Origin of the sequence: Candidatus Jidaibacter acanthamoeba, from assembly GCF_000815465.1 — a bacterium.
GTDB classification, from domain to species: Bacteria; Pseudomonadota; Alphaproteobacteria; order Rickettsiales; family Midichloriaceae; genus Jidaibacter; species Jidaibacter acanthamoebae.
The window spans coordinates 115344-230686 of the sequence record NZ_JSWE01000092.1; the positions used below are offsets into that span (position 1 = coordinate 115344).

116 protein-coding genes and 4 tRNA genes (2 of these 120 cut by a window edge) are annotated in these 115343 nt (G+C 34.8%); 73 read left to right on the top strand and 47 right to left on the bottom strand.

Annotated features, from left to right (window positions below; genetic code table 11):
- Together NF27_RS03525 and NF27_RS03530 are read left to right on the top strand one after the other, a co-directional pair.
- Positions 1 to 358: the 3' portion of a hypothetical protein gene (locus tag NF27_RS03525; protein ID WP_152606834.1), read on the top strand. 104 nt of this gene lie to the left of the window's left edge; only the last 358 of its 462 coding nucleotides appear in the window; its start codon lies beyond the left edge, outside the window; it ends in the stop codon at positions 356 to 358.
- 136 nt (positions 359 to 494) lie between these two features.
- On the top strand, positions 495 to 1559 hold the full coding sequence (locus NF27_RS03530) for a hypothetical protein (RefSeq protein ID WP_039455799.1): 1065 nt from the start codon (positions 495 to 497) through the stop codon (positions 1557 to 1559).
- A 51-nt stretch (positions 1560 to 1610) separates the two neighbouring features.
- Here NF27_RS03530 and NF27_RS03535 read toward each other — a convergent pair whose 3' ends face one another.
- Positions 1611 to 2087, bottom strand: a complete 477-nt coding sequence (locus tag NF27_RS03535; protein WP_039455801.1) for a helix-turn-helix domain-containing protein — start codon at positions 2085 to 2087, stop codon at positions 1611 to 1613.
- Positions 2088 to 2681: 594 nt separating this feature from the next.
- Here NF27_RS03535 and NF27_RS12035 point away from each other — a divergent pair.
- Positions 2682 to 2804 (top strand): hypothetical protein, encoded by a 123-nt coding sequence (locus tag NF27_RS12035; RefSeq protein ID WP_161791790.1) that lies wholly within the window; start codon positions 2682 to 2684, stop codon positions 2802 to 2804.
- Between the two features lie 602 nt (positions 2805 to 3406).
- Here NF27_RS12035 and NF27_RS03540 read toward each other — a convergent pair.
- Together NF27_RS03540 and NF27_RS03545 are read right to left on the bottom strand one after the other, a co-directional pair.
- Positions 3407 to 3483 (bottom strand) — tRNA-Met (locus tag NF27_RS03540).
- Between the two features lie 94 nt (positions 3484 to 3577).
- Complete coding sequence (locus NF27_RS03545; protein ID WP_053332550.1) at positions 3578 to 3841, bottom strand: DUF2795 domain-containing protein; 264 nt, start codon at positions 3839 to 3841, stop codon at positions 3578 to 3580.
- A 214-nt stretch (positions 3842 to 4055) separates the two neighbouring features.
- On the opposite strand from NF27_RS03545, the gene NF27_RS03550 reads away from it, so the two are divergent.
- Both NF27_RS03550 and NF27_RS03555 read left to right on the top strand, forming a co-directional pair.
- The gene (locus NF27_RS03550; RefSeq protein WP_039455803.1) at positions 4056 to 4412 is read left to right on the top strand and encodes a hypothetical protein; all 357 of its coding nucleotides are present in this window, start codon (positions 4056 to 4058) and stop codon (positions 4410 to 4412) included.
- 83 nt (positions 4413 to 4495) lie between these two features.
- Positions 4496 to 8047: a hypothetical protein gene (locus tag NF27_RS03555; RefSeq protein ID WP_039455805.1), complete on the top strand. Its 3552-nt coding sequence runs from the start codon at positions 4496 to 4498 to the stop codon at positions 8045 to 8047.
- Positions 8048 to 8084: 37 nt separating this feature from the next.
- Here NF27_RS03555 and rsmI read toward each other — a convergent pair whose 3' ends face one another.
- Complete coding sequence (gene rsmI, locus NF27_RS03560; RefSeq protein WP_053332551.1) at positions 8085 to 8960, bottom strand: 16S rRNA (cytidine(1402)-2'-O)-methyltransferase; 876 nt, start codon at positions 8958 to 8960, stop codon at positions 8085 to 8087.
- 19 nt (positions 8961 to 8979) lie between these two features.
- On the opposite strand from rsmI, the gene NF27_RS03565 reads away from it, so the two are divergent.
- Complete coding sequence (locus tag NF27_RS03565) at positions 8980 to 10152, top strand: penicillin-binding protein activator (RefSeq protein WP_161791791.1); 1173 nt, start codon at positions 8980 to 8982, stop codon at positions 10150 to 10152.
- Positions 10153 to 10205: 53 nt separating this feature from the next.
- Here the strand turns inward: NF27_RS03565 and NF27_RS03570 are convergent, their stop codons facing one another.
- Entirely contained in the window at positions 10206 to 11150 is a 945-nt protein-coding gene (locus tag NF27_RS03570) for a hypothetical protein (RefSeq protein ID WP_039455809.1), read from the bottom strand.
- Positions 11151 to 12163: 1013 nt separating this feature from the next.
- Between NF27_RS03570 and NF27_RS03575 the strand changes: the two genes are divergently transcribed.
- From NF27_RS03575 to NF27_RS03610, 8 genes are all read left to right on the top strand, one after another.
- On the top strand, positions 12164 to 12781 hold the full coding sequence (locus NF27_RS03575; RefSeq protein WP_039455811.1) for an NADH-quinone oxidoreductase subunit J: 618 nt from the start codon (positions 12164 to 12166) through the stop codon (positions 12779 to 12781).
- The gene (gene nuoK / locus NF27_RS03580; RefSeq protein ID WP_039455813.1) at positions 12781 to 13107 is read left to right on the top strand and encodes an NADH-quinone oxidoreductase subunit NuoK; all 327 of its coding nucleotides are present in this window, start codon (positions 12781 to 12783) and stop codon (positions 13105 to 13107) included. Before NF27_RS03575 ends, nuoK begins: the two co-directional genes overlap by 1 nt.
- A 5-nt stretch (positions 13108 to 13112) precedes the next feature.
- Positions 13113 to 15053 (top strand): NADH-quinone oxidoreductase subunit L, encoded by a 1941-nt coding sequence (gene nuoL / locus NF27_RS03585; RefSeq protein ID WP_039455815.1) that lies wholly within the window; start codon positions 13113 to 13115, stop codon positions 15051 to 15053.
- 6 nt (positions 15054 to 15059) lie between these two features.
- A complete protein-coding gene (locus NF27_RS03590; protein ID WP_039455817.1) occupies positions 15060 to 16571 on the top strand; it encodes an NADH-quinone oxidoreductase subunit M in 1512 nt (503 codons plus the stop codon).
- 11 nt (positions 16572 to 16582) lie between these two features.
- Complete coding sequence (nuoN, locus tag NF27_RS03595; protein ID WP_039455819.1) at positions 16583 to 18067, top strand: NADH-quinone oxidoreductase subunit NuoN; 1485 nt, start codon at positions 16583 to 16585, stop codon at positions 18065 to 18067.
- Complete coding sequence (locus NF27_RS03600) at positions 18064 to 18789, top strand: biotin--[acetyl-CoA-carboxylase] ligase (RefSeq protein WP_039455822.1); 726 nt, start codon at positions 18064 to 18066, stop codon at positions 18787 to 18789. The genes nuoN and NF27_RS03600 overlap by 4 nt, the downstream gene beginning before the upstream one ends.
- 78 nt (positions 18790 to 18867) lie before the next feature.
- On the top strand, positions 18868 to 19077 hold the full coding sequence (locus NF27_RS03605; RefSeq protein ID WP_039455823.1) for a zinc-finger domain-containing protein: 210 nt from the start codon (positions 18868 to 18870) through the stop codon (positions 19075 to 19077).
- A gap of 88 nt (positions 19078 to 19165) precedes the next feature.
- Entirely contained in the window at positions 19166 to 19765 is a 600-nt protein-coding gene (locus NF27_RS03610; protein WP_053332552.1) for an L-threonylcarbamoyladenylate synthase, read from the top strand.
- A 74-nt stretch (positions 19766 to 19839) separates the two neighbouring features.
- On the opposite strand, the gene NF27_RS03615 is transcribed toward NF27_RS03610, so the two are convergent.
- The gene (locus tag NF27_RS03615; RefSeq protein ID WP_039455825.1) at positions 19840 to 20112 is read right to left on the bottom strand and encodes a hypothetical protein; all 273 of its coding nucleotides are present in this window, start codon (positions 20110 to 20112) and stop codon (positions 19840 to 19842) included.
- Between the two features lie 98 nt (positions 20113 to 20210).
- Entirely contained in the window at positions 20211 to 21149 is a 939-nt protein-coding gene (locus tag NF27_RS03620; RefSeq protein ID WP_039455827.1) for a site-specific tyrosine recombinase XerD, read from the bottom strand.
- A gap of 209 nt (positions 21150 to 21358) precedes the next feature.
- On the opposite strand from NF27_RS03620, the gene topA reads away from it, so the two are divergent.
- The 3 genes from topA to NF27_RS03635 all read left to right on the top strand — a co-directional run bounded on the left by topA (position 21359) and on the right by NF27_RS03635 (position 24653).
- Positions 21359 to 23692, top strand: a complete 2334-nt coding sequence (gene topA, locus NF27_RS03625; protein WP_039455829.1) for a type I DNA topoisomerase — start codon at positions 21359 to 21361, stop codon at positions 23690 to 23692.
- Position 23693: 1 nt separating this feature from the next.
- The gene (locus NF27_RS03630) at positions 23694 to 24209 is read left to right on the top strand and encodes a gamma carbonic anhydrase family protein (RefSeq protein ID WP_039455831.1); all 516 of its coding nucleotides are present in this window, start codon (positions 23694 to 23696) and stop codon (positions 24207 to 24209) included.
- A 168-nt stretch (positions 24210 to 24377) separates the two neighbouring features.
- Complete coding sequence (locus NF27_RS03635; RefSeq protein WP_038538792.1) at positions 24378 to 24653, top strand: HU family DNA-binding protein; 276 nt, start codon at positions 24378 to 24380, stop codon at positions 24651 to 24653.
- Positions 24654 to 24717: 64 nt separating this feature from the next.
- Here NF27_RS03635 and NF27_RS03640 read toward each other — a convergent pair whose 3' ends face one another.
- Positions 24718 to 25194, bottom strand: a complete 477-nt coding sequence (locus tag NF27_RS03640) for a hypothetical protein (protein ID WP_039455833.1) — start codon at positions 25192 to 25194, stop codon at positions 24718 to 24720.
- 531 nt (positions 25195 to 25725) lie between these two features.
- Here NF27_RS03640 and NF27_RS03650 point away from each other — a divergent pair.
- On the top strand, positions 25726 to 26682 hold the full coding sequence (locus NF27_RS03650) for a DMT family transporter (protein ID WP_161791792.1): 957 nt from the start codon (positions 25726 to 25728) through the stop codon (positions 26680 to 26682).
- Here NF27_RS03650 and recO read toward each other — a convergent pair.
- The 5 genes from recO to NF27_RS03675 all read right to left on the bottom strand — a co-directional run bounded on the left by recO (position 26679) and on the right by NF27_RS03675 (position 28905).
- On the bottom strand, positions 26679 to 27419 hold the full coding sequence (gene recO, locus NF27_RS03655; protein WP_039455839.1) for a DNA repair protein RecO: 741 nt from the start codon (positions 27417 to 27419) through the stop codon (positions 26679 to 26681). The genes NF27_RS03650 and recO overlap by 4 nt on opposite strands.
- A 277-nt stretch (positions 27420 to 27696) precedes the next feature.
- A complete protein-coding gene (ccoS, locus tag NF27_RS03660) occupies positions 27697 to 27879 on the bottom strand; it encodes a cbb3-type cytochrome oxidase assembly protein CcoS (protein ID WP_039455840.1) in 183 nt (60 codons plus the stop codon).
- Entirely contained in the window at positions 27880 to 28359 is a 480-nt protein-coding gene (gene nusB, locus NF27_RS03665) for a transcription antitermination factor NusB (RefSeq protein ID WP_204367860.1), read from the bottom strand.
- Positions 28343 to 28789: a 6,7-dimethyl-8-ribityllumazine synthase gene (locus tag NF27_RS03670; RefSeq protein WP_039455844.1), complete on the bottom strand. Its 447-nt coding sequence runs from the start codon at positions 28787 to 28789 to the stop codon at positions 28343 to 28345. Before NF27_RS03670 ends, nusB begins: the two co-directional genes overlap by 17 nt.
- Positions 28790 to 28820: 31 nt before the next feature.
- Positions 28821 to 28905 (bottom strand) — tRNA-Leu (locus NF27_RS03675).
- 105 nt (positions 28906 to 29010) lie between these two features.
- Here NF27_RS03675 and fdxA point away from each other — a divergent pair.
- Positions 29011 to 29340, top strand: a complete 330-nt coding sequence (gene fdxA, locus NF27_RS03680) for a ferredoxin FdxA (protein ID WP_039455847.1) — start codon at positions 29011 to 29013, stop codon at positions 29338 to 29340.
- Between the two features lie 149 nt (positions 29341 to 29489).
- Positions 29490 to 31778: an NADP-dependent malic enzyme gene (locus NF27_RS03685; RefSeq protein ID WP_039455849.1), complete on the top strand. Its 2289-nt coding sequence runs from the start codon at positions 29490 to 29492 to the stop codon at positions 31776 to 31778.
- Between the two features lie 148 nt (positions 31779 to 31926).
- Here NF27_RS03685 and NF27_RS03690 read toward each other — a convergent pair whose 3' ends face one another.
- Positions 31927 to 32808 carry an Rpn family recombination-promoting nuclease/putative transposase gene (locus NF27_RS03690; protein ID WP_039455851.1) on the bottom strand — a complete coding sequence of 294 codons (882 nt, stop codon included), beginning with the start codon at positions 32806 to 32808 and terminating at the stop codon, positions 31927 to 31929.
- Between the two features lie 260 nt (positions 32809 to 33068).
- Between NF27_RS03690 and NF27_RS03695 the strand changes: the two genes are divergently transcribed.
- From NF27_RS03695 to NF27_RS03705, 3 genes are read left to right on the top strand one after another with little or no spacing between them, the layout of a single operon-like run.
- Positions 33069 to 34340 carry a M16 family metallopeptidase gene (locus tag NF27_RS03695; RefSeq protein WP_039455854.1) on the top strand — a complete coding sequence of 424 codons (1272 nt, stop codon included), beginning with the start codon at positions 33069 to 33071 and terminating at the stop codon, positions 34338 to 34340.
- Position 34341: 1 nt separating this feature from the next.
- Entirely contained in the window at positions 34342 to 35307 is a 966-nt protein-coding gene (locus tag NF27_RS03700) for a quinone oxidoreductase family protein (protein ID WP_039455856.1), read from the top strand.
- Positions 35308 to 35310: 3 nt separating this feature from the next.
- Positions 35311 to 36966: a PAS domain-containing protein gene (locus NF27_RS03705; RefSeq protein WP_039455858.1), complete on the top strand. Its 1656-nt coding sequence runs from the start codon at positions 35311 to 35313 to the stop codon at positions 36964 to 36966.
- 88 nt (positions 36967 to 37054) lie between these two features.
- Here NF27_RS03705 and NF27_RS03710 read toward each other — a convergent pair whose 3' ends face one another.
- Both NF27_RS03710 and NF27_RS03715 read right to left on the bottom strand, forming a co-directional pair.
- Positions 37055 to 37483 (bottom strand): DUF2335 domain-containing protein, encoded by a 429-nt coding sequence (locus tag NF27_RS03710; RefSeq protein ID WP_039455860.1) that lies wholly within the window; start codon positions 37481 to 37483, stop codon positions 37055 to 37057.
- Positions 37470 to 37673 (bottom strand): hypothetical protein, encoded by a 204-nt coding sequence (locus tag NF27_RS03715; protein ID WP_039455861.1) that lies wholly within the window; start codon positions 37671 to 37673, stop codon positions 37470 to 37472. The genes NF27_RS03710 and NF27_RS03715 overlap by 14 nt, the downstream gene beginning before the upstream one ends.
- A 150-nt stretch (positions 37674 to 37823) precedes the next feature.
- Here NF27_RS03715 and NF27_RS03720 point away from each other — a divergent pair.
- The 4 genes from NF27_RS03720 to nhaA all read left to right on the top strand — a co-directional run bounded on the left by NF27_RS03720 (position 37824) and on the right by nhaA (position 43859).
- Positions 37824 to 37900, top strand: a tRNA-Arg gene (locus NF27_RS03720).
- Between the two features lie 333 nt (positions 37901 to 38233).
- Entirely contained in the window at positions 38234 to 39391 is a 1158-nt protein-coding gene (locus NF27_RS03725) for an efflux RND transporter periplasmic adaptor subunit (protein ID WP_053332553.1), read from the top strand.
- Positions 39392 to 39403: 12 nt separating this feature from the next.
- A complete protein-coding gene (locus NF27_RS03730; protein WP_039455863.1) occupies positions 39404 to 42526 on the top strand; it encodes an efflux RND transporter permease subunit in 3123 nt (1040 codons plus the stop codon).
- Positions 42527 to 42710: 184 nt separating this feature from the next.
- Complete coding sequence (gene nhaA, locus NF27_RS03735; RefSeq protein WP_039455864.1) at positions 42711 to 43859, top strand: Na+/H+ antiporter NhaA; 1149 nt, start codon at positions 42711 to 42713, stop codon at positions 43857 to 43859.
- Positions 43860 to 43872: 13 nt separating this feature from the next.
- Here nhaA and NF27_RS11110 read toward each other — a convergent pair whose 3' ends face one another.
- On the bottom strand, positions 43873 to 45528 hold the full coding sequence (locus tag NF27_RS11110) for a cobaltochelatase CobT-related protein (protein ID WP_053332554.1): 1656 nt from the start codon (positions 45526 to 45528) through the stop codon (positions 43873 to 43875).
- Positions 45529 to 45735: 207 nt separating this feature from the next.
- On the opposite strand from NF27_RS11110, the gene NF27_RS03745 reads away from it, so the two are divergent.
- Positions 45736 to 46878, top strand: a complete 1143-nt coding sequence (locus NF27_RS03745; RefSeq protein ID WP_039456078.1) for a phage portal protein — start codon at positions 45736 to 45738, stop codon at positions 46876 to 46878.
- 16 nt (positions 46879 to 46894) lie between these two features.
- Here the strand turns inward: NF27_RS03745 and NF27_RS03750 are convergent, their stop codons facing one another.
- Positions 46895 to 47308, bottom strand: coding sequence for an EVE domain-containing protein (locus NF27_RS03750; RefSeq protein ID WP_039455866.1), 414 nt, complete (start codon positions 47306 to 47308; stop codon positions 46895 to 46897).
- A complete protein-coding gene (locus tag NF27_RS03755; RefSeq protein ID WP_152606836.1) occupies positions 47305 to 47595 on the bottom strand; it encodes a hypothetical protein in 291 nt (96 codons plus the stop codon). Before NF27_RS03755 ends, NF27_RS03750 begins: the two co-directional genes overlap by 4 nt.
- Before the next feature lie 62 nt (positions 47596 to 47657).
- On the opposite strand from NF27_RS03755, the gene NF27_RS11575 reads away from it, so the two are divergent.
- On the top strand, positions 47658 to 48212 hold the full coding sequence (locus NF27_RS11575) for an HK97 family phage prohead protease (protein ID WP_084212781.1): 555 nt from the start codon (positions 47658 to 47660) through the stop codon (positions 48210 to 48212).
- Here NF27_RS11575 and NF27_RS03765 read toward each other — a convergent pair.
- Positions 48163 to 48239: transfer RNA gene (locus tag NF27_RS03765), tRNA-Val, on the bottom strand. The genes NF27_RS11575 and NF27_RS03765 overlap by 50 nt on opposite strands.
- A 113-nt stretch (positions 48240 to 48352) precedes the next feature.
- On the opposite strand from NF27_RS03765, the gene NF27_RS03770 reads away from it, so the two are divergent.
- From NF27_RS03770 to NF27_RS03840, 14 genes are all read left to right on the top strand, one after another.
- Positions 48353 to 49543 (top strand): phage major capsid protein, encoded by a 1191-nt coding sequence (locus tag NF27_RS03770; protein ID WP_039455870.1) that lies wholly within the window; start codon positions 48353 to 48355, stop codon positions 49541 to 49543.
- 177 nt (positions 49544 to 49720) lie between these two features.
- Positions 49721 to 50248, top strand: a complete 528-nt coding sequence (locus tag NF27_RS03775) for a head-tail connector protein (protein ID WP_039455872.1) — start codon at positions 49721 to 49723, stop codon at positions 50246 to 50248.
- Positions 50249 to 50254: 6 nt separating this feature from the next.
- A complete protein-coding gene (locus NF27_RS03780) occupies positions 50255 to 50575 on the top strand; it encodes a phage head closure protein (protein WP_039455874.1) in 321 nt (106 codons plus the stop codon).
- Between the two features lies 1 nt (position 50576).
- Complete coding sequence (locus NF27_RS03785) at positions 50577 to 50978, top strand: hypothetical protein (RefSeq protein WP_039455876.1); 402 nt, start codon at positions 50577 to 50579, stop codon at positions 50976 to 50978.
- A 4-nt stretch (positions 50979 to 50982) separates the two neighbouring features.
- Positions 50983 to 51387, top strand: a complete 405-nt coding sequence (locus NF27_RS03790) for a phage tail tube protein (protein ID WP_039455878.1) — start codon at positions 50983 to 50985, stop codon at positions 51385 to 51387.
- 11 nt (positions 51388 to 51398) lie between these two features.
- Positions 51399 to 51626, top strand: coding sequence for a hypothetical protein (locus NF27_RS03795; RefSeq protein ID WP_039455880.1), 228 nt, complete (start codon positions 51399 to 51401; stop codon positions 51624 to 51626).
- Between the two features lie 49 nt (positions 51627 to 51675).
- A complete protein-coding gene (locus tag NF27_RS03800) occupies positions 51676 to 52371 on the top strand; it encodes a hypothetical protein (RefSeq protein ID WP_039455882.1) in 696 nt (231 codons plus the stop codon).
- Between the two features lie 65 nt (positions 52372 to 52436).
- Positions 52437 to 55187 carry a hypothetical protein gene (locus tag NF27_RS03805; protein WP_039455884.1) on the top strand — a complete coding sequence of 917 codons (2751 nt, stop codon included), beginning with the start codon at positions 52437 to 52439 and terminating at the stop codon, positions 55185 to 55187.
- Between the two features lie 29 nt (positions 55188 to 55216).
- Complete coding sequence (locus tag NF27_RS03810) at positions 55217 to 55585, top strand: hypothetical protein (protein ID WP_039455886.1); 369 nt, start codon at positions 55217 to 55219, stop codon at positions 55583 to 55585.
- Entirely contained in the window at positions 55557 to 56168 is a 612-nt protein-coding gene (locus NF27_RS03815; protein WP_239647816.1) for a DUF2460 domain-containing protein, read from the top strand. Before NF27_RS03810 ends, NF27_RS03815 begins: the two co-directional genes overlap by 29 nt.
- A gap of 5 nt (positions 56169 to 56173) precedes the next feature.
- Entirely contained in the window at positions 56174 to 57007 is an 834-nt protein-coding gene (locus NF27_RS03820; RefSeq protein ID WP_039455888.1) for a DUF2163 domain-containing protein, read from the top strand.
- A 147-nt stretch (positions 57008 to 57154) separates the two neighbouring features.
- Positions 57155 to 59233, top strand: a complete 2079-nt coding sequence (locus NF27_RS03825; protein WP_039455890.1) for a leucine-rich repeat domain-containing protein — start codon at positions 57155 to 57157, stop codon at positions 59231 to 59233.
- A gap of 385 nt (positions 59234 to 59618) precedes the next feature.
- The gene (locus NF27_RS03830) at positions 59619 to 60971 is read left to right on the top strand and encodes a tetratricopeptide repeat protein (RefSeq protein ID WP_039455892.1); all 1353 of its coding nucleotides are present in this window, start codon (positions 59619 to 59621) and stop codon (positions 60969 to 60971) included.
- Between the two features lie 302 nt (positions 60972 to 61273).
- The gene (locus NF27_RS03840) at positions 61274 to 61690 is read left to right on the top strand and encodes a DCC1-like thiol-disulfide oxidoreductase family protein (RefSeq protein WP_039455897.1); all 417 of its coding nucleotides are present in this window, start codon (positions 61274 to 61276) and stop codon (positions 61688 to 61690) included.
- A 2-nt stretch (positions 61691 to 61692) separates the two neighbouring features.
- On the opposite strand, the gene NF27_RS12360 is transcribed toward NF27_RS03840, so the two are convergent.
- The gene (locus NF27_RS12360) at positions 61693 to 62520 is read right to left on the bottom strand and encodes an O-antigen ligase family protein (protein WP_161791793.1); all 828 of its coding nucleotides are present in this window, start codon (positions 62518 to 62520) and stop codon (positions 61693 to 61695) included.
- A 280-nt stretch (positions 62521 to 62800) separates the two neighbouring features.
- On the opposite strand from NF27_RS12360, the gene NF27_RS12365 reads away from it, so the two are divergent.
- The 4 genes from NF27_RS12365 to NF27_RS03860 are packed head-to-tail and all read left to right on the top strand — an operon-like array spanning position 62801 to position 66009.
- A complete protein-coding gene (locus tag NF27_RS12365) occupies positions 62801 to 62959 on the top strand; it encodes a hypothetical protein (RefSeq protein ID WP_161791794.1) in 159 nt (52 codons plus the stop codon).
- A gap of 60 nt (positions 62960 to 63019) precedes the next feature.
- Positions 63020 to 63484 carry a thioredoxin-dependent thiol peroxidase gene (gene bcp, locus NF27_RS03850; RefSeq protein ID WP_039456086.1) on the top strand — a complete coding sequence of 155 codons (465 nt, stop codon included), beginning with the start codon at positions 63020 to 63022 and terminating at the stop codon, positions 63482 to 63484.
- Positions 63485 to 63490: 6 nt separating this feature from the next.
- Positions 63491 to 65614 carry a protein kinase family protein gene (locus NF27_RS03855; RefSeq protein WP_039455899.1) on the top strand — a complete coding sequence of 708 codons (2124 nt, stop codon included), beginning with the start codon at positions 63491 to 63493 and terminating at the stop codon, positions 65612 to 65614.
- 5 nt (positions 65615 to 65619) lie between these two features.
- Positions 65620 to 66009, top strand: coding sequence for a hypothetical protein (locus tag NF27_RS03860; RefSeq protein WP_039455900.1), 390 nt, complete (start codon positions 65620 to 65622; stop codon positions 66007 to 66009).
- A gap of 382 nt (positions 66010 to 66391) precedes the next feature.
- Here the strand turns inward: NF27_RS03860 and NF27_RS03865 are convergent, their stop codons facing one another.
- Entirely contained in the window at positions 66392 to 66850 is a 459-nt protein-coding gene (locus NF27_RS03865) for a hypothetical protein (protein ID WP_152606837.1), read from the bottom strand.
- A 101-nt stretch (positions 66851 to 66951) separates the two neighbouring features.
- On the bottom strand, positions 66952 to 67929 hold the full coding sequence (locus NF27_RS03870; protein ID WP_039455904.1) for an RluA family pseudouridine synthase: 978 nt from the start codon (positions 67927 to 67929) through the stop codon (positions 66952 to 66954).
- 17 nt (positions 67930 to 67946) lie between these two features.
- On the opposite strand from NF27_RS03870, the gene NF27_RS03875 reads away from it, so the two are divergent.
- The 5 genes from NF27_RS03875 (at position 67947) to NF27_RS03895 (ending at position 72402) form a co-directional block, all read left to right on the top strand.
- Positions 67947 to 68321 carry a hypothetical protein gene (locus NF27_RS03875; RefSeq protein ID WP_039455906.1) on the top strand — a complete coding sequence of 125 codons (375 nt, stop codon included), beginning with the start codon at positions 67947 to 67949 and terminating at the stop codon, positions 68319 to 68321.
- Positions 68322 to 68325: 4 nt separating this feature from the next.
- A complete protein-coding gene (nrdR, locus tag NF27_RS03880; RefSeq protein WP_039455908.1) occupies positions 68326 to 68787 on the top strand; it encodes a transcriptional regulator NrdR in 462 nt (153 codons plus the stop codon).
- A complete protein-coding gene (gene murG, locus NF27_RS03885; protein WP_039455910.1) occupies positions 68780 to 69868 on the top strand; it encodes an undecaprenyldiphospho-muramoylpentapeptide beta-N-acetylglucosaminyltransferase in 1089 nt (362 codons plus the stop codon). The genes nrdR and murG overlap by 8 nt, the downstream gene beginning before the upstream one ends.
- Before the next feature lie 71 nt (positions 69869 to 69939).
- Complete coding sequence (locus NF27_RS03890) at positions 69940 to 71379, top strand: NADP-dependent isocitrate dehydrogenase (protein ID WP_039455912.1); 1440 nt, start codon at positions 69940 to 69942, stop codon at positions 71377 to 71379.
- A 222-nt stretch (positions 71380 to 71601) separates the two neighbouring features.
- The gene (locus tag NF27_RS03895; RefSeq protein WP_039455914.1) at positions 71602 to 72402 is read left to right on the top strand and encodes a hypothetical protein; all 801 of its coding nucleotides are present in this window, start codon (positions 71602 to 71604) and stop codon (positions 72400 to 72402) included.
- Between the two features lie 75 nt (positions 72403 to 72477).
- Here the strand turns inward: NF27_RS03895 and NF27_RS11115 are convergent, their stop codons facing one another.
- Together NF27_RS11115 and glpX are read right to left on the bottom strand one after the other, a co-directional pair.
- Positions 72478 to 72903, bottom strand: a complete 426-nt coding sequence (locus NF27_RS11115) for a hypothetical protein (RefSeq protein ID WP_053332555.1) — start codon at positions 72901 to 72903, stop codon at positions 72478 to 72480.
- 54 nt (positions 72904 to 72957) lie between these two features.
- Positions 72958 to 73896, bottom strand: a complete 939-nt coding sequence (gene glpX / locus NF27_RS03905) for a class II fructose-bisphosphatase (RefSeq protein WP_039456089.1) — start codon at positions 73894 to 73896, stop codon at positions 72958 to 72960.
- Between the two features lie 122 nt (positions 73897 to 74018).
- Between glpX and rpe the strand changes: the two genes are divergently transcribed.
- Entirely contained in the window at positions 74019 to 74669 is a 651-nt protein-coding gene (gene rpe, locus NF27_RS03910; RefSeq protein WP_039455918.1) for a ribulose-phosphate 3-epimerase, read from the top strand.
- Between the two features lie 7 nt (positions 74670 to 74676).
- Here the strand turns inward: rpe and rpoN are convergent, their stop codons facing one another.
- On the bottom strand, positions 74677 to 76029 hold the full coding sequence (gene rpoN, locus NF27_RS03915) for an RNA polymerase factor sigma-54 (protein WP_039455920.1): 1353 nt from the start codon (positions 76027 to 76029) through the stop codon (positions 74677 to 74679).
- A 78-nt stretch (positions 76030 to 76107) separates the two neighbouring features.
- Complete coding sequence (gene tilS / locus NF27_RS03920; protein WP_039455922.1) at positions 76108 to 77421, bottom strand: tRNA lysidine(34) synthetase TilS; 1314 nt, start codon at positions 77419 to 77421, stop codon at positions 76108 to 76110.
- A 296-nt stretch (positions 77422 to 77717) separates the two neighbouring features.
- On the opposite strand from tilS, the gene NF27_RS03925 reads away from it, so the two are divergent.
- The 3 genes from NF27_RS03925 to NF27_RS03935 are packed head-to-tail and all read left to right on the top strand — an operon-like array spanning position 77718 to position 79812.
- Positions 77718 to 78080, top strand: a complete 363-nt coding sequence (locus tag NF27_RS03925; RefSeq protein WP_038538650.1) for a response regulator — start codon at positions 77718 to 77720, stop codon at positions 78078 to 78080.
- 3 nt (positions 78081 to 78083) lie between these two features.
- Positions 78084 to 79463, top strand: a complete 1380-nt coding sequence (locus NF27_RS03930) for a PleD family two-component system response regulator (RefSeq protein WP_039455925.1) — start codon at positions 78084 to 78086, stop codon at positions 79461 to 79463.
- A gap of 46 nt (positions 79464 to 79509) precedes the next feature.
- Positions 79510 to 79812 carry an STAS domain-containing protein gene (locus tag NF27_RS03935; RefSeq protein WP_038538644.1) on the top strand — a complete coding sequence of 101 codons (303 nt, stop codon included), beginning with the start codon at positions 79510 to 79512 and terminating at the stop codon, positions 79810 to 79812.
- A 105-nt stretch (positions 79813 to 79917) separates the two neighbouring features.
- On the opposite strand, the gene NF27_RS13135 is transcribed toward NF27_RS03935, so the two are convergent.
- Complete coding sequence (locus tag NF27_RS13135) at positions 79918 to 80043, bottom strand: hypothetical protein (protein WP_275574604.1); 126 nt, start codon at positions 80041 to 80043, stop codon at positions 79918 to 79920.
- A 253-nt stretch (positions 80044 to 80296) separates the two neighbouring features.
- Between NF27_RS13135 and NF27_RS03940 the strand changes: the two genes are divergently transcribed.
- Positions 80297 to 81730, top strand: a complete 1434-nt coding sequence (locus NF27_RS03940; RefSeq protein ID WP_039455927.1) for a hypothetical protein — start codon at positions 80297 to 80299, stop codon at positions 81728 to 81730.
- 93 nt (positions 81731 to 81823) lie between these two features.
- Here the strand turns inward: NF27_RS03940 and NF27_RS13280 are convergent, their stop codons facing one another.
- From NF27_RS13280 to NF27_RS03960, 5 genes are all read right to left on the bottom strand, one after another.
- On the bottom strand, positions 81824 to 81973 hold the full coding sequence (locus NF27_RS13280; protein WP_161791795.1) for a transposase: 150 nt from the start codon (positions 81971 to 81973) through the stop codon (positions 81824 to 81826).
- A 75-nt stretch (positions 81974 to 82048) separates the two neighbouring features.
- A complete protein-coding gene (locus NF27_RS03945) occupies positions 82049 to 83143 on the bottom strand; it encodes a M48 family metalloprotease (RefSeq protein ID WP_039455929.1) in 1095 nt (364 codons plus the stop codon).
- A gap of 426 nt (positions 83144 to 83569) precedes the next feature.
- A complete protein-coding gene (pgmG, locus tag NF27_RS03950; protein ID WP_053332556.1) occupies positions 83570 to 85003 on the bottom strand; it encodes a phosphoglucomutase/phosphomannomutase PgmG in 1434 nt (477 codons plus the stop codon).
- A 2-nt stretch (positions 85004 to 85005) separates the two neighbouring features.
- On the bottom strand, positions 85006 to 85263 hold the full coding sequence (locus NF27_RS03955; RefSeq protein WP_039455931.1) for a BolA family protein: 258 nt from the start codon (positions 85261 to 85263) through the stop codon (positions 85006 to 85008).
- Positions 85263 to 86447 carry a UbiH/UbiF/VisC/COQ6 family ubiquinone biosynthesis hydroxylase gene (locus NF27_RS03960; RefSeq protein ID WP_053332557.1) on the bottom strand — a complete coding sequence of 395 codons (1185 nt, stop codon included), beginning with the start codon at positions 86445 to 86447 and terminating at the stop codon, positions 85263 to 85265. The genes NF27_RS03955 and NF27_RS03960 overlap by 1 nt, the downstream gene beginning before the upstream one ends.
- A 139-nt stretch (positions 86448 to 86586) precedes the next feature.
- Here NF27_RS03960 and NF27_RS03965 point away from each other — a divergent pair, with 139 nt between their 5' ends.
- Positions 86587 to 87066, top strand: coding sequence for a DUF4385 domain-containing protein (locus NF27_RS03965; RefSeq protein ID WP_039455934.1), 480 nt, complete (start codon positions 86587 to 86589; stop codon positions 87064 to 87066).
- Between the two features lie 220 nt (positions 87067 to 87286).
- On the opposite strand, the gene NF27_RS03970 is transcribed toward NF27_RS03965, so the two are convergent.
- The 5 genes from NF27_RS03970 to pth all read right to left on the bottom strand — a co-directional run bounded on the left by NF27_RS03970 (position 87287) and on the right by pth (position 92773).
- The gene (locus NF27_RS03970) at positions 87287 to 88681 is read right to left on the bottom strand and encodes an ankyrin repeat domain-containing protein (RefSeq protein WP_039455936.1); all 1395 of its coding nucleotides are present in this window, start codon (positions 88679 to 88681) and stop codon (positions 87287 to 87289) included.
- Between the two features lie 97 nt (positions 88682 to 88778).
- Positions 88779 to 90263, bottom strand: coding sequence for an ankyrin repeat domain-containing protein (locus NF27_RS03975; RefSeq protein WP_039455938.1), 1485 nt, complete (start codon positions 90261 to 90263; stop codon positions 88779 to 88781).
- Between the two features lie 105 nt (positions 90264 to 90368).
- Complete coding sequence (locus NF27_RS03980; RefSeq protein WP_039455940.1) at positions 90369 to 91037, bottom strand: hypothetical protein; 669 nt, start codon at positions 91035 to 91037, stop codon at positions 90369 to 90371.
- Positions 91038 to 91091: 54 nt separating this feature from the next.
- Positions 91092 to 92186, bottom strand: coding sequence for a redox-regulated ATPase YchF (gene ychF, locus NF27_RS03985; RefSeq protein ID WP_039455942.1), 1095 nt, complete (start codon positions 92184 to 92186; stop codon positions 91092 to 91094).
- Positions 92186 to 92773, bottom strand: coding sequence for an aminoacyl-tRNA hydrolase (pth, locus tag NF27_RS03990; protein ID WP_039455944.1), 588 nt, complete (start codon positions 92771 to 92773; stop codon positions 92186 to 92188). Before pth ends, ychF begins: the two co-directional genes overlap by 1 nt.
- Positions 92774 to 92878: 105 nt before the next feature.
- Between pth and NF27_RS03995 the strand changes: the two genes are divergently transcribed.
- From NF27_RS03995 to NF27_RS04020, 6 genes are all read left to right on the top strand, one after another.
- Positions 92879 to 93520 (top strand): ribonuclease D, encoded by a 642-nt coding sequence (locus NF27_RS03995; protein ID WP_039455947.1) that lies wholly within the window; start codon positions 92879 to 92881, stop codon positions 93518 to 93520.
- A gap of 205 nt (positions 93521 to 93725) precedes the next feature.
- Positions 93726 to 95822: an Rne/Rng family ribonuclease gene (locus NF27_RS04000; RefSeq protein ID WP_053332558.1), complete on the top strand. Its 2097-nt coding sequence runs from the start codon at positions 93726 to 93728 to the stop codon at positions 95820 to 95822.
- 10 nt (positions 95823 to 95832) lie between these two features.
- Positions 95833 to 97605 carry an ABC transporter ATP-binding protein gene (locus NF27_RS04005; protein ID WP_039455950.1) on the top strand — a complete coding sequence of 591 codons (1773 nt, stop codon included), beginning with the start codon at positions 95833 to 95835 and terminating at the stop codon, positions 97603 to 97605.
- Entirely contained in the window at positions 97605 to 98243 is a 639-nt protein-coding gene (gene ccmA, locus NF27_RS04010; protein WP_053332559.1) for a heme ABC exporter ATP-binding protein CcmA, read from the top strand. Before NF27_RS04005 ends, ccmA begins: the two co-directional genes overlap by 1 nt.
- Positions 98212 to 98895, top strand: a complete 684-nt coding sequence (locus tag NF27_RS04015; protein WP_084212779.1) for a heme exporter protein CcmB — start codon at positions 98212 to 98214, stop codon at positions 98893 to 98895. Before ccmA ends, NF27_RS04015 begins: the two co-directional genes overlap by 32 nt.
- Before the next feature lie 87 nt (positions 98896 to 98982).
- The gene (locus NF27_RS04020; protein ID WP_039455956.1) at positions 98983 to 99942 is read left to right on the top strand and encodes a hypothetical protein; all 960 of its coding nucleotides are present in this window, start codon (positions 98983 to 98985) and stop codon (positions 99940 to 99942) included.
- A 448-nt stretch (positions 99943 to 100390) separates the two neighbouring features.
- Here NF27_RS04020 and NF27_RS04025 read toward each other — a convergent pair whose 3' ends face one another.
- On the bottom strand, positions 100391 to 100819 hold the full coding sequence (locus NF27_RS04025; protein WP_039455959.1) for an RrF2 family transcriptional regulator: 429 nt from the start codon (positions 100817 to 100819) through the stop codon (positions 100391 to 100393).
- Between the two features lie 96 nt (positions 100820 to 100915).
- On the opposite strand from NF27_RS04025, the gene NF27_RS04030 reads away from it, so the two are divergent.
- Together NF27_RS04030 and NF27_RS04035 are read left to right on the top strand one after the other, a co-directional pair.
- Positions 100916 to 101350 carry a group III truncated hemoglobin gene (locus NF27_RS04030; RefSeq protein WP_053332560.1) on the top strand — a complete coding sequence of 145 codons (435 nt, stop codon included), beginning with the start codon at positions 100916 to 100918 and terminating at the stop codon, positions 101348 to 101350.
- Between the two features lie 18 nt (positions 101351 to 101368).
- Positions 101369 to 101989, top strand: a complete 621-nt coding sequence (locus NF27_RS04035; RefSeq protein WP_039455962.1) for an alternative oxidase — start codon at positions 101369 to 101371, stop codon at positions 101987 to 101989.
- 658 nt (positions 101990 to 102647) lie between these two features.
- Here the strand turns inward: NF27_RS04035 and NF27_RS04040 are convergent.
- The 4 genes from NF27_RS04040 to hflK are packed head-to-tail and all read right to left on the bottom strand — an operon-like array spanning position 102648 to position 105184.
- Positions 102648 to 102920 carry an EscU/YscU/HrcU family type III secretion system export apparatus switch protein gene (locus NF27_RS04040; RefSeq protein WP_039455965.1) on the bottom strand — a complete coding sequence of 91 codons (273 nt, stop codon included), beginning with the start codon at positions 102918 to 102920 and terminating at the stop codon, positions 102648 to 102650.
- Between the two features lie 2 nt (positions 102921 to 102922).
- Entirely contained in the window at positions 102923 to 103117 is a 195-nt protein-coding gene (iscX, locus tag NF27_RS04045) for a Fe-S cluster assembly protein IscX (protein ID WP_039455968.1), read from the bottom strand.
- A 13-nt stretch (positions 103118 to 103130) separates the two neighbouring features.
- Complete coding sequence (hflC, locus tag NF27_RS04050) at positions 103131 to 103997, bottom strand: protease modulator HflC (protein WP_039455971.1); 867 nt, start codon at positions 103995 to 103997, stop codon at positions 103131 to 103133.
- Between the two features lie 8 nt (positions 103998 to 104005).
- Entirely contained in the window at positions 104006 to 105184 is a 1179-nt protein-coding gene (gene hflK / locus NF27_RS04055) for an FtsH protease activity modulator HflK (RefSeq protein WP_039455974.1), read from the bottom strand.
- 79 nt (positions 105185 to 105263) lie between these two features.
- Here hflK and NF27_RS04060 point away from each other — a divergent pair, with 79 nt between their 5' ends.
- Positions 105264 to 106295, top strand: a complete 1032-nt coding sequence (locus NF27_RS04060) for an Mrp/NBP35 family ATP-binding protein (protein ID WP_039456105.1) — start codon at positions 105264 to 105266, stop codon at positions 106293 to 106295.
- Here the strand turns inward: NF27_RS04060 and NF27_RS04065 are convergent.
- The 3 genes from NF27_RS04065 to NF27_RS04075 form a co-directional block, all read right to left on the bottom strand.
- A complete protein-coding gene (locus NF27_RS04065) occupies positions 106258 to 107280 on the bottom strand; it encodes an ankyrin repeat domain-containing protein (RefSeq protein ID WP_039455978.1) in 1023 nt (340 codons plus the stop codon). The two genes, NF27_RS04060 and NF27_RS04065, sit on opposite strands and share 38 nt — an antisense overlap.
- 91 nt (positions 107281 to 107371) lie before the next feature.
- Entirely contained in the window at positions 107372 to 108184 is an 813-nt protein-coding gene (locus tag NF27_RS04070) for an ankyrin repeat domain-containing protein (RefSeq protein WP_039455982.1), read from the bottom strand.
- Between the two features lie 146 nt (positions 108185 to 108330).
- A complete protein-coding gene (locus NF27_RS04075; RefSeq protein ID WP_152606838.1) occupies positions 108331 to 109482 on the bottom strand; it encodes an ankyrin repeat domain-containing protein in 1152 nt (383 codons plus the stop codon).
- A gap of 277 nt (positions 109483 to 109759) precedes the next feature.
- Here NF27_RS04075 and rpsP point away from each other — a divergent pair, with 277 nt between their 5' ends.
- The 4 genes from rpsP to rplS are packed head-to-tail and all read left to right on the top strand — an operon-like array spanning position 109760 to position 111724.
- Positions 109760 to 110041, top strand: coding sequence for a 30S ribosomal protein S16 (gene rpsP / locus NF27_RS04080; protein WP_084212780.1), 282 nt, complete (start codon positions 109760 to 109762; stop codon positions 110039 to 110041).
- A 39-nt stretch (positions 110042 to 110080) separates the two neighbouring features.
- On the top strand, positions 110081 to 110614 hold the full coding sequence (gene rimM, locus NF27_RS04085) for a ribosome maturation factor RimM (RefSeq protein WP_039455988.1): 534 nt from the start codon (positions 110081 to 110083) through the stop codon (positions 110612 to 110614).
- Complete coding sequence (gene trmD, locus NF27_RS04090) at positions 110598 to 111347, top strand: tRNA (guanosine(37)-N1)-methyltransferase TrmD (RefSeq protein ID WP_039455991.1); 750 nt, start codon at positions 110598 to 110600, stop codon at positions 111345 to 111347. The genes rimM and trmD overlap by 17 nt, the downstream gene beginning before the upstream one ends.
- On the top strand, positions 111344 to 111724 hold the full coding sequence (gene rplS / locus NF27_RS04095; RefSeq protein WP_038538576.1) for a 50S ribosomal protein L19: 381 nt from the start codon (positions 111344 to 111346) through the stop codon (positions 111722 to 111724). Before trmD ends, rplS begins: the two co-directional genes overlap by 4 nt.
- A gap of 903 nt (positions 111725 to 112627) precedes the next feature.
- On the opposite strand, the gene NF27_RS12040 is transcribed toward rplS, so the two are convergent.
- Positions 112628 to 112810: a hypothetical protein gene (locus NF27_RS12040; RefSeq protein WP_152606839.1), complete on the bottom strand. Its 183-nt coding sequence runs from the start codon at positions 112808 to 112810 to the stop codon at positions 112628 to 112630.
- A gap of 192 nt (positions 112811 to 113002) precedes the next feature.
- Here NF27_RS12040 and murJ point away from each other — a divergent pair, with 192 nt between their 5' ends.
- Together murJ and NF27_RS04105 are read left to right on the top strand one after the other, a co-directional pair.
- On the top strand, positions 113003 to 114514 hold the full coding sequence (murJ, locus tag NF27_RS04100; RefSeq protein WP_039455996.1) for a murein biosynthesis integral membrane protein MurJ: 1512 nt from the start codon (positions 113003 to 113005) through the stop codon (positions 114512 to 114514).
- Positions 114515 to 114627: 113 nt separating this feature from the next.
- Positions 114628 to 115343, top strand: the 5' portion of a protein-coding gene (locus NF27_RS04105) for an ankyrin repeat domain-containing protein (protein WP_039456000.1). The gene runs 1900 nt beyond the window's last position; the window shows 716 of its 2616 coding nt (coding positions 1–716); the start codon lies at positions 114628 to 114630; its stop codon lies beyond the right edge, outside the window.

Consider the following 115343-nt stretch of genomic DNA (forward strand, 5'->3'; position numbering starts at 1 on the left):
GGAAAATGACAATGAGGGATATGGATTAGATAGAATTATAGAGATAGCTTCTATAAACTACAAAGCCCTTAGCGATAATGAAATGAGAATAAAGCTAAAGTATACAACATTATTACTAGCATTAGGAGAAGTGATAGGTAACCTGCAAAGGCACGAGTTGCTAACCGGGATAGCGCAGCTCGATATTAAACCGGATGAGAATGTTGAGGTAATAACAAAGATGATACCCGACATAAGAGAATATAGAAATGCTTTGACTCATCATGGGTATAACAATTATGAACTCTTTAAAGAAGCAATTAAATTGATATGGATGGATAATGAACAAATCATTACAGAAATTAATTATTTATATTAAAAAGTAAAAGAAGAAAGTAAAAAATCAGAAATATTGAAAAGTTATGATATGGATGCTATAAAGCAGGAAGAGATTTCCTTAGAAAAAAATAAAACTAATACACATTGCATTTTAAACTAGTTAACCGGTAAAATTTATGAAAAATAGTACAACAGTATTTCGTCCATTATCAGAGCAAGGAAAAATATTTATTGAAAACAATAAGGATGGAATAAAGGCTATTCTAGCCTCATTTTCTTGGATTCAAGAAGCATATATTGAATATAATCATTGGCGCCCTATTTATTATTTAGAAGGCGAATATAAACAAGGGTACTTTAAGGGTGCTATAGTACAAAAGCAGCTTGAAAAATTTTACTTGAAACGAGGGGTTGCATTTAATGCTATAGTACTTTCCGGAAAAGAATCAACCTCTGAACTATTCTATAATGCGGAAGAATATAAAACCAAGGAAGCTGCTGAAAAAGCAAGGACCACAGAAGAGTTGAAGAAGGAGAGAGAAGGTTTGGATGTAAATGGGCGTATAGAGCTATATGAAGAAGAGGTAATACTTGCCATAAAACAGGCTTTTGTAGAAATGGCAGGTATTTTCATTAGTCAAAAACAACAAAAGTTAGCTGCTAGTGAAGATGGAAATATTAAATTATTATTAAACTCAGTTTCTTTCAAAGAGTGTGGGAGAATAGCTACCTATTATGAGCTAAAATTCAATACTGACAACGAAACATTAGTAATAGACTGGGATCAAGATGATAAAGAAGGTAGCATTATTTTAAATCCTGAAATGCTTTTCGACAAAGTACTACCGAAGCTGAGAGAGTATGTATTAAATAAATATGGTAATATTGTTAGTCCGGAAGATAGCGAGCAAGTGAAAGCAATGAAGTCAATACTTGGGGATGAGGAAGTGTATAACAGTTTAATAAAAAGCGATAATACCCATAAATTCTTGTTGGCTGCTAAAAATAATGATGAAGAGGGAGTACTAAAGTTACTGACTGACCGTTTAACTCGTCCTTCTAAACTTGAAAACATTGTAGATATTATAACTAAAGCTAATAACCTTTTAAAGGAGAATTCAAAAGAAATAGAAGTTGTTAAGAATAATTCTTTAAATGGGCAATTAAGTAAGAATATCTCTTGGATAGAGAAAGCTATACTTGGTGATTCCTTAACCCGTCCTAAAGGCAGTAGCCTTTAATTTACATTAAATAAAAATAGAAAATAGGAGAGGAAGTATAGCAAATTTCTCTTATTTATTACTATTATTCTCCACCATCCAGTTAGCGAATCTGGTATCTACTTTAGGCTCGTCTGCACTTAAGGAATAAATATAAACTTCCTGTATAATGTGCAACATCTGCTCCAAGGTAAGAGTTAAGTGTTTTCGGGCTATTATTTTCTCTACCGACTGCAATGTATCATTATATAACTTAAAGTTCCAAATATGCTTCTCAATAGGTTTTATAGTAGCATCTCTACTCACCATGTAAGCAGGGTTTGAGCTTTCATTACCCAATAAAGCATCTACCGAACACTCGAGGGTCTTTGCTATGGCAACTAAGGTCTCCATGCCGGGATTAGTGGATTTGTTATTTAAAATATTTCTTACCGCACTAATCTTAAGCCCTGACTTCTTTTCAACTGAACTTGCAGTCAAATTTCTTTCGCTCATCCTTTGTTTTATCTGCTCTTTTAAATTCTCTAAAACATATTTTGTATTTATCATATCCGTCTCATTTATTTTTCTGCTTGTGAGTACAATTTCTATATGCTATTTGTGCTTATGCTATAATAACTACTAGTTATACTCAGAATAGGTAATAATATAATCATAATATATCACAAGCTAAATTCATATAAACTTTATAAATATTGAGTAGAATATTCTTTAGTCATTGTTAATATATTTAATTAGTAACGATTTAACAGGTAATAGTTATGAATATTAAGCTATTACAAAAAGAAGCTAATATATCCAATGAGAAATTAAATGAATCTATAAAATTATTAAGGTCATATGGAATAAGGACAAATTTTATAAATATAATTAAAAATAAAATGCATTAATTGAGTGTAATTGAAACAATAATTATACTTCAAAAAATTGGAATTTATAAATTAACCCGGGAATATGATTAAATTCTACCATATCATCTCTAACCTCATGGTTTCAAACAACGCCAATAACAGAGCAAAAGCAGTTGGCAAGTAATTCAACTGTAAAACTAGTTACTACGCTACTGGATGAAAGTATTACCATGCAAACCTTAATGGAAAGAAAAGAAAGGATAAAGCTGGAATTAAATGAAGCGTTATAACCTTGGGACAAAGGCATAAAACCACTCAAGCTGAAGTATTGACCCAAGATATTGAAAAATTCACCGTAATTGCAGATAAAGGATATGACGGTAATGCTTTCTTAAGCACTTTTGAAATCAAATAAAACCAAACCAATCTGTTATACCACTTAAATCAAATAGAAAAAATTCCACTTCTTATGATTCGCATCTTTACAAAGAACGTCATCTTATTAAATGCTTCTTTGGTAAAATTAAGCATTCCCGTAGAACCTTCTCTAGATTCGACAAAATTGCCAATGCTTTCCTTAACTTAGTGGAAACTCTTTTATGGTTAGGTTAATTTTTTGTTCATGCAACCTATATTTTTTAAAGAAAAAAACTTTAACAAAAGGGTGTAAGCGTGTTGATAAGATGAGAGGCGGGGGAGTATATATTAGTCTTTAAGGCAAGATAAAAAAGTTCTCCTCAACATATTGTGTACACGGCTATACATAAGGAGTAATCAGGATTTCAAGTGGGGGCAAAGAAATAGCATACACTCTGCTAATTTTTGCAAAAGTAAAAAATTATTTTTCATCCTTAATCACTTTTACTTTAAATTTTAAAATAAGTCTTTACTGAAGGTTTTCTAAAACAGAAAAATGAAATTGAATAATTTTCTTTAAATATTGCAATCACAAAGTTTCCCGAGGTATCCCCGGAAAATTTACGATTTTATAAAAACACTGGAATATTAGGAAATACTTGGTTGCGGGGGCTGGATTTGAACCAACGACCTTCAGGTTATGAGCCTGACGAGCTACCGGGCTGCTCCACCCCGCGTCAAATATTATTGAAAAGATAATATACCCTATTGTTTTCAATAATGCAAGCTTTGATAAAAAATTTAGTCAAAATAATTCAGCTAAACTATTTTTTATTCAACGTTGCCAACTTCTTTTGCAATATCAATCGGGCTTTTGTATTCTTTATCATCAAAGCGGCTCAAAACATTTAATACATCCGAGGGAGCCCCGTTTTTCTTAGCGGTTTTTTCAAGATCCGCTTTGCCGGCAGGATAATGAATCCCTTTAAGATAACGCTCAACTGCAGCAGGACTTGCTTTTTCAGGATCACCCCTACCGCCTTCGCTTGTTTTTTTTCCGCCTTCAACTCTTCCGTCTTTTGTATCTTTTACCATTTTTTATCCCCGAAATTTATTTGAATTAACTTATAAATTTTTAGCTTATTTACAAGTTTTTAGAAAAGTGATTTTAAAGGAGTTTTAACGTGGACAAAGATATAATGGTTATTTTTACGCCTATTTTCCTTAAGAGTAAAAATAAATATTAAATTGATAAATAATAATTTTATAATATATTAATATTATAATAATATTAGATATAAATATAAGTATGAAAATCTTTGTATCAGCGAGTACTTCATTAAAGAATAGTGCAAGCTGGTTAGCTTTTTTTTCAAATAAAATAATGAATATAGGCTATATAATAAATGGGATAGCGTTAACTTATGGAGCTATTTGCATTAACAGCCAAAACCAGTTACAAGACGGGAAAGTAATAAGAGCACCTGAAGTCAAAAATATGGCAATAATTTCCGTTTTAGGGCTATCAAGCTATGCTACAAGTGGTGGCTTATATTTAGCAGAGGAGAGCCTTGAGTACCTAGCCAAAAAAATAGACCAAACAAGCGATCTGATTGATAATGCGCTGGATTATGCTACAAACTTAACTCATAGTGCTTTTTATTAATCTATATAATTATTAACCCTTAATTAATAAATATGTGATATTATTAAATATATTATAGGTATATTTTTAATAAATGGCGCTTTATGAGTAAAGTTATAGTCAAAGAATATCAGGAAAATATAAAAAATCTTTTAAATGAACTTAACTTTGTAATTAATGAATCAGAGCACATTTCATCGGCTGATAAAGTGAAAATGGACGTTTTACCTGAAGTTTTGTCGCTGAATAAATCTCTGGTTATGAAAATGCTACAGGATATGGGGGTAAGCTCCGATAAAGTTAAGCAGCTATTCCAAATAGAAAATTTTAGCTTTCAAGCGTTGGGGGAAGGAAAATATAATAGTCATGAAGCAATGCAAGATTTTAAAGTGTTGAGCTTAATGCTTGATCCTAAGTTTTTAAGCATAATTAGCGGCTATGCCGCTTCCTCTTTGAAAAACAATACTTTCAACAAATATAAATTAAACAGCCTCAAAGAGTGGAAAGAAAAACTAAATAACCTGAATAAACAAAAAGAGGATAAAGTTAAGGAGCTTGACGGCTTAAAGCAATTTTTAAATCTGATTGATAGTAAAGAAGAAGAGGTATTAAAATCTGTAACAAGTAATTTTAGTAAGATAATAAAAGAAGGTACTTTATATTTTGATAAACTTGATGTTTTAGAAACCGGATTAGCTGAACTATTAAATCAGGCACAAAACAAGGGATTAAAAGTAGTAGAAAATTTAATTAATTCTTTAATTAAAGACTCCAACAAGCAACTTGTTGAAGTTATGCAATGGGAGGATAAACTAAATGATTTTTTAAAAATAAATAGTTTCAATTCTTTTCAAATAAAAGAAATTAATAAGTTAACCGAGGCAAATGCCGAAGAGATTCTACTGCCGTTAAACTTCGAGATAGAGCTTAATAAGCTTATTACAGCAGCGAGCTTAAGAAAGAAAGATCTGCAATCACTGACCGCAGAAGCAATAGGAGTATTAAATGCGGTTGACCCAGCTAAACAAGGGCAACTTTTAAGAGAAATATCTTATAATTTAATGAAAAATAAGAATGAGTCTTCCTTTCACTCAGAGGAAATGAAAAAAGTTATTAAAAACTTTAAAGAAGAGGTGGAAAGCAAATTAAAAAGTGAGTTTATAAACCCTGAAAATAAAATAAAAAATGTGAAGCAGGCAAAAGAGTTGATAGAACAGGAGATAATAAGTAGAGAAAGCGAAATAGATGAGATTACAAAAGATACTTATAAAGAGCTGGATAATCATTTTGATACAAAAGGAATCGGAAATGAAGATAATATCCTGACTTTAGTTAAAAGCTATATATTCGAAGTAAAGCTTGAAAAAAATAACACTATAGCTGAAAAGCTTACCAATCAGAACTATGTTAGTCAACTTATCGATTCGGAAACTAAGCTTAAGGCAAAAATTATAGAAAAAATAAGTAAGCTTTCCGCGAAACAAAATGATAATAAAAATATAAGCAACACTACTCTTGAAGAAGAACTTAAGACGAAAGAGGAGGTTATCAAGCAGCTGAGCTCATGGAACACTAAATTAAAAGGTGATGAGATATTCAAAAAAGTAGCCGGTATATTGGAAAACAATAAGCTGAACTTAGAAGAAAATGCTAATGAAGTTTTATTTCAAAAGCAAATAGAGGAGATAAGTAATAAGTATAGTAATCATGATTTTTTTGCATATGGGGAACGAATTCAAGATAAACTATTTAGCAAACAAGGGGAGTGGCACACATTTTTTAATAGTGGGTTTTACCCGTTTAATAGTATCGGAGATAGTATTAATACAGGATTAACTATACTTAAAGGAATTCTTACCGGGGAAGCATTCACAGAACTACTTTCAGGTAAAAAATTTAGCAAAGGGATGCCATGGAGTAAAAAGGTAAGTGGAAATATAGATGCGGTTTTAATGAAAGAGTTAGATGCCATTAAAGAAAAATGCTTTGAAAAATTAAATAACCTTATAACTAAGCAGGGCTTTATTAATACTGACCGAGAAGATGCTATTACTATAAAGCTTAATCATGATAAACTAACCGCTTTCTCAAAAACTTTTGAATTTCAACCTGTTATGCTAGGTAAGAAAAGCACTGAAATTATTAACGATTTTGATGCCTATGAAGCAAAGCACATCCATCCGATTTTAAAGTTTAATTTTGCTGATAAAATAAAAGCAAAAATAAAAAACCATATAAATATATTTGAAGAAGGAACACAGGAGCAAATTAGTATTATTGAAAAAAATATAGAAGCTTCCGCCAATAATGCAAAAGCTAGTATTATATTAAAAATTAATAAATTATTTTCCGAGATGATGGGGGTAATTATAGATAAGCAATTGCATCAAATCAATGAAGCCCTTAAGCAGGATATAAGCAATGAACTAAAAGCATTTAAGCTGGAAGCGATTAATAGGTTATATTATTATTTGCCTGCCGATGAAAGTATAGATCCTAAAAACCTTCAGCGAACCTTAGAAAAAGTCATGAAAGAAGTTTTTGAATATCAGGCGGAATTATTGAAGAATCTTCCTAATAAATATATTAAAATTATCGATGAGAAATTTGCTCAATTTCTTTCTGATGCCCTAGAAAAAATATCCCCGGCAATAATGGAGTTTATTGACAAGCAAGGTAGGCAAATTATAGATGAATATGAAACGGAGTTTTCAAGTATTAATATCAACTTGATTGAAGAAGCTAAAGAGTTCTTCGGAATTAAAGTTGATCGAAACGGCAATGAATATATTGAACAAGAATCACTATTATATAAGGTAAAAGAACTTTTTGGTATTAAACATCAATATGAAAACTTAAAAAACTCCCGGACTCTTATCGAGGAAAGTACTGAATATCATATTAAGTTACTATTTAAAGATATGATTTTCAATTCCGCAGAACTTAATAAAAAGTTAAACGACATAGAATATTTAGAAAAACTTGATCTTAATATGCTGGATGAAAAAGATAAAGAGTTTGTTTCCAATCTCAAATTCATGAAACATGCGGAAAAAATGCATAAAATTTATGAGAAACTAGAGATATTGGAAAAGCAAAGTAACCAGGAAAATGATAATAATTTTAATTTAGAAAAAGCTCCTAATTTAAGAGATCTGCTAGATCATAGCGATTGGTGGAATCTGAAACAATACTCCGCGGTTTTCGTAGATAATGCTTATGATACCATAAATAATTATTATAAATTTTATTTTGATACTTCATTTGATAATATAAAAGCGGCACAAGACGATATTGTGCAATATATTAATTCATTTCATAATATAATTGAGATAGCTAAAGTAAAAATATTTGTAAATTTAGTGGAAGCCAAAAAACAATCTAATTTATGTACTTTAACTAAAATTAACCAACCTATAGATTGTAATAAAAATTATGAATCATCTTTAAAACAATTCATTAATTTATTCCCTCAATATAAAAAGGATTCAAGCTTAATTAAGGATAAAATATTTGAGCTGTCATATGAGGAAGCAAAATTATTTTACAGCTACCGGATACCGGTGCCTGAAATTAAAGACAAGCAAATCTGGGAACAGGTTTATGAAGAATATATAAACCTAGCTGAACATGTTACTCATGATTTCAGTAATTAGCCACAATAATGTAAATTAATAATAATTAAACTTAATTTTATAGATCATTTCTAACTAATAAGGCTAGGTCGTATACTTTATTTTTTGCAACGCCAAAAGATTCTGAGATTTCTGCAACAGCATCTTTTAAGCTGGTTTTTTGCCTCAAGAGTGATTTTAATAACTCTTTAATATGTTGCTCATCTATTTCTTTATCGGCTTCAGTTTCTATTAATACTACTATTTCTCCTCTTATTTCATCTTTTAATGCATAATGATTAATCAGAGAGGTGAAATTACCTCTGGTAATCTCTTCAAACCTTTTGGTCATTTCCCGTGCTACGCATACTTGTGAGGTAGGGAATATTCTACTTGCAGTTTCCAAGGTATCAAGCAATCGTCTGGGACTTTCAAAAAAGATTAAAGTAGTTTCAAATTTTTTATATCCTGCCAAAGTTTTTTCTTTGGCAGCCTTTTCATGCGGTAAAAATCCTAAAAAAGAAAATTTTAAGCTTTTGAACCCGCTTAAAACTAAGGCATTAATCAATGAACATGCTCCAGGCAGAGATTCTACTTTTATGCCGCGCTCCATCGCTTTATTAACGAGCTTATAGCCGGGATCGGAAAGAATGGGAGTGCCTGCATCGGAAACCAGAGCGATTGATTGGCCTTGTTCAATTAGGGTAAGGCACTTCTCGATTTTATTATCCGAAGCATGGTCATCAAATTGGAAGCATTTAGTGTTAATTTGATAAGCGGAAAGCAACTTTTGCGTAACTCTGGTATCTTCACATAATATAACATTAACTTTTTTTAAAGTATCTAAAGCTCTTAAAGTAATATCCTCAAGATTGCCTATTGGTGTAGCAATTATAAACAAAGCGTTAGATATGCTTGAAAATTCATTTTTTTTATTTATCTTATGCTCGTACATTAATTTACAATTATTATTTATGTTGAAGAAAATTTTTATCGTTTTATCTTTATTAACACTAACCGGCTGTACTAGCAATAATGTTGATAATAAACAAGTTGAACTTCAACCCATCCCGGAAAAAAATGTTTCAGAAAACCATCGAAGATTAGAGGTCGCTCTTCTCCTACCGCTCTCAGGGGAGCATGCCGAGATAGGTAATAATATGCTGCAAGCTACCCGACTTGCTCTTCATGAATTAAAAGTAAGCCAAGTTAATATCAACCCGATCGATATCGGAAGCGATATAGCCCACCCAGAAGAAATTTTAAATTTATTAGATGAAAAAAAATATGATATTATCGTCGGTCCTATATTTTCCCATCATACAAAAGTAATTTACAGTTATGCTTACAAACATCAAATCCCGCTTATTTCTTTTTCAAATGATATCAGTTTATTAAATAATGAGGGGTTATTTTTAATCGGGATAATGCCTGATCAAGTTATTAATAGAGTTGTAAACTATGCGGCACTGGAAGGATATAATAAACTCTTCGGATTGTTGCCTGAGAACAGATATGGCTTGTATATTGAAAACATTCTTAAAAACAATGCGGAAGGAGGTAATTATCAAGTTATAGATATAGCTAGATATATTCATTCTCATGATACCGCCTTAACAAATGCTCAAAATGCTTTAACCATTATTAAAGCTGCTATATTAAAACAAGCGGCAGTTGAAGGAAATAATACAAAAAGCTTTGCACTTCTAATGCCGGAGGGTGGAGAATTTACCTATGAAATTACAAAAGATATGTATGCTTGGGCAGAAGAAAATAAAATTAAATTAAAATTCCTCGGATCCCCGCAATGGGATAATAAAAAACTGGTTTCAGCAAAACATTTAAACGGTGCTTGGATTGCAGCTGCTCCGAATTTACACTTAAAAAATTTCGAACAACGATTCTATGATAATAATAACGTAGAACCATTTAAGATATCGGCTCTTGCTTATGATGCAGCGGCATTACTTGCGGTATTATCAACTAAAGATAATATTTTAGAAGCTTTGCTGGATGATGGCGGGTTTCAAGGTGCTTCCGGTATCTTCAGATTTAAAAAAGACGGTAGCAATGAAAGAATGCTCTCTATATTTGAAATTGAAAAAGGTGAATTGAAAGAAATTGATCCCGCCGGCTCAAGTTTTTAATTAACAATTCTAGTAAAAACCCTTTAAATAAATTTTAAAGGGTTCTCATTAATTTATAACTCATCATGTGTGTTAATAATTGAAAATGAAGTAGAGAATATATCCGTTCTTTCAGGAGAGTTTAAGCATTCACGTTCAGCTTTATATGCGGAGGAAGTAGAATAAGAGCGAGAGGTATCACCAAAGCACTGTTTGTATGCTTCAAGGGTAATAGCATATTTAACTCCGTATTTAGCCCGGCATTCAGATTGTTTAGAATATGAATAACTTTTTATAAATTGATAAAATTCTTGAGTTTCTGGGGGGCATTCATGAAAGTACAATCCTGTTTTCGTATCAGTATTAACCAAATAACCTTGAGGGCCTATATCTTCAAGAAATGCATAAGACCATGCATTTTCTCCTTTATCGTCAACACAAAGTTTTAGGGTGTTTGGAAGGGATTCTAAATTTAAGTTAATAAAATCCTCATGCTCCTTGCTTTGAGTGAAAAATGCTTGTTCATTATTTTTATCAAGATTAAAACACGGTTTCATATCTTCCGCAGACATAAACTTGTATATGTGATCTGCAACTGATTCAGCTATTTTATTATATGTAAATGAAGATAACGAATATATAAGATTTTCAGCTATATCATATGGTTTATAAAATAATGAAACGAGCGTAGTTATTTTAGGCTCTATATTTTCTTCATATGTACTGAAATATTTCAGGTAGCTATTTAAAGTCTCCATTGAATATTTTAAGCGGTAGTAATTCCCCACACAATCTAATGCAATATGGCCAGCCCCCATTATCAAAGCAATAGTATTATGGTTCGTAAATCGTGCTATCCCATAAGGGATTAGTAATATGTATTTTGCTACTTCAAGTGCAAGTATATTATAAATTTTATTAATTTCGGTTCCAGCTAGATAAAACTCGAATGCATTGTTATATGGTAAAATATCGGGAGGGGTTTTAGGATTATTATTCTTTAAGCTGTTACTTGGCATTATACAAATAGGAGATTATGTGTTTATAGATGGACTATACACTAAATATGTTAAAATTTTATTATGGGAGCCGCAATTTTATTATATAATTAATTTTATAATAGCTAAAGTTCAGCAAGCAAATTTGCTCTTAGGTCATTAAATCTATATCCGGATTTATCTATTCATAAGTATGTATATGAACCACTAGAGCAAGAATAATTCCTATTAAGGGGCATATATGCAGGTTTGAAAAATCTTCTTATTATTCATCTTTCTTCTTTTTTATTAACCCTTAATAAAGTATTTTAAAGTTAGGGTAATCTATTTGCTTATAACCACTGGAAATTGTCTCTTTTGTTAATAATTGTTTTTCTTCATCGAGTGTAAAACAGCGGTTGAGTACTGCTTACTATTAATGAAAACACATAAAGAGGCTTGGAAATTAATTCAGGGTTTCCATATAAGTAAAATAAACCTATAGGAAGAGTAAAGATTGATGGAGAATACAGGTTTTCAGGAAGAATACTGGAGAAAATATAATGGCTTTGATAAGCTACTTCAATAGCGGAAGCAATTGTACTTACTGCTGAAGCCGTAAATATTTTAACAGAATCCGACCAAGTTAATTCTTTAAAGAATCATGATAAATATCAGCCGAACATTTAAGAGTATGCAAAATAACTAATTTGAATAATTGAGATGATTGCATCCATTTGCATTAGCATTCGTTCCAGAATATATGAAACCGCTAACCACACTACCTGTGCCAAAATTTGTTATATTTTTTAAATATTTTCTAAAAACTTAAAAGGAATAAATACATTAAGCAAGATATTTTATGTTAATAAGAGGAGTTGTTTATTTAATTATAAATAAAGCAATAAAATGCATTTATCCAAGGTGATGTTTATACAGGCAACCCATTTGCCTATCTTATTTCCGGCTAAAAACTCGAGTACTATATAAAATTTCTTGCATATAAATCTTTTGGGCATTATCTATATCATATCAAATATTTTTATAAACGGATAATGCAAGAGCTAGTATTTTATTCTTTTGCCATATTGATTGTGCTTTCTGCGCTGATGGTGGTTAGTGTTAAAAACCCGGTGCATGCAGTACTATTTTTAATCTTTGCATTTTTTAATGCATCCGGATTGTTTATATTAATCGGTGCAGAGTATATAGCAATGACCTTAGTTATAGTTTATGTAGGAGCAGTCATGGTGCTTTTCTTATTCGTTATCATGATGCTTGATGTTGATTTTGCAGTTCTTAAGCAAGGGTTTCTTAAAACTATGCCGCTTGTTGTCGTGCTCGGAGTAATTATTTTTGCCGAGCTTTTTTATGCTATTAAAGCCTCAGATAATATTAAATTTAACTCTATCCCTATCCCTATCCCTATCCCCCTTTTAGACCCTAATATTCCTAATACTCAAGCTTTAGGGCTTAGAATATATACAGAGTATTTCTTTGCTTTTCAGGTCTCAGGTTTAATTTTACTTGTAGCTATGATCGGTGCAATCGTGCTTACCATAAGACATGAAAAGAGAGTAAGACGGCAAAATATACATACGCAAATAACCAGGAAAAAAGAAGATACGGTTAAACTTGTAAACGTAAAAGTCGGAGAAGGAGTAGATATTTAATGAAGACAATGTTATTCGGAAATATCGGTTTAAATCATTATTTAACCTTATCAACAATTTTATTTGTTATTGGAGTGTGCGGGATATTCATCAACCGCAAAAGTATTATCACTATTTTAATGTCAATTGAGCTTATGTTGCTGGCGGTTAATATTAACTTCGTGACCTTCTCGGTAGTGCTTAATGATTATTATGGGCAGATTTTTACTATATTTATACTGACCGTGGCAGCGGCGGAAGCAGCGATCGGGCTTGCAATACTGGTCGTTTACTTTAGGAATAAAGGTGACGTTGACGTTGAATCAGTTAAAGCGATGAAAGGGTAGGAGTTATGAGCTTAGAATTATATGCAATACTATTAGTTTTTTCTCCTCTCGTTGCAGCTGCTGCTGTCGGGTTTAATACGCGTATAATAAGCGATTATTTAGCGCAAGCAATTACCTGTAGCGGAGTAATTATTTCAGCTTTATGTGCAGGGGTGCTTTTTAAATCAGTGGCTTTAGATGGTGCGATAGTTCATATTAAGCTTCTGGAATGGATTAGAAGCGGCAGTTTTATAGTTGACTGGTCTATTTATATAGATGTGCTGACTTCAATGATGCTCTTATTGATTACTTCAGTTTCCGCTCTAGTACATATCTACTCGATCGGATATATGAGTCATGATGCACATAAGCCAAGATTTATGGCATACCTTTCTTTATTCACTTTTTGTATGATTATGTTAGTTTGTGCTGACAATCTGGTGCAGCTTTTTTTCGGATGGGAAGGAGTAGGTTTAAGTTCTTATCTTTTAATCGGGTTTTGGTATAAACGTGAGAGTGCGAGCTCAGCAGCAATGAAAGCTTTCCTGGTAAATAGAGTAGGGGACTTCGGTTTTGCGCTTGGAATATTTTTAATTTATCTGACCTTCGGAAGTGTGGAATTTTCGCAAATATTTCCACAGATTCCGGGAAAGTTAAATCAGACGGTTCCCTTTATGGGCTGTGAAGTAAGTACTATTACTGTAATATGTTTGTTATTGTTTATCGGATGCATGGGTAAATCCGCACAGCTCGGCTTACATACATGGTTGCCCGATGCTATGGAAGGGCCTACTCCGGTTTCTGCGCTTATTCACGCTGCAACCATGGTAACGGCCGGTGTATTTTTAACTGCAAGGTGTTCGCCTCTTTTTGAGCATTCCGAAGTTGCGCTAAATGTAATAACTATAGTCGGAGCATTTACTTGTATTTTTGCTGCGACCGTGGCATTAGTGCAAACGGATATTAAAAAAATTATTGCATACTCAACCTGTAGCCAACTCGGCTATATGTTTTTTGCAAGCGGAGTTTCCGCTTATGCCGCCGGCGTATTTCATTTACTAACCCACGGTTTCTTTAAAGCATTACTTTTCTTGAGCGCGGGAAGTGTCATCCATGCAATGAGTGATGAGCAAAATATTAATAAAATGGGCGGTATTTGGAAATTAATACCTTTTACCTTTGTTATGATGTGGATCGGTTCTCTTGCTTTGGGCGGAATATATCCGTTTGCAGGGTTTTATTCTAAAGATATTATATTAGAATCAGCTTATGCAGCAGGATCTATCTATGGGAAAACTGCCTATTGGCTTGGAATTAGTGCGGCTGTGCTTACAGCTTTTTACTCTTGGCGCTTATTAATTTTAGTGTTTCAAGGTAAAACCAGAGCGAGTAAAGAAGTTATTTCTCATGTGCATGAATCTCCGCTTTCTATGACGGTTCCGTTACTTATTCTGGCGGTAGGTGCTGTATTTGCAGGATATATCGGATATAATACACTCGATATAGTAAACTCGAACGGGGAGTTCTGGAGGAGCTCAATTGTTTGGCTTGAACACCATAATACTTTAGAGAAAGCTCATCATGTTGAAGCATGGGTGAAATGGTTGCCTCTTTTTGCAGGTATATTCGGTATTTTTACGGCATATATTCTTTATATGTTTGCACCTAATCTACCTAACCGAATTCAAAGAACATTTAGCGTAGTACACAAATTCTTATTTAACAAATGGTATTTTGATGAGCTGTATAATGTGCTGTTTGTAAAATCTTCTAAGTTACTCGGATTAAAACTATGGAAGATAGCGGATGCAAGAATAGTTGATAGTATACCGAACGGAGCAGCGCTGGCTTCATATAGATTTGCAAGAGTGGTAAGCTTTTTGCAGACCGGTTATATTTACCACTATGCACTTGTAATGCTTCTAGGGCTTGTATTATTATTAACATGGTCACTTATTAGGATTTGATGGTTTATGAATAGTTTTCCGATTTTAACAATTTTAATTTTGCTTCCGCTTATCGGAGCTTCTTTAGTCTTTATGACTAATAACGAAAAAAAATCCTTATTACTTATAAAGTCTATTGCTCTTATCACTACACTTATAGAGTTCATAGTCTCGCTTTACGTATGGGGGTTATATGACCCTAGTAACGCTTCTTTACAATTTGTAGAGAAAAAAGCTTGGATAGATGGTTATAATGTTCATTATTCGCTTGGTATCGACGGGATATCAATATTTTTTGTTCTGCTTACGACATTTTTACTTCCTATTTGTATTCTTGCCGGTTGGAATAGTATTAAGAAGCGCGTAAAAGAATATATGATTAATTTTTTAGTGCTGGAAGCATTAGTAATCGGCACATTTTGTGCAGCTGATATTCTTCTGTTCTTTGTATTTTTTGAAGCTGTTTTAATTCCTATGTTTTTAATTATTGGGGTTTGGGGCGGAGAGAAACGGGTATACGCCGCATTCAAATTTTTCCTTTATACCTTTTTCGGTTCGGTGTTTTTACTAATCTCTTTTATATTTATATATTATCATACAGATACAACCGATATATTTGAGTTATACGATATACTTCCTACCTATACTTTAGAAGTGCAGAAATGGTTATGGCTTGGGATGTTTGTTTCTTTTGCGGTAAAAGTTCCGATGTGGCCGGTTCACACCTGGCTTCCCGATGCGCACGTACAAGCTCCGACTTCAGGATCGGTAATATTGGCGGGTGTATTATTAAAATTAGGCGGGTACGGGTTTTTAAGATTTTCTTTACCTATGCTTCCTGAAGCATCTCACTATTTTGCCGATCTGGTAATAATCCTAAGTATTATTGCTGTAATATATACTTCACTTGTTGCATTGATGCAGGAAGATATGAAAAAGTTAATTGCTTACTCTTCGGTTGCCCATATGGGCTTTGTAACTGCCGGAATTTTCGCTTTCACACAACAGGGAATTGAAGGAGCAGTATTTCAGATGGTTAGTCATGGTTTGGTCTCAGGTGCTCTGTTCCTTTGTGTAGGAGTAGTTTATGATAGAATGCACACCAAAGAAATCGCATTTTATAGTGGATTAGCCAGCTTAATGCCTAAATTTGCACTTGTGTTTATGGTTTTTATGCTTGCTTCCGTTGCGCTTCCCGGTACCTCTGGGTTTGTGGGGGAATTTTTAGTATTACTTGGGGTATTTGAAGCAAATAAAATTTATGGTGCATTAGTCGCCACCGGAATGGTTTTAGGTGCAGCATACATGCTATGGCTTTATGCAAGAGTGATGTTCACAGAAGTGAGAAATGAAAAACTTGCCTTAATTTCTGATTTGGATAAAAGGGAAGTTGCTGCTTTTCTCCCGCTCTTGTTCCTAGTTATTATTTTAGGGATTTATCCTAAGGTTATAACTAAAAATATCGCAAGCTCCGTTGAGGTGCTGAAAGATATTGTAGACCAAAGTGCTATAAATGATATAAATGATACAAACTATTAACTTTGAGAAATATGTATTCAATTTGGTATGACCTTTCTGTTATAGTGCCGGAATTAAACTTAATCTTCGGTGCATTGCTTTTTCTTCTCTTCGGTGCTTTTACAAAGAAAAACACTTTAAAGTATGTTTGTTACGGCGCAATTGTTTTGATGATAGCTTCTATTTATCATGTATGTGCAAATACAGTTAAAGATACTATGCTTTTTAACGGCATGTTATTAGTTAATGAATATACCTCCCTTATAAAAATTTTACTTTTGATCGCTGCGATAGTTATATTCTTCATGCAAGCTTCCTTAGAGAGAACTGATCAATATATTAGTTTTGAAATGCCGGTGCTTATGATGCTTTCAACCTCCGGAATGATGTTTTTAGTTAGTTCTAAGAACTTTTTAAGTCTTTACTTAAGCTTGGAACTTATGAGTTTACCGCTTTATATTATGGCCGCATTTAACCGTAATAATGAGTTTTCCGCTGAAGCCGGTCTAAAATACTTTGTTTTAGGCGCACTTTCATCCGGACTTTATTTATTCGGGGCATCTTTACTATACGGATTTACCGGTACGGGAGGATTTGAAGCAATAACGCACTATCATTATAATGCTGCCGCCATGGGTATTAATAGTGGTAATATGTTGCCTGTCATAATGTTAACCGGAATTATTTTTATAGTAGTTTCAATATGTTTTAAAGTTTCCGCTGCACCGTTTCATATGTGGGCGCCGGATGTTTACCAAGGCTCACCGACTATAGTGACTGCATTTTTTGCTGCTCTCCCGAAGGTGGCAATGCTTGCATTATTTGCGCGTCTCTTATCTGATCCGTATAATTTATTATTAGGGTTATATAAATTTGATCAAATCATTATATTTATCTCTATAGCCTCTATGTTTATCGGAAGCTTCGGTGCTATAATGCAAAAAAGTATAAAGAGGATGCTGGCTTATAGTTCGATTGCGCATGTAGGTTTTGCATTAATCGGTATTGCCGCTAACCAAGTTGAAGGTTTAAGAGGATTCATCGTTTATATTATAATTTACTTAGCAATGACTTTAGGAATATTTGCTTGCATTCTAATGCTAAGAAAAGATGATGAATATAAAGATAATATATCAGATTTATCAGGCATTGCTAAAAAATATCCGTATTTAGCTTTTGCAATAGCAGTGTTGATGTTTTCCCTTGCAGGTATACCTCCGCTTGCCGGATTTTTTGCTAAATTTTATGTACTCTTGGCGGCAATTAAAGAAGGGATGTATATTTATTCGGTTGCTGCGGTTATTGCAAGTGTTATCTCTGCATTTTACTATTTAAGAATTGTTAAAATTATGTATTTTGATGAAACGAAAAATTCGGTACAAGGTTTCTTCCCGATTACTTTAAAAGTTATCGCGGCTTTAACGGTAGTGTTTAACCTGCTGTATTTTATTTTCCCGACTCCTATAGTTATTATTGCTGAGGAAGTAGTAAAAGTATTATTAGATTGGCATCCATGAGTAAGTTAGAGAATTGGTTAATAAAAAAATATCAAGTTTTAGACAGCACTCAAGAAGAAGCTAAAAGGTTAATAGATTCAGGTGAAGCGCGCCAAGGATATGTTTTATTAGCTGAGGAGCAAACTAAAGCTCACGGCAAGCTGGATAAATTATGGGAAGGGAGTAAATCGGATATAGCCTTAACCATGATTTTAAAGCCTGAGATTGAAGCTGATCGTTTGGGGCAAATATGCTATATAGCAGCTCTTGCTGTTGCTAAAAGCATTAAAAGTTTATCTCCTTCATTAAATGTAGAATTTAAATGGGTAAATGATGTGTTAATTAACGGCCAGAAAGTATGTGGAATACTTCTGGAGAAAGTTAAGCATGATTTTGTTTTAGTTGGAATCGGAGTAAATTTAAAATATTCGGCACATTTAGCAAAGTATAATGCAACCAGCTTAGAAGCATATAAAGTAGCCTATGACTACGATGCGTTGGTTGAGGATATTTTAAAAAATTTTATTGATATTTATAACATGTGGTTGGATGCCGGGTTTTCTCCGGTTAAAAATAAATGGTTAAGCCAAGCAAAAGGCATAAACTCAACTTTAAATGTAAACCTTGCTGATAAATCTATTGAAGGAATTTTTATTGGTATCGAAGATGAAGGTAATTTACTTTTAGTTACAGGGGGCGGGATAAAATCTATCCCGGCCGGAGATGTATTCTTTAAAATATGAGTGATTGGATTTTGTTTTAAATTTATTTAAAGTACTAATATTATTTAATACATATTAATGATCTTGAGCGGGTAACATATGACGGAAGGTAAAGTTGTTGTAGATGAAAGAAAGGTAAGCTGCGATGGTGGCAACGGCGCTCTAGGTCACCCGAAAGTTTATTTGGAAATATTAGAAAATAATCAAATTAGCTGTCCTTATTGCGGAAAGCTGTTTATTTATAAACCTTCATCAGCAGCAAAATCAGTAAAAGATAAAAAGCAATTAACTAAAGATATTCCCGGTTAAGCTTAAAACGGATAAAAAAATTTAATTAGCTTATAAAAACTACTGGGCGGCTTAGATAGATTAATTTCATAAATTTTTAACCATAATAATGATTATAAAATCAATTAATGATAATTTGCACTATATAATCGAATGCTTTAAAAGAGGCGATATTATCGTGTTGCCGACTGATACTTTGTTTGCTTTAAGTTGTGATGCAAGCAATGTTGAGTCAGTTAGAAAAATATTTGAATATAAAGTGAGGGGGAAAGAGAAATCTTTACCATTGTTTTTTTATGATATTGAGCAAATCCGACAAGTTTGTGAGCTAAATAACTTAGCATTAATGTTAGCTCAAAGATTTTGGCCGGGAGCTTTAACCTTAGTGCTTCCGATAAAAAAAAATCAAAATCTGATTGCTGAAAATGTTTATAATAGCGGTGAAAGCTTAGCAGTAAGGATACCGAATTCTATGCACCTGCAAACAGTAATTAAGGAGCTTGGTAAGCCTATTGTTGCAACCAGTGCAAATATTTCCGGGCAGGCTCCGGTTAAAGATTCTGCTGAAGCACTAAAAGTTTTTGGTGAAAGAGTTGTGATAATAGAAGGGAAAAGTAAGCCTTTACCTTCAACAATTATTAAAATTAATGACAAAGATTATGAAGTTATTAGGGAAGGACAGATCAAAATAAATCAAATTGAAGAATGAACATTATAAAAAAAAGATGCTTAGAACATAAATTGTAAAAAGCATCTCATAATAAAATTTAACTTAAATTAAATTTATTTTGTCTCAAGATGTTCATGTGCTTCATGCTCATCAAGTCCTTCCTCATGAGATTTTTTTTCTTCTTTAGAACTCATAGAGCTTTTAGTGCTGCTTTCACCTGATGCTTCACTGCTGCTCGGTGCAGGACTGCTTTCGCTTTGTTCCGTAGAAGCCATTGGCTTGCTGCTTTCATCCGGTGCTGTGCTTGCGCTGGAAGAATCTGCTAATGCACTGCTTGCAATAAAAGATACTACCAAACCACTTAAAACGGTTGTAAATTTGTTCATAGGTTCCCCTTAATAATGATTACTATCTAAGAATATGGTATTTAGTTAATTATGTAAATATCAAAAACTTAGTTTTTAAGGTAATAAATTATTATTATTTATTCTTTACTTAAAGGATGGTTTTCAAAGACTAGTTTTTTAGCAGCTACACTTAGTACTTTCGTATAAATTTGGGTTGAAGAAATATCGGAGTGCCCGAGTAGTTCCTGTACCACTCTTAAGTTAGCTCCGTTTTCCAATAAATGACTGGCAAATGAATGTCTGATTTTATGCGGGGAAAGTTTTTTCGGATCAACTCCTGAATTAACGGCAAGTTCTTTTAAAAGTTGCCCGAATCTTTGCCGGGTAATATGGCTTACTTTGCCGCTCTTTTCTAGAGAAGGGAAAAGCCAATCAGTACTAACACTTTTTTTAAAAATACTAAGCCTTATTTTGAGATATTTATTTAATGCTTCTATAGCTTGATCGTTTAAAATAACCAGTCTTTCTTTACCACCTTTACCTTTAATAATCATGAACTGCTCAATTCCAGCTGAGCTTTTTTGCAAAGATTGCATTTTTAAGCTAACCAGTTCAGTAATTCTAAGTCCTGTAGAATATAAAATTTCAAGCATGGCATTTAACCTTAAGCCTTCTGCTGAAGTATTGAGACAAGAAGTATTGATTAGTATCGTCATATCCTCTTGGCTCAAAGCTTTAGGCAAACTTTGATCTTTTTTTGGCATTTCCAGATCAAGAGTAATATTTTGCGTAATAAGCTTTTCTTCTACCAGAAATTGAAAAAACTGTCTTAGTGCTGAAATTTTACGCCTGACGGTTTTACTTGCCAAATATTTTTCGCTTAAAGAAATAATATATCTATTTAGTATTTTAGGATCAGAGTTAAGGAGTGAACAGCCGGTCGTTTCTAAAAATTTTATAAAATAAATTAAATCCGTTTTATAAGAAAGAAGGGTGTTTTTAGAAGCATTTCTTTCTGCCGAAAGCATCTCAAGAAAATTTTCTATATAAGTGAAAGGTTGTAGGTTATTACTCATTTCGGTTGATTATTAATTTCTATTTCTTTTATTTGTGGATTTGGGTCAATATTTTTAGTAGAAATGAAAACCAAAATGATTAACAATACAAAAAGTAGGGCTTTTAATATTGTTCTTAGAAAAATTTTTAGCATAGGAGTATTGAATAAAACATGTTATGTCATTTTTTGTATTATGCAATTTTCAACATGTAAGTTCAATAAAAACATATGGATTTATTAATAGTAGAATCGCCGGCTAAAGCCAAGACTTTAGGTAAATATTTAGGCAAAGATTTCAGTGTACTCTCTTCTTACGGTCATGTACGCTCGCTTCCTTCAGAATCCGGCTCAGTTGACCCGGATAAAGAATTCGCCATGCACTATGAAGTGATGAGCAAATCAGCAAAGCATGTCGAGGCAATAGTGAAAAAGGTAAAAGACGTAGATACCATCTACTTAGCTACTGACCCTGATCGAGAAGGTGAAGCGATTTCTTGGCATATACTTGAGATTCTTAAAAAGAAAAAAGCTTTGAAGCCTACAAGCAAGGTTAAAAGGGTAGTATTTCATGAGATTACCAAGAAAGCTGTTTTAGATGCGGTTTCTAATCCTCGCGATATTGATATGAGCTTGGTTGATGCTCAACAAGCAAGGCTAGCGTTGGATTATTTGGTAGGGTTCACTCTTTCTCCCGTACTATGGAGAAAATTACCCGGTAGTCGTTCAGCCGGAAGAGTTCAATCAGTAGCGCTTAGGTTAATAGTTGAAAGGGAAGAAGAGGTCGAACGTTTTAAAACTCAAGAGTATTGGTCGATTGAAGCTGAGTTTGCTGCTAAAAAAAACGAAACTTTTCTAGCAACCCTTGTAGAATATAAAGGTGAGAAGTTAGAAAAGCTAACTATCGGAGATAAGGAAACAGCATATAATATAATTGATGTATTAAATAAAAAGCATTATAGCATCAGCGAAATTGAGAAGAAAAAATCAACCAGAAACCCGAGCCCGCCGTTTACTACATCAACATTAATTCAGGAAGCTGCAAGAAAGTTCGGATTTTCGGCAAAAAAAACTTCTATGGTTGCGCAAAAATTATATGAAGGAATAGAGATTGCCGGTGAGGCTAAAGGGCTTATTACCTATATGAGAACTGATTCGGTAAATTTATCTGATGAAGCAGTTACAGATATTAGGGGAGAAATTGAAAAAAGTTTCGGTAAAAATTATATCCCGAGTGCGGCACGTTTTTATAAAACGAAAAGTAAAAATGCACAAGAAGCTCATGAAGCGATCAGACCGACAAATATTGCATTAAAGCCTAGTGAGATAAGGCAATATTTGGAAACGGATTTTTATAAACTTTACGAACTGATTTGGAAAAGAACGATAGCATGCCAAATGCGTAGTGCGGAGTTGGATATTACAAGTGTTATTATTAAAGATGATGATAAGATCGGTACATTTCGCGCATCTGGCTCAATAATCACTTTTGACGGGTTCCTTAAAGTTTATCGGGAAGATAAAGATGACGAAGATGAGGAGAAAACAAATTTATTACCGAATTTAAAACAAGGTGAGGATTTAAATTTAGAAAATCTTAACGGAGAGCAGCATTTTACCCAACCGCCACCCAGATATACTGAAGCAAGCTTAGTTAAAAAGCTGGAAGAGCTGGGTATCGGCAGACCTTCAACTTACCCGAGCATTCTTTCGATCTTACAGGAGAGAAATTATGTAGTGCTTGAAAAGAAAAGGTTCGTGCCTGAAGTTAGAGGGAGGATTGTAAGTGCATTTTTAGTATTAAATTTTGCTAAATATGTAGAGTATGGTTTTACAGCAAATCTGGAAAATGCACTTGATGACGTGGCAAACGGAGAGAAACTTTGGAAAGCGGTACTTAAAGAGTTTTGGAGTGAATTTAAGCCTAAGACCGAAGAAGTATTAAAATATAAAAATCAAGATGTGTTAGCGAACTTAGAAAACCATTTAAGAGGTTTCTTATTTCCTGATTCTCCCGGCGAAGTAAAATGCCCGAAATGCAGCAACGGGACTTTGCACCTAAGACTAGGTTCCTTCGGTTCATTTATTGGATGCAGTAATTATCCGCAATGTGATTATATACAGAACTTGGGCGCCTCCGGTAATCAGCAGGAAGGAGATGAAGGTAAAGATGAAAAGATTAAGGCTGAGGCACCACAAGTTATAGGGGTTGACGAGAAGAGCGGTAAAGAAATTTTTCTTAAAAAAGGTCCTTACGGACATTATCTTCAAATTGGTGAAGATAGCCTTAAAAAAAGAGTTTCATTACCGAAAATGTTCTCACCCGAAAATGTAGATTTAAAAATAGCAGAATTTCTTTTCAGTTTGCCGAAAATTCTAGGTAAACATCCAGAAACGGGAGAGGAAATAAAATTAGGCATTGGTAAGTTCGGTCCTTATGTTCAGAGGGGAAAGAATTTTACTTCCGTAAAAGAGAAAAATTTAATGGAAATCGATCTGCCCCAAGCTTTGGATATAATATCAGCAAGCGCTAATAAACCTAAAAAAACCTTTAAGAAGAAATGATATGGCTATAATACTTCCTTATAAGGATAAATATCCTAAAATTGCTCCTACCGCTTTCATTGCGGAAAATGCAGTTATTATCGGAGACGTGGAAATAGGAGTAGAAGCTAGTATATGGTTTAATTGCGTTTTAAGGGGCGATGTAAGCTATATTAGGGTGGGAGAGGGAAGTAACATACAAGACGGAACAATTGTGCATGTTAACCGCCATGAAGGGCCTACGATTATCGGGAGAGGAGTGACTGTCGGTCATAGCGCATTATTGCATGCATGCCGGCTTGAAGATTATAGTTTTATCGGTATGGGAGCAAAAGTTATTGATTATGTAACGGTAAAAACTAATGCTATGGTTGGAGCGGGAAGCTTAGTTCCTCCAAAGAAGGTGGTCAATACCGGAGAGCTTTGGACAGGGGTGCCGGCAAAGCTCCACCGCTTGCTTACGCAGGATGAAATTAATTTTATTAAAACTTCTGAACAAAATTATAAAAATTTAGCATTTGAGTATTTAAATGCTTGATAAAAACAGGGTTAATATATATTCATAAATCTCTCTTAAGGGAGGTATTATCCCGCTTACAGAGGAAAAAATATTTTAGGATTAATTAAAAAATCGCTTGCCATAAAATTCTTACTACAATAAGGTCATACATGTGACTTTAATTAACCATAAAACGAGGGTAAAACTGTGAATAAGTCGGAATTCATTGCTGCGATTGCAGATGAATTAAAATCTACAAAAGCTGATGCATCAAGAGCTATTGATGCTGTGTTGGAAGTTATAAAGCAGACGCTTAAAAAAGGTGAGGATCTGAGATTAGTTGGATTCGGAACTTTTAAAATATCTGATGTTCCTGCTAAGGAAGTAAGAAATCCGCAAAATGGGCAAAAAATTAAAGTTCCTGCTTCTAAGCGCCCTAAATTTGTTGCCGGTAAGGATCTTAAAAAAGCTGTAAATTCATAAGATTTTTTAATTCTATTGCTTATTGATGAGCTCTCAGTTTAATTGCTGCGGGCTTATTTTTTAATTAATATCTACTCAACGCTGAAGACTTTTCATATAAAATAGATAGTGCGTTCACTGCTTTTTTAAAGCTCTCCGATAAAGATTGAAGAGAAGCAGTCACATTTTGTTCTTCGATATTAAAAATGGAGGAGCTTTGCTTCCAACATAGAATACTAATCATGTTAGAATCATGGGAGCTGAAAGCTATCAAAAGTTCCTTAGTTCTTTTTAAAAGATGAGTATTAATATCATTTATAAAATCATTGTCTGGTTCTTGCACATTGTCGGGTTTTGGCACATGTTTTATCTTATGAGAGATTTCAGATATACTGTCTACAAAGTGTTGAATATAAGCATAATTTTGAGATTGCTCTTTTTTAAATTGAGATAAATAAGTGTTCGGAGAGTCGCACTTTATATTATCTTGAGCAATATTCCTTTCAGCTAAAGATTTTAATAATTCATACTGAAAATCGACCAGTATATTTTGTTCATTCAAAAATTGGTTTATAGCATCGCATATTTTTTCTCCAAGAAAATTCCAGGCTTTCTAAAGAAGGTTTGCTTGAGGTTTCAGTATTCCAATATTTATTATAAGTTTTATTTATAGCATCGCAAATCGCATTACTGAGCTTAAAAGCGGAGCTTCGGTCTTTTATAAAGTTAAGACTATTTTTCATAAAAAAATTATAATTTAACTATATAGTATTTATTTATAAATTATGTTTAATATTATAGTTTATTTAATGTCAAACTAAAAGTTTTAAGGTTTAAATAAATGAATTAAAAAGAGCTAAAACCTCTATAAAAGTATATTATATTAATTACCTTGTTTAACGCTGGTCTGTTACTAATTATTATATAACCTACTTATTATTTACTAATAATTGTAAGGTTAAGTTAGTTAAATTAATTTGTAATCATTTGGAAATATATTAATTTTTAATACATCAACAAAATTTTTCAATATTACCCTTGCTATATAAAAATTAAACAGTATAATTTTCAAAATTTTTATATGGTTGAGAGTATGTATAAGTACTATGCAGTATTAGGAATGTGCTTCATGATAATCAACAATATAGCACTTGCTTCGTTGGATATTTGTGCAAAAATACTTACCCAATCAATAACCCCTGCTCAAATAGTTTTTGCTTATAAATTAATACTTTTTATTGTTACTTTGCCTTGGGTCTTATTTAAAGGGCTCCAGCTACTAAAAACTTCTGAAATAAAAATTCACTTTCTACGCAGCTTTTTTAGTGTGCTTGGGGGAATTTGTTTTTATAAAGGTTTAGAAAATATAAAAATTGCCGATGCTGCTGCGCTTGAAAATTTGCAGTATATTATTCTTGCGATTATTGGAATGGCTTTTTTTAATGAGGGATGGTCTAAAACAAAAATAATTTCAATAATGTTAGGGTTTATCGGGGCAATAATTATTGTAAACCCTCAGCTATTTACTTCTTCAGAATATAAATTAAATATTAGCAGTTATTATGTTTATACTATTTTAGCCATAATTTTTTGGTCAATGAATAGTGTAACTGTAAAACTTTTAGGAAGAACCGAAAAAAATCGTACTCAGTTGTTTTATTTACTTCTGTTTGCGCTCATGTGGTCATTGCCCGGTGCTATCTTAAAATTTGATGATGTTTATCTATATGGTGTTAAGTTACCAATTATCCCTAACGGGCTTATTGACTTTTCCGCGTTTAACCTCAAATGGGTTCATTTAAAGTATATTGTTATTATGGCTCTATTTTACTTCGTACATAGTTTAGCTTATTTTAATGCTTTAAAGAGAGATATCTCGGTAGTCGCACCATTTCGATACAGTAAATTGATCTTTAGCGGAATTGCAGGCTATATGGTGTTTGGTGAAGTACCTAATAATATGCAGTACTTAGGTTATCTGTTAATTATGCTTTCAGGATTTATGTTGATTAGAAGGGAAGTGAAGAATATGAAAAGGGCTAGAAGCTAGCTTAATTGCAAAATATATTCTTGCAGCAATCTTCTGGCTAGTGGCAGAGGTTTGGCAAAAGGCTTTAATAAATGTTTTTCAAGAAAATAAAGTGAAATTTTATAAGCTTCTTTTAGATCATTTATCGCATAATCCTTGGTTTTCCCGGGAAGCAAAAATTTTGGAAGTTTAAAAAGTTTATTTTCATAAGGTTTACCGATTTCTAAGCTTACGGCTGAAGCGGATCTTGGAGAAATATAAGTTAAGTTTTCCGTACTGTTAGTTACTACGCATTTACTTAAATCCAGGCCAAACCCTGAATTACCCAGTAGCTCGAAAACTTCGAATTTGATATAATCAGCTAATATTTCAAGATTATCATCTTGATAATCTTCTATAATATTAAGTAAATCCTCAAGTGAGGAAAACAAAGTATCGTGAGGCTCTTTTTCAGCTACTAAAATATTAATTAGGTTTACTGCTGAATCTAAAATTAAAACTGGTAACTTTTTACCTGAAATAAGTGAAGCAGTATTTTTAACATTTTCAAAATTTAAAAAACCCAAATGTTCTTCAAGGCGTGCCTGCCACTTAGCTTGAATTAAGTTACCTACAATCGGTTCTTGAATATGTTTAGCTTTTCTTGTTTTATGTAGCCCTGCAATTAAACCGGAATGCTCAAGTAAACACTTTATTATAAAACTACTTTCCTGGAATTTTCTTACTGAAATAATAATCCCTTTTTCTTCAATTAACATCTGTAGTTTGTCCTTTAATAAATTCTACTCTTTCTTCTTAAGGATCTGCTGTTACTCTCCAATATACTCTATCAAATAAATCACTCACCACCATTCTGTTGAGAGTACCAAGGCTTAACGTCTGGGATCTAGTAGCCTTGGCAACATATCCTCATGTAAACCTGCTGCTCTTCTAACCCCATTCCTAACCTGAACTGCTCTATGAACTTATATCTTAAATTTTGATATTTCTGAATTTAAATTGATCAAAACATCTAACTATAATTAATAGTAATTTTTATTTTTTAAGATTTTTATCTTTTAAATCATTCCGATTATTGTCTTCAATATCAAATAAAATACGTTCGGCAGCCCCTTTCATATCGTCATATTGTTTAGATCTGATCGCCCATATAAGTGCAACTAAACCGATTAAGCTAAATAGAACGGTAAACGGTACTAAGTAAATCAATACATCCATCTATAAATTTTCCTTGGAAACTTTGTCAAGCACGGTATTAATAAATCCTACTTCTCCTTCATGATTGAAAAGCTTGGCAATATCAAGGTATTCATTAATAATTATTAATTTATCCAAGTCTTTTGTATTGATAAGCTCATAAATGCCAAGTCTGATAACATTTTTTACTAATTTAGGTAACCGCTCAACTTTCCAGTCATGAGCCAAGTAAAGAGAGGCGTTATGATCCAGTTCTTTTAAGCTAGCGATAGCCCCTTTAATCATGTTTATTAAATACTTTTTATCAATCGGGTCTTTCTTGGTCGAATTTAAAAGATCAAAATTATTAATCGATGCAACATCGATTATCAATTGGTTAATATCTATTGAGTCCAGATGATGAAGCCAAGTTTCATAAGCATATATACATTGAATTGCTAAAATTCTTGAGTTTCTTTTTGCTCTAATCTTGGAAGAATAAAATTTAGTTTTTGTATCCACTGCCTGAGTCATTATGAAAAGATTGATAGAGGTTTTTTATTTTAATTAGCTCCAAACAGCATAAGGCAGCTTGTTTGCCTATAACGCTTGCTTGTTCTAAAGCTTGAGCTTCATTTTCCGCCATGAATATTCCAAATCCGATTGGTAATGAAAAATGGATAGATATATCGTTAACGCCGCGAGCACATTCTTGATAAATTGTATTTAAAGTAATGTTTTCTTGGCCGATAAGGCTACCGACAACAATAGCTCCATCGTAATCAAACGCATCTAAGGCTATGCTTACTGCTGCAGGAATTTCAAATATACCTGTGACTTGAACTCTTTCATATTCAATTCCGTTTTGTTCTAATACAAATCTGACCGCGCTGGATAAGGCGTCAGCGGTATTAGGGTGTAATGTCGCCTCCACAATTAGCACTTTGTTCATTTCTTATCCTTTAGAGTTAGGGTTTTAAGATTGGTACGGAGGGTGGGACTTGAACCCACACGTCGAAAGACACTAGATCCTAAGTCTAGCGCGTCTACCAATTCCGCCACATCCGCACATTTTGCTCAAAGAGAAATATTGCAAAATATTAGTTCTCGTATATAAACTAAAAGAGTTTACATTTCAAGATATAAAAAAAACAAGTCTTAAGGTTTTAGGATATGGCATATGTAGTTACGGAAAATTGTATAAAGTGTAAATTTACGGATTGTGCCGAAGTATGCCCGGTTGATTGTTTCTATGAAGGGGAGAATATGCTTGTTATTAATCCTGATGAATGCATTGATTGCGGGGTATGTGAGCCTGAGTGCCCGGCGGAAGCGATAAAACCCGAATCTGAAGATTTAATGCAATGGATGGAAATTAATAAGAAATTTTCCGTGCAATGGCCGAACATTACCGAAAAGCATCCTCACGCACCAGATGCCGAGCAATTTAACGGTAAAGAAGGAAAGTATGAGGAATACTTTTCCGAAAAACCGGGTAGATAGAAGTAATAAATAGTACTTATCTTAAACAGTTTTGCGTAATATAGCAAAGAAAGATAAAAATCCGGTTGCGTATATTCTAATTAAGCTTGCAAATTAAGTTTGGAGTTTTATAACTTGCATAATAAAATATTCATTGAAATGTTAAATATATGTCAGCTAAAAATGATAATGATTATAAGGTTAGTATTTATAACGAAGCCTTAAAATTCCATGCTGAGGGCAAAAAAGGAAAATTAGGAATAGACCCTTTAAAGCCTCTTACTAATCAAAGGGATTTATCATTAGCATATTCACCCGGTGTAGCTGCGCCTTGCCTTGAAATTCATAATGATCCTGCTAAAGCTTTCGAATATACTTCGAAAGGTAATTTTGTTGCAGTTATTTCTAACGGAACCGCCGTTTTAGGCTTAGGTAATCTCGGTGCGCTTGCATCCAAGCCTGTAATGGAAGGAAAGGCGGTATTGTTTAAGAGGTTCGCTGATATTGATGCTATTGATTTAGAAGTGTCTACGGAAAACCCCGAAGAATTCATTAATTCAATTAAATATTTAGGCGCAAGTTGGGGTGGGATTAATTTAGAAGATATTAAAGCCCCCGAATGTTTTATCATTGAAAGTAAACTTAAAGAATTAATGGATATTCCCGTATTTCATGATGATCAACATGGTACTGCAATTATTACCGCCGCAGGGCTAATTAATGCAGCCCACCTCACGGGTAGAGAATTTAAAGACTTAAAGGTAGTAGTAAACGGTGCGGGTTCGGCAGGTATTGCTTGTATCGAATTGTTAAAAAATATGGGATTACCGCATGAAAATGCTATCTTATGTGATACGGGCGGAGTAATCTATGAGGGCAGAACTAACGGGATGAACCAATGGAAAGCTGCCCATGCGGTCGATACTCCGCATAGAACTTTAGCCGAAGCTATGGTCGGAGCGGATGTATTCCTAGGTGTGTCGGTTAAAGGTGCTTTAACTAAAGAGATGGTTAGGGTAATGGCGGAAAACCCTATTATATTTGCAATGGCGAATCCTGACCCGGAAATTACCCCTGAAGAGGTAAGAGAAGTTAGGAGTGACGCTATTGTTGCAACAGGAAGATCCGACTACGATAACCAAGTGAATAATGTAATGGGCTTCCCTTATATATTTAGAGGCGCGCTTGATGTTCAGGCTACAACCATTAATGATGAGATGAAAATAGCCGCGGCGAAAGCAATTGCAATGCTCGCCAGGGAAGAGGTGCCGGCAGAGGTTTCAGCAGCTTACGGGGGTAAAAAGTTAAAGTACGGAGCAAGTTATATAATCCCGGTTCCGTTTGATTCCAGGCTTATTCATGTGGTTTCGATGGCAGTTGCCGAAGCCGCAATGCGAACAGGTGTTGCACGTAAACCGATAGAAGATTTTTATGCATATAAAAATCAATTGGCTGCAAGGCTCAACCCTTCAATTAATATGATGAATTTCTTCTTCGAGCGCTTAAGAGCGAGTCCGAAAACCATCCTATTTACCGAAGGCGATGAAGAAGCGATGATCAGGGCTGCAATAGAGTGGCGCAATTTAGGCTACGGAAAGGCTGTTTTAGTCGGTTATGAAGAGGCGATTAATCATACCTTAAGTAAGCTTGAAGCCGGAAGTTTAAGTGATATAGAAATTATCAACGCCGTTCATCATCCCGATTATGAGAAATTAGTAGATCACCTATACGGTAAGTTGCAAAGAAAAGGTTACCTATATAAAGACTGTGAGAATTTACTAAGAAGAGAGCGAAATGTTTTTGCCTCACTTTTGGTGGAGCTCGGTTATTATGACGGGATGGTGACAGGGTTGACTAAGAGTTACTTATCTTGCGTTGATGACATCACTAAAGCAGTTGAAGTTAAGCAGGGAAATTTATTGTTCGGACTTTCCATAATGATTGCAAAAAACCGAACCATTTTTATTGCAGATACTACCATTAATGAAATCCCGGATTCTGACGAGTTAGCCGAAATTGCCATCCATGCGGCGGAAGAGGCAAGATCTATGGGGCACGATCCGAGAGTTGCATTTATTTCATTCTCGAATTTCGGGAACCCTATGCGCGAAAAAGCTCAAAGAATAAGAGATGCCGTTACCTTGCTTAATAAGCGCAATGTTGATTTTGAATATGACGGAGAAATGCAGGCAAGTGTTGCATTAAATGCTGAGCTATTAAAACTTTATCCGTTTTGCAGGTTATCACAACCGGCTAATATTTTAATAATGCCGGCGCTTCACAGTGCTAATATTGCTTCAAAATTACTGCAAGAGTTGGGGGGTGGTAAGCTAATTGGGCCGGTTCTTTGCGGAATTAAGAAATCAATTCAAATTGTGCAAATGGGTTCAACTGAATCAGATGTTTTAAATATGGCGGCAATGGCAGCTTACCGCAATTCTGATTTTGCGGATAAGTAGGTAGTTAGATACTCAAGATTATCACGGCAAAGCATTTTGAGAAAAAGAATGAAATATGGCTTGAAAGTTTATATTCTTTCTGATTTTTTAAAAGATTTCGCTATAGCTCAAGGTATTATTCTCCGGTCTTTAGCTAGCTACCTTTTCTCTATTTTAGGTTATCAATTTCTCCATGTGGAAGTCCGGTAATTTTCATTACTTCTTCTAAAGGTACTCCATATTTTAACATCTTTTTAGCTATAGATACTTTTTCCTCTAACCTACCTTCAGCTATTCCTTTCTCCCTACCTTCAGCCATAGCTTCTTCCTTAACCTGTGCTTCTCTTGCCATAGCATCAAGGTTAGCTTTAGTTACCTGTTCATATGCGTTTAGTTCCTGGTCACTCCAGTGATGACTCAGTAATACATCATATGCCTTGCTGATCACATTATCACTGCTGCCGATCAGCTTTTCTATATTATCGGGGTTCTTGCTATGCTTGAAAAAATAACACCATTTTTCTTCGTAACTCTCTAAATCTTCTACCCTCTCTTTTTTAAATTTAGGTAACTCTATAAAGGTAAACGAAAAATCCTTCAGGTCATTCTCATAGCTTACTTTATCCAATATCACATGCTCAGACTTATATCCTTCTTTATCCGGAAACATTACAAAGTCTACTATCGCCAAGAATATTACTTCTTTTAAATTCCCATACTCTTCACCGCTATTCATTTGGTTGCTGTAAGCTTTTGCTGCATAATATTGCGCTCTCTTCTCAAATCCTCTGACTTTCGCAACCTGCATTTCTACTATGTACTGTACACCCGATTCATCAGTACATAGTACGTCTATTATACTTTGCTTCTTTACTGCTATCTCAGGTGCCTGTACGGAATTTAAAAAACTTACTTCTCTGATTATCTCTTTTCCGGTTTTACCTAATATATCATTTAGAAAATGAATCAGGATATCTTTATTCTTTTCACTACCGAATATCTTCTTAAATGCTATATCGTTCTTCGGATCTAAATACCTTACAAATGGCATGCCTAACCTCTCTCTCCTTTTTTACCTATTTTATCTTAAACTATGGCTAAAGTCACCAAACTATTGCTTATTTAAAGTATGAGATTGCTTTTTATAGCGGTTAGATTGAATTTCGAGTAATACAATAAGACAACAAATTGAAAGGTGTAAAATTATATACAAGTATTTAAATTTTCCGAACATGTAATGAACTTTTCAATTGAAGATAAAGCGTAATTACTTTAGGTTCCGAGTAAATTAAGCTTTATAGGATACTGGATATGAATGATGAACGCAACTTTTGTACTTTAGAAAACGGCATGATGGTGGCATTTGACCAAATGAAAGAGGTGGAAACGGTTGCGATAAGCGTATTAATGAAAACGGGTAGTAAATTTGAAAAAAAAGAGCAATCCGGAATTTCCCATTTCCTGGAGCATATGGCATTTAAAGGTACCAATACCAGAACTGCTAAGCAGATAGCCGAAGAATTTGATATGATAGGCGGATATTTCAATGCTTACACTTCAAGAGAGAAAACAGTTTACTATGCTAAGGTGCTGAAAGATGATATTGATACTGCGGTTGATATTCTCTCTGATATTCTACAAAACTCTTCTTTTTCAGACGAAGAAATTGATAAGGAGAGAAAAGTAGTCCTGCAGGAGATGGCACAAACCAAAGATACTCCTGATGATATAATATTTGATAATTTTCAGGAAGCTGCTTTCCCGGATCAACCGCTTGGAAGATCAATTCTGGGTGAAGAAGAAATAATTAAAAGTTTAAGCAGAGATCAAATAATAGAATATGTTAATTCAAGGTACGGATTTAATAATGTAATAGTCTCGGCAGCCGGTAATTTTGATGTTAATAATTATAATAATTTAATTAAATCCAAGTTTAACTTACTTCCTGGAAAATCAGAAAATTTAGAGATTAAAAGTGATTACCGAGGTGGTGAATCAAGGATAAATAAGGATTTGGAGCAAGTACATTTTGTGCTTGGATTTGAAGGAGTCTCTTACTATGATGATGATTATTATACTCAGCAAGCTCTCTCTATAATTGCCGGAGGAGGAATGTCTTCCAGATTGTTTCAAGAGGTTAGAGAAAATAGAGGGTTAGCTTATTCTATTTCCGCTTTCGGCAGTAGTTATGCAGATAACGGAATTTTCGGCATCTATTCTTCAAGTAGTGATTATAATATAAATGAATTAGTCGATGTAGTAATCACAGAGCTTCATAAAATGCTTGATAGCATTACTGAAGAAGAAGTGAAGCGTGCTAAAGCGCAAGTGAGAGCAGGGTTATTAATGTCCAGAGAAAATCCGGTGTCAAGAGCTGAAAAATTTGCTTCCAATCTTTTAATTTATGGCCGCTATGTCCCTATTTCCGAGGTAATTGATAAGGTTAATGCTATAGATCCGAGCAAGGTTCAGAAGTATTTAAGAAAAATTTTATCAAATAATAAGCAGCCTACCATTTCTTCTATTGGCAAGATAGATAAACTATATCAATATGATACTATAAAAAATAAATTAAAAGTTTAAAATGGGTAAGTTCGTTTATTTTGATCAAGTCGGTGCACCTGAAGTTTTGAGGATAGGAGAAAGGGAAGAAGGTGAGCCTTTAGATAATGAAGTTTTACTGAAGCATACTGCAATCGGGGTAAACTTTATTGATGTGCAGACTAGGCGAGGGAGCTATAATTCTACTGATCCTATTTGCGGAATAGAAGCCTGCGGAGTAATAAAAAAACTAGGTAAAAAGGTAGAGGGTTTTGAGATCGGGCAAAGAGTTGCGTACGCTACCGTAAAAAGCGGTGCATATTCAGAATTTAGATGCATTGATTCCAAATATTTAGTTGCCGTTCCCGATCATATTAGCGATGAGATAGTTGCTGCTTCTCTTGTTAAAGGATTAACTGCGCATTACCTTATTCGTAGGGTGTTTTTGGTAAGGGAAGGAGTAGCTGTTTTGATCCATAGTGCGGCAGGAGGCGTCGGGCAAATTTTATCAGCATGGTGCAGGCACTTAGGAGCATTAGTGATCGGCAGTGTAGGCTCAGAGGAAAAAAAACAGATTGCACTTAAAAGTTGCCACTATGTTGTAAATCATAAAACACCGGATTGGGAAAAAGAAGTAGTAAAATTTACTAAAAACATAGGTGTTAATGCTGTTTATGATGCGATAGGGAAAGATACTTTTTATAAATCGTTAGATTGCTTAATGATCGGTGGAATTATGGTTTATTACGGGCATGCAAGCGGGTTTGTGGAGCCGCTTGATTTAGAACTATTAAAGAAAAAATCATTATTCTTAACCTGTCCGACATTATTCGATTATAAAGCAAATAAAATGGAGCTGATTTTAAGTGCCGAAGAAGTATTTGAAATGATAACAAGTAAAGTATTAAACATCAATATAGCTGCCAGATTCCCGCTATCACAAGCGGCAGAAGCGCATAAATTACTGGAATCAGGCGCTTCTAGCGGTTCAATTATTTTAATCCCGTAATATATGTCGCTTATTAACGGTTATAAAAAATTCAGAAAAGGAGTGTTAATCTCTCTCGTGCTGGTAGAGATAGTACTTTCAGCATTTATCTATCTTGAATCAACCGCATATTTCGGCGTTTATGATATAATAGAAATATCAATTACATTTGCACTGATTTTTTATGTATTCATGCTTTCAAATGACCTTGAAGACTATGAAAATAAAGAAATTAAGGAAGGATATATAGCTAAAATTTCCCCCACTATGCTAATTTATATTAATAGGGAAGGAAGTTTGGAAATTTTAAATGGAAGTTACAGTTCTTTAGGTATGCCTACAAATATAAATGCTAAGTCATTCAAAGCATTGTTTTCACTTAAAGAATGGGAAAAGATTGAAAATATAGTAACTAAAGCAACTTCAAAGAAACAAAAAACCTCAGGGTTTATTTCATTTTTAGATAATACCGGGCAACTTAAGTATTTGTATTATGTTGCGCAAGTAGCAAAGCGTTATAAACTTGAGGGGCTATTGGTATGGCTCTTTGATGTTTCTGAAACTAAATCTCAAGAATTAAATTTAACTCAACTATTTCATAAATACAGAGTAATGAGCTATGAGTTGGATTTGTTGATTAATAGTTTACCTATCCCTACATGGAAAAGAGGAATTGACGGGAAAATTATTTTTTGTAATCAGGCATACAAGGATTTGATACAAAAAATGGGATATAGTGATTTTTCCGGAAATATACCAGAATTTGATAATTTCTTTTATGAAGAATTAACTAAAGATGACTCAGATGAAGTAAGTATAAAAAAAGTATTTATTATTGATAATCAGCCGGTAATTTTACGAATAAATGAAGTCAAGGTATCGGGCGAAGGAAGTATCGGTTATTGTAATTTTATAAACGAGATAGAGCAACTTGAGAAGAAAGTAATTGCTTTAAATAATACTTTGGAAAGTTTATTGAAAATTGATGCTAATGCACTGCTGATAATAAATAATTTGGGGAATGTAGCTTTCTATAACCAAGCTTTTATTACATTATTTAATTTAGAGCAGAATAGTATTTCCTCTAATCTTAGCTTTTCATCGCTCATAGATAAAATGAGGGAGAAAGGCAAGCTTCCTGAAGTAAAAAATTATAAAGAATTTAAATGGCAGCAGATGAAGTATATAACGGAGCAAACTGAATCCGAATTTTTCTTTATGTATCTGCCCGACGGAAAAACTTTAAAAGTATCGGTGATTCCCGTGCAAGGAGGGGATACTGTTTTCCGCTATGAGAATATCATAGAGCAGCTTGCGATGGGAAGGGTTTATAATGAACATATAAATGTACTTAAGACATTAGTTGCGTCATATGATTACGCCACAGCTATTTTAGGGCATAACGGAAAGTTGCTTATATGCAATGATAAGTTTATTAAGCTATTTGATTTTGCGGGTTCTCCGGAACAAATGCACTTTATGGATATGATGCTCGCCCAAGAAAAAGCTTTTCAATCAGTTGATTCTTATCAAAGTTATAAAAATGCTTTAACAGGCGCACTAGATCAAAGAAGTAATATTTCAATAGCTTTGCAATTTAAGGATAAGCAAAAAATAGAAGCAAAAATTGAACCCTTGCCTGATAACAGCATTATGATTAAATATAAAAACATAGCTTAAAAATTTAAAATACCTTATTCAGCTTTTTTAAAATATTCGGCTCTTTGCTGCTAAAGTGAAGAGCCGATATTAATACTATTAAACTATCTTATCGTTTATATTGTTTGGTATGGTGAGGTCTACGCATATGCTGCTTAGTTTTTATTGAAGCAAGAACCGCACATGATAAAAATGCAAACCCGGAAAAGCAAGTGACTGCGGCAATGTAAGTATTATTTTCTTCGCCGGCAAGTAGTATCGTTGCATAAATGATTATAACGGCAAGCACCAATCCGAATAATTGACCTATCTTCGCGGTATTACTCATTGCACGCAAATATTTGTTTTCCCAATCATGCCGATGTTTTTGCTCTTGTTTTATGATATCTGCAAGCTTATCAGCTAATCCAGGAGAAATCTCATCATAACTTTCAAGTAGTGCAGGGGAAGGAAGCGCTAAGCCTCTGGGTTGATCCGAATAGTTATCTCTATTATTGTATCTGTATCTTGGTTTATTATCTCTTCTATTGTCTTTCATGGCTACCTTTTACTTTTTCTAAAATACGATCTATATCTTTTGCTACCATTCCTGTATCTCTGGCAATATTCCTGCTTACATCATAATCACTTATAATTAATCTGTGTTTAAACTTTAAGAAGCAACTTGAGGTTATTCCCTCAATTAAATGCCAAAATAATTTTGCCGGACTAATATGGTATTTTTTCATTTTTACTAAAATATAAAATCTTCTCTAATTACAACAGATAATAAACCTTTTATCAATAAAATTATACGGAGAATTTACACACTTATTAAATATTCGGTAAAAATAGCTTTACAAATGACAAGATTAACTTATATAAAAAAATAATTGCATGTTCCCGTAGCTCAGCAGGATAGAGCGTTGGATTCCTAATCCAAAGGTCACAGGTTCGAATCTTGTCGGGAACACCAGTGAAATAAATCATAGTATAATTAGTATAATATATTAAGGTTGCTTAATTATGCTAGGTTATACATAACACTTATCAATGGGTTATCAATTAAATATACTGTATAGGTGATTTATTTAATCTCCCCTTATTATCAAATAATAGCAATTATATATGTTAAGTAAATATAGTACATAAAACTTGGATATGAAAATTTATAATATACGACGCTCAAAAAAATAACTTTTTTTATAACAAAAGAACACTATACTATTAATTAAATAGGTAAAAATAACTGCCGAAATAATTAGTAGACACTGATATTTAAATTTTATCAGGTTTTGAGGTGTTTAATATGCGTTATAAGTTAAGTAATAAATTATCAATGTTCAAATTTATAGGGGTGTTATCATTACTGGCACTTGCTGCTTGTAAAGATGAGGCAAAAAATATGCAGCCTCCTGCTCCGCAAGTTACAATTCAGGAAATAACCCTTGAAGATATTGAGCTTGAATATGAATACCCGGGAAGAGTAGCCGGAATAAAAGAAGTTGAGATCCAAGCTAGAGTCGAGGGTATAATATTAGAACGCAAATATACTGAAGGTAAGCTAGTAAAACAGGGGGATGTTTTATTTCAAATAGATCCTGAGCCGTTTAAAGCATCGTTAAAACAAGCTAAGGCAAAATTACAGGATAGTAGTGATCTTCTAAAACGAACAAAGCGCGATTTGGATAGATCCGAAGAATTACTTAAACGTAAATTCGTAACAGTTCAGGAGCGCGATAATGCACTTTATAGCTATCAACAGGCACAAGCTTCAGTGAAGCAAGCAGAAGCTGAAGTTAAAACTGCTCAAATAAATTTAGGCTATACTAAAGTAGTTGCACCAATTTCGGGTATCACCAGCCAGGAATCTCACTCTGAAGGCAGCTTAGTAGGAGGAAGTTCAGGTAATAATCTTTTAACCCGGATTACTCAATTTGACCCGGTATATATTAATTTTGCTTATCCGGACAGTGATGCCTTAAACCGGCAAAAATCGGGTATGCAAAAAGAGGGAAGCTTAACCGAAAACAACCTGAAAGTAGAAGTTAGACTTGGGGATAATACAGCCTATCCGCATGAAGGCGATATCAATTTTACGGATGTGATAATAGATAGTGCAACCGGAACTATAAATGCAAGAGCTATTGTCCCTAATCCTGAAATGAAATTATTACCCGGCCAGTTTGTAAGAGTTAAAGTTAAAGGCTTAAAAGACCGCAGCAAAGCTATAATTCCGGAAAAGGCGATAATTCAAACTGCACAAGGGGCAATCGTATATGGGATTGATAATGAAAATAAGGCGGTAGTAAGGCCTGTTGCGCTCGGTGCAAAAGTAAATAGAGGACAAATTGTAAATAGCGGATTAAGTGCGGGGGATAAAGTCATTATTGAAGGAATGATTAAGGTTCGTCCGGGACAGCCGGTGCAATTTGCTAAACCTGAAGATTTAAAAAAATCCCAATAAGTAGAGAGATATATGTTATCGCGTTTTTTTATAGATAAGCCTATTTTTGCTTCCGTACTCTCTATTATCATAGTTTTAGCTGGGATTATATCAATGCGTGCTTTACCAATTGCACAATATCCTGATATTATCCCGCCCGAAGTAGTAGTTTCCGCAAATTACCCGGGCGCAAGCGCAGAGGTGGTTGCAAGCACAATAGCTGCACCTCTTGAAGAACAGATTAACGGGGTTGACGGAATGCTTTATATGCGCTCATCAAGCTCAAACAGCGGGAAATTAGGCCTTACTGTAACTTTTCAAATTGGGACTGACCCGGATCAGGCAACAATTAACGTAAATAATAGGGTGCAAGCTGCGCTCGCACGTTTGCCTGCAGAAGTAAGGCAGCAGGGTGTTATGGTTAACAAGCGCTCAAGCTCAATTTTACAGGTAATAACCTTATTTTCTCCCAATAACCGCTATGACCCGATTTATTTAAGTAATTATGCGTTACTGAATATTATCGATGAACTAAAACGTACCCCCGGAGTAGGAGAAGCTTCACTTTTCGGGGCAAAAGATTATTCGATGCGTATTTGGCTGCATCCTGATAAATTAGCGCAATATAATTTAAGTCCAAGCGATGTTTCAGCAGCTATCGCTGAGCAAAATTCTCAATTTGCACCTGGGCAATTCGGGCAGGAGCCCAACGGTAGCCCACAGGCTTTTACCTATACCATTACTACCCAAGGCAGGTTTTCAGATATAAAGCAATTTGAAGATATTATCCTGCAAGCTGATTCTAAAGGTGCAACTTTAAGGTTGAAAGATGTGGCGCGGGTTGAGCTCGGTGCTTTAGATTATAGCTTTGCGGCAACTTATAACGGCAGCCCTTCAGTTGCCATCGGTATATATCTGCAACCCGGCGCTAACGCTTTAGCAACCACGGAAGCAGTAGCTAAAACTTTAGAGAAGCTAAACAAAAATTTCCCTGAAGGAGTGGCTTATGCACTTCCATTTGATACTACCAAATTTGTAAGTTCGTCAATCAAGGAGGTTATTACAACTTTCTTTGAGGCAATTTTGCTTGTAGTAATTGTGGTTTATATCTTTTTACAAAATGCAAGAGCGACTATTATTCCGATAATAGCAGTTCCGATATCGTTAATAGGAACTTTCGCCGGGATGTATCTGTTAGGGTTTTCTATAAACATGTTAACGCTTTTCGGGATGGTGCTTGCAATTGGAATTGTAGTTGATGATGCAATCGTTGTGCTTGAGAATGTAGAACGAATTATGAGAACCGAAGACTTAAATTCACATGATGCTTCGGTAAAAGCTATGGAAGAAGTGAGCGGCCCGGTTATCGCAATTGTTCTCGTGTTATGTGCGGTATTTGTTCCGGTAGGATTTATGGGAGGCTTAACGGGTGAAATGTATAAACAGTTTGCAATAACAATTGCCGTTTCGGTAACTATTTCAGGGTTTGTAGCATTAACTTTAACTCCTGCACTTTGTGTACTCATGTTAAAAAATGATCATCAGGAACCGTTTAAAATATTTGAGAAGTTTAATAAATGGTTTGATAATGTGACTAATAAATATAGCGCTGGTGTAAGGTATATTATACTACGTACCGGAAGGGGACTTGCAATATTCGGGGTACTGATTTTGTTCTCGGCTATAATGTTTGCGCGTACTCCGACCGCTCTCGTCCCTGAAGAAGATCAGGGTTATATACTCGCTATGCCTTTTTTACTTCCGGGTGCCTCGCTTGCTCGTACAACTGCGGTTACCGATGAAGTTACTAAGCGAATGATGAGCCACCCTGCGGTTAAAAGTATTGTAACTTTTGCCGGTTTTGATCTTCTTTCCGCTTCCTCTAAAAGCAGCGCAGGAGCTTCATTTGTTGCGCTTAAAGATTGGGATGAAAGAAAGGATCCTGCACATGATTCCAGAGCTCTAACTCGAACTTTTATGGGGATGGGAGCAGATATAAAAGAAGCTATATTTATGGCTTTCAACCCTCCGCCTATCACCGGAATCAGTATGACGGGAGGGTTTGAATTTTATTTACAAAATAAGAGCGGAGCTGATATACAAACTATAGCGGCAACGGCGAATAAATTAGTAGCAGAAGCAAGCAAGCGCCCTGAACTTAGTGGCATGCAAACTACAATTTCAGTTAACATACCTCAGTATTCAATTATTGTAGATAGAGTGAAAGCGAAAGCTCTAGGAGTATCAATAAGCGCATTGTTTTCTACCATGACTAGTACTTTCGGTAATTCATATATTAATGATTTTAATTTATATGGTAAGCCGTACAAGGTAATTCTGCAATCGGATGCCGAATTTAGAAGTAGTCCGGAAAACTTAAAACATGTTTTTGTTAAATCAAGTAGCGGTAAAATGATTCCGCTTGATGTGCTGGTTCAAGTGAAACGTATGGTAGGGACGGATTTGGTCGAGCGCTTTAACGCTTTCCCTGCGGCTAAAATTATGGGTGCGCCTGCTCCAGGGTTTAGTTCGGGACAAGCGCTGGCTGCTATAGAAGCGGTGGTTCAGGAAGCTTTGCCTTCCGATTATACCATAGGGTGGACGGGTTCAGCTTATCAGGAAAAGGCAGCGAGCGGCTCTAGCTCATCAGCTTTCGGCTTTGGAATTGTCATGGTATTTTTAATACTTGCTGCGCTTTATGAGCGGTGGTCATTACCTTTTGCGGTAATTCTGGCGGTGCCTTTTGCTATCTTCGGCGCATTGCTTGCGATCTTTTTAAGAAATATGAATATAGACTTATATTTCCAGGTCGGTTTATTGACCTTAATCGGGCTTGCGGCAAAAAATGCCATACTGATTATCGAATTTGCCGTTATGCTGCATAAGGAGGGCAAATCAGTTACCGAAGCGGCAATTGAAGCAGCTCACCTTCGTTTCCGCCCGATTATTATGACTTCACTTGCATTTATTTTAGGGTGTATGCCTCTTGCCTTAAGCTCAGGTGCAGGCTCTGCAAGTCGACATTCCATAGGAACCGGGATTATAGGAGGAATGCTTGCCGCAACCTTTATTGCAGTCTTCTTTATTCCTCTGTTTTTTAAACTTGCGTTAAAGCTCGGTGATTACTGCTCTAGTTTATTCCACGGTAGAAAATAGATAAGGGATCGTTAAATAAATCATAAATATATTTGTAATTTAATTTACTGTTTGTGCTATTTAATCTTATTGCCGGGTAAATTTATAAATACTTAAAGCTTATTTTTATTAGCCGTTAACTAAATATTAACCATTTTGATTTAATGTTTTTATGATAAGTGGTCTTAGTCAATTAGCGGATAATATGGCATTAAATCTTAGAGAATTTATTAAATCCGAAGCTTTCTCAGGGGTGTTATTGATTTGTAGCTTATTCCTCGCGGTAGTTATAAGCAATACTGCATTATATGAATATTACCTAAAGTTTATTAAGTTACCCGTGTGCTTAAGAATCGGCGGCTTCGGAACTACGACCACCTTCCTTAATCTCATTAACGATGGGCTTATGACCCTATTTTTCCTCCTGATAGGATTGGAAATGAAATATCACTTGGTAGTCGGTGAATATAAGGAAAGGAAGAAATTGATACTGCCGACCTTTGCGGCAATAGGCGGGTTAGTGATTCCGGCACTGATATATATGTACTTTAATCATAACCAGATTACCGAAAAAGGATGGGCAATACCGGTGGCAACCGATACTGCATTCGTATTAGGTATTTTATCCTTTTTTGCCAGAAAAATATCTTTAGAGCTCAGGCTTTTTATTATCGGGTTTTCATTAATTGATGATGCGCTTGCAATTATTATTTTAGCTTTGTTTTATACCTCCGCTATTAATACAGCTGCGCTCTTGATTGCAGCTCTTGTGACAATAGCACTATTCGCATTAAATTATTTTAAAGTAAAAGAAGTAAAATACTATGCAATACTCGGTGTATTGCTATGGATCTTTATAGTTGAAGCAGGAGTCCATGGGACTCTGGCAGGGGTTATACTTGCTGTTTTTATTCCTGTTGCAATTGAGGAGAGTAATGCTTCACCGCTTAAAGAGCTGGAAGCTAATTTACACCCTTTTGTTAATTACTGTATTTTACCGATATTTGCCTTTATAAATTCTGAAATACCGTTGAAATACTTAACTACTGATGTTCTTTTTTCAAATTTAGGTTTAGGTATAATTTTAGGTTTATTTTTCGGTAAGCAGGTGGGTATATTTGTATTTTCTTATCTAGTTGTAAAATTAAAATGGTGTATGCTGCCGAATAACACCAGTTGGTCAAAATATTATGCGGTATGCGTTTTAGGCGGGATAGGCTTCACTTTAAGCTTATTTATCGGGGGGCTCACTTTTGAGAAGCAGGAGTTCATAAATATTATGCGCTCATCAGTAATTATAGCTTCTATGGTTTCTGCTTTATTTGGGATTTTGATTTTGAAGTTTATAAAATAAGCGGTTTGGAATTTTAACGAAAAAACTTATTGATAACTTGATCCAATTTACTGAAAAGTACTTCGCCGAGATGGTTATGATTCTTTATACTGATTGAGTTTTTGTAGAACTTTTCTACCTTATGTCCGATGCCGATTGCAATTAGTTCAAGCGGCATTTTTTCTATTCTTTTTATAATATTCATTAAATGGGAAGATAAATAATCGGGTGAATTATTAGCAATAGTTACTTCATCAAGCGGTGCACCATCCGATATTACTATTAAAATCTTACGCTTCTCAGGACGTTTTAAAATTCTTTCCGCTGCCCATTTTAATGCTTCCCCGTCTATGTTTTCTTTCAACATACTTTCCTTAAGCATAAGCCCGAAATTGCGATAGGATTTCCTCCATGAATCAAAACCTTTTTTATAGAGGATATGAAGTGTGCCGTTTAGTCTACCCGGATCTTTCGGTGTGCCGGCTCCGAGCCATTTTTGAAAGCTTTTTCCTCCCTTCCAATCAAGAGTAGTAAAGCCTAATACTTCTATGCTAATTTGTAGGGAATCTAGTGTTTTGCTTAATAAATCCGCAAGTATTGAAGCGGTTGCAATATTATTTCCTCGCATTGAGCCTGAGTTATCAATAAGCAGTGTAATTATGGTGTCATTTAAGCTATCCTGCTTAAATTTTTTGAAAACATTATTCAGTTTTTGATTGCTGATTAGGCCGGCAAGTTTAGTGCTGTCTATTACACCTTCTTCATGCATCTTCTCCCATTTGCAAAATCTTCGTGCCATAAGTTTTTGCTTAAATTTTCTTGCTTGCTGTTCAAATTCTTTGCGTATGCCGGCAGTTTTTAAGCTTAATTGGTCACGCAGTATTTTGAGTTTTTCAATACTTTCCAGTTTCTCGGCAGGTATTTCCTGATCAAATTCGGTAGTAAATATTTTATAATCTAAAATCTTATTATCCAAAAATGATGTATGATTTATTTGACTACCTTCAATCAGGGTAGGGGTTTTTAAATTAAACGAACTCTTCTCTTCGGTAGGAATGTACTCGGGAGGTTGAGAAACGGTTTCTATAGGTGTTTCGGAATCCATGACTTCCACTTGAGCTTTTTTCTCTTCTTTCTTAATTGGTAAGATATTAATTAAGTTTTTCGCTGCACTTAGGAATTCCTCTTTATCGTTGAGAGCAAGTTTTAAATGCTCAAAATATTCTTTGTATTGTTCAACAAATATTTTAGTTTTCGGAGATAGATCAATAGCAAAATTATTTAAATAGTAATGTAACCCTGTATATAAGAATTGGGTGTAATCATCATTTATTTTTTGGGTTTCAAGAAGCTTCACCAATATGTTTTTTTTTGTACCCGGATATTGTTCCATGCCTAAAATTTCGCACCTTGCCGTGATTAAATGGGCTAAACATTTTTCATGTTTTATATGAGGATTGAGGGTATAAGAATTTACATCAAATTTTAACCTAAAAGCTGCAGAATCAGCTAATCCCTTTATAAATTCTAGTTGTTTAGGAGAGGTAATTTGGGGTAGAGTAACATGTTTATTTTCAAAAACAGTATTTTCAATTCCACTACTAAAATTAATGCTTAAATCTGGTGCATGTGCAATTGCACGTATGGATTTTTTTATAGATTCTTGATGTTTTTCTAAATTTTTTAACATTTTTCTAATTTATCAGGTCGGGGGGACTTCCGTATTAATATTATATCAACTATAACAATAAATATAAGATTAATAGCTTTTAAAAATCACCTTACTTAATCATTACCTGTTTTTTTTAAAAGTTAAATAAAAAGGTTGTTCTATATGTTTAAAAAAATTAAAGAAAAATTTCTTTATAAGAACTTTGCCGGTCGAAATTTTGCGCATATGAATCTTGATAGCTCCTATATATATGCGCTTAATAAGCCGGTATGGATGGATAGGGAATACCGGATTTTTGCAAGTGAAGCCTATATGAAAAATGTGATTGCCCACCGCTCAATTACTATGATTGCGCAAAGTGCAGCGAGTGTTCCGTTTAAATTATATCTCACAAATGAAACCGGGAAGGTGCCGATAGAGAAGCACCCGATTTTAGATTTGCTTAACAATCCTAACCCTGTAATGAGCGGTAAAGAGCTAATGGAGTCAATCTACGCTTACAGATTGATAAACGGTAATGCCTATTTGCTGGCAATCGGCTCTGAACGGGGAGGGATTGAAGAACTGGTCTCCTTAAGGCCGGATAGAGTAGCTGTAATTGCCGGGCATAATTCTATGCCTTCAGGTTATAGATATACTGTAGGCAGTAAATCGGTAGATTATAATGTTGATCCGATCACGGGGTATTCATCACTTCTGCATATAAAAAATTTTCACCCTCTTTCTGATTGGTACGGCTTATCCTCAATTGAATCCGCCGCCTATAGTATTGACCAGCATAACCAGGCAGGAGCATGGAATCAGGCGCTGCTGCAAAACGGAGCCAGGCCGAGCGGGGCAATAACGGTCAAAAATAGTGAAGGTAATCCGGCAAATTTGAGTGAAGAGCAGTTTAACCGCCTGAAAAATATGGTTGATGAGAATTTTACGGGAGCAAATAATGCAGGAAGACCGCTAATTCTGGAAGGTGGTTTGGAATGGAAAGAAATGAGCATGTCACCGAAAGATATGGATTTTATAGAATCTAAGCACAGTTCCGCTCGCGATATAGCACTTGCTTTCGGGATGCCGCCACAACTGCTCGGAATTCCGGGGGATAACACTTACAGCAACCTGGTGGAAGCAAGGCTTGCACTATGGGAGCAAACTATTATTCCGCTTATTTCCAATATTTGTGAACATTTAAGCAGTTGGTTCGGAGCGGTTTACGGTAGAGAATATATGGTAACCTATGATACCGATAGCATAAGTGCATTAGCTTTAAGGCGTGAATCAATTTGGGAAAGAGTACAAAACGCAAGCTTCATGACTATAAACGAAAAGCGAGCAGTCGGACTTGCGCCTCTCAAAGAAGGAGATAAGTTATAAAAAAAGAATCGGAAGTTTATAGCGCTTTACTTGCGAGAGTTAATATAAAATCCCATTCTTCTTTTTTGATCGGCATCACTGAAAGCCTGGATTGTTTAAGGAGAGGTAATTTACAAAGCTCTTCGTATTGCTTAATCTCAGCCAAAGAAACAGGACGAGCTAAGGGTTTGACATATTTCATATCAACCGCAACAAAGGTTTGTTTTTCGTCTCCTGGGTCAAGGTAATGCTCTCGTATTACTTCCATAATTCCTTGAATTGCAGGTTTATGGATAGAATGATAAAAGAAACATAAATCACCTTTTTTCATCATCTTTAGATTGTTTCTAGCTTGATAATTTCTAACCCCATCCCATCTTGTGGTTTGGTCTCTTTTTAAATCATCCCAGGAATAATCCCCGGGCTCACTTTTTGCTAACCAATAATTCAACTTGGAGTTCCTATGCATGTAATGTTTTTTATATTCTTTATTGATTCTACTAATTTGCCCTTTTCGTCAACTTTTATTATATGGTCGCTATCTTTTATTTGGTATTCGCCGGCCTTGGCTAACACATCGTTTATAGTAACCCTCGAGCCCGCAGTACAGCCGTGTACCCACATTCTGCTATCATCCTGTAAAATTATTTCATTTGCAGGCTGAGGCCCCGCTACACTAAGAAAAGCAAGCATCTTAGGATCAGTAATTTCCTGATATACTTTCGCAAATCCAAGCATTGGTAACAATAAAAAAATTATAAAAAAACGCATATTAAAAATATTATTTGAGAACCCCTTATATGAATTATCATTACACAGCGCACAATTCTCTGCTACAAAAAAATATTAACGAGGAAGGATTTTTTCAAGGCTATGCTTCTGTTTTTAATGTGAAAGATAGCCACAATGATCTTATTATGCCGGGTGCGTTCACTGATTCATTAAAGATGAACCAGAATATAAAACTTTTGTGGCAGCACGATCAAAACGAGCCAATCGGAACCATTAATAAGATGACCCAAGATGAAAAAGGACTTTTAGTTGAGGGTAGGTTACTTTTAGATCTAAATAGAGCAAGAGAGGCCTATTCATTAATTACTAATCAAATTATTAAAGGCCTAAGCATAGGATATACCATTGTTGATTACTTTATCGAAAAACAAACACGTTACCTTACTAAGCTTAATTTAATAGAAATCAGCCTGGTTACTTTCCCGGCAAATAAATATGCCGAGATTAATTACATAAAAAGCGAAGATGATTATCTGAGACTGAAGCAAAGTTTAGAAAGAGCAAATCGAATTTTGGTGGGCGATACTGGAATCGAACCAGTGACCTCTACGATGTCAACGTAGCGCTCTAGCCATCTGAGCTAATCGCCCTTTTTAACAAGGGATGCTATCTTATAACTTAGAAATAAAAAGAATTCAAGGCTAATGCCGAGAATAAATCACTATAACAATTAAACCTAATAATAACTAAATAAAGGAACTATATGAACATTGGAGAAATTACTCAAAAAGTTGATACTTTAGCTCAAAACTGGGAGCAGTTTAAAGTGATAAATGACAGAAAACTTGCTGAAGTTAATAAACACGGCACAGCTGACCCGTTAACCGAGATGCACTTGAAGCGGTTAAATGACAGTATTGATCATTATCAAAAAAGCATAAATAAAATTGAAACTGCGCTCTCAAGACCGGCGGCTGAAGTTAAAGCCGAGTATAATAACATTGATGAGCAGAACCACGGTAAGGCTTTTTGTAACTACTTAAGAAAAGGAATAGAGCATGATTTGATCAATATTGAGCAAAAACATGCAAAGCTTTCCGATAGAAACAGCGGCTATCTTATTACTAACAAAATGGCGGTGAAAATTGCTCAAGCTTTAAGGGAACTTTCCCCTATCAGAAAACTTGCGAGTATTGCCGAAATTTCAAGCAGCAGTTTAGAAATAATTGAAGATAGAGCGGAAACAAATGCCGGATGGACGCAGGAAGTCGATAATCTTGATAAATCTACTCAGCTGAACTTATCTAAAAAAGTTATACCAGTGCATGAATTATATGCACAGCCTAAGCTCACTCAAAAACTTATTGATGATACCAGCATTGACCTTGAATCCTGGATGGCTAATAAGCTGATTGACATATTTGAGAGAAAAGAAAATGAAGCATTTATAAGCGGAGACGGTGAAGGTAAACCAAAAGGCATGCTTACCTACAGAGCAGGTAAAGAATGGGGTAAAATTGAGCAGATCCATTCTTCGGTTAACGGCAAGATTACCGCGGAAAGTATAGTTAAATTATTTTTTAGTTTAAAAAATGCCTATACAAATAATGCAAAATTTTTAATGAGCCGTGATGCAATGCAAAGCATAAGGACTTTAAAGGACCCGGTAAGCGGGATATATTTATGGCAGCCGGCTCTTGAGCATAAGGTACCTAATACTTTACTCGGAGCAGAAGTGGTTGAATCAGCGGATATGCCCAGCATGAAAGACGGTAGCTTATCAATTATTTACGGTGATTTCAAGCATGCTTACCAAATAGCGGATAGACAGGATATAAGAATTTTAAGGGATCCGTTTACCAATAAACCATTCGTTAAATTCTATACCACTAAGAGAGTAGGGGGCGATGTAATTAACTTCGAAGCTCTTAAGATAATGAAGCTTAGTGCTTAATGAATTTAGGGAGATATTTTTATCTCCCTAATATTTCCCTTCCCTCGCTAAAGCTTTAGGGGATGTAATCTAGTTGGAGGCATTGTGTGTGTATTTGGTTTATATAAATGCGTCCGGCTAGCTCCTTAAAGTATAATATTAAGATAATATTAAATAATTGATTAATCCACTAAAATTATGAAAAAATTTAAAGCAATGAGAAGGCTGAATAAAGAGCATGGGTTGGCACTTGATATAACGCAAGTTAAAAACTTTCTCAAGATAGAACATAATACCGATGACGATTTAATTAAAACAATGATAAATGCCGCTGTCGAAGTGTGTGAAAATTATACTGGGCTCGCTTTAATCAATCAGGAATGGCTTATCCAATTTAGTGATATTGCAACCTATAAGATTGAATTGCCTATACGACCTATAGAAAACATAAAGCAAGTGGAGATAAGATATCATGATGGGAGTAAAATGAAATACGGGCTCGAGCATTATAGCTTGGATCAGAATTGTTTATTGCTTCACGTCACTCCGATTGCAGCACAAATTGATATAATATGTAAGTGTGGATATGGTTCTTCATTTGCAGCAATTCCTGCTCATTTGGGTTCAATTTTACTCGAGCATGTTGCTCACCTGTATGAGTCGCGCGGTACTAAAGTAAGTTTCGATATGAAAAGATATGACCCGTTTAAAAAATTAAAAATATAAACAGCTATGAACCCAAAATTTACTCAACTAAATAAAAGAATTACCTTTCAAATTTATAAATTAGCTCGTGATGACATAGGCGACAGTATTCATACCTGGCATGACGGTATATCCGTCTGGGCGGCCGTAACTCCTCATAAGGGAAATGTTAAGCATAGGGCTCATGTAGATTTAAAAGAAGGGCATTATAGCATAGTGATTCGCTACAACGAGAATATCACGGAAAATATGCGGATAAAATTTAACCGGCAAATATTCAAAATTGAAAAGATCATAAATCATAACCAAGCAGATATATTTCAAATCATCTATTGCAGAGAGGAATAACATGACATCTATAATATCATTTAAAAAAGAATTAATAGGGGCACTAAATAATTGTCAAAAATTATCCGGCAAAATATCAGGTGTATATTCAGGGCTAATTGAAGAAGTAAGCTTACCGGTAGTAAAATTCAGTAATCTTATAGTTGAGGATTGGTCATCCGTCTCAAGTAACGGCAGGGTGTTTAACGTGAGCTTAGAAGTTATGACTCGCGATATAAGCAGCAAAACCTGTGTTGAAATTATTGACCTGCTCGAAGATTATTTACCGACCTTAAATAATGTTTTTCAAGACTTCATTGTCTCGAAAATAAGAATATTAGGTTCTAAAATAAACTTTCTTAAAGCTGAAAGGCTATGGTGCGGAGAAATTAAAGTAAAATTCTGGATAGAAACAATTCATTAAATATATGACAGCACAAGATTTTGATAATTCAGCTTTTTATTTTGATATTAAAAATAAAAGCTACCGGATTAAAGGAGTAAAAATATATGACTTTAGTCTACAAAACGAATTTCTAAATGAAAACAGTATTTTGGATACTAATTGGAAAACCAAATTTCCTGCCTCCTCTACAAATAGTTTAACTGTTTCTATGGGAGGAGAATATCATAAAAGTGAAGCGCAGAATCTACTGAAAAGCTTAGCTTTCAATAATAGTGAATTAGAGTGCAGGATATACCTGGACAGCGGACTGATAAGCGGAAAGTTTTTAATTGCTAAGTACGAAGTAACCGCAAAATTTGATTCATTCATTGAATTTGAGATAGGTCTGGTTAGTTCCGGGCTGATTAAACATACTATTAACCAATGAAATAAATACATATGCAAAACGTTCAAGAGAATTATTTTAGAAATATAATCAGTAAAAAGAAAGCTTTTAAAGGAGATAAGGAAATTGAGCATAATATGCAGGAAGTTGCTCTTAGAATCGAAATAAAAATAGCCCATTTGAGGTCGGAATTGCTTAAATGGTTTATCGGAGTTTCACTTATTCAAACTTCCACCTTTATAGCAACTATCGGAGCGGCTTTACAATTTTTTCTTAAATAATAAATATTATATGCTAGAATTAAAAAGAATGGGGAAAAGGGAGTAATATATGGTAAATTCTAAAGAAGAGTTTTATACTTTTTTCAAAAAGCATGAAGAATTTAAAGAAAATAATGAAGACTATTTAAGCGAAATTAAAGATGCGCTTAAAAACGGGTATCAACCTTTGCCGAATGCTAAATTAAGCGAATCACAAAGCGCTCTCTTAAATGAATTATCGCATTTTATCGAGAAGAAGGTGAGTTTACTTGCCGATAAAGAATTGCTTGCAGATATAAAAATCAGTAATGGAATCAGTGATATCGGGAAGGCTACCGCAGCTCTTGAGCAATATAAAAGTGGGCTGTTAAATCGTAACAGAAGTTTTAAAGATATGGTGATCGGAGGCGCAGAAAATATGGCTGAGGTTTCGCTGCTTGAAAGTGCGACAACTTTTCTAGAACCGCATGAGTTGTATGGCGCGGTTAGAGAAGATCTGCCCACTTCTTCGGTGATGGGTAAAATTGAAGATTCCAAAAAGTTTAAAGAAGATCGACAGTTTTCAATGCAGCACCAGGAAAAAGTGATTGAAATGCAGAAAACCCAACAGGCTCAGAATAAGAGTATTCAAGCGGATATAGCCTCACTTGGACAAGAATTCGGCGTATTGGATGCAATGAGTAAAAGTATGAAATTTTCGGATAATATTAAATCACCCGATACATCTCCCGATGTTTCACAAAAAACCCCCAGTATTTCATTTTAAGTTAATATTTTGTTAACTATTTTCTATTAAGATAAAATTATAATTTTTTATTTCGGCTAAAGTATATGAAAGAGATTTTTGAACAGAATTTAGATTTAGAAGCAAGAACTGCACGGATTTTAGGTGAATCTAAAAATGATCCGGCTATAGCTTTTAAAAATACTTTTGCCTATATGCAGGAAGTTGCGGATAACCCTGAAAAATTCGCCGCCGTATTTTCAACTATGCGGGAACTTTATAAAAATATCCCCGTGCAGAATGTAAGCGAGCAGGTTGAAGCTGTGAGCAGTGTGTTGAATTTTGCGAATAATTATAAGGGAGATAATCGGGAAGCCATAGGTCAAAATATATTGGAGTTTACAAATAGCTTAGATGAAAATATAAAACAACACTCTAGAATTAAAGATGATTTTGAAGCTTTAAAGCCTTCAGTAGATAAAATCCCGGTAATTAATGCAATTAAAATAGAGACAAAAAAATCGGTTCTACCTAACAAAATCAGGTCAATGGAGTTATTAAATGCAGCTAATGAACTAGCAGCAGCAATGCGAGGTGTTAATGAATCATTAAGTGATGGAATTAATACTACACCTTCACCTGAAGTAGCGGATAACGGTAAGCAATCTACAATGGAGGCCGGACTCGCTGTAGCAGAGAAGGCGAGAGTAACGGTAGATCCTATATTAGAAACAGCTACCTCAGATAAACCTATTTCAGAGAAGGCGGTACCACAGCCCGTAAATGATAAAGGTTCTGATAATAGCTCAAAAACTATTAATAATGTTTCTGAAGCTTCTCAAGCGAGGGAGGCAACCAACACTGAAGAAGCTGAGCGAGTTATAAGGGAAAGCGGAAAAAGCATAGCGGATCGAAAAGCGGCATTAGAGGAAGGAGTCAAAAACAATCAAGAAAAGAATGCAAATAAAATTGATGCCGAGCAAGAGATCAGAGAGCTTAGAGCAGCAGCCGGTGAAGAGCCCTTAAGTTTAGCGCAAAGACGAGATGCATTACAAAAATCTTTTGAAGTTCAGCCTGAAAATATTAATAAAACCAACGCCGGGGAAGAGATTACAAAAGCTTATGAGGAAGCGGGTACAGGGCAAAAAAGTGTTGCTCAGTTAGTAAAGGAACAAGAAGAAAGGTCGAATGGTAGTAATCTTCCTTCCCAAGAAGTGGTGATTAATAATAATGTAAAGGAAACTGAGCAGCTTGCCGGACAACGTAATTTGAATTTAGCTTCCGAAACACAAACACAGGCAGAAAACCCAGACGCAACGGAAGAGGTAAAAATTATTTCTGATACAGCCCTTCAAAATGAAGTAATCAGTAATGAACGAGCGAAAAGAGTTCAAGAAGAAATAGCAATGGCAGGTGTAAATATAAAAAAAAGAGCAGAAGAGCTTGAGAATAGATTGAGTAATCCCAATAATGACGTATCAAATATACCTCCTCCACTTCCGCCAAGGGCAAGGGGTGAATCGCAAGCAAAGACAGAAAATATGGAAGAAGCTGTGATACCACAATCGGTAGAAGATAGCCAACCTATAGCGAAAAAAGAGGATGAAGAAAAATCAAACCTTCCAGGAAATCCAGCGATAACGGAACAAAAAGTTGAGGATCAGCCTAAGCAAGGTCAGCAACAAAGCACTAAGCAAGGGGATAATATAAGCAAAAATCAGGAGCAAAATACTCAAAATCAATATGCTCAAGCACAGCAGGAAAATGACGGACAACCTAAAAAACGCGGGTTTTTAAGGAGATTCGGCGATGCATTTAAAGATGAATTTACTCCGTCTAATAAAACCATGATGATGATCTGGGCAGGGTTACTGATTGCAGCCATGCTGTTTTTCCCTCCCGCTGTTTTACCGTTGGTGACCTTTGGGGCAGCTGCCGCAGTAACGGTAGCAACAAATAAAGTAGCTAAGGTATTCAATTCTCCGGTCGGCCATTCCATCGCTAAGGCGGTTTCTGCTCCGATGGGCATGTTCGGTGATCTGGTGAACGGTCTTTTAAAGGGAACTGCGGCGCTCGGGGCTATTGTAGCTACTCCGTTTACCGATAAAACATTAATGGAAAATGTGAAAGCCGCAACAGGAGTTCTTCCTGAACTGGGCAGCTTCACAAAAGCAGCTCTTACTACGGGAGGAGTTAATCAGCCTAATAATTCGGGAAGTATGCAAAAAGCAAATACGGCTAATTCTAAAACTACTGTCACTGCCGATGCCAAGCGGAATGACGTTAAAGGACAGGAGTCTAAGAAGGAAGATAAAGAAGCTACAACTGCGGCAGTTGAAGGTAAAGGTACTACTACAGAGAAAAAGGCGGCATCCGATGAACTGAAGAAGCAGACTGAACAATTGAAACAAGAGCAACAGCAGCAACAGGGGCAAGCTGAAAAACCACCGGTGGAAAGTCATGAAACAAATTTTTTAGGGCAGCATAGGCAACAGGAACAGCAGCCGACATCACCCCCTGTGCCGCCACGACCGACACAAGCAGAACTAGAAGCAGCTAAAGCATCACCAACAGCAGGACAGCAGCAAGGACAACAGCCAACAGCCCCGGCACCGCTATCTTCTCCGATACCTGAACAAACGCTATCAAAACAACAAATGGCAGAGCAACAAGCGCAAGGAGCGATCAAACAAATCGCTAAAGTTACTTCTTCAAGTCAAGGTAAGGATGAGGTATCACCAGCCAATTCACATCAGACTAATATAGATAATTCAAAACCTGAAGACCCTAATAAAAAAGTTGGGTGGGCAAATGGTGTCAAACCTCAATCAGGTAAAAACGGCAGTAGGACGCTATAGTTAAATCAACAAACACATAATATAATAAAATGAACCAGGAACAGTTAACCAAGTTGCTGTCGGCACAAAAGCTGACGGCTTCAACCATCCGCTCAATCTCCGATGAAGTGATGAATATCATAGAACTCGCCTTAATCGGCGACGAGGAGGCTTTAGAGAAATTAAAGCTTTATAACTCTAAGGAACACGATCTTCTTGCCACCTTTTTTAAGGTTAGCTCGCTTATAATCAAAATATTCCCTATGGAACATAGGATTATAGGCACTGAGCTCGTCAAAAGCTTAGAAGATGTACCTAAAGAAGAAGAGCCAAATGAGAATCTAATCACTGAAGCAGATATTAACGTAATGAAAAATTATATAGAACGCTATGAAAGAGAAAAAAATAAAGTTCATTGAACAACGCTTCCCCGAAAATATTTCCTATGGATCAAGCGGCGGCCCTTGCTACTCCACCGATGTTATCACGATGACTAGCGGATATGAGCAAAGGAACATAAATTGGCAGCAATCAAGAAATCAATATAATGTTGCTTACGGCATAAAAACCGAAGAGCATATTAAGGAGCTGATAGCTTTTTTCAGAATTTGTAAAGGTAAGGCAATCGGATTCAGGTTTAAAGATTGGAATGATTATACTGCTAAAAACCAACTGATCGCCATTGGGGATGGGAAGAAAAATTCATTTCAACTGGTGAAAACCTATAAAACAGTAGCAGTTAAAGAGCAGAGAATAATCTCTAAACCGGTGCCCGGCAAGGTCAAAATTTTCTTAGATGATAATGAATATAAGGAGGTAGAAGTGGATTATACTTCAGGGATAGTAACTTTTAAAACTCCTCCTGCGGCAGATGTAAAAATTACTGCAAGTTTTAATTTTGATGTGCCGGTGAGGTTTGATACAGATTCACTGCTTACCTCAATTGAAGCTTATCAAACCCATTCACTAAATAATATTCCGCTTGTTGAAATAAGAGTATAATTCCTATGAACGCAATCACCCCCAAACTAGCCGAGCTTTTAGAGCAGGAAATTACAGCATTCGCCACTTGTTGGCTGCTGAAATTAAAATCCGGCGAAGAGCTGGGTTTTACTGATTTTGATCAGGATCTTAATATTAATAATATAACATACCATTCAGCTTCCGGGTTTACTCCTAGTGCGGTTTTAAGTAATTCCGGTCTTGCTCCCGATAACCTTGAGATTGAAGGTATGTTGGATAATGAGCTTATCCTAAAGCAGGACTTAATTGCCGGAAAATATGATCATGCCGAGATTGAAATATTTTTAGTTAACTATGAAAATTTAAATGCGGGAAAGCTTCACTTGAAGCGAGGTTGGTTTGGTGAAGTTAGTATCAAAGATAATATGTTTATCGCTGAAGTAAAAGGACTGACCCATGCTTTAAATAAAAACATCGGCGATCTTTATTCTCACCGCTGCCGAGCTAAGTTTGGTGATGAAAAATGTAAAGCAGATTTAAGCAAATATACTTTTTCGGGTAGTATAACCGAGGCTCAAAGTAATAATACTTTAATTGATATTAATCGCGCAGAGGAATCTGATTTCTTTCAATACGGTAGCATTAAGTTTTTAACCGGGGCAAACCAAGGTATAGCAAAAGAAATTCAAAGTTATACGAGAAGCGGAAAAATAGTGCTTGCAAGCCCGTTGCCTCATAAGCCGAGTGCAGGTGACAGTTATGAAATCACCGCTGGGTGTAATAAATCTTTTGAAACTTGTTATAAGCAATTTAACAATGCAATTAATTTTAGAGGAGAGCCGCACATCCCGGGAATAACTAAACTGCTTAAGGTTTAATGCAGGTAAGGTATTAAATAATAGGATTCCGTTACATATGATTTAAAGGATTACCCTTCTATATTGTTAATTTTTTTATTTTAACTTGTATTATACTTTATATATTATATAATTTTAAAAAATTTATAATTTAATAGAGATAGTAAAATGTATGGTTCTAAATTTACTGTTTGTGAATTTACTGTTAGTAAATTAATGGAATTAAAAACTACTAGACTACATGAACCCCTTGAATCAAAGGTGAGGGAAGAGCTTGAAAAATGTACGTCATTAAGTCTTAGAGGATCGGTTGCTTATTTAAAGGATAATAAAATCAGCACTAAAGATTTCCAAGCAGTACTCGCCGCTTTAAAAACTAATTCAACAGTTACTTCAATTAAAATATTAACAGATTCAGTTAATGTTATTTCCGACTTATCTCAAGTTTTAATTGTTAACAAAAATATTAAATCATTAAATATTAAATTTAAAAATCTAAATGAAAAGGTTGCTAATAATTTCACACAAGCTCTAAGCAAAAATAACAGCCTTGATCAGTTGGAAATATACGTAATATCTTATAAAAAAAGCACTGAGCAAGAAACTTTAAGAACAATAGAGGTTATAGAAGACTCAGTAGTTAAATTTTTAGAGAGAAGACATATTAAGTCATTAAGATTATCACTGGGGCATAAATTTAAGGATGCTGCAAGGTTATTTGAAGTTCTAAAAAAACAACCATTATTATCTGAACTTAATCTCTCTCGTAATAAACTCGGTTTAGAAGAAATTAAGTTTCTAGAAGACTTGCTTACTTCAAGTAATTATAACATTGAGAGTCTTAATTTATCACATAATAATTTTGGAGAAGGCTTGTTTAAAAAATTAGCTGTAGCATTATATAAAAATACTTCAATTAATGCACTTTATTTAAAAGGGAATGAATACTCTCCTGAAGAAGCGGAAATATTATTAAATTATTTAAAAGACAGATTATCATTTTTAAAAATTCATTTAACTGAAAAAATGCTGCCTAAAAATAAAATTAATCAATTTAATAGTATTCCGCATATTAATCCTCTTATTTCATTGTTTTTTAATAGATGGGGAGAAATTGGATCTAAAAATTATGATTTAAACAAGCTTTCTAAAATATATCACCAATTATTAGAGGTAGAATGTGCTAATATTAATATTCGTGATATATCGAATTTTATATATTTATTCATTGATAATATACAGCGTGCTAATGATTATAAAGAAGCTTCAGGAAATGAAAATAATAATAAGTTTTTTTCCGATTTCAAAGATGCATTAAAAATATGCCGTGTTCTGGATTTATCACTTTCATTAGTTTTACCATATGAAACTCAGAGCGTTATATTTAAGGAAGTTTACCTGGAAAATAATTTCTCTTCCCTTCAAAAAAAATACCCTGCACATTCGAAAATCTTAGAAAAAATGAAGAAAGAAAGTAGGTCGGCTACTACAATCCTGCTAGGGTTTCCTCCAATTTCTGAAGCCCTGGAAAGGTTGATGCATAAAGACGAACCTTTTCTGATTAAAGCTGCTGAGTACCCTGACGAGAACCTGAGGATTTTACAGCTAATTATGGTTAAAGAAGATCTTTTTATAAGTAAATCCATTAAGGATCCTGCTCTGAGTTTACAAGTCTTGGAAAGTGTAAGACCCGTTTATAAAAAAGCAATAACTTATTTAGCGGAAAATTATTTACGCTTATACGGAGTTTGTAAAGAAGTTACCTTCAATTCAGGCTTTACTCTTCCAGCAGAGGTTACAGCGTATATATGTAGCTTTCTAAAACCTGGTGATATTAAACCAGGGAAATTTAAACAGCAAACAGAACAGGGAAGTAATAGCCTGCAATTAACTGTTGAAGCACAACAGCAATTAACTATTGAAGCACAACAGCAACAATTAACTACTCAAGCAAATGAGATTGGTAGATTAAGAGAAATTATTGGGATGCAGCAACGGCTATTGAATGAAAAGGATTATTATATTAATACTTTGTTATCGCAACTAAATGGTCTGCAATATACAGGTTTATATCCTCAGGATAGCTACCCGCAGCAAATGGAAATAGTTGGAGAAGGGCAACTTACGATTAAAAGAGAATTACCCGTATCTTCAAGTCCGTTAGATCCTAATAACTTTAAACGCAGGCGTATGGAAGAAGAAAAAGAAAAAACTAATGAACACAATAGCGATTGCGGAAGGCTGTAAGTTTTAGTTCTCAACTTAAGTGAAAATGACTGTGTCTCGAAAATAAATTGATTGCTTAAGGCACACTACCCGACATGTAAATAGGAATGATAAGCAAAATCAATTGTGTAACATTATAGGGAAGAAGAGTAAGCGCGTGCCTGGGGGGCATGAGTGCTCCTTCGGAGCACGAAGGAGTGCGCTTATGAATTCTTCGAATTCACATTGCGATTTTACATGAAAGTAGTCATAATTCCGAGCATTTAGCTATTAGTAATATATTTTTGTAACATTGTTGCTATGGAGGGTCGGGTAGTGTGTGCTTATAGTTTAAAGCTAATAACTTATTGAATATCATGAATAATATTGATATAATACAGAAAATTTTAAGTTTTTAGAGAAAGATATGTTTAAACTAGTGATTCTTATAGCAATTTTAAGCTTATCCTTTCGTGTTTCGGCGAGTGCCGAGGTATTGCAGTTTGCTCAAATAACTAAAATTCACGATACTTCAGAAGGTATTAATGACAAAGAAAGTTTAGCAGTCGTTAGTCTTGCACCCGATAAATTTTCAATACGAGTAGCTGACCGCGAGATAATTTATGATTTTTCAAATAACTATCAATATACGGTTAACCACGAAAAGCAAACCTACGACAGCGTACCTATCTATTATATTATAAATTTCAGGGGTAAGGAAAAGCAAAACAGAGAGTTCTTAAACGAACTGTTTAAACGGTTGGAGAAGGACGATAAAGTGACAATTCCGAAAAAACGAAAAATTATTTCGGATAAAATTAGGCAATTCGATTTGGAGATGGCTTTTTCCATAGGTAGAGATTCCGCGGTTACTTCCAAAATGGTTCAAAAAACAAAAACACAAAACACGAGTTTCTTTTTTAATGGTAAAAAAGCTGCGGAATTTGAAACGGGTTCATTTATTATACCTGCTGCGTTCAAAAATATGTACTTTAAATATATTCTCTATACTCAAAATCTTCATCCGTTTATGATTGAAGATCATTTATCACGAGAAAAGTTGTTTGAAAAATTAAATTATACTTTTAAACCGGGTTTTGAGGGTGAACGCCGGGTAGACGTCGCAATCCAGCCTGAAAGTATAAGCTTTCAAGAAGGCGATATTAAAATTCCCGTAAATTATCGCGAAGATTGTAGTATCGGTAAGAATATTTGCGAACTGTATTATGCAGTAAAATATGGCTCCTTAAAAATTTCCGAACAGCAGTTCATTAATGAAATTAAAGAGCATTTACTTAAAGAGGATCGACTTAGCGCTTTTTTAACTGCAAATGAATATATGTTGCAATATGGAGTGCAACAGGTTGAATTATTCAAGAAAATCATAAGTGATAATAATGATGAGCAATTAATCGAAGTAATGAGCGCAATTGATCGCCAAAATTCAAAAGAATCAACGCATAATGCGCTTACCATGCTTGAAGAAGCGGCTGCTCAAAATACGAAAAAGGGTTATGTGCTATATATTTTTATGGCTAATCATTATAGCCTAGGCAAATTTGACGAGAGCTACCATTATATGTTAAAAGCATTGCAGAAAAACCCATTTATAGTCGGTGCTTACGTTGATTTAAGCCGAGTATTTTTTGAAGCGTATGATACTGAGAAAGCATGGTTTATTCTTGACCTGGCTTATAAAATAAACCCCGAACATTATATGAACAAAGGTGCGGAAATTTTAAAAGATAAATTACGCCAAAAGCACCCTGAGTATTTTTAAGGGTATAAGGAAAGAAGGAGATTATATAATATGATAGAGTTCATTATATTTGTTATTTCTTTTGTAGAAGTAATTTATATCTACAAATTTTATTCATCATGGTATTTACTAAAGTTTGAAGAGGGGTACTCAAATTCAAAGCTGGATCAGATTATCAATTTATTTTTAATAAAGTTTAGATTTATACGTAATAATAATATAATATTTTATATTAACTCTAATTTTGAATATAATTTTAGTTTAAAAAAAGAAATAGGGATAGACCGATTTTTTAAATTAATAGGTATTTGCGGGCTAAAAAGATGACGGATACACCTACTAAGCAAGCTGAAAAAGGTATATGGCTGATTTATGATTATGAATGCCCGCTATGTGATATGTATTGTCGCGCAATCAGAATTAAAAAGGATATAGGCAATTTAACTCTGGTAGATGCCCGTCAACCAAGTAGTGTAATGGATGAAATAACTAAGCTCGGCTGGGATATTGATAACGGAATGGTATTAAAAGTTGATGACTCACTATATTACGGCAGTGAAGCAATACATATTCTTACCCTGCTTAGTACTCGGGCGGGGATGTTTAACAAAATTAACTATTTTGTATTTAAATCATACTTAATGTCTAAAGTGCTGTATCCGTTCTTTCGGAGTATACGTAACATTTTGCTTTTCAAATTGATGGGCAGAACTAAAATTAATAACTTGGAGAAAAAATAAATTTATTCTTTGTTATCTTCAACTCTGCTTAAAATCAAAAAGTTAAATACAATAATGAAGATCAAACATAGCCACCAACTCATAAATATATTAAAACTTGATTGGGAAATGGTAATATATGTAGCAAGAATAGCATAAATAAACGGCTTGAAATCTTCTCCTATAGAAGATGTAAGAGAAACGGTTCTTATAATACTTAGCCAAACCGTTAGGTTTAAAACTAAACCAATAATTCCGAGTTCAAGTAATATCTGTATAACCCCGTTATGCGGATGGAGGGGTAAAAGGCTGATACTTGTGCTACCGATCATCATAGAGCTTAAGTTTAGCTCAGAGATAATCCTTGCTGCATTAAAACCATAGCCGGTAAGCGGCCGAAGTGAAATTAAATCGAGCACATTTTGCCAGATATAAATCCTATGTTCAAATGACCATGGAATATGCTGAAACAAAGTTTGGACGTGCGTATTATAAATTAAGCAGCAGAGTGTAATTGGAATAAAAATATAAACACCAACTATTCCGACTTGAAAAATTGAGGCAAAAGTATGCTTAAATATTTTAGCTGAAATATAAGTGACTATTCCGGCTATTATACCGAGTTTAGCTGATTCACTCGTGTAAATAAAGATGATAACAAAGCTTAAGAGCAATAAGCAATAACTACTGATTTTGCGATTATTCTGAATTAAGGGAATAATTGCAACCCACACGGCAATTGCAATAAATGTCATACCGCGATTAAGGTAAGATGGATCAAAATATATAGTCTTATTTAATAGATAATGATTAATATTAGTTATAATCATTCCGTCAAAGATAAATTCCATATAACAAAAAACTAATGCAACCAGATAACCCAACAAAAAAAGTTTAGTGTTGGATAGCTTTGAGCGAAAAGCAAATAGCAAAATAAATCCACAAAGAATAGTCGCCGAAACTTTTAAACTTTCTAAAAGGGTGCTTTTATAATTTAAAGAATATAAAGCACTTAAAAAACAAAAGCTTAAGAATGCTAATAAGCTAAGCACCAAAAGTTTATTTTTTTTAAAGGAAGAGAAAATTTCATCAATTCTAACAAGGCTATAAGAAAAGCTAAGTAAATATATTATGAATACAGCCGAAGATGAGAGAGCGGCAAGGCTTGCTAAAATAGGAGTAATAAAGATTAAAAATTTAATAAATAACGTATACACTTTAAATAGCTCAAGAAATTTCAAAAATACTTTCATTGAAAATGCAATAAATGTCAAAAAAATCTTTGCTTGAAGCATATTTTTATATAACTTGAAAGATATAACAACGCAATATGAGTAGAAAAAAATGGCAATAGGTTTGAAAGAAGGGGATAAAGCAATAGATTTTACGTTGCCCATCAGTGAAAACGAAAGTGTTAGCTTAAAAGATTTTAAAGGAAAAAATGTAATACTTTATTTTTATCCTAAAGATAACACTCCGGGTTGCACTACCCAAGCAAAAAACTTTAGAGATCATATGTTGAAATTTAAGGAGTTGAATACTGAAATAATAGGAGTTTCCAAAGACGATTTAAAAAGCCACAGCAAATTCTCCGGGGAACATTGTCTGCCATTTAGAATTGCTTCCGATTATGAATCGGATGTTTGTGAGCAATATGGAGTTTGGGAGCAAAAAAGCTTTATGGGTAGGAAATATATGGGTATTACACGTAGTACCTTTTTGATTGATAAAGAGGGCATAATACGAAAAATATGGCCTGAGGTTTCGGTTAAAACCCATATAGATGAAGTGTTAAAGGAGATTAAGAAGCTTTAGTAAATTATGACCCTTTTTATCTCAAAATTAATTTCGGAAGCACCGAATATAACGGAAGTAAGTTTAAACGGCATTTTAGGCAAAATCCGCTCCGAACTGAAGGATATTAACTGTGAAATAATCGGTATTAGTGAAACGGTTGATTTAGTAGCGGATAAATACTTAATTGATATAAACGGGGGAAAAATAGAAAGTCTTTCCACTCCTAATGCCGATGCCTACTCTGCAAAAGATGTTTCAGGTACAAGCAGCCAAGACTATTATTGTTTAGTATTTAAGAAAAATATACCGACAAGACTTGCGGAAATTATTGTCTTAAAAGCAGTGCCTATTTATAACTTGATCAGACCGCTGGAAATAGGAATAACCGCAATCGGAGAGCAAGGAGAAAGGTTTTTATGCGTAATATGTGAAAAGCCTAACGGTAAATCTTTAAAAGAATTAATTAAAGAGGGGAGAGAATTTTCCCATCAATTTATACTTAAAAAGATAGTTGCTCCGCTTAATAAGATAATTAAGGATCTGCACGGTATTGAAATCGTGCATGGTAATATTAATCCTTCTACAATTTTCTTAGACGAAAATGATGAAATTATTGTATCCGAATGCATATCAAGTTTAAACGGACTTTGCCAAGAAGATACTTATGAAACGATAAATAGGGCACAATGCCATAAATGGGGAAAAGGAGAGGGGGATAAAAGCGTGGATTATTATGCACTCGGCATGACAATCTCAAGTATAATTTCCAAAATCTTCTTTGAAGATATAAAGCATATAAACATACTGGAAAGTAAGTTACAAAACGGTACTTTCAGCTTTTTAAATCAGCATTTTCATTTCGGCGGTACTATAGGGGATTTGCTCAAAGGATTAGTAACGGATGATAAAAACATCAGATGGGGCTTTAAAGATATTGAAAATATACTAATGGACGGCAGCTATAGTTTGCCGGCCGTTCTTGAAAAGCCGGCGCTGCCTCGCCCGGTAATATTTAAGGAAAAAGAATATTTTCATAAAGCTCCGCTTGCTTATGACCTGGCACTCAATTGGGAAGATGCAAAAGCTTTTATAAAGCAGTCATTACTAGTGAAATGGCTGGATATAAGTGCTTCCGAGCAACTAACTATCGAAGCTTTAGAAAGTTTGCAGGAGATAGCGAAAAAAAGATTTTCTTCGTATTCCTTATTTTCTAAAGAGGACGAGCATTTAATAAAAGTGATAATTGCTTTAGATCCTGACGGACCTGTCAGATATAAAAATTTAACTTTTTATAAAGAAAGTTTAGGGGCATTACTCATATACAGCATTAATAATGAAGAAAATGAAATCACACAATTTATTGCCAATAGCTTGTTTGTAGATTTGTTCTCATATTATGAACAGATTGCAATTTGGTTTAAAAATAAAGACTATGCAACCGGTTTAAAAGACCTTAAGCAAGCAACTGGTAATATAAGAAAAGCAGGGTTCGGGTTTGGGATTGAAAGATGCTGTTATGATCTTAATGTTTCTTTGCCCTCTCAAAGCCATGTAATAAGAGGGGAAATATGTTACGGAATTAAAGACATTTTAACCTATTTGGATAAGCAAAGCATAGAGATTGACGAACTGCTTTTGAAAAAGAACTTACTTTGTTTTGTAGCAAGCAGAATCGGCCTTGCTGAGGAGCTTAGGGTAACTAAACTTATAAGTTTTTATATGCTGGAGAAGGACAAAACTTTTATAAGCCTAATGATTCTAGGTATGGCACAGGAAAAGACAGGAGTAAAAGAGCTTATAAATTTAAGCGAGCTTTATGCCGAAAAAATCAAAACTATTTTAGATGAAGTTATTAAAGGCGAGGCAATAAAGAAAGACATTTTTGCGGCAATTAATAAAGTAAAATCACAAGGTAATTTAAATCTAATTAAGCAAAGCGCTACCGATATCTATTACCTCGAGCAAGATATTAAAGGCTTTACTCAAGCTACCGCTCGTGTAGATTTTATAAATAAAGAACTGGAACGCTTAAAAGATAAATATACTATAGAGCGTGAAGCTAAGGAGTGGGGATTAAAAATAGCGGTAAAAGTTAGTTACATTATTGTATTATTTAGTATAATACTTGCAATATCAGGAGGATTATAACACTTATGAAAGTTTTTTCCGTATTTTCAAAAAAGCAAGTTAATGATTATTTCAAAGATGTGATTTATATTGAAGAGGAATTCTCAGTCGGAGCAGCCTGCTTCAGCTGGGTATGGGCGCTTTACTGTCGCATGTGGTGCACAAGTGCACTTATCTTTTTAGCGTATTTTATACTATATTTATTGTTTTCTTGGGCTAAAATCAATCAGGATGCTTTTATGCTGTTGTTTTTAGTACTCTCGCTTTACATCGGGTCGTTCGCAAAGGATTGGTATGCAAAAAGCCTAACTAAAAAGGGTTATGATTTCAAAGGAGTGATTGCAGCTCACAATTTGGAAGAAGCACAGCTGAAATATATCGCTCAGGAAACGGACAAGGCTATGGTAGGAGTTTAATAGCCGGCGTTTTATAAAACCTTTCAAATATTATTTTATAGCTATTTTCATATAAGTTGATTTGATTATCTGTGTAGTAAATTAAGTTACAACCCATACAATAGCACTTATTTAACCCGGGTGCATTATAACAATTAAAGATATAGTATGTTAAGTTGAATATCTTACATACATGGAGCATAGTTAAACTATAAAAAATTAAACTAAGTTTGCGTATAAATGACATAGTCATTTATACGAGCACGCGCCATAAATGGCCGCGAGGCGCGTGCTTCTTATTATCTAATTTTTCAGTTGCAGACTATATAGTCATATTAAACTTAACTTATTGCATTCGGATAAACGCGTTAGATATTCAACTTATTTTACTATACATAGAATACTAGGTATTAAATTCCGTTTCTGCTTTTGGCAGGGCAGCTACTATTTTTATGCACTTATTTAGACGATAATAAAAATATAAGTTATAAACCACTGAAAGTACACAAGTTACAATGCATGTTGGAAGATTATCCAAGCTAATGATTAGATTTTCTAAAAATTGCGCTTCTGTATTATATATAGCGATTAATAAAACAACTAATGTTCCAGGTAGAGCTATTATAATAGAACTTCTAACCGTAATCGGTATTGAAAGGCAAATTGAGCGCTCAATGAAGGATTTACTATCACCTTTGCAATTTGTACGAAATACATAAATCATACCGAATAAAGTTAAAAGTGATTCGCAAGCACAAATGGCTATATCATATTTCGATTCAATAGTTGAACCTAAAACCATTTGTGATAGCAAAATTAGCGTTAGATAAACAAAATAATAACTAAATTTTTCGTCTCTCATTAAGGACATTATCTTTTAGTTGGTGGGCTAATTTTTTATCATTCCACAAAATCATGCTTTAAAACTTCTTCTTTTTTAAACTTGCTGCATATTATAATATATCAACTCCTAAGCCCAGCCAAAAGCTGCATAATGTCCTCAGGCAATCGGCTTTCAAAGCTGAGCTCCTGACAGGTAAAAGGATGAGTAAGTTTAAGCCTAACTGCATGCAAAGCTTGGCGTGGGAACTGTTTGATAAGCTCGGCTGTTTCTTTATTAAAGCAATTTAAATTGTGATTTAAATTAGTGCCGTAAGTTTGATCGCCGATAATCGGAGTCTTCTTATGGGTTAAATGTACTCTTATCTGATGGGTTCTACCGGTTTCAAGTTCGCATTCAACTAAGCTTATAGCGCCACCACCAAATTTTTCCAATACATTATATCTTGTGATTGCAACCCTGCCTTCATGCCTTACTACAGTCATTTTTTTTCTATCTTTCGGGTTTCTTGCAATATTAGTTTGAATTGTGCCTATATGAGGGGTAAGTGTGCCATAAACTAAAGCCAAATAGGTGCGTTTAATTTCCCTCTCTGCTAATTGCTTTGAAAGCTTGGCATGAGTGATATCATCTTTGGCAATTACAATCAGCCCTGAAGTATCTTTATCCAATCTATGTACAATCCCCGGCCTTTGGGTGCCTCCTAATTGTGATAAATTATTGCCGAAGTGATGAATAAGTGCATTTACCAAAGTATCATTGTGATTGCCGGCCCCTGGGTGCACAGTAAGATAAGGGGGCTTATCCAAAATAATTAATTCATTATCTTCATATATAATATTTAAATCTAAATTTTTAGGGGTAAGTATTGATTCCTCACAGGGTGGAACAAATATTCTTAGCTTATCTCCTTCCCTGACCGAATAAGAGATATTAGAGAAGGTACAATCATTTAAGTAAAAATTATCACCCTCTATTAACTTTTTAATTTTAGTTCTGGAAAATTCTGTTAGTTTATATGCGAGTAGCTTATCGAGTCGTAAACCTTGTTCTTCAAGTGTAACTACGAATTCAAAGGTTTGTTTATAAAACTTACTCATAAATTAAGAGGAATAATATGGGTTATCATAAAAGCAACAAGTTCGGATTATTAAATTTTTTTGTTTACGCAATAGTAATAATTTTAGGTATATGGGTTATAACTTATATAAGTAATAAATACAATTTTGTCAAAGAAGCTCCTGAAGGAGAAAGCTCTACAAGTTTGGTGTGCGAAAATCTTTCCGCTAAAATTATTCTTGAATCTAAAATTCAGGATATGAAAGAAGTTGGTAATAAGTTAATATTGCTTACCGTCCCTGAAGCAGGGAGTCAGCAGATAATCATTTTTGATTACTGTCAAAATAAAATTATAAGCGATCTCCTAATTGAAATAAAGGATAAAAAGGTTAAAGATCTGGGAGAATTAGAAAGTAACTCAATAATAGGATAAGTCTATGAAATGTCCTTTCTGCGGGTTTTTAGATAGTCAAGTTAAAGATTCCCGTCCCTCGGAGGATGGCCTAACTATTAAACGCAGAAGGTTTTGCCCTGATTGCGGAGGAAGGTTCACTACCTATGAAAGAATTGAGATGAGGGAGCTCTTTGTTATTAAAAAAGGTGGAGACAAGCGACTTTTTGACCCGTCAAAATTATTGAAATCCATGCAGGTTGCAGCGAGAAAAAGGCCGGTGGATGCGGAGCAGCTGGAAGAAATAGTATCCCGTATTACTAAAAAACTTGAGAAATACGGTGAGGGTGAGATAACTTCACAGGCAGTTGGGCAATTGGTGATGAATGAGCTTTTAAAAATTGATCAGGTGGCATACGTAAGATATGCCTCTGTATATAAAGACTTTGCGGAAGCAAGTGATTTCGGAAAATTTATTGAAAACTTAAATATTACTAAAGATGAATAACAACACTATTATTATAGCAACCGGCGGTACAGGAGGACATATATTTCCTGCACAGGCCTTATCCGATAAACTGGTTAAAGAAAATTTTAATCCGGTACTTATTTGTGATAATAGGGCGAATAAATTTCTTTACGGAAGCTTCCAATCAGTTAAAAAGTTTCAAATCAGCTCTTCTAATCTTTCGGGAGGGATAATCTCTAAGCTCCAAGGTTTAAGTTTACTGTTGATTAATATCCTAAAAGTCATATTTATTTATCTTAAAATAAAGCCGGGATGTGTGGTAGGATTCGGCGGGTATCCTGCATTGCCTAGCATTGTTGCAGCAATTATACTTAATATTCCGATCATTATGTATGAACCTAATGCAGTTTTGGGTCGTGTTAATAAATGGTTCCTGCGTTATGCAAAGGTGCTTGCTCTTTTTATGCCGAACACTACAAAAATTGCAGAAAAACATAAAAAAAAGGTGGAAGTTGTCGGGGATTTGGTTAGGGATGAACTTTTAAAGCAAGCAGAGCAAGAGAGAATTAAAAATAAAAAATTTACTTTATTAATTTTCGGAGGTAGCCAAGGAGCACAAGTTTTTTCTGAAGTCATTCCGGAAGCTGTAAAATTATTGCCGCCTCTTTTACGTAAAAAGTTATTAATTATCCAGCAGGCACGCCCTAATCTGGTGGAGCAAACTATAGAGGCTTATAAGAAAATTGAGGTAGAAGCTGTTATTAAGCCATTCTTTGAAAATATCGGCGAATTATATTTAAAAGCAGATCTGGTCATTTGCCGCTCAGGCGCTTCGACTATTTCAGAGCTGATTAACTTTAAGCTACCTGCTATTCTGGTTCCGTTCCCGCATGCAACCGATAACCATCAATACTACAATGCTTTATATCTTGTAGAAAATGCTACGGCACGCCTTATTACACAAGACAAATTTAAATCGATAGTGCTTGCGGAGCAACTTGAAGAATTGATAGAGTCAAGTATTAAGCTTAAAAAGCTTAAAACTGCTTATGATAAAATGAAAACAACTAACGGAACTCAAAAATTGTTTTCCATAGTGCGGAAGCATATGAAAAAATAAACTTAAAATCTTGATTTTAATATAGTAGCAGCTAACATTAAATTAAGGGATCGACAAAATAAGGAAAAATTATGACAGAAAGAACTATTACAGTAGCTTACGGTGACGGCATTGGCCCCGAAATAATGGAAGCTACGCTTTTCATATTAAAAGAGGCGGGAGCAAAGCTTAATATAGAAACCATAGATATCGGTGAAAAATTATATCTCAAAGGTTTCGGGTCGGGAATTTCTAAGGAAGCATGGGAGACGGTAAAGCGTAATAAAATTATTTTAAAATCACCGATTACCACCCCTCAAGGTAAGGGGTATAAAAGCCTTAACGTAACTTTTCGAAAAGGCTTGGGGTTATTTGCTAACGTGCGTCCGACTGTTTCATATTATCCTTATATTGAAAGCAACCACCAAAAGATGGATATGGTGATTGTGAGAGAAAACGAAGAAGATTTATATGCCGGTATTGAATATCGCATGACTGCTAACAGTAGCGCATGTTTTAAGCTTATATCTAGGCAGGGCTGTGAGAAAATCATAAGATATGCTTTTGAATACGCTCGTCTTAACAATAGGAAGAAAGTAACTTGTGTTTCTAAAGATAACATAATGAAAGTTACCGACGGTTCTTTCCACGCTATATTTGACGAAATTGCACCTCTCTATCCTGAAATTAAGACTGATCACTTTATAGTCGATATCGGAGCAGCAAAAATTGCTTCTCGCCCGGAGATCTTTGATGTTATAGTGACCCTGAATTTATATGGTGATATTATTTCCGATATAGCCGCGGAAGTATCAGGCTCGGTAGGCTTAGCAGGAAGCGCAAATATCGGAGAGAAATATGCGATGTTTGAAGCAATCCACGGTTCAGCTCCCGATATTGCAGGTAAAAAGATGGCTAACCCTTCAGGGTTATTAAATGGTGCAATAATGATGCTTGAATATATCGGGCAAGCTGATGTGGCGGTAAAAATCCAGAATGCCTGGCTTAAAACGATTGAAGAGGGAATCCATACCGCTGATATTTATAAAGAAGGTAAAAGTAAGAAAAAAGTTGAGACTATGGAATTTGCTAAAGCAGTCGTGGAAAATTTAGGTAAAAAGCCTGTACATTTTTCTCCCCTGGCTGAGCGCGAAGCTAAGCTTATTAACTTGCCGAAAATGGAGCTTGATACCCAAACCAAAGAAATAATAGGTGTAGATTTTTATATTGAAGACAGAAGTGCCAACCCGAAGGCTATAGCTGAGCAAGTGAAGGCTTTACACCCTAAATTAGAACTTGAAAATATTTCTCAAAGAGGAATTAAAGTTTGGCCGGAGAATGAGGTGGAAAACTTATCTTATGATTTATGGCGTTTAAGGTATATTTCTTCAAATGCAGATCATAAACTTAGCCAAAAAGATATTTTAGAGCTAAGTGAAGGGATCTCAAACAAAGGTGTAGAGATCAGCACTATTCAAATGCTTTATGTGTTTGAGGGAATGGCCGGGTTCACTAAATCCCAAGGGGATTAAAAATTAAAACTTTTAATGAGGGCACTTAGGTTAATACTAATTGTGCCCTTTATTTACCTTCAGAAGGGCTTTTTATGATAAAATATGTAATTACTATATAAAATTAATTTATTGAGATAGTGTAATAAAAATTAACTAAATATTAACTTATTCTATTGTATAGTTGAATAAATAAGGGGGGAGTGCTTATTAAGTGCTTGTTATGCTAAAAAGGGGGAGCATATGCCGAAAAAGATACAGCAAAACCAAATTTTAAGTAAACTAAAGCTTAATATTGACAGTGAATTAAAGCAATTTGCAAAAGAGTATAAAAGAGAAAGCGATAAAGGGGAGCGGGACAAACATTACAACCCGGATGATGCTTTGGATGAGCTCAAGATATATCATAAAAAAAAGATAATTAAGCATTTTGATGAATCTACAAAAAAAATGTTATGTGGCAGCACTTTAAGTTCTATGCTAAAAAAATTCGGTAAAAGAGGGAGAAAAGATATTTTAGAAGCTGTTAAAGAAATTCAAGATGAAGAGCTTGAGAAATCAGTCAAAAAAGCAGTTGATAAAATATCTAAATTTGAAAAAGAAGTTGATAAAGCCATTGAAGGTATAGCTAAAGAAGTAGAGAGCTATAAAACAGAAAAAGATTCTAAGAGCTTTTTTGAAAAATACCGTACAGTAATTTTGAAAGCCGGAGCAGTTGCTATAGCTGCCGGTGCAGCATTTTTTGTAGCTGCTGCAATGGTCGGCATAGCTGCAAGTGCGGGAATAGTATTGCCGGGTTTAGGGCTGCTGGCTGGTGCTTCAGTTATAGCTGGGGGTTTAGGAATGATGGGAGGAGGAGTTAGTTTAATAACAGGGGTAGCTGCATCCGTGGCAGGGTTGAGCGCGGTTGCAGTACAATCCGTTATGACACCGAATGAATTTAAAGATATTGCAAGTGAGAAAGCTGAAATACTAAAAAGCTTTGCTAATGTAGCGATTGAGAAAGTTAAAGAATTAGGGGCTGAAAAAGGGCAGGGAAGATAAAGCAGCTTAGCTTTCATTTATAAAGAGTACAAAACAGCGGAAGGCTTAAAATACTTTCGTTTGTTATATCAAAATTTATTTGGAAGTATCCAGGTCGATTTTAAATCCGATTGTAGGGCAAGGCATTTTAAATGCTGAGTTTTTTTCCTTAGCATAATCGGTAGGGTGTTTCTTAAAATGCTGAGTTTTTTCATATTCTTCGGCCATAATCTTATTATTAGGGCAAAGATTTTTTTGCTCTTCAAATATTAAATATAAATTGCTGCCTTCCTCTTCAAACATGGAAGGATTCTTAGTTTCTTTAAGTTTGGCCTTAGTATTAATCAGGTCTGAAGCATTTTCATGCACCATGTCTTTTTCCTGAGGAACTTTTAGATAATTAGTTTCCAGCTTAAGCTCCGGTAAATGTGAACCGATGGGATATGGGCAATCTTGAGCAAAACCGATGTTTAGCCATAAAGCTATAAATATAAAAAACTTGGTAAAATGCTCAGACCTCATATCGCTTGCCTGATTTAACTATATTATAACTAATTTATAATATAGAAGTTAAAGTTAAAGTTCACAAGCCTTATGATAAGAAATCATATTAGTAATTGATGAAATTAAAAGAGAATGATAGCTAAACCTTTCATCTTTATGTTGCTTTAATCCTTCCAGATAATCTCCTGAAGTAATGCCAGTTGCAGCAAAAATAACCTCCCCTTGCACCATGTCATTAATTTCATAAACTTTGGTTGCATCTAAAATCCCCATGCGTTTAGCGCGCGCTTCTTCTATCTCATCCTTAAACAGTAATCTGCCTTGCATTTGCCCGCCCAACACTTTTAAAGCAGCTGCAGCCAGCACGCCTTCAGGAGCACCGCCGATACCGATATAAAGATCGATTTCCGAGCTAGGTAGTGTGGTTGCCATTGCAGTCATTACATCCCCATCTTTGATCAGTTTCACTCTTGCACCGGCTTCTCTGATATCAGCTATGAGTTTATCATGACGAGGACGATTGAGCACACATACATGGAGATCATAAATTGAGCATTTTTTAGCGATGCTTAAGTTTTTTAAGTTTTGTTTTATAGAGTTATCTAAATGGATTACTCCAACCGGGAGACCGTTACCTACCGCTATTTTCTCCATATAAGTATCAGGTGCATGCAAGAAGCCGTTTTTATTGGTCATCGCCATAACGGAAATCGAATTAGGGGCATTATGAGCACATAATGTGGTTCCTTCCAGTGGATCAAGCGCTATATCAAGCTCTACTCCTCCTCTACCTACCTGCTCACCGATATATAGCATGGGAGCTTCATCTCTTTCGCCTTCTCCGATTGCAACCACTCCGCTTATATCAAGTTCATTTAATGCGCTTCGCATTGCATTAACCGCCGCTTGATCGGCCGCCTTCTCATCACCTTTGCCTATCCAGCTATAACAGGCTCTTGCAGCTGCTTTGGTTGCTTTTAATATGCCTACATGCAGTCTTTCGTTTAGCATTTCTACTTGCTCATTAAAAATTTGCTTAATCGGAGCTTTCATTTAATATTAATATTTATAGAAAATCAGTTAGAATTTTATTATCATTGAAATAGCTAAAAGTCAAAATTTTAAGAGAAACTATGCAACTTAAAATTGCTCCATCCATACTTTCAAGTGACTTCGCAATTTTAGGCGAAGAAGTAAAGCGTATCACTGAGGCTGGCGCGGATTATATCCATATTGATGTTATGGACGGAAGCTTTGTTCCGAGTATTACTCTTGGTTCAAATGTGGTTAAATCAATCAGAAAATATAGTCCGCTTCCTTTTGATGTTCATTTAATGGTGAGTAACCCGGAACAACATGTTGAACAATTCGCGCAAGCCGGGGCCGATATTATTACTTTTCATGCGGAAGCCACAGTTCATATTGATAGGTTAATTGATAAAATTCATTCTTTAGGGAAGAAAGCAGGTATATCGTTAGTGCCAAGTAGCGATGAATCAATACTTAATTATTTATACAATAAAATTGATTCAATTCTTGTAATGACCGTGAATCCAGGGTTCGGCGGACAAAGTTTTATTGCATCTCAACTGAATAAGATAAAAAATATCAGGCGGAAAATAATTGAGTCAAAGCGGAATATTGATCTTCAAGTTGATGGCGGAATTAATGATTCTACTGCGAAAATGTGTAAAGAAGCGGGTGCAAACATTGTGATTGCGGGAAGTTATATATTTAAGGATCGAAACTATGCGGCAAATATTCAATCTTTAAAACAGGTTTAAACTTCTTTTAAGAAGCTGCTGCTTTTAAACGTTTGCGTTGGTGAGATGACGGGATATTCATCGCTTCTCTGTACTTAGTTACCGTGCGTCTTGAGATATCTATTCCTCTTGATTGTAATATTGCGGAAATTTTATCATCGGCCAGTACCTCTTTCGCTTGCTCATCTTCAATCAATTCTTTGATCTTGTTTTTAATTGTGCTTGAGGAGTAAATGTTTTCTGCGAAATTAGATTTAATTTTACTTGTAAAAAAGTATTTAATCTCAAAAGTACCGATTACAGTTGCGATAGTTTTATTACTTATTCTACTTATCGTGCTTTCGTGAAGGTTGGTTTTTTTGGCGATATCCGCAAGAGTCATAGGTTTTAAATAGTTTATTCCTTTTTCAAAAAATTCATATTGTTCCTCTGCGATGGCTGAAGTGACTTGAAATATGGTGTTAGCTCTCTGCTCGAGCGCTCGTGCGATAAACATAGCATCATGAAATCTATGCTTACAAAAAATTATGTCATCTTTAGTCTTTAAATTTTCTAATGTTTCTTTGTATAAATTGCTGTTTAAGTTAATGCTCGGGAGGTGTTCATTATTTAACTTAACTACAAGGTTAGCATGTGTATCAAAAAATATGAAAGCATCAGGGACTAATGTCTGTGTTATGTGGGTAAAAAAATTCCTACCTGGTTTCGGGTCAAGTTTCTTAATTGAAGCCATTCTTATTTTAAATTCTTCCAAGGTAATTTTAAACATTTTTATGAGCTTATTAATCTCTCCTTTTGCTATACCTTCAAGGTTCGCTAGAATATTTGCAAAAACTTCATCGTATATACCCTTTTCCTTAAGCTGTAAGCTTAAACATTCCTGTAGGTTTCGTGCATAGGCGCCTATCGGATCAAGCTTATAGAGCTTATTTAATACTGCTTCCGCTTCTGCTGTTTCGCACTTGAAAGTCGTAGCTATTTCTGAAATATTTTCGGTTAAGTAGCCGTTATCATCTAAGGAATCAGTAAACCTTACCGCAATTAGTTTTTCTTTATTATCATGTATCGTAATAAAAATTTGATCAATCAAGTGTTGTTTTAGAGTGATCTGATTATCTACTATTCGACTAATATAATCTTCTCTAAAATTACCATCATTTTCTTTGGTTCGGGCGCTTTCATAGCGGTGTTCTTCAAAATTTTCCTTAGCCCCTAAACCGGCACCTTCGGGAAAATCAATAAACGGGTTTTCAAGAATTTGAGTATCTACAAATTCTTTTAGTTCAATCGTGTTCATTTGCAGAATTTTTAATGATTGCTGCAACTGTTTAGTCATTGCCAAACTTTGAACGGTTTTAACCGTAAGTTTTTGATTAAGCATTGATTTTTATAATATTCCACCCCTTATAACTTAGAGGCTATTATACTTTAAAATATATGTCCAGAGTATTTATAAAACCTAGCTCTTGCGGCTGAAATCTATTTTATACTCTTGTAAACCTATATTTAAAATCGGGTAAAAAACTAACTTACCGTCCTTGAATAATCCTGGAGTAGTATATAGTAGTTTAGCAGGTAACTTCTCACTAAATTTGTTATAATTTTCTACTGTTGCTTCTAGTGTTTCATTGTTATAAGGAAGTTTGAAAACCGTTCTTTTTTTTATCCAGGTTTTAAGAGTTTTAAGTCCTTGTTGATTTAGTGCTCCTACAGAAAGCTCTTCCGTGACTTTGATTTCATACCTTTTATCCCAAATTGTTTCCTGATGAGGAATAAGCTTCTTTATATGCTCTACAGCTTTTAATTCTCTGTAAAACAACAAAGCTTCAGCTTTAGCCTTTATTTCACAACCCCATAATGTTTTTATAAAACTTTTGTTTTCCATAATTAAATTATATAATAATTTTAAGCTTTCAAGTCGGGGAGGGTAATGATTGCCGCTTACTCGGTTTAGTGTTTTCGTTAAAATTCTAAGCGCTATTTCCTCATCAAGCTTTAAAAATTCTGCCTTATTTAAATATATTTCTCCGAATTTGCCCTCATAGGATATTTCTTCATACACCTTATTTGAATGGCTATTTAAAAAGCTTTTAGCTCTTGTGGAATTTTTAGCGAGTAAATTCAATCTTGATATTATAAGCTGTTTTTCCGGTAATGCGTTAATCAGCTTCCTGATTTTAGAGCGCTCGTATTTTTCGTTTAAGTTGGAAGGATCATTTACCCATTCCCATTCTGCATATGTTAAAGTTGCCTCAATTTCTTCTCTGGAAAACGAAAGGAGAGGGCGCAGTATGCTTATATTATTTATTTCATAATGCATCGGTATGCCGGTAAGCCCGTCTATTCCCGTGCCGCGGAATATACGCATCAACACTGTTTCCGCTTGATCATTTCTATTATGTGCGGTAAGTAGGTATTTAATATTATTTTTTTTGCAAAAGTTGGTGAGCAAATTATATCTCTCTTCTCTTGCAATCGCATGAAGATTAGCTTTAGGCTTTTTCGTATGGAAAGTTAATATCTCTGTTCTCAGCTCTTTCTCTAAGAGTCTTTTTCTTACCGATTCCGCTTCAATTGTAGATTCTTGCCTAAATTTATGATCAACAATTAAGCAGATTATCTCGGTATTTGTGGCTTTAGCCCACTCTCTGCATAAGTATGTAAGGCACATGCTATCCGCTCCGCCCGATACTGCAATTGCAATTCTATCAACTTGTTTATGTTCTAATAAGCTTCTAATCTCAGCTTCAAATATAGAGAAATCTATAATCATTTATTAATTCTATATAATTTTATTAAAAGAATTATAAGTGAAACACTCATTTTTAACAATATTTACTGCTTAATAATAAGAAAATAAACTCATGTGAAATTGTAGTATTTATCTTTGGATAACGATAAATAATAATTTGCATTTAGGATTATATTTTATGTATACATTATAATATATTAACGGCAATGCAAAATATAAGATGGAGTAATGTAAATTAATATGAAATAATAATAGATATAAATACAGTGTATTTTTAATTGATTATAATAAATATAAAAAACTAATATCAGTAACTAATGAGAAAAATTGTTCTAGTAGAAGATAATGAAATTAATGCTAAGCTTATTAGAGACTTTTTAAAATTTAAGGGTTATGATGTAATTATTGTAACAAGTGGATTGGATGCCAAAGAAATTGTGCTTAAAGAGTTACCTAAGCTTATTTTAATGGATATTCAGCTTTTTGGAATGTCAGGTATTGAAGCTGCTAAATCTATCAAGGAGGATCCGATTTTGAAAAATATCCCGATTATAGCGGTCTCTGCATTTTCTAAAGAGAAACTTGAAGAAAAAGATCTTTCGGAATTTTTTATAGACTATGTTGAAAAACCGATAGATTTCCAAAGCTTCGGCTTAAAAATAGAAAAGTTTATGGTTTGAAAAATGACAGCAAAAATCTTAGTAGTCGATGATATAGTATTTAATGTCAAATTGCTGGAAACCAAGCTAAAACAGGAATATTATGAAGTATTCGTGGCAAATAACGGGGTGGAAGCAGTTAAAAAAGCTAAGGAGCTTAACCCGGATATTATTTTAATGGATGTCATGATGCCGGAAATGGATGGCATTGAAGCAACAAAAATAATAAAAAATGACCCGAATACTATGCATATTCCTATCATAATCGTGACCGCGTTGAATGCGCAGGAAGATAAGGTAAACGGCTTAAGTGCAGGTGCTGATGACTTTTTAACCAAACCTATTAATGATCATGCGCTTATTACCCGTATTAAATCATTGCTCAGATTAAAATTCATGATGGATGAGCTGAGGGCAAGGCATGTTACCAGCAACCAACTCGGGGTAGGTGAAGAAATCATTATCGATGAAAGCAATAAGATTGAAGGGGCGAAAGTAATCTTAGTTGATGATGATGTTGCACAAGCAAAAAAAATTAAAGAAAAATTAAATTCCGCAGGAATCAGCGTTGATATAGTCACTGAGGAGCAGGAAACTTTAAGCTTAGCTGAAAAAAACAACTATGGGCTATTTATAATAAGTACCCAGCTTATAGATTCAGATGGGTTAAGACTATGCTCTCATATTAAAAATCATGACAAGCTTAGAGGTATTCCAATTTTAATTATAGTTGAAGAGGCTGACGAGAAGACTTTAACTAAGGGCCTGGAAATGGGAGTGAATGATTATCTGCTTTACCCGGTGGAATCAAATGAGCTTTTGGCCAGAACTACTACGCAAATTAAAAGAAAGAATTATCAGGATGCGTTAAGGGAAAATTATATACATAATCTTTCTCTATCCGTAATTGATCAATTAACTAATCTTTATAACCGCCGATATTTTGATATTCATATAAAAAACCTGGTTACTAATGCAGCTTCCACCGGGAAAAGCTTATCTTTAATCATGCTGGATATCGATCACTTTAAAAATATAAACGACACCTATGGTCACCAAGCCGGGGATGTTATCATACAAGAGGTTGCAAGGAGAATTCTGCTCGGCGTAAGGCCTACCGATTTAAGTGCCAGGTACGGCGGAGAAGAGTTTGTAGTTATATTACCTGATACTAAACTTGAAGATGCGATTAAAGTTAGTGAAAGAATTAGGCAGTCAGTTGAGATGTATCCGCTTACTACCGTGGATTCCTTAGAAATTAAGTGTACGTTAAGTTTAGGTGTTAGTGCTTTAAACAGTGATGATTCCCCTGAAAATCTTTTAAAAAGGGCGGATCAATGCTTATATAAAGCTAAAGAAGGCGGAAGAAACAGGGTGGTTGCCGAGGAAGCTTTTTTCACCTGATTTTTAATAATTTAAACAAGTATAAAAAAACAGCTATATAAATGATATGGAATATACATATAAAGAAGAAGAGCAGGGTATAAAATTAAAGTTAACGGGAAAGTTTACTTTCACGGATAATAAAGCTTTTCTATCCTTTATAGAAGATACTATTGCTAAAAATTTTAATACTCTTTTTATTGACCTTGCAGGGGTGGATTTTATTGATTCGGCAGCCCTTGGTATTTTATTGCTTACCAGAGATAAATGCGCAAATACTAATATCAAATTAATTTTATGCAGTCCGGAAGGGCAAGTTAAGCAAATGTTTAAAATTTCCAAGTTCGACCGGCTGTTTGATATACGGTAGTCGGGTTGCTGGTGTATGACACAGTTTTATTAGATTTATTTTAAGCTTTCCTTATTGAGAACGAGTTCATTATTATAGGAATTTAAGGATGTTCAAAGTATGATTTTATACCGATAACAAACGCCTGGAATTGTGTAAAATATAAGCTTCTAAGTATAGCGGCACCACACCCCTCCTAGCCTCTACTTCGGGTGCCAGCTCATAAAAAACTCTTAATTGATTTTTATACATACTTAATATTTGTTTAATTGATTTGCAGTACTCCAGAGAAAATATTTGCTTAATAATGCACAATGGCTGGAGGATAAAGAAGCTGCTAAGCGAATCACTATAGATCGTGGAGTGTCTTCAAGATTCTGAAAATATAGAACTGATTTTGCATTTGTGATGTTATAAGGATATGAATCACTTTTTTTATTAAACCATTATTAATTTTATGTTATTATATTACTGTTATGGGAAATTTGTAGTAATGGGGCGAGTGATGAAAATATCAGAGGGTAAAATAAATTATACCGAAATCAGTAATGAAACTAAGAAGCTAGTTGAAAAGATAAGCTCAATTAAGTCCAATTCTGCTGAGAAGGTTGTTGCTTCAAAGAAAATGGATAAAGCGGAAAAAGGGGAATCTAATCAGCAATCTGAAGGAAAGTCAGGAAGCCTTAAATTAGCTGAAGCGCTTGAAGAGATGACAAAGGATTTTGATTTTAATATTTGGTTAGAGCTTAAGCCGGTAGAGAGAATGAAAGTTGCAGGGTTTAGTCAAAATTTAGTTAATATATTAAGCCAATTTGGGATCACTCCAGATTATATGGAAGGATATAATGCGCTTGGCAGGGACGGTGATAAGCTATCTGCTTTAATTGAGCAATGGCCTGTACTCAAAGAATATCTAATTAAAAACGTTGATACATTATTAGACATAACTAAGGATTATAAAGACTATATAGAAGCGCAAAACAAAGAGACAAGTCAGATTATGAATCCTATTACGGATGCTAGGTATAATTCTGTCACAGAGGATCAATCATTAGTATCCTATACTGCGAGCAAAGATGTCTTTATAGCTTCAATAAGGGAGGCTTTGAATGCAAATGATATTAAAACAGCTCAGGAGAAAACTTACTTATATTTTTCAAAAATTTATGATCTTGCAGATCGTGAAAGTTTGTTAAGAGATAAAGATAGTTTTAATAAACTAATGGAAAGAGATGTGAAGCAGCTTGTGCAACAGCTTGCAGGGAGAGAGAATGAATTAGTTGAAATTCTGATTACCAGCCAAGATAAATTAGATAAGGCAATGGAGCAAAGTGTATACCAAGTTGCAAAGAAATATGGTGAGGTAGAAGAAAATGAGTTTAATTCATTAATCGAAAAGCATACTCGTAAAAATGAGGTCATTAAGACCATGCTCTATAATGATGAGATGCGGGAGGTTATGGTTAGTGCAATAGCTCATAACCATATAAAGCCTCTAACTGAACATTTACAGAAATACAGCAAATCTAACGATACTAAGCACTTAGATCATTTTGCCCAAGATTTTGAAAAAATGACTAGTACTCTATCCTCCGCACTAGAGGGTGTTAAACAAGAAGGGTATAATAAACACTTAGCAACAGCTATGAAAGAAATGGTGACGGAAATACATAACTCCTTAACTAATAGAGAAAGCTTTAAGGCTGATTTTAGAAGGTTTAAGAATAATTTTTGTAAAGAAATTGATAATAAATTATTAGCAAACGAAAGCAAAGGTTCGTCAGATAAAAAATTTAATCTTTTAGACTTGGTAAACGATTTGGTTCAATCATTGCTTACTAAGCTACATGCTAAAGCTTCCCTTTCAGAAAAGTATAAAGCAGAAACTTTTGTTGAAAGGGTAACCAAGCATGCTTCTGATAACTCGCATACAAGGTGATTGTGTTTACTGATTTAGCTGATTACTGTTAAATAACAGGGTCGATATTATATCAGAGCAAAAAAGACATCCGATATAACACTGCCCTCTTTTTTAAATTAACAATATTGTAACTTTAGCCCTAAAAAACCATCCCATTGAATTCCTGCCTTTTGCTGCATAGCCTGCAAATACTCTATGCCGCTTTTCTCTCTTTATATGACATGCTTTTATTGAAGTAGAATCAGCAATAATAATGCACAATAGCCGGAAGGCGATGAGGGGGAGGCAGCTAAACAGATGAGCAGAGGTTAAGGATGTGAAGAATTTACCCTGTAATTATACTATTGAAGCCCTGCTGCTTAAGGATCGATCGAAGGTGTCAATAAAATTTCTAGCTCTTTCAATACGGTTTATAATTGTCGGGCGGCGGGTGTTTTCACTACCTTGTGATATAGGATCCAATATTTGAATTAACGGATTTGCAAAGCTATTATCTAATGCTTTTATAAAAGCTTTTTTGCCGACGGCTTTTATTGCAACATCATCGGCTTCATATTCATTATGTTGAGAAAATGCTTTCCCTATATTGCTTAGAATTGTGTTTACATATACTACAGGTAAAATATTTGAGCTTATAACTTCCGCGGTAGTAATACATATCTTTAGTAATAGCTTTTTCAAAGTGTGATGATGCTGTATATGCCCTAGTTCACATGCAATTATTGCATTAAGGCATTTTATGGTTTTGGTACTATCGCCATTGTTTTTGTTAAGGTGATAATTAATCGTTCCTATATTTAATTCAACAAACGGTTTTACAACTATTTCTCCTACTGATGCTCCTCCGAAAAATGGATTATTATTGATATATAATTTTATGTCTTTTGATACACCTATGCTTTCTTTTAATTTTTTAAAAGAGAAATTTATCTCTTTTAACAATAATTTTAAATTTTCTTTATCGGTTTTATCAGCATACTGGCTAATTTTATTTAGTTGGTGAGATTTTATAAAATACATGGTATTATATCCCATAATTCTTTCTAAGATATAATCCGATGCTATCGTAAGCAGATTAATAATCTTGATAGTATTGTTACGGGCAGTATCATGTCTCACTAATAAATCAGAAAAGGAAACGGAAAGGTAGGAAGGTGCAACAGAGAAGATGACAAGTGCCGTACATGCCGTAAAAGCAAATTCCCATAAATGTGATCTTATATAATATTGAATAGAATTTTTTATAAATTCATAGTCCCAAGGATTGGGTTTAAGTTGTAAATACATAGATGTTAAGCCCAATGCCATATAAGCTATCTGTATATAATTCGAATAACCGTCTAAGGCATAAATAAGCCCTGCGCTTAGGGCGGTTCCTACCCAAGGGTTTATAAATAGACCATGATAATTTTTTAAAATATTATAATACATTTCTAATACTAAAGTTAATAATGGCGGTAATATAATATGAATAAATTAAATAAATAGGAGTATTAGGTTAATTTATTATTAACTTATTAATAAATTATTACTGAAAAAGATATAAAGTGTGAAAGGCTAAAAATTATAAACTTTAAGCCGTTTAATTTTATTATGTTTTTAAATACTGTATTAAGTTGAATATCCTATATGCATGGAGCATAGCTAAACTATAAAAAATTAAACTAAGTTTGCGTATAAATGACAATGTCATTTATACGGGCACGCGCCGTAAATGGCGGCAAGGCGCGCGCTTCTTATTATTCTTATTATCTGATTTTTAAGTTGTAGGCTATATAGTCATATTAAACTTAACTTAACTTATTTTATTTGAATAAAAGTGTTAGATATTTAACTTAATTTACTATACTACACCCCTTAAATAAAGCTACCAAGCGGAGATAAATCTAAGCTATTTTCAATAGTTTCAAGAATTTCAAAAAGCTCCTTGCACAGTGTGCTTAAGCCGGCTTCGCTAAAACTTTCCACTCTTACAACCAGGCAATTTTGTGTATTTGAAGCACGCACCAGCCACCAGCCTAAATCATTGTTTACTCTGACACCATCAATATTATTAATGCTTAAACCGAGTTTTTCGGCATACAAGGTAACTTCATCAATGATTTTAAACTTTCTTTTTTCCGTACATTCAATTCTGATTTCAGGAGTAGATATGGTTTTAGGTAACTCATCATAAATTTCAGTTAATGATTTCTCGTCGTCATATAAAATTTTCAATAACCTGACTGCGGCAAAAATTGCATCATCATAGCCATAATAATCTTCGGCAAAGAACACGTGTCCGCTCATTTCGCCTGCAAGCATAGCATTTTCTTCTTTCATTTTCTGCTTAATTAAAGAGTGCCCCGTCTTCCATAAAATATCTTCTCCGCCCCAGTTTCTGATACTTTCAAAAACAACTTGGCTGGTTTTGACGTCAGCTATGATTTTTGCATTTTTATTTCTGCTAAGCAAATCTTTTGCATATATCATAAGCAGCTGATCACCGTATAGTATTCTACCCTCACTATCAATTACCCCTATCCGATCACCGTCGCCATCAAAGGCTATACCTAAATCTGCTCCTTCTTTCTTAACTTCATCTATCAGTTGTACCAAATTCTCTGGTTGGGTGGGATCAGCATGGTGAGATGGAAATGTCCCATCTACCTTACCGTTAATAACTTTATGTTCACCGGGCAATCTTTCAACCAATTGCTTGATTACTTCACAAGCCGCTCCGTTAGCCGGATCCCATACTACCTTTAGTTTCTTTAAAATGGAATTAGAAGGAGTGTTGAGCTTAATAATTTTACTGAGGTAAGCTTCAATAATATTAGTTGTTTTAACTTCGCCGCTGCTATCGATAAACTTTCCTCTTTTCGCAATCTCTCCCAGTTCCGATATATCCCGGTCAAAAACCGAGGCATGGTCGGCAACCATTTTAAAACCGTTTTGATCAGGCGGGTTGTGGGAGCCGGTTATCATGATTCCGGAGACAAAGCCCGGGATATGATGGGTAGCGAAATAAAGTACCGGAGTCGGCACTAACCCGATTCTTACTACTTCAACGTTTGACTCGCTTAATCCTTCCGTCAGCTCCTTTTCAAGGGAAGGAGAGCTGATTCTTCCGTCGTAACCGACGCACACCTTAAGCGGTATATTCTTATTGTGTAAAAACACGGCAAAACTTTTGCCTAAATAATATGCATCAGCTTCATTGAGGTTTTTACCGAAGGTACCTCTGATATCATATTTCCTTAAGATTTCTTGATCAAAAAAATGTTTAGCGGTTTCTTTTAAAGCTTTCATAATTATTCGTCTGCCTCGATTGAAATTGCATGTAGTCCCATTTTTATCTCTTCTGCCAGGGTTTTATAAATTAACTGATGCATAGAGATCTTAGTTTTGTCTTTAAAACTTGATGATTTTATTTTTATTTTAATGTGAGTAACGGTGCCCTGTTTGTAGTTTAAATGCCCCTTATGTGCTAATGAATCATCCGATACTTCCAGGTAATCAGGATGAAATGCCGACCTTAGCTTATTATCAATTTTTATAATTGAAACCATTATATCAGCCCCATCGCATATTTCATAAACATTTTTTTTATAGTAGGTATTTTATTTATAGTTTTTAGTCCAATTCCTCGTATTAATTTTAAAGGCTTAATATTATTAGAAAACAATAAATTTAAATGGTGAGTTGCCTCTATCATCACATTGTTATCAACTTTCCTTGTTCTCTCATATTCTTTAAGCATTAATTCCGAGCCGATATCCAAACCCAATTCCAAGTTTTGTTCAATTAGCTCGGCAAGCTCTGAGGCGTCTCTAATCCCTAAATTTAATCCTTGTCCGGCTATAGGGTGGATTCCATGTGCTGCATCTCCGGCTAAAGCGAGCCTTGGTGCAATATAATTTTTTGCACTGATTAATTTAAGCGGAAAAAATTTAATATCACCGGTTACCTTTAACTCCCCTAAATAATCACCGAATTTCTTTGCTATAATTTCTGCAATTGTTTCTTTATCAAGCTCTGCAATTGCTGCTGCATGCTTGGATTCACAAGTCCAAACTACGGCCGAACTATATCCGCCGACTTTCGGTAAAATAGCAAAAGGTCCTTCAGGCATAAATTTTTCAATTGCTGCACCTTCATGGTTGTGAGTATGTGAAATATCGCACACAATTGCTGATTGTTTATAATCGAAATTTTGTACGCCTATTCCTGAAAATCTTCTAACCCAGGAATTTCTGCCGTCACATCCAACTATGAGTGAAGCGGTGAACTCCTGCCCATCTTTAAATTTAATTTGAGATTTATGTTTTTCAGCTATTATATTATCTGCTTCCAGATTATAAAACAGAGATATATTTGGGGTGTTAATTGCTTTGTTATACAACCTTTCCAGCAACACATGCTCTTCAATCATTATGCCGAACTTGTTTAAGCCCAGTTCCTGTGGGTTGAAATCAAGGTAAGCGGTAGTTCCTTCCTCTAAAACTCTAATAAAAGTAATCGGCTCAGCTTCACTCTCAAACAGGTCATCTATATAATATTTTTTATAAATATCCATGGAAGCTTTGGCAATTGCCAGTAAACGGGATGGCTCATTATTCTTTTTAGCCAAATTCAGGTTTTGCTTCTCTACTACAGCGATTTTGAGATCAAGCTTTGCAAGAAAAAGTGCCAGGGTAAGCCCCATATAGCTGCCGCCGAATATAACCGCATCGAAAGGTTGGGGGGTATTCATCCGCTGTCTGTTACTATTTTTAGAATATTATAACAGATGTTTCGCTTATCAACAATAGGCCTGTTTTTTATTGATGTTTATCTTATTAATTTACTACCCTATATAAATAGATATAGTCAGAGAAAAAAACGAGTTGATTATGGCTGTTCCTTCCTACCTCAATTTCGACCATGCGGGCTATAAGTGGAAAAGCGATATAGATTATCGGTCACATCCTAAAGAATATAGAGTAGGCAAAGGCGAGCAGGGGGTGTTAATATGCCAACCCTATAAGAGTGAAATATTGCCTTTTTGGCGATTCAAGACGCCCGAGATTGCTAAAGAAAGCAGCGAAAAAATATATCAATTATTTATCGAGTATTTAGAGAATGAGGATTTTGTAGGCGCCGATATGGCAAGGAAATATCTGCAAATGGGATTTACTCGAGCGCGTAGGTATACAAATTATAAGGGGGGTAAAAAATATGATGCCTCGAATAACTATCGGCAATTGGAAAGAGGTACCGGAGATATTGAAAAAGCCAAAAGTGCTGATTACTTTTATCACCGGTGGCAGGAAGCCGAAAAGCATCCTGTATATTCTGAATTAAAAAAAGAATGGAAGAAAAATATCGGCTGAAAATATTATATACTATGCTCTCTTACTTCGGATTTTTCGCCCGTAAGTTTGGCGGTAAAGCTGTTTACGGGAATTGTATGGTAAATTAAGCTATAAATTTGCTAACAAATATCTTTAGCTTATTGGTTGTATAAAAAGTGATATTCATAAAAATTATTTAATAATTTTTATGAGCGCTGCCCATCTAAGGGGGGTGCTACTTTATCGGCTTGGGCTATACTTAACAATACTGTACCATGGTTTCCCTGCTTTCAGTCCTATCCGTCGTAAAGCTTGAAGTATATTCATATTTTACCGGATTGGATATTACTGGAGAGAAGTTATCTTCATCTTCATAAGTGAGCATTATTGCTAACTCGCTACCCTCTTTTATATATTCCTCAGTTCTCTTAGAGAAAATCTCACCTATTCTGCCGAGCCATAAATCAACGACGGCATTTTTCCCTTTTTCGGATAAAGATGGATATTGTTGATCTGAAGATTTATCATTATGTTTAAGTTTGGGATGTTCCGTGCAAAAATATGCTATTCTGTTCAGTATCTCGTTAGGTATAAATACTTCATTATTTTCACCTTCCGAGATAAGCATGTTCGTATTATATAAATTATAAAAAGATGATACGTAATCGCCCAGTGGAGTTAATATCCCGCGCTCGATATATTTAGCTTCAACGTAATAAACATATGCATCACTTACCGATAAGCCATATAACTCTATAATATCAATAAAATCTTCCGTATTATTATTAAGTTGGGTAAAGTTGATTCCTGTAATCTTAGCTATATATTTAATATATTTCTCTCTTGATTTATCGTCAGTAACGCTGCTTAAGAAGGAATAAATATTAAATTTTTCAGTAAAGTGGATCTTTAGGTGCTCTGCAAAATCAGGTGATATATTTTCAGGCATTACTTTATAAGTAATCATTATCTCTTTTGCAAAGCTGAAATCATTAACATAAACAGCTCCATTTAAGGCTTTAAGCGGATCTGCCTTATATTCTTCAATTAACCATTTTATAGGTTCTGTATGTTGATGTTTTGCAGCTGTAATTAAAGCGGTGTTTAAAATATATTTATAATTTATCGTTTCTTTTATTCGGTCTAATATCCGCTCTAATAGCTTTTTATCTTCCCTTAGTATCGCTCCTTCTACAGCAAAATTAATATTTGCTCCCCGAGCTAATAATGAATTCATCAATTCTTCATGACCGCCTTCGGCAGCACCCTGCGCGGCATTATGGATACTTGCCCTATAATCTTCCAGCAGTAAATTTACCAGCTCTTCATGCCCGCCTTCGGCAGCACCTTTTACGGCATTGTGTACATTTGTTCCCTTGTTTATCCATTCTAAGGTGAGATCTATATCACCGCTCATCGCAAACCCTTCAACCACAAAGTTTGATATGTCATAGGAAGAAATAGACATTAAAAGCTTTATTGCTTCCAGCTCTCTATGCCCGGCTAATATTTTTATAGCACTAAGAGCTGTTTTTTTATCTGAAAGACCAGCCCAAGTTTGTTTCAATGCATCGTAATTCCGTACTTTTGCCGCCTCGATGATTTGTAGTATTTCCGGATTATCTGTTAAAATAGAATTGAGGTTATTTTTCATTTATAATATAAATTTAATAATTTAACCTGCTATTATAATATATTTTTATGAATAATATAATTAATATATTGTTAAAAAATTTTTTAATTTTAAGTATTTAGATTTGACTTTGTTTAGCTTCGGATTTTTCGCGTGTAAGCTTATCTCTAAAGCCGGTTACCGAAGTATGTACACTATTTGCAGAATTAGTTATTACTGCGGGGAAGTTATCATTATAAGCCGTTGTAATTAAAAGCGCCAGCTCGCTGACTTGAGCTTTAATTCTTTCGGTTCTTTCAAAGCAAACATTATTTATTCTACTTATCCATAAATCAATAACTTTATTTATTCCGCTCTCTGATAACGGGGGGTATTTCTGGTTATTCGATTTATCATTATGGTTAAGTTTGGGGTGCTCTATATAAAAATGCGCGATTTTATTTAAGATTTCGGAAGGTATTAGTATTCCTTTCCTCGTAATAGGAGCATTTTCAATATATACTTTATAGAAAGAGGCTACATAATCACCCAGCGGAGTTGATATTCCCCGGGCTATATATTCCTTCTCAACATAGTAAACATATGCATCATCGAAAGATAATTTCTCGTCTTCCGTATTTTTCAGTATATTGCTAAAATTATTACTAAGCTTATAAGGGCTGATTTCTAAGATACCGGCCGTATGGTTGATATATGCTTTTCTTAGCTCATTATCAGTGATACCGCTGAGAAAAGAATAGATATCGCATTTCTTTTTTTTGAAATGTGATTTTAATGTGTGATTGTAAAGGAAAGGTATTTGTTTAGGTGAAATGTTATACTTGTCTATAAAGTATGTAGCAAAGTGAAAAGATTTATTCCAAATAGCCGCCTTCAAGGCTTTAAGCGGATCTGCCTTATACTCTTCAATTAACCATTCCGCCAGCTCTTTATGCTCATAACCTGCAGCTGCCCTTATAGCTTTATTTAAAGCACTTTTATAATTATCTTTATTCTTAGCTTGCTCTAATAACCTCTGCGTTAGGTTTCTGTGTCCTCTTTTTGCAGCGCCGATTATAGCGGAAAGTGTATCGGCTCCGCGAGCCAGCAATGAATCTACCAGTTCCTCATGCCCGCTTTCGGCAGCGCTAGCTACGGCAGTCCAGATACTTGCTTCACATTTATCCAGCAATAAAGTTACTAACGCATTATTTCCCTGTTTGGCAGCAATACTTACGGCAATATTTACATCTGCTCCTTTTTTGATCCATTTTAGCGCTAAATCGGCATGTCCACCCATGATGAATCCCTCTACTACAATATCTTTATAAAGTTGATCCCAAACATTTTTTATTCCTTGCGAATTAAAAATTTCATTTGCTGTTATCATTACCTTTTTTTTGAAGCCAAATATATCTTTATCGATACCTAGCATGTATGGCTTTAAAAACTTTATTGCCTCCGTTTCTCTATTATAAGCTAGTATTGTTGCAGCATCGGAGTTTGTTTTCTTATCTCTTAGATTAATAAAAAACCCTTCTAAAGCTTTATGATCACGGTTTCTTGCCGCTTCGATAATTTTCAGGATTATCGGGTCATCCGTTAAGGTGCTGTTATTTTTCATTTTTATAAATATGATATTTATTAATTATCACTATTCTTAATTTAGCTAAAATAGCAAGTGTTCAGCTTACCGTATGGGGTAGGCACCCTATTTAAAAATCTCTCTTTAACCTATCTTATGCAGCGTGATTTCTATCACGACTTTTTCATCACTTCGGCTATTTTTATCAATCTCTTTAAGTGCCAGCTTAGTTAATCGCTTTTCCCCGACCGTCATACCTATAAGAGCTTTTTCAATCGCTTGAGGAGCATTTTTTTTACCTAATATAATTTGTTTGGAATAGGGGATAGCATTTTCAAGCTCACGGACTTTATAAGAAAAAGTTAGTTTGTCACCCCCTTTAGCGCCGAATATGAGAGGTGTAGCATCACTTGAGCCAGCTATAGCCTGCTGCTGTGGAGGAGGGGGAGTGAATCTGCTGAGTTGATTACTCATTCCTCTGATAGTTTGGGTATCGTGATTAGTATTCAATCTTGATGCAGCTTGACCGCTTATCTGCTTAGCTTTTTCAATATCATTTTTAAATACTTTGTAGATAACTTTCTCGGTTAAAGAATAATCATCAGGATCTTTATGAGGATCAAAATTAATGCTATGTTTTGCGTTAGCACCTTTAGATTCGGTTTGATTTACTCCTTTATAAAAAACTTCCTGCTTTTTATAATACTCGGGAGTATATTCTTTTTTATATTCCTTATAATTACTGTAAGCTAAAAAAAACATTAGCCCGATTGCACCTAAAGTTACTGTTCTATTGCTAAGTAAGAAATTCATAATTCAATTATTTACATTGTAGTTAATCAATAGATTAGCATATTTACAATGAATTTAAACATTAAATCTAAAGTGCAGTATATCACCGTCATTAACTTTGTAATCTTTGCCTTCTAACCTTAGCCTTCCTGCCTCACGTGCACCGTTTTCACCGTTATATTTTACGTAATCTAGGTAAGAAGTGGTTTCAGATCTAATAAATCCTTTCTCAAAATCTGTATGAATAACTCCGGCAGCTTGGGGAGCAAGAGTGCCGTTTATAATAGTCCAAGCATGAGCTTCTTTAGGGCCTATGGTAAAGAAGGTAATGAGCCCGAGCATATCATAGCCGGCTTTAATTACTTGACTTAAACCCGTTTCTTTCATATTTAAGCTTTCTAAGAATTCCTTTTTCTCTTCCTCGCTTTCAAGATTTGCAATATCAGCTTCAATTTTAGCTGAAACCAAAACGCAAAATGCACCTTCAGCCTTCGCCTTGTTTAAAACTTGTTCGGAGTATTTATTGCCTGATAAAACATCGTCCTCTGCAACATTACAGACATACATTACGGGTTTTGAAGTAAGAAGCTGTAAATTTTTAAGGCGCTTTTCATTATCCTTAGTGAGGGCAAGTCTTGCAGGTTTGCCGCTGCCTAATACTTTAGTAACCTGATTAATTAGCTCAACATCAAGTGCTATTTCTTTATCGGTTCTTGCTTTCTTTTCTAAATTAGGTAAGCGCTTCTCTAAGCTTTCAAGGTCAGCAAGAATAAGTTCGGTTTCTATGATCTCAATATCGCTAATTGGGTCAACTTTCCCTTCGACATGGGTGATATCATCATCATCAAAGCAACGTAGTACGTTTACTATCGCATCTACTTCCCTGATATGAGATAAAAATTGATTGCCTAAACCTTCACCTTTACTTGCGCCCCTGACTAAGCCGGCAATATCAACGAATTCTATTTGATTGGGGATGATTTTAGCGGAACCTGCAATAGCCGCAAGTTTGTTAATCCTTTCATCGGGAACCGCAACTTTGCCGACATTCGGTTCAATTGTACAGAAAGGATAGTTTGCTGCCTCAGCAGCCTGAGAAGAGGTGAGTGCATTGAAAAGAGTTGATTTACCGACGTTAGGAAGACCGACGATTCCACATTTAAATCCCATTATTTTTGCTCCACGTTTTTTTTAAGTTCATTTGCATAATTATTTAGAAAGTTATCATAGTTGGAATTGAGTAATAATCCAAGATTATTACTAATAAATTTTAATCCCTGAGTTACAATTTTGATTTCATTACTATTAAAATTATGGAGTACATAATCCGAAACTTGTGACTTATGTTCGGGCTTACCGATACCGAACCTAAGTCTATAATAATTATTGCTTATATTTTGATCAATTGATTTTAAGCCGTTATGGCCGCCGCTGCCGCCGCCGGTCTTAATTTTGATTTTGCCCGTCTCCAAATCAAGCTCATCATGGATTACTAAAATATCTTGCGGTAGTATCTTATAAAAAACAGCACATTCTCTGATGGCCGTACCCGAATTATTCATAAAAGTCTGAGGTTTTAGCAGAAGAATCTTGTGATTTGCAACTTGGAGAGAGGCAAATTCAGCATGGAATTTATTAACAAATTGCATAACATTGAGTTTCAATGCAATTTCATCTATCGCCATAAACCCTAAGTTATGACGGGTGTTTCTATCTCTCTCTCCCGGGTTGCCGAGCCCTGCAATAAGTTTATACATATTGTTGTTTCAATTGATACTGCGAACGCATATTAACCTTTTAGAATAAAAAATGACAGAAAATTTATTTATATTAGTTGATTTGTATTATATAAAGAGGAACGAATGACCAGTAATAAGGAGACCGCTATAAATACTAAATATCATATTGATGACCTTCCGAGTAATGTTTCACTTCAAGGTAATCTAGCAATTGATACCGAAGCTATGGGTCTTAATAACTTTAGGGATAGGCTTTGTGTCGTGCAACTAAGCGATGAAGCAAAAAATGTCCATGTGGTGCATTTTCCGAATAAGCAATATGATTGCCCTAATTTAAAAAAGTTTTTAAGTGATGAAAATCGCATAAAAATTTTCCACTTTGCTCGTTTTGATATTGCAATTATGCATCATTACTTAAAAGTCGAACTTAAAAACGTTTATTGTACTAAGGTAGCCTCCAGGCTTGCACGTACATATACGGATCAGCATAGTTTAAAAGATTTGTGTTATGAGCTACTCGGGGTTAAAATTTCTAAACAGCAGCAAACTTCCGATTGGGGCGCTGCTAAGCTTACCCAGGATCAGATTAATTATGCAGCTTCGGATGTTTTATATTTACATGCATTAAAAGATAAGTTGGATTTTATGCTTAAGCGTGAAGGGAGGCTGGAACTTGCAGGGAAGTGTTTCGAGTTTTTACCTACGAGAGCCGATCTGGACTTAAGCGGTTGGCCGGAAATAGATATTTTTGCTCATTCGATATAGTTTAATGCATCGCTTTATACAAAAATTAAGGAACTAAGGCTGTTACTTAAAATAGATTGACTAAATGCGGATTTACTTTTAAATACTTGCTTTAAATAGCTTATTTTATCGGTGCAGGCAATTGTATAATGCTTTGAAGCACAAAAGTTTTATCAAAATTAAACTATGTTTTTAGAATTTAAATCAGAGATAACGAGGAAAAGAGATGTCAAAACTGATGGTGATAGATGGCGCACATCCTGAAGAAACGCGCGCAGTAGTGATTAATAAAGGAATAATTGAAGAATTTGATTATCAAAACACTTATAAGAAATCTACAAAAGGAAATATATATTTAGCAAAAGTAATCAGAGTTGAGCCTTCATTACAGGCTGCATTCGTTGATTACGGAGGGGAAAGACATGCATTCTTACCTTTTCCTGAAATCCACCCTTCTTATTACCAATTACCTAAGGTGGATAAAGAAGCTTTACTTTCATCTATGGTTGATGCGGAAGATAAAGAGTTGTTATTAGATGAAAATAGGAAAATCGAGCAGTTTGATATCGAAGAAGAAGGAGAAGAAGAAGTTAAAGAGACTAAAAATACTAAGGATACAATCGCTCAAGAACCTGCTGAAGGAGATACCGCTTCCGAAGGAGAGGAAGCTGAAGCCGAATTAATTTCTTCGGAAGCTGAAGGTGAAGAAAATTCGGTCGGAGAATTCCGCCCCGATTTTTATAAAAACTATAAAATTCAGGAAGTAATAAAAAAAGACCAGGTACTGCTTATCCAAATCGTAAAAGAAGAGAGAGGAAATAAAGGAGCTTCGGTTACAACTTATATCTCACTTGCAGGCAGATATTGCGTTTTAATGCCGAATTCAATAAGGGCAGGTGGTGTATCCAGAAAAATTATGGATAACCAGGAAAGACAAAGGCTAAAAAGCGTAGCAGACGAATTAAATGAAAAAGCAAGTACGGCCGCAAGTGTTATCGTGCGCACCGCAGGTGCTCATAAGACCAAAACCGAAGTTAAGCGGGATTTTAACTATTTAATCAGGCTTTGGAACAATATAAGAGAACACACTCTGGCTTCAAAAGCTCCGGCTTTCATCCATGAAGAAGGAGATGTAATTAAAAAATCAATTCGTGACCTTTATAATAGTGACATGGAGCAAATTTTGGTTGCAGGCGACGAAGCTTATGAAAATGCCAGAAAATTTATGGAACTTATCCTGCCTAAACGCGTAGACAGCGTCAAAAAATATAAAGGCAAGTCACCGATATTTGTAAAATATAACATTGAAAATCAATTAAATACTTTTTACGATCCTGTAGCACCTCTTAAATCAGGCGGGTATTTGGTTATCAACCATACGGAAGCGTTGGTTGCAATCGATGTTAACTCCGGAAGAGCAACTTCGGAAAGAAATGTAGAAAACACCGCAGTAAAAACCAATATGGAAGCTGCACGGGAAATCGCCAGACAAATTAAGCTTAGAGACTTATCCGGTTTGATTGTAATCGACTTTATCGATATGGAGGATTCCAGAAATCGCAGAACAGTTGAAAGAGAGTTTAAAGAGGCACTCAGTAACGACCGCGCAAGGATTCAAGTGAATAGAATTAGTATGTTCGGTTTACTTGAAATGACACGTCAGAGGCTGCGTAAAAGCTTCTTTGAATCAAGTACGCATGTTTGTGCACATTGTGACGGCAGAGGAAGAATTAGACCAGTAGAAGCAACCGCGATTGCCGTTTTAAGAGCATTGGATAATGATCTTGCTGAAGGAAGCTGTGATGAGATTCAAGTATCGGGCAGTGAAAAACTGATGTTTTATATTTTAAATAATAAGCGTGAAGAAATTTCAAAGCTTGAAAAATCTCATAAAGTCAGAATAACTTTTTACACGGATGAAGAAGCGGGAGCAGACGGATTCTTTATTGAAAAAAGTAAGAAAACTAAGGAAGAAGTCGTGACTCAATCAGCATTATCGGCAATTGATGTTGAGCCTTATGCGGTTGAAGAACCGGCTGAAGAAGAAGATTCTTCCGCTAAGAGAAAGTGGAAAACTAATGCTAAGAAACCTACATTCCGTGAGCAGGAGAGAGAAGTGGAGCACGGCCATAAAAGAGTAGACAAAAGAAAAGGAAAGGGTGTTAATAACAATAGATTTAAAAACAAAGAAAACCGAGCTCCGGTTAAAGAAATAATTCCTTATGATTATGAGGAAGATAATGCTTTTGAAGAAAATATGGAAAAAAAGAGAAAGCAGAACCAATCTTTCTTAAAAGAAATCTGGAAAAAAATAGTAGAATAAGGGGATACTAGTGTTTCAGAAGAAAAATAAGAAAAGTAAATATGATAGCAGTTTATACCTAATAGGAAGACTGTTTAGTGAGCATGTAAAATTACAGGGCAAACAAATTCAGTTTGCCATTTTCTGCATGATTATAATCTCCGTTACTACTTCGATCGGAGCCTGGTTGATGCAACCTGTATTGGATGACATCTTTGTTAAAAAAGATTTAACCATGCTTTACATCGTCCCTTTTGCAGTGGTAGTGAATGCGATAATTAAAGGAATAGCCTCTTTTTTACAATCTTACACCATGAAGAAAATCGGGCAGAAAATTATTTCCGATATACAACTTAGGCTTTATGCACATTTAATTTATGCGGATACGAATTTTCTTACCGATTATGCTTCAGGCAATTTAATCTCACGTTTTACCAATGATATAAACGCTATGCGGAAAACGGTTTCCGATGTGGTAACCAGTGGAGTTATGGAACTTTTTACCTTAATCGGTTTAATAGGTGTGATGTTTTATCAAAGTTTTAGCTTAGCTATAATTGCACTGCTTATGATTCCGCTCGCGTTTTTGCCTATTATCAGACTCGGTAAAAGAATGCGTAAAATTGCTCGTAATATTCAGGAAGAGCTTGGAGGCTTTACCGTAAGGCTTGATGAAACATTTCAAAATACTCGAATTATTAAATCATATTGCAGGGAAGAATATGAAATTTCTCGAGCGAATAGAATTATCGATAGGTTCTTAGAGCTTTACAAGAAAGGAGCCTATGTTGAATCCGCGTCATCTCCTATTATGGAAACTTTAGGGGGAATAGCTATTGCAACTATTATTTGGTATGGTGGTTTAGAGGTAATCTCAGGGCACACTACTCCGGGTGCATTCTTTTCTTTTGTGGCAGCACTTTTAATGGCATACCGGCCTTTAAAGGCAATTTCACAGCTCAATACATCCTTACAAGAGGGGCTTGCCGCATGTAAAAGGTTATTCACCATGCTTGATGAAGAACCGACTATATATGATGACATCACCTTGCCGGAAGCTAAATTTAAAAGCTATAATATCGAATTTAAGAATGTCTTCTTTTCTTATAAAAATGATATAAAAATCCTTGATGGGGTAAATATGTTTATTCCACAGGAAAAAACCATCGCTTTGGTCGGTACTTCAGGAAGCGGAAAAACTACTATTTTAAATCTGCTGCAACGTTTATATGACCCGAATTACGGTGAGATCTTAATTGACGGGAAAGATATCTCTAAGATCAGGATTAGATCACTAAGGGATTCTATGGCGCTAGTCAGCCAGGAAGTTGCGCTTTTTGACGATACTATTAGAGAAAATATAAGGTACGGTAAGTTAAATGCAACCGAAGAAGAGATTACAGATGCGGCTCTTGCAGCTGCGGCTCATGATTTTATAATCAATTTGCCTGAGGGATATGATACGCAAATCGGACAAAACGGGGTGAAATTATCAGGCGGGCAGCGGCAGAGGATTGCAATTGCAAGAGCAATTTTAAAAAATGCTCCTATACTGCTTATGGATGAAGCAACTTCAGCACTGGATGCAATATCGGAAAAACAAGTGCAAATGGCTTTGGAGTATTTGAAAAAAGGGAGAACTACTATAGTAATTGCACATAGGTTATCGACCATAGAATCAGCTGATATAATTTATGTTATTTCCGAAGGAAAAGTATCGGAATTCGGAAGCCATGAAGAGCTTTTAAGTTTGGGCAAAGAATATGCGCATCTCTATGAAGAGTATAAAAGTGACGGTAAGTAATGCTTACCTGCAACAACTTATCCTTAAACAGAGGCAATAAAAATATTTTTTCTAATCTCGGCTTTTCTTTACAGAACGGGGCTTGCCTTATTGTTAAAGGAAGCAACGGCAGCGGTAAAACTTCTTTGCTTAAAACCATAGCAACCATACTTAAACCTCAAAAAGGTGAAATATTTTTTAATGAAATTAATATTGAATCAGCACTTGATGAATATTGCTACCTTACCGAATATATAGGTCATGAAGAAGCTTTGGATGAAGACTTAACCATATTGGAAAATCTGAAATTCTGGGCGGAAATTTATAATACAGGGTTAATTATTACTGCCGCAATTAGAACTTTTGCATTGGAGGAAGCCGCGGACTTACCGGTAAAGAAGATTTCTAAAGGGATGAAAAGAAAAGTTATATTGAGTAAATTATTACTTAGCCATGCTAAAATTTGGCTTTTAGATGAGCCGTTAGTAAATTTAGACAGTTTAGGTATAGAAACATTACATAACATAATTTCCGCTAAATGTTCACAAGGCGGAATTGTTATAATTTCCACCAACCAGGAAACCAAATTAAAAACACCGTTAACTTTGGAAATTGAGGATTATAAATATGAGTCGAATAGCTCATCAGATGAGGCCTAGTGATTTTAAGGTTTTTAAACTAATTTTTAAAAGGCAGTGGTTGTTAAGTGTTAGGAATTTTAATGAGCTTATCTATCCTCTATTTTATTTCTTAATCGCGGTAATTACTTTTAAAATTGCAATCGGGGCGGCTAAAGCGACGCTTGAAGTAAACATTGGAATGATATTCGTAATTAACATTTTTGTGTTAATCTTAACCCATGAGGCTTTAATTTCGAAAGATTATAAGCTTGGGTTCTTGGAGCAGTTTTACTTAATCGGAGCAGAATTTGCGCTAATTATACTCGCAAAATATTTGGCTCAACTTGCACTTTATGTTTTAATCTCCGCATGTTTGATTCCGCTGGTTTTATTTTTAACCGGGGTGGCGGTTGAATATTGGCATATAGCGCTGCTATCACAAGTGCTGTTAAGCGCGGTCGTATTGCTTTTTTTATTGTTATCGAGTGCTATGCTGCTCGGGAGTAAAGCTAATGCATTGCTTTCCGTTATTGTACTGGTTTTCACCTTCCCGGGCTTAATATTTGCGACACTCGGGATAAATAACCACGGTTACTTATGGCTATTGGGTGCACTCGTTTTGTTTTTTATGCCGATAATTATTGTTGTTTCAAAGTACTTGGTGTTAATCGCGCTTGAGGATAAGGGGTAGGGTTAAGCGGTTAAATGTTCTTTGTATTAACCTAATATTAATTATATTTTGTTATTATAATGTAAAGATAATAAATATGGCATACATATGAAAAATGATAATAAAGAAATGAAAGGACGAATTAAATCACCGTTTAAAGAAATAAAACCTATACCGCCAAAGAGTATTACTCCGCAAGAAGAGCTATTAACTTTTGATCCGGGATATGTAGATAATATCAAAATTTTACGTAACGGAGCCAATGAAGATAAAATAGATTTTAAGGAAGTTTATTGGGCAGTTCGCGGTATGTTAGAGCATGCTGTACATGAATTTAATAATAAAAAAGGTTTTATTCAAATTGATTTTGCTGAGGTTGGTGGAAAGTTAGGCAAGTCAAGAAGTAATGATGCAAATAGATATAGATATGCATATAATTATATGAGAAATAATGATTTATGCCTAACAACAGCTAAAGATATTTTAAATGCCGCAGTGCAATCAATTTTTCATGAACGGGAATTGAAAATTAATTGCGAATATGACTTCGATAAACCAGGTAATACAGTATATGGTTTAGAGCTTATAAGTGAAAATGGAAGAATTATCAAAGAGCCTGTATTTTCAAAAGATGATTTGATGCAAAAAATACAACAAATTACTAAAATTAATTATTTACTGGATCAGATAGAAAAGCACGAAGCAGCAATAGGTAATTGTATTAAAGATATTAAAAATGTTATAGGCGATAACCGTAAAAAATCACCGCAGGCGCTGGTGAGCGGCATAAGGGAAATTGCCGAGAAATATGCTAAAGAGCAGCAAGTAACTCCACAAGAGATGGAAGAGATTTATAACAAGGCCGCACAAATTTCAAAGAATGCTATAAAGATGGATGCGAGCGTAAATAATATTGTAATAAGATTAATGGATAATATTAAGGATCTGGTTTGCTCTATTTTCGGTAAGAGTGCCGAGCAAAAAGTTGATAAAGTGTTCGCCGAATTGAAACAGGAACTGAAGGGTAAGCAGCCGGAAGAGCAATCCAAGGGTAGCGGGCGAGGTTAATTGTAGGAAAGAATAATTTTAAATTAAGGGGGCCTTTAGTTTCATCCGTTACCTATGTCTGGGTTTGCGGTAACTGAGGTTATACTGCAAATACCCATATACAAAATAATATTATTTTCCTTCGTAGTGAGGCCGGTTGAAATCTAACATTTTATATAGTGAATTAAGTTGAACATCTAACGCGTTTATTCAAATATAATAAGTTAAGTTTAATATGACTATATAGTCTACAACTGAAAAATCAGATAATAAGAATAGTAAGAAGCAAGCGCCTAGCCGCCACTTATGGCGCATGCGCTTTATCAATGACTATGTCATTTATACGTAAATTTAGTTTTTTATAGTTCAACTATTGCTCCCTATATGTAGGTTATTCAACTTAATTTACTATATCTTTTTATATGGATAGCTAATTACTTGCTTAGCTTACTCAATAACTAAGCATAAATTAAATTTTTGCAATACCGGCAATCTTTTCTTTGTTTAAACTTAAATCATGCAAATTATAACTATCTAATTCTTTAAGAAAATTACTAATGGCTTTATTAAATATATGTTTTAACCCGCAAGTAGGAGAAATAATACAGGAATTGGTAGGTAAAAAACATTCCACTAATGCAAAGTCAGGCTCAGTTGCCCTTACAACAGCGCCTAGGTTAATTTCTTTAGGCTTAAAAGCCAGGCGTAAACCCCCTCCCTTACCTCTTATTGCTTCAACAAATCCGGCTTTTACTAATGTATTTACTACTTTAACTAAATGATTTTTAGATATGTTATATATTTTTGCTATCTGATCTATTGTACTTAAGCTTTCATTATTTGCAGTTAAATGCATTAATATTCTGAAAGCATAATCAGTGTGAAGAGTTAATCGCATAACAAATTTTTAAAAACTATTGTTTAATAAACTAAATATGTTAGATTATTTTATAAGAAGTATTTTAGAGGCAACTTTAAAATTTGTAAAGTAATTATGACAGATAAACCGGAACTGGCTTCTAATTTTTGTAATAATGTTGGATTATCGTTAGGTATTACGGAGCCTATAATTGAGAATTTGGTGCATAGCTTTTATATTAAAGTAAGAGAAGATGAGCTTATTGCGCCTATTTTTGATAATGTTATTGAAGGTAGTTGGGATGAGCATTTGTCTCGTATGTGTGACTTTTGGTCGTCTATTGTGCTCTCTACAGGCCGGTATAAAGGTCAACCTCTTTTAAAGCACATAAATATCCCTAATTTACATAAAGAGCATTTCTTGCGTTGGTTATCCATATTTGAAGAAAATGCATATAATACCTGCTCAAAAGAAATCGCTGATTTTTTTATAGACCGTGCACGAAAAATTGCTCAGAGCCTGATGCTGGGTATAAAATTTTATAATAAGGAATTAAAAATAAGGAATTAAATCTATAAGAGCTATATTATGAAAATCGATAAACCGAATTTAACACTTCATCATAAACCGAATGACTTATCTGATAGATTCGCTATGATTATGTGTAAGTTTTTACGTTGGATAGCCGACACTTTTTTCCAAAAAAGATACGGCCATAGAGCTGTAGTACTGGAAACCGTAGCTGCTGTACCAGGAATGGTAGGAGGTTTGTTAATTCATTTAAAATGCTTACGCAAACAGTGTCCTGATAACGGATGGATAAAAATGCTGCTTGATGAGGCTGAGAATGAACGCATACATCTAATGGCCTTTCTGGAAATTGCAAAACCAAATTGGTTGGAGCGTATGGTAATACTGCTCGTGCAAGGTATTTTCTTTAATGCATTCTTCTTATTATATTTAATTTCACCGAAAACAGCTCATAGATTAATAGGATATTTTGAAGAAGAGGCTATCATTAGCTACACAAGTTATTTAGAGGAGATTGATAACGGGCGTATCAAAAATACCCCGGCTACAAACACTGCTATAGAATATTGGAAACTACCCAGTAATGCAACTTTACGTGATGTAGTAGTTGCAGTGCGTAATGATGAAGCGGAGCATAGAGATGTAAATCATGAGTTTGCTAATCTACTAACTAAGTAGTAATAACCTCAATTCGGCATAACGGCATGTTAAAGCAATGCTTATCCAAATAATAAAGAAAGTAATATCATAGGTAAATATAGGTGCAGGTTAAAAGTAAACACTAATTTAAAATCATAAAAGCCCTATTGCTCATCTCACCACTTGAGCAATATTATTACTATCAAATTGCTTAATTACCTCTCCTATTAATTAGGGATAAGATCCTCCTATTTTAGGGGGGAGGAACGCGCACTACTATTATTAATTTATGCCTTCCTTCCCTATCTATAGTAAATTAAGTTGAATATCTAACGCTGTTATCCAAATACAATAAGTTAAGTTTAATATGACTATATAGCCTACAACTGAAAAATCAGATAATAAGAATAGTAAGAAGCACGCGCCTAGCCGCCATTTATGGCGCGTGCGCTTTATAAATGGCTATGTCATTTATACGTAAACTTAGTTTATTTTTTATAGTTCAACTATGTTCAATATATATAGCATATTCAAATTAATACACTATATAGCTAATAAGCTATTAATTGAGATTAAAATAAAAGCGGGTCAGGGGGTGGCAGAGCGCCTTAGGGAGCGAAGACACGCTATTTTCAGAATTCTTTGAATTTACTCATATAGCAATATTTATTCTCAACATATGTGAAAATAGCTATATCTATCTATCCTTCTTCAGAATAAAAGCTAAAATTTTAGCAGCCGTTATATAAGCTTCCGCAGGGAGATAATCATTAAACCTAAGAGTATCAGAAATAATTTCTGATTGCTTATCAGAGTCCATATTAATCCCGCTTTCTTTTGCTTTCTTTAAAATTGCTTTTACTATCTCATCCTTGTGAATTAAGTCGGATTTTGAAGTTATGCCTTCGTTAGCAGCATATTTTAAAGTGATCGTGATAAGTGCCTTTAATTCTTCTTTATTTGCCTGCACAACTATTCCCGCTCTTCAATCCATGCTGCTTGAATTGCTTCCAACACTTTTTCATTGCATTTATTGGGATCATCATTAAAGCGCGGAAGAGATATTACCCAACTTTTTAAGTCGGTGAATCTAATATTAATAATATCAGCTTCCGGGTAACGCTCTTCAAGTTCAATTGCAATATCGTAAACATCAAGCCATTTCATACTAAAAAAACCGCTAGTTAACTTTGCCGAAGAATTTCATAAACTCACCGTCGGGCGATAAAATGAGCTTAGTGTTATCTTTATTAATCGACTTTTTATAAGCTTGCAGAGTTCTATAGAATTCATAAAATTGCGGGTCACGGCTAAAACTTGATGAGAAAGCTTTAATGGCTTCTCCATCGCCTTCACCACGCAGCATTTGAGCTTTCTTTTGTGCTTCCGCTAAGATAATTTTCTTCTCTTTATCAGCGGTAGCTCTAATGATTTGTGCCTGCTCATCACCTTGTGCTCTAATTTCTTTAGCTTCTTTCAAACGGTCGGTTTTCATACGTTGATATACGGCCTCGCGGCTTTTTTCAGGGAGATCTGCTCTCATTATCCTTACATCGACCATTTCAACTCCTAAACTGTTTGCTTCCGTATTCACCAGGTCACAAATTTTTTTCATGAGCTCAGGTCTTTGCGGGCTAAGCAAAGCTTTAAAAGGAACGCTACCTAATACCTGCCTAAGGTTAGAATCTAAAATTGATGAAAGTCTGGATTTTAATTTCTCCTCGGTTTGTACTGTTTGATAAAATGTAAGGGCTTCTTTTATTCTATATTTGCCGAAAGAATCAACACGCATATTTTTTTGATCGGAAGCAATAACTTCAGTCGGTTCAGATTTTAAATTTTGAATCCTTTTGTCAAAAAAGAACACATTTTGAATAAAAGGTATTTTAAATTTAAGCCCCGGTGTATCAATTTGCTTAATCGGTTCACCAAATTGAATTACTAAAGCAACTTGCCTTTGATCAACAATGAATGCAGAGTTGAATATAGCTAACAGAGCCGCAAATACTATAATTATTAATGTTAAACTAAAATAATTCTTTGTCATATTAACCCCTATTTCTTTTCGCTATTATTGTTATTTTTCAGTAATTCATTAAGAGGAAGATAAGGCACGGTTCCGCTGGAAGCTTTGCCGTCCATAATAATCTTATCCATTCCTGAAAGTATTTCTTCCATGGTTTCCAGATACATTCTCTTACGGGTTACATCTTTTGCTTTTTGGTATTCGTTATAGATTGAGTTAAACCTACTTGATTCACCTTGAGCGCTGGCTATAACCTGCTGTTTATAACCTTCCGCCTCCTGGAGGAATTTTTCGGCTTCACCTCTTGCTCTAGGTAGCATCGAATTCCTATAAGCCAAAGCTTCATTGATAAGTTTTTCCTTATCAGCTTTTGCTGATTGGACATCACGGTAAGAATCAATAACTTCAAGTGGCGGTTGTACCCTCAGTAATTGTAATCTTTCAATGTGCACGCCCATTTTGTAGTTATTTAACATTTCTTGTAACAGTTGCTTAGCTTTCTGTTCAATTTTAAAACGTTCCTGCGCTAAAGCATCGGAAATTTTATGTATACCGATTACTTCACGTATCGCGCTTTCCGCACAACTTTTAACCGTGTTTTCATTAGGCAGATCTCTTAAATTAAATAAGAAATTTTTTGCATCTTTTACTTTCCATTGCACGTCAAAGTTTATATCAACTATATTCTCGTCACCTGTTAACATTTGACTTTCTTCAGGACGATTTTCAATATTTTGATCCGCAACGTCATTAGGCTTAGAACCGAATAGCCTTGAAGTACCATAGTTTTGCGGCGAATTTGAACGGAAGCCAATAATTTCACGATTAATTCGTGTAGTACTTACTTTCACGATAGTCTCTATAGGAGAAGGAAATTTATAATTTAAACCCGGAATCGAAGTTCTATTATATTTCCCTAGTCTCAAAACTACACCTTCCTCATCCGGCTGCACGGTGTAAAAGCCGGTTGAAAGCCAGGAAAGTAGCCCGATGAGCAATGCAATTATAATGATTTTACTTGAAGGTAAGGAGAAATTTGAGCCGCTGAAATTGCTGTTTCCTCCGCCTCCCGAAGGTTTTTTCTTAGCCTGGAGAAAATCTACGATTTTTTCTTGGCTTTTGCGGATTATTTCATCCAAATCATCATTATTATCTGGTTTTTTATTTCGGTTGGAGCTATCATCCCAAGGATTGCGAAAGTCTGACATATTGTTGTTGCCTAGTATTCAATTTTCCATATAGGTATCAACTATATCGAACTTCAACGCTTATGGCAAGAGTATGTCTATGATTACAGAAAAACAAATTATCGGATCGTTAGTTAATATTATTGATCCTGAGGCGGGAAAGCCAGTTACCGACTTTATTCCAAGAGTGGTAATAAGAGATAATTCGGTATTTTTTACCCTTGAATACAGTGCATTGAAAACTCCGGAACAAATCAAAGCTAAAGAGCAATTGAGAGACTTATGCGAACAGGAAGTAAAAAAAATTAAAGGGGTAGGGGACGTGAAGGTAACCGTGAGTTCTACTAAAGAAGATCCGAAAGTAAGTAAAAAATCACCCATAATGGGAGTAAAGAAAATAATATTAGTTGCTTCGGGAAAAGGAGGGGTTGGTAAATCTACTGTTGCCTGCAACTTAGCGGTTGCTTTAAGCAAGAGCGGAAAGAGAACGGCATTGGTTGATGCTGATATTTACGGTCCTTCTATGCCTAAGATGTTCGGTATCGCCGAAAAACCTGAATTGATAAATAATTTAATGATCCCGCTTGAAAAATTCGGCGTAAAGTTAATGTCAATGGGATTTCTGGTCAATCCCGATGCAGCAGCCGTGTGGCGTGGACCTATGGTAACCAAGGCTTTATTTCAGTTGATGAGAATGACTAATTGGGCATTTGATGATAGAGAAGTGGATGTAATGGTGATTGATACCCCCCCCGGAACTGGGGATGTGCATTTAAGTTTAGCGGAAAATTATATTATCGACGGTACCGTTTTAGTCTCTACTCCTCAAGAAGTGGCTCTCGCAGATGTGAGAAAAGCTTATGACATGTTTAATAAGCTTCACATTCCCGTGCTTGGAGTAGTTGAAAATATGAGCTATTTTGAGGATGAAAAGTCTAAAAATATTACTTATATTTTCGGTCGAAACGGGATGAAGAATTTTGCTCAAAAAGCAGGTATTAACTTTTTGGGCGAGATCCCGCTTAATCCTAAAATTGCTTCCTCCTCCGATCATGGCATACCGATTGCTCTAAACGATGATTATAAAAGTATTGCTAGCCTCTTCCGCGAGATTGCGAAGAAGGTTTGTTGATAATTCCTTCCATATTATTTTTTTTTGGTAGCAATATGTTTGCATATAATTCGGAATCTTTAAAAAGTTCAGAAGCATAATCTAAAGGGGTTTGTCCTGTGTTATCCTTTTTTATTAGGGCTTTAGGATATTGATTGCAAACATATTCTATAAAGTTACAGGTACTCCAAAAATTAAACTTGCTGGAAGTTTTTACAGCACTATGTAATGGATAAGAATTAGTTTTAGATGAAGGTACTGAGCAGAGGGCACCAAAATCTACAAGTGCCATAACTATATCCAATCTTCCGCTTTGAGCGGCAACTTCAGTTAATGCTTCTCCATTGAGTTGTTCGTTTACACAGTCTTTTATGGACTCGCCGGCTTCATAAATTGAATCAAAAAATTCATCCCAATTATCTTCTCTTTGACAGCTCCTTGCTACTCTAAAGAATTGACCTAAATTTTTGGTAATATCGTATTCTTTCTGGTTGCTTACCCTTCTTAATAAAGCAGAGATGGCAATAAATTTTTTTTCATTTGCAGCTTCTACATGTTTGGATAGAGCTTCAGGAGTATTGCTTAAAATTGTAGTTTCTTCAACTATCTTTTTTAGTAAAATTTCAATTAGTTCTAAATTACTATTTTTATTATTTATTTTTACATTATTTATTACACAAGCCATTAATAAATTAAGGCCATAATTTTTGAAACTCGGAGAGTGTGGATCTAAGGTGCTCATGTAATATGTAATATTTACTTTGCCATCTCCTATTTCAGTTTTTCCTTCTTTTAAGGCATCTAGTAGAGTCTTGTATCTTCTCTCATCAAGGGTTCTTAAAGTAACCCCTAAGAAATTTCCAACTCTAGTAAAGGCACTTTCTTGCCTATAGCCACCATTTTGCCCATGTTTTAATGAGTGATTCTCTCGGGTAATAACTTTAACGGTGCCTTCTTGTAAACCACTTTTTTCTTCATCTTCAAATCTATGTGCACGAAGCCTCATTTTATTTTCTCATTTAATATTATGGTTGAAAATTATTTATAGAAAAAACGGCCTACTTGTTGTGGGTAAGCCGTTGTTTTATGTTACTCAGTTAGATTGAGCGGGCTTGTTGGGTGGTTGTTGATTGACTAACTTGCTCAACATAATTTTGCATTTTTTCAAATAGAGGTGAAGCCCTGAGCTTACCGGCCGCATAATAAAGCGGAGTCTTATTGCTTTCATCCTTGTGTTCTAAAGCCTCAGGATATTTTTCAAATAATTTTCCGGCAACTTCCTGCTGACCGGAAGCAATCGCTAAGTGTAAAGGCAACCTGTTGTATTTATTGGCAATGTCGCATTTCGCATTTAAGCCGATTAATTTTTCTGCTATATTGGTTCTACTTGTACTTAAAGCAAGATGAAGTAAGGTTTGGCCATTTTCCAGAGTATTTAAATCATTTTTTATAGCATTGCTCGGCTGCTCAAGGGTGCTTAGCACTTGATCCCATTTGTTGCACATAGCAAGTGCAAAAAGTGAAGGCATTGCCGTAGCGCTTGAAGCTGATAAGTTTTTAATCAATGCGCTTAATGCAGCTGTTTGGTTCGTTTCAATTGCAAGGGTGAGAAGATTAGTAGTCTTTTTCTCTCCGTTATATTCAACTTCGAATTGTTTGTTAATTTGTGCTGAATTTAAAGAATTAATGTAATCCGTTATGGTCCAATTTTTAATTTCACTATCATTGCGGATAAAACTTGCCCAAAGGTCTATAAATCTTTCAGCTGTTAAATTCTTTGAAGCTAACTTTGTATATTGAGCTGCCCACCAAGCGGAAGACTCCGGTTCTGCACCACCGCTAATAACTTTTAAATTATGAGTTACATCACCGACTTTAAAAGATCTTTCTAAGAGTTGTTCTTGTTTCATGCTTTATCCTTTATAAAATTTCAGATTTAGGAGATCATAAAATTAATAGCAAGTAAAGTATATTAAACTGATAATAATAATATTTTTAACTTGCTGATTTTTATACTTTTGTACCTTTTTAGTTTAGCTATTGAAATATAAAGTTTTTATGATCTGAAATTAACAATGCTATTTTCTGTTGAATAAGCCTTTTGCATTAGCTTTTCATAAAGTTCCCAGATTTTAGGGCTTCCGAAGGAAAAAATTTTTTCGCATGAAGGGGGTTTATCCAGGGTATCTTTTTTAACTTTAGAGGAAATGCTGGATTCGGTAAATCCAGAAACAATTTTTTCAACCTCGGGGCTATCTTTGCTACCCATTATCATAACTGGTGTATTGCCGAAATTATCCTTGGACTCTAGCATCAAAGGGAATTTATCCAGTAAGTAATAGAAGGTTTCTTTATCGTCTGCAAGAAGAGCAGCTATATGCAAAGAATTTTGCTCTTTATCATTTGTAATGCTGCAATCTGCACCCATCTCAACCAAAGCCTTAACCACTTCCAGTGGAGCATGGGCGGTAGCTAAATGCAGCAAGCAATGGCCTTTAAGTTTCTTATTAATATACTTTTCAATTTCTTTAGGCTGCTTTTTTAAAAATGATAAAAATTTATCCCAATCGTTCTTTTTCGCATAGCGAAATAACTCATTTAAAGCTATTTTTTCCGAATATAAATCAGGCTCTGTTTTTTTGAATAACAGAATCGACATGTCTTTGCCATATACCCTTCTTCTTGAAAGAGCAGATTTCATATGAGTATCACTATAGTTTATTTGAAACTTATCAAAAAGAATGTTTACTATATTTGTTTGATTGGTTTCGATCGCGATTTGTAGGAGGTCTTTCTTTTCGACTATGCTATCTTCTACTTGATTGCTTTCAAAGGCAAGTTGTAATTTATTCACATTCGCCTCCTGCTTCGCTTTTTCATCAGGTAGATCGGATTCAAATGTAAAGATCAATTCATCTATATCTTCATCAATCTTTTCTTCTTTTAGATCTGGTTTATCCTTAGCGTTAGCTTTCTGCATAATAACGTTAAAAACACGATTAATCGACATATGATTGAGTTTTTCAATATAACTCACCTTATCAATACCTGCGATTACAGTGCTCCCTAATAAGAAAGCTTTCCAAATTTCAAAGAATTTAGCTTTAGTAAGATAATCCTCGGAATCCGATTTCCTTTCTGACTCACAGCTTAAAACTACAATTTCGTATCGCCTGTTTTCAAATATAACGTTAGCTTGATGAATCACGCCTCTTACCCCTTTTTTAATTGCGTTAATATTAATTAGAAACACTAAACTATTCTAAAGTAAAGTGGGTTAACCTTAAAAATAAATGCTACGTTAATATTTAGTATTTTATAACAATTATGATTGTATGGTAGGTAGTAAGTTAATGTATTTTAATACATTAATAGTATTCTTAATAAGAAAGATAAAAAATGACTATCATATAATATTATATCTTTACATTAATAAAGAGTTGGATTATAAGTATCTCAAAATAATTTAAGAATAATTTGAAACAATGAGTGTAAAAATTAGATTATCCAGATCAGGCGCTAAAAAGAGACCTTATTATAGAATTGTAGTTGCGGATGCTCGCTCGCCGAGAGACGGTAAGTTTATTGAGAAAATCGGCAGTTATAATCCGCTGCTTGCTAAAGATAACGAGCAAAGAGTTGTTATTAATCAGGAAAGAGCTAAACACTGGCTTTCCGTTGGTGCGCAAGCTACTGATAGAGTAGAGAAATTTTTACTTAATTTTGGTTTATTAGCAGGCAAAAAAGAGAAAGTAGCTAATAAATAAATTATTTAACGAGCTTAAGGTTTAATAAAAGGTCCTAAAATGTCGATTCAACGCGCTAAAAACGATTACGATATCTGTGTGGGAGTTATTACTTCGGTAAATGGAGTAAAAGGGTACGTAAAAATTAGAAGTTTTACTGACAATCCAAAGGATCTGGCTAACTTTAAAAAGTTATTTGATGAAAGCAATAAAGAGTATCAAATAAATATTATAACTCTTAAAAAAGATTATATAATTGCGGGTATTGAAGGCATCGCTTCAAGGAATGATGCTGAAAAATTAAGAAACACCAGGCTTTATATTAAAAGATCAGAATTACCGTCCGCAGGCAGCAATGAATTTTATCATGCAGACCTTATGGGCTTAGATGCTAAATTAAAAAACGGTACTAATTTCGGCGTAGTTAAAGGCGTGGTTAATTTCGGCGCCGGAGATATTTTAGAGATTTATGATTTAAACTCGGAAAAAACTATTTACTATCCGTTTACTAAGCAATTCGTACCGGAAATTAACTTAGATAAAAGACATATTTTACTTGAGCCGTTAGAAGAAGTTCTTGCAGCTTCAGAATAGGGAGAGCTTATCTGCCGTGTGGAAAGTTTCTATTCTCACTCTCTTTCCGGGAATCTATCCGGGTGCGCTTAATTCATCAATTATCGGTAATGCTCTAGAAGCAGGAATTTGGGGTCTCGATGTTTATAATATTCGGGATTTTGCTCATGATAAGCATAAAACCGTAGATGATACCACCTACGGCGGTGGAGCAGGGTTAGTCATCAAACCTGATATAATGGGTGCTGCAATTGATTCATGTTTTATAAGCAATAATAAACCTATTTATTACCTTACGCCTCGAGGTAAAGTTTTTAATCAAAAGATTGCTAAAGAAATTATAAGTGAACATTCTTCAGGTATTAATATTATCTGCGGCAGGTATGAAGGGATTGACGAAAGAATATTTACGGAGTATAACATTGCCGAGATAAGTATGGGCGACTATGTTGTCTCATCCGGTGATATTGCTTTATTTCCACTAATAGATTGTTGTGTAAGGTTGTTGCCGGGTGTACTGGAAAAGAGCGAAGCTTTAGATAATGAAAGTTTTGGTGCAGGAAAGTTTGAAAACCTTTTAGAGTACCCTCACTTTACAAAGCCAAGTAATTGGCGCGGCCATGAAGTTCCGGATGTTTTACTTTCGGGTAATCATCAGGAAATTGAAAAATGGCGCCTAAAGCAAGCTGAAATAAAAACTAAAAATGCACGTTCCGATTTATGGAACCAATACATTAAAGGAGAAAAGAAATGAACTTACTTCAACAATATGAATCTCAAAAGATTCAAGCCTTAGTTGCAGGCAAAACTATTCCGGAATTTAGATCCGGTGACACTTTAAAAGTTTATGTTAAAATAGTGGAAGGTGCGACAGAAAGAATACAAGCATTCGAAGGGGTTTGTATACATATTAAAAACAGAGGAATCGCTTCCGGCTTCACTTTAAGAAAAATCAGTAACGGTGAAGGCGTAGAAAGAAAATTTAAATTATACTCTCCGCGTCTCGATAAAATTGAAGTAGTGAGAAAAGGTAAAGTAAGAAGAGCGAAACTTTACTACATGAGAGACTTAAGAGGTAAAGCTGCAAGGATTAAAGAAAGAAAAGACAAGCCGTCTTCTGCGGCTAAATAGTTACCCGTAAAAACAACCGATGTTTTAACTTTTACTTTATTGGTAACCGATAATAGCGCATATTATAATTTATTTATGGTATGCGCTTTTTAGTTGATTATAGATATAGTAATACTTAAGTTTAATATAGCTAATAGCCTATGAATTGAGATTAGAATGAATTCATGTGGGGCGGAGCGGCTACCGGTAAGCGAAGACACGTTATTTTCAGAATTCTTCGCATTCACTCTTATAGCAATATTTATTCTAAACTTATAATAAATTAAGTTATAAATCATACAATAACATTTATTTAACCCTGGTGCTTTATAACAAAGTAAAGATACATAAAAATTACTTGGAATCTTTATGAGCGCTGCCCCTCTAAGAGGCGAAGGGAATGCTGCTATTAATTTAATAAAGTTGAATTTTTATTTAAATAAATTATGTAAGTTATTAAACTTAATTTAATATGACTGTATAGCCTGTAACTGAGAAATCAGATAATAAGAATAGTAAGAAGCACGCGCCTCGCCGCCATTTATGGCGCGTGCTCGTATAAATGGCTATGTCATTTATACGTAAACTTATTTTCTTCTTTTATAGTTCAACTATGCTCCATGTATGTAGTATATTCAACTTAATTCACTATAACTTTAGCCTGTGTGCTATATGCTGTTCCGAATAAAGGTGGAAGGGTGAGCTATACGTAAGAGAATTATTTTTATATCTTAACTTTGAGTATTTGTTAACCGGCAATTAGAATTAGTTTAATCACTTGGGGCGCAAGGATATGAGTGTTTAAATAAATTTCTTAGGGTTATTGATATTATCTATGAATAAAAGCATTTATATGGTAAAACAAGCGAAATATTAATAAATTATCTAATTATAGGGGTTTAAAATTAAGTATATCAACCTGCTTTATATAACCTGTATAGCTATATTATTTGTGCTGTTCGTAATTCTTGCGCCTTTTATTGCAATAATATCAACTATTCTTGCGGGTACAAATTCATCAGATAACTTTGAGTTTTGTATGAACATTACTATAGTTGTTTCGCTAATAATATTGATTAGTTTGATTATATCCGTAATTTTCTTCAAAATAAAAGAGTATCTCGGGTCAATTCTGTATAGCCTTAGCTTCTTCTTTGGTGCATGTACTATAACGTTTACAGTTTTGGAGTTTATGAGGTAAATAACGATCGTATCTTCTATAGCCTTAAAAATCTGTTGTTTAAATAGCCTTGGTTCTTTGCTATAAAAGGTTATTACTTAATTTATTTATACTTTGAGATGTTTTTAAGAAGTGCTCTGGTTGTTAGCCTTACTACCTTTATCAGCCGGTTTTTCGGATATATCAGAGATGTAATACTTGCCGCTCAACTGGGGGCTGGAATATATAACGATATATTTATAATAATATTCAGAATACCAAATTTTTTTCGTACCATTTTTGGTGAAGGCGCCTTCAGTGCTTCTTTTATTCCTCTTTATTCAGGTATTCTGGAAACCGAAGGTAAATGTGAAGCTCAAAAGTTTGCATCCCGAATTCAAGGGTTCTTGCTTATTGCATTAATGATTTTTTGCGGGCTCATATTTATCTTTATGCCGGAGTTAATAAAGTTCACGGCGCCCGGGCTTGGGGGTAGTGAAAATATCAATCTTGCCGTATCATTATCGCGGGTGAGCATCAGCTATTTGGCTTTGATTTCCTTTGTTGCATTTTACGGCGGTATTTTAAACAGCAGGGGGAAGTATTTTGCTTTTGCAGCAGCGCCCGTTATTTTGAATTTAGTGCTTATATTTTTTGCGCTTAAGGGAAATTCTCAAGTAGAAAAATTACATTGGTTATCTTATGGAATAGTAGTAGCCGGAGTTGCAGAATTAATTTGGATGATATTTTTCCTCTATAAAGAAAGGTGCTTGGTAAGGTTTACTAAACTTAAAATAACTGAAGATATTCGTACTATGGCGCGAAGAATAGTGCCCGGTATAATAGGTTCAGGGGTTGCACAAATTAATGTGCTGGTTGATACCGTGATTGCTTCATTTATCCCAAGTGCACTTTCTTATTTATATTATGCGGATAGAATTAACCAACTTCCGCTTGCTTTGATCGGCACAACCATGGGGATAGTGATGCTGCCTATGCTTGCTAAAGCTTTTAAAAGAGGAGATGTTGAAGAAGGAATAAGGCTACAAAATCAAGCGATAAGCTTTCTGCTGTTTATTTCGGTTCCCGCATCATTTGCACTCTTCATACTTGCTTTTGAACTAGTGGAAGTTTTATTTGAAAGAAATGCGTTCACAAGCCTTGCTACAAATGAAACAGCTAAAGCACTGATGGCCTTTTCATTAGGGCTTCCTGCTTATAGTTTGGTTAAAATTTTCGTTGCTAACTATCACGCCGGGGGAGACACGAAAACCCCAGTAAAAATTGCTTTTATATGTGTGATAAGTAACGCTTTATTTAGTATTATTCTGCTTCAGTATCTAAAACATGTCGGGATTGCTTTAGCTTCTTCGATTTCAGCATGGATAAACATCTCGCTACTATGGCTATTGCTTAATAAAAACGGTAAATTCAAACTGGTTTTTGGCATGAGTTCTAAAATTATTAAATATATTGTATCTGCGATAATAATGACGATATCTATATACCTGCTCAAAAGATTTACGGTTAACTTTAAACCCTATGTATCGCTTAGTATATTAATTGTGCTTGGCAGCTTAGTTTATTTAGTAAGCGCAATAATTACTAAGGCAACTTCATTACGAGAAATTAAAGGCTACTTAAAGAGGTGATTTATAAATTAATACCCTAAATATTTCACCATATTAATCAATGGCTTAATATTTGTTTAACAAGGTTGTGTTATAATAATAGTTAATATAACAAATGTTAAATAAATAATTACATGAGTGAATTAAAAAACTGGAAAAGTATTTCAAAAGAGCAACTTTTTACTGAAGCTTTAGAAAGAGGATTTGCTGAAGAAGCAAATGAATTTCTTAACTATTTTGATACGGTTAGCATATATGATGCAGTAGATGGTAATTATTTTAATGTGATGAAATATCTTATAGAGCATGATGTTGAAATTCATGAAGATACATTAAATTTTGCTGTTCAGTTGGAAAATTTAGAAGCATTAAAGATTTTGCTTGAGCATGGTGTTAAGGCCGGGGGCTATGAGGTGGATCTCGCCATTTCAATAGGAAATATAGAAATATTAAAGCTTCTGCTGAAATATGGAGCTGAGATAAGTGAATATGCGGTAAATGAAGTAGTTTCGGATGGAAATTTGGAAGTATTAAAACTTCTGCTTGAACATGGAGCTGAGATTAGCGACTCCCACATAGAAACCGCAATTTCAGGCGGGCACTTGGAGGTAATAAAGCTTCTGCTTGAGCATGGGGGTAAGGTTAGTGAGCGTGCAGTAAGTAATGCAATTTTAGGCGGGCATTTAGAAATATTGAAGTTTCTGCTTGAGCATGGAGCTGAGATTGGCGCCTCCAAGGTGGAAACTGCAATTTTGAGCGGGCATTTAGAAATATTGAAATTTCTGCTTGAACACGGAGCTGAGATTACGGGTAATGGAATAGAGCTTGCAGCGGTAGTCGGTCATTTGGA

Bases quoted from the DNA above. Each gene is read 5' to 3' on its own strand.
- nhaA (WP_039455864.1), top strand. From the start codon at position 42,711: ATGGCATTAAATCTTAGAGAATTTATTAAATCCGAAGCTTTCTCAGGG.
- nrdR (WP_039455908.1), top strand. From the start codon at position 68,326: ATGAAATGTCCTTTCTGCGGGTTTTTAGATAGTCAAGTTAAAGATTCC.
- NF27_RS03875 (WP_039455906.1), top strand. From the start codon at position 67,947: ATGGGTTATCATAAAAGCAACAAGTTCGGATTATTAAATTTTTTTGTT.
- NF27_RS03710 (WP_039455860.1), bottom strand. From the start codon at position 37,483: ATGAAAGACAATAGAAGAGATAATAAACCAAGATACAGATACAATAAT.
- fdxA (WP_039455847.1), top strand. From the start codon at position 29,011: ATGGCATATGTAGTTACGGAAAATTGTATAAAGTGTAAATTTACGGAT.
- NF27_RS03940 (WP_039455927.1), top strand. From the start codon at position 80,297: ATGAAAATATCAGAGGGTAAAATAAATTATACCGAAATCAGTAATGAA.
- NF27_RS03790 (WP_039455878.1), top strand. From the start codon at position 50,983: ATGACAGCACAAGATTTTGATAATTCAGCTTTTTATTTTGATATTAAA.
- NF27_RS12360 (WP_161791793.1), bottom strand. From the start codon at position 62,520: ATGGAATTTATCTTTGACGGAATGATTATAACTAATATTAATCATTAT.
- ccoS (WP_039455840.1), bottom strand. From the start codon at position 27,879: ATGGATGTATTGATTTACTTAGTACCGTTTACCGTTCTATTTAGCTTA.
- glpX (WP_039456089.1), bottom strand. From the start codon at position 73,896: ATGCTAAACGAAAGACTGCATGTAGGCATATTAAAAGCAACCAAAGCA.
- NF27_RS03605 (WP_039455823.1), top strand. From the start codon at position 18,868: ATGACGGAAGGTAAAGTTGTTGTAGATGAAAGAAAGGTAAGCTGCGAT.
- NF27_RS03650 (WP_161791792.1), top strand. From the start codon at position 25,726: ATGTATAAGTACTATGCAGTATTAGGAATGTGCTTCATGATAATCAAC.
- NF27_RS11575 (WP_084212781.1), top strand. From the start codon at position 47,658: ATGAATTATCATTACACAGCGCACAATTCTCTGCTACAAAAAAATATT.
- NF27_RS03550 (WP_039455803.1), top strand. From the start codon at position 4,056: ATGAAAATCTTTGTATCAGCGAGTACTTCATTAAAGAATAGTGCAAGC.
- NF27_RS03630 (WP_039455831.1), top strand. From the start codon at position 23,694: ATGGCTATAATACTTCCTTATAAGGATAAATATCCTAAAATTGCTCCT.
- NF27_RS03970 (WP_039455936.1), bottom strand. From the start codon at position 88,681: ATGAAAAATAACCTCAATTCTATTTTAACAGATAATCCGGAAATACTA.
- NF27_RS03555 (WP_039455805.1), top strand. From the start codon at position 4,496: ATGAGTAAAGTTATAGTCAAAGAATATCAGGAAAATATAAAAAATCTT.
- NF27_RS03695 (WP_039455854.1), top strand. From the start codon at position 33,069: ATGAATGATGAACGCAACTTTTGTACTTTAGAAAACGGCATGATGGTG.
- NF27_RS03860 (WP_039455900.1), top strand. From the start codon at position 65,620: ATGAAAGTTTTTTCCGTATTTTCAAAAAAGCAAGTTAATGATTATTTC.
- NF27_RS03815 (WP_239647816.1), top strand. From the start codon at position 55,557: ATGAAAGAGAAAAAAATAAAGTTCATTGAACAACGCTTCCCCGAAAAT.
- NF27_RS03890 (WP_039455912.1), top strand. From the start codon at position 69,940: ATGACAGAAAGAACTATTACAGTAGCTTACGGTGACGGCATTGGCCCC.
- NF27_RS03975 (WP_039455938.1), bottom strand. From the start codon at position 90,263: ATGAAAAATAACAGCACCTTAACGGATGACCCGATAATCCTGAAAATT.
- hflK (WP_039455974.1), bottom strand. From the start codon at position 105,184: ATGTCAGACTTTCGCAATCCTTGGGATGATAGCTCCAACCGAAATAAA.
- ccmA (WP_053332559.1), top strand. From the start codon at position 97,605: ATGCTTACCTGCAACAACTTATCCTTAAACAGAGGCAATAAAAATATT.
- NF27_RS03570 (WP_039455809.1), bottom strand. From the start codon at position 11,150: ATGCCAAGTAACAGCTTAAAGAATAATAATCCTAAAACCCCTCCCGAT.
- NF27_RS03780 (WP_039455874.1), top strand. From the start codon at position 50,255: ATGAACCCAAAATTTACTCAACTAAATAAAAGAATTACCTTTCAAATT.
- murJ (WP_039455996.1), top strand. From the start codon at position 113,003: ATGTTTTTAAGAAGTGCTCTGGTTGTTAGCCTTACTACCTTTATCAGC.
- NF27_RS03825 (WP_039455890.1), top strand. From the start codon at position 57,155: ATGTATGGTTCTAAATTTACTGTTTGTGAATTTACTGTTAGTAAATTA.
- NF27_RS03855 (WP_039455899.1), top strand. From the start codon at position 63,491: ATGACCCTTTTTATCTCAAAATTAATTTCGGAAGCACCGAATATAACG.
- NF27_RS03545 (WP_053332550.1), bottom strand. From the start codon at position 3,841: ATGGTAAAAGATACAAAAGACGGAAGAGTTGAAGGCGGAAAAAAAACA.
- NF27_RS03930 (WP_039455925.1), top strand. From the start codon at position 78,084: ATGACAGCAAAAATCTTAGTAGTCGATGATATAGTATTTAATGTCAAA.
- NF27_RS11115 (WP_053332555.1), bottom strand. From the start codon at position 72,903: ATGAGGTCTGAGCATTTTACCAAGTTTTTTATATTTATAGCTTTATGG.
- NF27_RS03895 (WP_039455914.1), top strand. From the start codon at position 71,602: ATGCCGAAAAAGATACAGCAAAACCAAATTTTAAGTAAACTAAAGCTT.
- rpoN (WP_039455920.1), bottom strand. From the start codon at position 76,029: ATGCTTAATCAAAAACTTACGGTTAAAACCGTTCAAAGTTTGGCAATG.
- NF27_RS03795 (WP_039455880.1), top strand. From the start codon at position 51,399: ATGCAAAACGTTCAAGAGAATTATTTTAGAAATATAATCAGTAAAAAG.
- NF27_RS03935 (WP_038538644.1), top strand. From the start codon at position 79,510: ATGGAATATACATATAAAGAAGAAGAGCAGGGTATAAAATTAAAGTTA.
- NF27_RS03945 (WP_039455929.1), bottom strand. From the start codon at position 83,143: ATGTATTATAATATTTTAAAAAATTATCATGGTCTATTTATAAACCCT.
- NF27_RS04015 (WP_084212779.1), top strand. From the start codon at position 98,212: ATGAGTCGAATAGCTCATCAGATGAGGCCTAGTGATTTTAAGGTTTTT.
- NF27_RS04070 (WP_039455982.1), bottom strand. From the start codon at position 108,184: ATGAAACAAGAACAACTCTTAGAAAGATCTTTTAAAGTCGGTGATGTA.
- NF27_RS03865 (WP_152606837.1), bottom strand. From the start codon at position 66,850: ATGAGAGACGAAAAATTTAGTTATTATTTTGTTTATCTAACGCTAATT.
- rplS (WP_038538576.1), top strand. From the start codon at position 111,344: ATGAACTTACTTCAACAATATGAATCTCAAAAGATTCAAGCCTTAGTT.
- NF27_RS03705 (WP_039455858.1), top strand. From the start codon at position 35,311: ATGTCGCTTATTAACGGTTATAAAAAATTCAGAAAAGGAGTGTTAATC.
- NF27_RS03700 (WP_039455856.1), top strand. From the start codon at position 34,342: ATGGGTAAGTTCGTTTATTTTGATCAAGTCGGTGCACCTGAAGTTTTG.
- NF27_RS03530 (WP_039455799.1), top strand. From the start codon at position 495: ATGAAAAATAGTACAACAGTATTTCGTCCATTATCAGAGCAAGGAAAA.
- NF27_RS03590 (WP_039455817.1), top strand. From the start codon at position 15,060: ATGAATAGTTTTCCGATTTTAACAATTTTAATTTTGCTTCCGCTTATC.
- NF27_RS03830 (WP_039455892.1), top strand. From the start codon at position 59,619: ATGTTTAAACTAGTGATTCTTATAGCAATTTTAAGCTTATCCTTTCGT.
- iscX (WP_039455968.1), bottom strand. From the start codon at position 103,117: ATGAAATGGCTTGATGTTTACGATATTGCAATTGAACTTGAAGAGCGT.
- NF27_RS03565 (WP_161791791.1), top strand. From the start codon at position 8,980: ATGTTGAAGAAAATTTTTATCGTTTTATCTTTATTAACACTAACCGGC.
- NF27_RS03800 (WP_039455882.1), top strand. From the start codon at position 51,676: ATGGTAAATTCTAAAGAAGAGTTTTATACTTTTTTCAAAAAGCATGAA.
- rsmI (WP_053332551.1), bottom strand. From the start codon at position 8,960: ATGTACGAGCATAAGATAAATAAAAAAAATGAATTTTCAAGCATATCT.
- NF27_RS03960 (WP_053332557.1), bottom strand. From the start codon at position 86,447: ATGAATACCCCCCAACCTTTCGATGCGGTTATATTCGGCGGCAGCTAT.
- NF27_RS03535 (WP_039455801.1), bottom strand. From the start codon at position 2,087: ATGATAAATACAAAATATGTTTTAGAGAATTTAAAAGAGCAGATAAAA.
- NF27_RS04020 (WP_039455956.1), top strand. From the start codon at position 98,983: ATGAAAAATGATAATAAAGAAATGAAAGGACGAATTAAATCACCGTTT.
- murG (WP_039455910.1), top strand. From the start codon at position 68,780: ATGAATAACAACACTATTATTATAGCAACCGGCGGTACAGGAGGACAT.
- NF27_RS03575 (WP_039455811.1), top strand. From the start codon at position 12,164: ATGCAAGAGCTAGTATTTTATTCTTTTGCCATATTGATTGTGCTTTCT.
- NF27_RS13135 (WP_275574604.1), bottom strand. From the start codon at position 80,043: ATGTATAAAAATCAATTAAGAGTTTTTTATGAGCTGGCACCCGAAGTA.
- NF27_RS03615 (WP_039455825.1), bottom strand. From the start codon at position 20,112: ATGAACAAATTTACAACCGTTTTAAGTGGTTTGGTAGTATCTTTTATT.
- NF27_RS03670 (WP_039455844.1), bottom strand. From the start codon at position 28,789: ATGAACAAAGTGCTAATTGTGGAGGCGACATTACACCCTAATACCGCT.
- NF27_RS03840 (WP_039455897.1), top strand. From the start codon at position 61,274: ATGACGGATACACCTACTAAGCAAGCTGAAAAAGGTATATGGCTGATT.
- rpe (WP_039455918.1), top strand. From the start codon at position 74,019: ATGCAACTTAAAATTGCTCCATCCATACTTTCAAGTGACTTCGCAATT.
- NF27_RS03810 (WP_039455886.1), top strand. From the start codon at position 55,217: ATGAACCAGGAACAGTTAACCAAGTTGCTGTCGGCACAAAAGCTGACG.
- NF27_RS03745 (WP_039456078.1), top strand. From the start codon at position 45,736: ATGAATCTTGATAGCTCCTATATATATGCGCTTAATAAGCCGGTATGG.
- nuoK (WP_039455813.1), top strand. From the start codon at position 12,781: ATGAAGACAATGTTATTCGGAAATATCGGTTTAAATCATTATTTAACC.
- NF27_RS03965 (WP_039455934.1), top strand. From the start codon at position 86,587: ATGGCTGTTCCTTCCTACCTCAATTTCGACCATGCGGGCTATAAGTGG.
- NF27_RS03685 (WP_039455849.1), top strand. From the start codon at position 29,490: ATGTCAGCTAAAAATGATAATGATTATAAGGTTAGTATTTATAACGAA.
- NF27_RS03610 (WP_053332552.1), top strand. From the start codon at position 19,166: ATGATTATAAAATCAATTAATGATAATTTGCACTATATAATCGAATGC.
- recO (WP_039455839.1), bottom strand. From the start codon at position 27,419: ATGTTAATTGAAGAAAAAGGGATTATTATTTCAGTAAGAAAATTCCAG.
- nuoN (WP_039455819.1), top strand. From the start codon at position 16,583: ATGTATTCAATTTGGTATGACCTTTCTGTTATAGTGCCGGAATTAAAC.
- NF27_RS03785 (WP_039455876.1), top strand. From the start codon at position 50,577: ATGACATCTATAATATCATTTAAAAAAGAATTAATAGGGGCACTAAAT.
- NF27_RS03955 (WP_039455931.1), bottom strand. From the start codon at position 85,263: ATGGTTTCAATTATAAAAATTGATAATAAGCTAAGGTCGGCATTTCAT.
- NF27_RS03600 (WP_039455822.1), top strand. From the start codon at position 18,064: ATGAGTAAGTTAGAGAATTGGTTAATAAAAAAATATCAAGTTTTAGAC.
- rpsP (WP_084212780.1), top strand. From the start codon at position 109,760: ATGAGTGTAAAAATTAGATTATCCAGATCAGGCGCTAAAAAGAGACCT.
- NF27_RS03770 (WP_039455870.1), top strand. From the start codon at position 48,353: ATGAACATTGGAGAAATTACTCAAAAAGTTGATACTTTAGCTCAAAAC.
- NF27_RS03730 (WP_039455863.1), top strand. From the start codon at position 39,404: ATGTTATCGCGTTTTTTTATAGATAAGCCTATTTTTGCTTCCGTACTC.
- NF27_RS11110 (WP_053332554.1), bottom strand. From the start codon at position 45,528: ATGTTAAAAAATTTAGAAAAACATCAAGAATCTATAAAAAAATCCATA.
- NF27_RS03715 (WP_039455861.1), bottom strand. From the start codon at position 37,673: ATGAAAAAATACCATATTAGTCCGGCAAAATTATTTTGGCATTTAATT.
- NF27_RS04000 (WP_053332558.1), top strand. From the start codon at position 93,726: ATGTCAAAACTGATGGTGATAGATGGCGCACATCCTGAAGAAACGCGC.
- nuoL (WP_039455815.1), top strand. From the start codon at position 13,113: ATGAGCTTAGAATTATATGCAATACTATTAGTTTTTTCTCCTCTCGTT.
- rimM (WP_039455988.1), top strand. From the start codon at position 110,081: ATGTCGATTCAACGCGCTAAAAACGATTACGATATCTGTGTGGGAGTT.
- NF27_RS03775 (WP_039455872.1), top strand. From the start codon at position 49,721: ATGAAAAAATTTAAAGCAATGAGAAGGCTGAATAAAGAGCATGGGTTG.
- pth (WP_039455944.1), bottom strand. From the start codon at position 92,773: ATGTATAAACTTATTGCAGGGCTCGGCAACCCGGGAGAGAGAGATAGA.
- topA (WP_039455829.1), top strand. From the start codon at position 21,359: ATGGATTTATTAATAGTAGAATCGCCGGCTAAAGCCAAGACTTTAGGT.
- NF27_RS03925 (WP_038538650.1), top strand. From the start codon at position 77,718: ATGAGAAAAATTGTTCTAGTAGAAGATAATGAAATTAATGCTAAGCTT.
- NF27_RS03980 (WP_039455940.1), bottom strand. From the start codon at position 91,037: ATGAATTTCTTACTTAGCAATAGAACAGTAACTTTAGGTGCAATCGGG.
- ychF (WP_039455942.1), bottom strand. From the start codon at position 92,186: ATGGGATTTAAATGTGGAATCGTCGGTCTTCCTAACGTCGGTAAATCA.
- NF27_RS03690 (WP_039455851.1), bottom strand. From the start codon at position 32,808: ATGCCATTTGTAAGGTATTTAGATCCGAAGAACGATATAGCATTTAAG.
- NF27_RS03820 (WP_039455888.1), top strand. From the start codon at position 56,174: ATGAACGCAATCACCCCCAAACTAGCCGAGCTTTTAGAGCAGGAAATT.
- NF27_RS03805 (WP_039455884.1), top strand. From the start codon at position 52,437: ATGAAAGAGATTTTTGAACAGAATTTAGATTTAGAAGCAAGAACTGCA.
- NF27_RS12365 (WP_161791794.1), top strand. From the start codon at position 62,801: ATGAATACAGCCGAAGATGAGAGAGCGGCAAGGCTTGCTAAAATAGGA.
- NF27_RS04030 (WP_053332560.1), top strand. From the start codon at position 100,916: ATGACAGATAAACCGGAACTGGCTTCTAATTTTTGTAATAATGTTGGA.
- NF27_RS04035 (WP_039455962.1), top strand. From the start codon at position 101,369: ATGAAAATCGATAAACCGAATTTAACACTTCATCATAAACCGAATGAC.
- NF27_RS03870 (WP_039455904.1), bottom strand. From the start codon at position 67,929: ATGAGTAAGTTTTATAAACAAACCTTTGAATTCGTAGTTACACTTGAA.
- pgmG (WP_053332556.1), bottom strand. From the start codon at position 85,003: ATGAAAGCTTTAAAAGAAACCGCTAAACATTTTTTTGATCAAGAAATC.
- NF27_RS04025 (WP_039455959.1), bottom strand. From the start codon at position 100,819: ATGCGATTAACTCTTCACACTGATTATGCTTTCAGAATATTAATGCAT.
- tilS (WP_039455922.1), bottom strand. From the start codon at position 77,421: ATGATTATAGATTTCTCTATATTTGAAGCTGAGATTAGAAGCTTATTA.
- NF27_RS03620 (WP_039455827.1), bottom strand. From the start codon at position 21,149: ATGAGTAATAACCTACAACCTTTCACTTATATAGAAAATTTTCTTGAG.
- NF27_RS04060 (WP_039456105.1), top strand. From the start codon at position 105,264: ATGATTACAGAAAAACAAATTATCGGATCGTTAGTTAATATTATTGAT.
- NF27_RS03755 (WP_152606836.1), bottom strand. From the start codon at position 47,595: ATGCTTGGATTTGCGAAAGTATATCAGGAAATTACTGATCCTAAGATG.
- NF27_RS04065 (WP_039455978.1), bottom strand. From the start codon at position 107,280: ATGAGGCTTCGTGCACATAGATTTGAAGATGAAGAAAAAAGTGGTTTA.
- hflC (WP_039455971.1), bottom strand. From the start codon at position 103,997: ATGACAAAGAATTATTTTAGTTTAACATTAATAATTATAGTATTTGCG.
- NF27_RS03995 (WP_039455947.1), top strand. From the start codon at position 92,879: ATGACCAGTAATAAGGAGACCGCTATAAATACTAAATATCATATTGAT.
- NF27_RS03725 (WP_053332553.1), top strand. From the start codon at position 38,234: ATGCGTTATAAGTTAAGTAATAAATTATCAATGTTCAAATTTATAGGG.